The sequence below is a fragment of the Arcicella lustrica genome, from assembly GCF_034930985.1.
GTDB lineage: Bacteria > Bacteroidota > Bacteroidia > Cytophagales > Spirosomataceae > Arcicella > Arcicella lustrica.
In genome coordinates this window covers 1-115,343 of sequence record NZ_JAYGIM010000007.1, presented here as the reverse complement: position 1 = coordinate 115,343, position 115,343 = coordinate 1, and the positions used below count along the sequence as shown (strand labels likewise).

99 protein-coding genes, 1 tRNA gene, 1 pseudogene and 1 riboswitch (1 of these 102 running past the window's edge) are annotated in these 115,343 nt (G+C 35.1%); of the genes and pseudogenes, 74 read left to right on the top strand and 27 right to left on the bottom strand.

What is annotated here, in order from left to right; all coding sequences use genetic code 11:
• A protein-coding gene (locus VB798_RS09845) for a porin (protein ID WP_323258304.1) crosses the window boundary here: on the top strand, window positions 1-603 show its end. 609 nt of this gene lie to the left of the window's left edge; only the last 603 of its 1,212 coding nucleotides appear in the window; its start codon lies off the left edge, out of view; it ends in the stop codon at window positions 601-603.
• A 45-nt stretch (window positions 604-648) separates the two neighbouring features.
• Here the strand turns inward: VB798_RS09845 and VB798_RS09840 are convergent, their stop codons facing one another.
• Both VB798_RS09840 and VB798_RS09835 read right to left on the bottom strand, forming a co-directional pair.
• A complete protein-coding gene (locus VB798_RS09840; RefSeq protein WP_323258303.1) occupies window positions 649-1,926 on the bottom strand; it encodes a metallophosphoesterase in 1,278 nt (425 codons plus the stop codon).
• Between the two features lie 129 nt (window positions 1,927-2,055).
• Complete coding sequence (locus VB798_RS09835; RefSeq protein ID WP_323258302.1) at window positions 2,056-2,925, bottom strand: AraC family transcriptional regulator; 870 nt, start codon at window positions 2,923-2,925, stop codon at window positions 2,056-2,058.
• Between the two features lie 155 nt (window positions 2,926-3,080).
• Between VB798_RS09835 and VB798_RS09830 the strand changes: the two genes are divergently transcribed.
• On the top strand, window positions 3,081-3,638 hold the full coding sequence (locus VB798_RS09830) for an RNA polymerase sigma factor (RefSeq protein WP_323258301.1): 558 nt from the start codon (window positions 3,081-3,083) through the stop codon (window positions 3,636-3,638).
• A gap of 421 nt (window positions 3,639-4,059) precedes the next feature.
• Here the strand turns inward: VB798_RS09830 and VB798_RS09825 are convergent, their stop codons facing one another.
• Window positions 4,060-4,440 (bottom strand): hypothetical protein, encoded by a 381-nt coding sequence (locus tag VB798_RS09825; protein WP_323258300.1) that lies wholly within the window; start codon window positions 4,438-4,440, stop codon window positions 4,060-4,062.
• Between the two features lie 164 nt (window positions 4,441-4,604).
• Between VB798_RS09825 and VB798_RS09820 the strand changes: the two genes are divergently transcribed.
• The 8 genes from VB798_RS09820 (at window position 4,605) to VB798_RS09785 (ending at window position 14,206) form a co-directional block, all read left to right on the top strand.
• On the top strand, window positions 4,605-5,810 hold the full coding sequence (locus VB798_RS09820) for an acetyl-CoA C-acetyltransferase (RefSeq protein WP_323258299.1): 1,206 nt from the start codon (window positions 4,605-4,607) through the stop codon (window positions 5,808-5,810).
• A 198-nt stretch (window positions 5,811-6,008) separates the two neighbouring features.
• Window positions 6,009-8,165, top strand: coding sequence for a 3-hydroxyacyl-CoA dehydrogenase NAD-binding domain-containing protein (locus tag VB798_RS09815; RefSeq protein WP_323258298.1), 2,157 nt, complete (start codon window positions 6,009-6,011; stop codon window positions 8,163-8,165).
• 86 nt (window positions 8,166-8,251) lie between these two features.
• Window positions 8,252-9,163 (top strand): TraB/GumN family protein, encoded by a 912-nt coding sequence (locus VB798_RS09810; protein WP_323258297.1) that lies wholly within the window; start codon window positions 8,252-8,254, stop codon window positions 9,161-9,163.
• A gap of 98 nt (window positions 9,164-9,261) precedes the next feature.
• On the top strand, window positions 9,262-9,876 hold the full coding sequence (locus tag VB798_RS09805; RefSeq protein ID WP_323258296.1) for a 2OG-Fe(II) oxygenase: 615 nt from the start codon (window positions 9,262-9,264) through the stop codon (window positions 9,874-9,876).
• 188 nt (window positions 9,877-10,064) lie between these two features.
• A complete protein-coding gene (locus VB798_RS09800) occupies window positions 10,065-10,559 on the top strand; it encodes a hypothetical protein (protein ID WP_323258295.1) in 495 nt (164 codons plus the stop codon).
• Window positions 10,560-10,570: 11 nt separating this feature from the next.
• Complete coding sequence (locus VB798_RS09795; protein ID WP_323258294.1) at window positions 10,571-10,882, top strand: helix-turn-helix domain-containing protein; 312 nt, start codon at window positions 10,571-10,573, stop codon at window positions 10,880-10,882.
• An 88-nt stretch (window positions 10,883-10,970) separates the two neighbouring features.
• Complete coding sequence (locus tag VB798_RS09790) at window positions 10,971-12,314, top strand: toll/interleukin-1 receptor domain-containing protein (protein WP_323258293.1); 1,344 nt, start codon at window positions 10,971-10,973, stop codon at window positions 12,312-12,314.
• Window positions 12,311-14,206, top strand: coding sequence for an nSTAND1 domain-containing NTPase (locus tag VB798_RS09785; RefSeq protein ID WP_323258292.1), 1,896 nt, complete (start codon window positions 12,311-12,313; stop codon window positions 14,204-14,206). Before VB798_RS09790 ends, VB798_RS09785 begins: the two co-directional genes overlap by 4 nt.
• A gap of 8 nt (window positions 14,207-14,214) precedes the next feature.
• Here VB798_RS09785 and VB798_RS09780 read toward each other — a convergent pair whose 3' ends face one another.
• The 3 genes from VB798_RS09780 to VB798_RS09770 all read right to left on the bottom strand — a co-directional run bounded on the left by VB798_RS09780 (window position 14,215) and on the right by VB798_RS09770 (window position 16,813).
• Window positions 14,215-14,679: a DUF4231 domain-containing protein gene (locus tag VB798_RS09780; RefSeq protein WP_323258291.1), complete on the bottom strand. Its 465-nt coding sequence runs from the start codon at window positions 14,677-14,679 to the stop codon at window positions 14,215-14,217.
• 131 nt (window positions 14,680-14,810) lie between these two features.
• On the bottom strand, window positions 14,811-15,545 hold the full coding sequence (locus tag VB798_RS09775) for a tetratricopeptide repeat protein (RefSeq protein WP_323258290.1): 735 nt from the start codon (window positions 15,543-15,545) through the stop codon (window positions 14,811-14,813).
• A gap of 260 nt (window positions 15,546-15,805) precedes the next feature.
• Window positions 15,806-16,813, bottom strand: a complete 1,008-nt coding sequence (locus VB798_RS09770) for a hypothetical protein (RefSeq protein WP_323258289.1) — start codon at window positions 16,811-16,813, stop codon at window positions 15,806-15,808.
• Between the two features lie 254 nt (window positions 16,814-17,067).
• On the opposite strand from VB798_RS09770, the gene pbpC reads away from it, so the two are divergent.
• Entirely contained in the window at window positions 17,068-19,575 is a 2,508-nt protein-coding gene (gene pbpC, locus VB798_RS09765; RefSeq protein ID WP_323258288.1) for a penicillin-binding protein 1C, read from the top strand.
• A 121-nt stretch (window positions 19,576-19,696) separates the two neighbouring features.
• Here the strand turns inward: pbpC and VB798_RS09760 are convergent, their stop codons facing one another.
• Window positions 19,697-22,147 carry a carboxypeptidase regulatory-like domain-containing protein gene (locus tag VB798_RS09760; protein ID WP_323258287.1) on the bottom strand — a complete coding sequence of 817 codons (2,451 nt, stop codon included), beginning with the start codon at window positions 22,145-22,147 and terminating at the stop codon, window positions 19,697-19,699.
• 289 nt (window positions 22,148-22,436) lie between these two features.
• On the opposite strand from VB798_RS09760, the gene VB798_RS09755 reads away from it, so the two are divergent.
• The 5 genes from VB798_RS09755 (at window position 22,437) to rpsG (ending at window position 27,255) form a co-directional block, all read left to right on the top strand.
• Window positions 22,437-23,009 carry a ribonuclease HII gene (locus VB798_RS09755; RefSeq protein ID WP_323258286.1) on the top strand — a complete coding sequence of 191 codons (573 nt, stop codon included), beginning with the start codon at window positions 22,437-22,439 and terminating at the stop codon, window positions 23,007-23,009.
• Window positions 23,010-23,085: 76 nt separating this feature from the next.
• Window positions 23,086-24,570, top strand: coding sequence for a GH3 auxin-responsive promoter family protein (locus VB798_RS09750; protein WP_323258285.1), 1,485 nt, complete (start codon window positions 23,086-23,088; stop codon window positions 24,568-24,570).
• A gap of 292 nt (window positions 24,571-24,862) precedes the next feature.
• Window positions 24,863-26,059 (top strand): mannonate dehydratase, encoded by a 1,197-nt coding sequence (uxuA, locus tag VB798_RS09745; protein WP_323258284.1) that lies wholly within the window; start codon window positions 24,863-24,865, stop codon window positions 26,057-26,059.
• A gap of 162 nt (window positions 26,060-26,221) precedes the next feature.
• Window positions 26,222-26,644: a 30S ribosomal protein S12 gene (gene rpsL, locus VB798_RS09740; RefSeq protein WP_309921726.1), complete on the top strand. Its 423-nt coding sequence runs from the start codon at window positions 26,222-26,224 to the stop codon at window positions 26,642-26,644.
• Window positions 26,645-26,784: 140 nt separating this feature from the next.
• Window positions 26,785-27,255 carry a 30S ribosomal protein S7 gene (rpsG, locus tag VB798_RS09735; protein ID WP_323258283.1) on the top strand — a complete coding sequence of 157 codons (471 nt, stop codon included), beginning with the start codon at window positions 26,785-26,787 and terminating at the stop codon, window positions 27,253-27,255.
• A 199-nt stretch (window positions 27,256-27,454) separates the two neighbouring features.
• Here rpsG and purB read toward each other — a convergent pair whose 3' ends face one another.
• Window positions 27,455-28,801, bottom strand: a complete 1,347-nt coding sequence (gene purB, locus VB798_RS09730) for an adenylosuccinate lyase (RefSeq protein ID WP_323258282.1) — start codon at window positions 28,799-28,801, stop codon at window positions 27,455-27,457.
• A gap of 256 nt (window positions 28,802-29,057) precedes the next feature.
• On the opposite strand from purB, the gene VB798_RS09725 reads away from it, so the two are divergent.
• From VB798_RS09725 to VB798_RS09710, 4 genes are all read left to right on the top strand, one after another.
• Window positions 29,058-30,098, top strand: coding sequence for a sensor histidine kinase (locus VB798_RS09725; protein ID WP_323258281.1), 1,041 nt, complete (start codon window positions 29,058-29,060; stop codon window positions 30,096-30,098).
• A gap of 45 nt (window positions 30,099-30,143) precedes the next feature.
• On the top strand, window positions 30,144-30,566 hold the full coding sequence (locus VB798_RS09720) for a hypothetical protein (RefSeq protein ID WP_323258280.1): 423 nt from the start codon (window positions 30,144-30,146) through the stop codon (window positions 30,564-30,566).
• Window positions 30,567-30,865: 299 nt separating this feature from the next.
• Window positions 30,866-31,285 (top strand): hypothetical protein, encoded by a 420-nt coding sequence (locus VB798_RS09715; RefSeq protein WP_323258279.1) that lies wholly within the window; start codon window positions 30,866-30,868, stop codon window positions 31,283-31,285.
• A 421-nt stretch (window positions 31,286-31,706) separates the two neighbouring features.
• Complete coding sequence (locus tag VB798_RS09710) at window positions 31,707-36,581, top strand: BACON domain-containing protein (RefSeq protein WP_323258278.1); 4,875 nt, start codon at window positions 31,707-31,709, stop codon at window positions 36,579-36,581.
• A 59-nt stretch (window positions 36,582-36,640) separates the two neighbouring features.
• On the opposite strand, the pseudogene VB798_RS09705 reads toward VB798_RS09710, so the two are convergent.
• Together VB798_RS09705 and prfA are read right to left on the bottom strand one after the other, a co-directional pair.
• Window positions 36,641-37,458, bottom strand: a pseudogene (locus tag VB798_RS09705) (transposase).
• Between the two features lie 171 nt (window positions 37,459-37,629).
• Window positions 37,630-38,706 (bottom strand): peptide chain release factor 1, encoded by a 1,077-nt coding sequence (gene prfA / locus VB798_RS09700; protein WP_184130839.1) that lies wholly within the window; start codon window positions 38,704-38,706, stop codon window positions 37,630-37,632.
• Window positions 38,707-38,934: 228 nt separating this feature from the next.
• On the opposite strand from prfA, the gene VB798_RS09695 reads away from it, so the two are divergent.
• Together VB798_RS09695 and VB798_RS09690 are read left to right on the top strand one after the other, a co-directional pair.
• On the top strand, window positions 38,935-39,192 hold the full coding sequence (locus tag VB798_RS09695) for a hypothetical protein (RefSeq protein ID WP_323258277.1): 258 nt from the start codon (window positions 38,935-38,937) through the stop codon (window positions 39,190-39,192).
• Between the two features lie 104 nt (window positions 39,193-39,296).
• Complete coding sequence (locus VB798_RS09690; RefSeq protein WP_323258276.1) at window positions 39,297-39,932, top strand: hypothetical protein; 636 nt, start codon at window positions 39,297-39,299, stop codon at window positions 39,930-39,932.
• Between the two features lie 66 nt (window positions 39,933-39,998).
• Here the strand turns inward: VB798_RS09690 and VB798_RS09685 are convergent, their stop codons facing one another.
• On the bottom strand, window positions 39,999-40,451 hold the full coding sequence (locus VB798_RS09685; protein WP_323258275.1) for a hypothetical protein: 453 nt from the start codon (window positions 40,449-40,451) through the stop codon (window positions 39,999-40,001).
• A 290-nt stretch (window positions 40,452-40,741) separates the two neighbouring features.
• On the opposite strand from VB798_RS09685, the gene VB798_RS09680 reads away from it, so the two are divergent.
• The 4 genes from VB798_RS09680 to mazG all read left to right on the top strand — a co-directional run bounded on the left by VB798_RS09680 (window position 40,742) and on the right by mazG (window position 45,516).
• Window positions 40,742-42,847, top strand: a complete 2,106-nt coding sequence (locus VB798_RS09680) for a nitrite reductase (RefSeq protein WP_323258274.1) — start codon at window positions 40,742-40,744, stop codon at window positions 42,845-42,847.
• A gap of 92 nt (window positions 42,848-42,939) precedes the next feature.
• Complete coding sequence (gene cobA / locus VB798_RS09675; protein WP_323258273.1) at window positions 42,940-43,731, top strand: uroporphyrinogen-III C-methyltransferase; 792 nt, start codon at window positions 42,940-42,942, stop codon at window positions 43,729-43,731.
• Window positions 43,732-44,027: 296 nt separating this feature from the next.
• On the top strand, window positions 44,028-44,621 hold the full coding sequence (locus VB798_RS09670; protein ID WP_323258272.1) for a hypothetical protein: 594 nt from the start codon (window positions 44,028-44,030) through the stop codon (window positions 44,619-44,621).
• A gap of 88 nt (window positions 44,622-44,709) precedes the next feature.
• Window positions 44,710-45,516, top strand: a complete 807-nt coding sequence (gene mazG, locus VB798_RS09665) for a nucleoside triphosphate pyrophosphohydrolase (protein WP_323258271.1) — start codon at window positions 44,710-44,712, stop codon at window positions 45,514-45,516.
• Between the two features lie 105 nt (window positions 45,517-45,621).
• Here the strand turns inward: mazG and VB798_RS09660 are convergent, their stop codons facing one another.
• Together VB798_RS09660 and VB798_RS09655 are read right to left on the bottom strand one after the other, a co-directional pair.
• Window positions 45,622-47,010, bottom strand: a complete 1,389-nt coding sequence (locus VB798_RS09660) for an alpha-L-fucosidase (RefSeq protein ID WP_323258270.1) — start codon at window positions 47,008-47,010, stop codon at window positions 45,622-45,624.
• A 63-nt stretch (window positions 47,011-47,073) separates the two neighbouring features.
• Window positions 47,074-47,937: a glycoside hydrolase family 16 protein gene (locus tag VB798_RS09655; protein WP_323258269.1), complete on the bottom strand. Its 864-nt coding sequence runs from the start codon at window positions 47,935-47,937 to the stop codon at window positions 47,074-47,076.
• A 185-nt stretch (window positions 47,938-48,122) separates the two neighbouring features.
• Here VB798_RS09655 and uvrB point away from each other — a divergent pair, with 185 nt between their 5' ends.
• The 5 genes from uvrB to VB798_RS09630 all read left to right on the top strand — a co-directional run bounded on the left by uvrB (window position 48,123) and on the right by VB798_RS09630 (window position 53,151).
• Window positions 48,123-50,150, top strand: a complete 2,028-nt coding sequence (gene uvrB, locus VB798_RS09650; protein WP_323258268.1) for an excinuclease ABC subunit UvrB — start codon at window positions 48,123-48,125, stop codon at window positions 50,148-50,150.
• Between the two features lie 203 nt (window positions 50,151-50,353).
• Complete coding sequence (locus VB798_RS09645; protein ID WP_323258267.1) at window positions 50,354-51,784, top strand: amidohydrolase; 1,431 nt, start codon at window positions 50,354-50,356, stop codon at window positions 51,782-51,784.
• 116 nt (window positions 51,785-51,900) lie between these two features.
• Complete coding sequence (locus VB798_RS09640) at window positions 51,901-52,164, top strand: hypothetical protein (protein WP_323258266.1); 264 nt, start codon at window positions 51,901-51,903, stop codon at window positions 52,162-52,164.
• Window positions 52,157-52,777: a zeta toxin family protein gene (locus tag VB798_RS09635; protein ID WP_323258265.1), complete on the top strand. Its 621-nt coding sequence runs from the start codon at window positions 52,157-52,159 to the stop codon at window positions 52,775-52,777. Before VB798_RS09640 ends, VB798_RS09635 begins: the two co-directional genes overlap by 8 nt.
• A gap of 32 nt (window positions 52,778-52,809) precedes the next feature.
• Window positions 52,810-53,151: an ArsC family reductase gene (locus VB798_RS09630; RefSeq protein ID WP_323258264.1), complete on the top strand. Its 342-nt coding sequence runs from the start codon at window positions 52,810-52,812 to the stop codon at window positions 53,149-53,151.
• A gap of 110 nt (window positions 53,152-53,261) precedes the next feature.
• On the opposite strand, the gene VB798_RS09625 is transcribed toward VB798_RS09630, so the two are convergent.
• The 3 genes from VB798_RS09625 to VB798_RS09615 form a co-directional block, all read right to left on the bottom strand.
• On the bottom strand, window positions 53,262-53,987 hold the full coding sequence (locus tag VB798_RS09625) for a head GIN domain-containing protein (RefSeq protein WP_323258263.1): 726 nt from the start codon (window positions 53,985-53,987) through the stop codon (window positions 53,262-53,264).
• A gap of 199 nt (window positions 53,988-54,186) precedes the next feature.
• Window positions 54,187-58,140: a S8 family serine peptidase gene (locus tag VB798_RS09620; RefSeq protein WP_323258262.1), complete on the bottom strand. Its 3,954-nt coding sequence runs from the start codon at window positions 58,138-58,140 to the stop codon at window positions 54,187-54,189.
• A gap of 517 nt (window positions 58,141-58,657) precedes the next feature.
• The gene (locus VB798_RS09615; protein WP_184130771.1) at window positions 58,658-59,260 is read right to left on the bottom strand and encodes an RNA polymerase sigma factor; all 603 of its coding nucleotides are present in this window, start codon (window positions 59,258-59,260) and stop codon (window positions 58,658-58,660) included.
• Window positions 59,261-59,720: 460 nt separating this feature from the next.
• Here VB798_RS09615 and VB798_RS09610 point away from each other — a divergent pair, with 460 nt between their 5' ends.
• The gene (locus VB798_RS09610; RefSeq protein ID WP_323258261.1) at window positions 59,721-62,843 is read left to right on the top strand and encodes a glycoside hydrolase family 3 N-terminal domain-containing protein; all 3,123 of its coding nucleotides are present in this window, start codon (window positions 59,721-59,723) and stop codon (window positions 62,841-62,843) included.
• Window positions 62,844-63,007: 164 nt separating this feature from the next.
• Here the strand turns inward: VB798_RS09610 and VB798_RS09605 are convergent, their stop codons facing one another.
• Complete coding sequence (locus tag VB798_RS09605; protein WP_323258260.1) at window positions 63,008-63,583, bottom strand: peroxiredoxin-like family protein; 576 nt, start codon at window positions 63,581-63,583, stop codon at window positions 63,008-63,010.
• Between the two features lie 224 nt (window positions 63,584-63,807).
• On the opposite strand from VB798_RS09605, the gene VB798_RS09600 reads away from it, so the two are divergent.
• Entirely contained in the window at window positions 63,808-65,100 is a 1,293-nt protein-coding gene (locus VB798_RS09600; RefSeq protein ID WP_323258259.1) for a serine hydroxymethyltransferase, read from the top strand.
• 157 nt (window positions 65,101-65,257) lie between these two features.
• On the top strand, window positions 65,258-66,685 hold the full coding sequence (locus VB798_RS09595; protein ID WP_323258258.1) for a sulfatase family protein: 1,428 nt from the start codon (window positions 65,258-65,260) through the stop codon (window positions 66,683-66,685).
• Between the two features lie 162 nt (window positions 66,686-66,847).
• Here VB798_RS09595 and VB798_RS09590 read toward each other — a convergent pair whose 3' ends face one another.
• Window positions 66,848-67,192 (bottom strand): helix-turn-helix domain-containing protein, encoded by a 345-nt coding sequence (locus tag VB798_RS09590; protein ID WP_323258257.1) that lies wholly within the window; start codon window positions 67,190-67,192, stop codon window positions 66,848-66,850.
• A 135-nt stretch (window positions 67,193-67,327) separates the two neighbouring features.
• Here VB798_RS09590 and VB798_RS09585 point away from each other — a divergent pair, with 135 nt between their 5' ends.
• The 7 genes from VB798_RS09585 to VB798_RS09555 all read left to right on the top strand — a co-directional run bounded on the left by VB798_RS09585 (window position 67,328) and on the right by VB798_RS09555 (window position 71,007).
• Entirely contained in the window at window positions 67,328-67,597 is a 270-nt protein-coding gene (locus VB798_RS09585; protein WP_323258256.1) for a hypothetical protein, read from the top strand.
• The gene (locus VB798_RS09580) at window positions 67,585-67,881 is read left to right on the top strand and encodes a hypothetical protein (RefSeq protein ID WP_323258255.1); all 297 of its coding nucleotides are present in this window, start codon (window positions 67,585-67,587) and stop codon (window positions 67,879-67,881) included. Before VB798_RS09585 ends, VB798_RS09580 begins: the two co-directional genes overlap by 13 nt.
• A gap of 216 nt (window positions 67,882-68,097) precedes the next feature.
• Window positions 68,098-68,460: a hypothetical protein gene (locus tag VB798_RS09575; RefSeq protein WP_323258254.1), complete on the top strand. Its 363-nt coding sequence runs from the start codon at window positions 68,098-68,100 to the stop codon at window positions 68,458-68,460.
• Window positions 68,457-68,723, top strand: coding sequence for a hypothetical protein (locus VB798_RS09570; protein WP_323258253.1), 267 nt, complete (start codon window positions 68,457-68,459; stop codon window positions 68,721-68,723). Before VB798_RS09575 ends, VB798_RS09570 begins: the two co-directional genes overlap by 4 nt.
• 74 nt (window positions 68,724-68,797) lie before the next feature.
• Window positions 68,798-70,417 carry a rolling circle replication-associated protein gene (locus VB798_RS09565; protein WP_323258252.1) on the top strand — a complete coding sequence of 540 codons (1,620 nt, stop codon included), beginning with the start codon at window positions 68,798-68,800 and terminating at the stop codon, window positions 70,415-70,417.
• Window positions 70,418-70,660, top strand: a complete 243-nt coding sequence (locus VB798_RS09560; protein ID WP_323258251.1) for a hypothetical protein — start codon at window positions 70,418-70,420, stop codon at window positions 70,658-70,660.
• Window positions 70,661-70,860: 200 nt separating this feature from the next.
• Entirely contained in the window at window positions 70,861-71,007 is a 147-nt protein-coding gene (locus VB798_RS09555) for a hypothetical protein (RefSeq protein ID WP_323258250.1), read from the top strand.
• A gap of 473 nt (window positions 71,008-71,480) precedes the next feature.
• Here the strand turns inward: VB798_RS09555 and VB798_RS09550 are convergent, their stop codons facing one another.
• Complete coding sequence (locus VB798_RS09550) at window positions 71,481-71,699, bottom strand: hypothetical protein (protein ID WP_323258249.1); 219 nt, start codon at window positions 71,697-71,699, stop codon at window positions 71,481-71,483.
• Window positions 71,700-71,874: 175 nt separating this feature from the next.
• On the opposite strand from VB798_RS09550, the gene VB798_RS09545 reads away from it, so the two are divergent.
• The 15 genes from VB798_RS09545 (at window position 71,875) to VB798_RS09475 (ending at window position 82,040) form a co-directional block, all read left to right on the top strand.
• A complete protein-coding gene (locus tag VB798_RS09545; RefSeq protein ID WP_323258248.1) occupies window positions 71,875-72,615 on the top strand; it encodes a hypothetical protein in 741 nt (246 codons plus the stop codon).
• Window positions 72,608-73,078, top strand: a complete 471-nt coding sequence (locus tag VB798_RS09540) for a hypothetical protein (protein WP_323258247.1) — start codon at window positions 72,608-72,610, stop codon at window positions 73,076-73,078. The genes VB798_RS09545 and VB798_RS09540 overlap by 8 nt, the downstream gene beginning before the upstream one ends.
• Before the next feature lies 1 nt (window position 73,079).
• Window positions 73,080-73,640 carry a hypothetical protein gene (locus tag VB798_RS09535; protein WP_323258246.1) on the top strand — a complete coding sequence of 187 codons (561 nt, stop codon included), beginning with the start codon at window positions 73,080-73,082 and terminating at the stop codon, window positions 73,638-73,640.
• 63 nt (window positions 73,641-73,703) lie between these two features.
• The gene (locus VB798_RS09530; protein WP_323258245.1) at window positions 73,704-74,543 is read left to right on the top strand and encodes a hypothetical protein; all 840 of its coding nucleotides are present in this window, start codon (window positions 73,704-73,706) and stop codon (window positions 74,541-74,543) included.
• Window positions 74,544-74,617: 74 nt separating this feature from the next.
• Window positions 74,618-74,812: a hypothetical protein gene (locus VB798_RS09525; protein ID WP_323258244.1), complete on the top strand. Its 195-nt coding sequence runs from the start codon at window positions 74,618-74,620 to the stop codon at window positions 74,810-74,812.
• A gap of 45 nt (window positions 74,813-74,857) precedes the next feature.
• Window positions 74,858-75,436: a hypothetical protein gene (locus VB798_RS09520; RefSeq protein WP_323258243.1), complete on the top strand. Its 579-nt coding sequence runs from the start codon at window positions 74,858-74,860 to the stop codon at window positions 75,434-75,436.
• A gap of 34 nt (window positions 75,437-75,470) precedes the next feature.
• A complete protein-coding gene (locus VB798_RS09515; RefSeq protein ID WP_323258242.1) occupies window positions 75,471-75,845 on the top strand; it encodes a hypothetical protein in 375 nt (124 codons plus the stop codon).
• 17 nt (window positions 75,846-75,862) lie between these two features.
• Entirely contained in the window at window positions 75,863-76,663 is an 801-nt protein-coding gene (locus VB798_RS09510) for a hypothetical protein (protein ID WP_323258241.1), read from the top strand.
• A 2-nt stretch (window positions 76,664-76,665) separates the two neighbouring features.
• Window positions 76,666-77,199: a lysozyme gene (locus VB798_RS09505; RefSeq protein ID WP_323258239.1), complete on the top strand. Its 534-nt coding sequence runs from the start codon at window positions 76,666-76,668 to the stop codon at window positions 77,197-77,199.
• 4 nt (window positions 77,200-77,203) lie between these two features.
• A complete protein-coding gene (locus VB798_RS09500) occupies window positions 77,204-77,824 on the top strand; it encodes a glycoside hydrolase family 108 protein (RefSeq protein ID WP_323258238.1) in 621 nt (206 codons plus the stop codon).
• Window positions 77,808-78,197, top strand: a complete 390-nt coding sequence (locus VB798_RS09495; protein ID WP_323258237.1) for a hypothetical protein — start codon at window positions 77,808-77,810, stop codon at window positions 78,195-78,197. The genes VB798_RS09500 and VB798_RS09495 overlap by 17 nt, the downstream gene beginning before the upstream one ends.
• A gap of 66 nt (window positions 78,198-78,263) precedes the next feature.
• Window positions 78,264-79,001, top strand: coding sequence for a hypothetical protein (locus tag VB798_RS09490; protein ID WP_323258236.1), 738 nt, complete (start codon window positions 78,264-78,266; stop codon window positions 78,999-79,001).
• Window positions 79,002-79,011: 10 nt separating this feature from the next.
• The gene (locus tag VB798_RS09485) at window positions 79,012-81,063 is read left to right on the top strand and encodes a hypothetical protein (protein WP_323258235.1); all 2,052 of its coding nucleotides are present in this window, start codon (window positions 79,012-79,014) and stop codon (window positions 81,061-81,063) included.
• A gap of 23 nt (window positions 81,064-81,086) precedes the next feature.
• Window positions 81,087-81,530 carry a hypothetical protein gene (locus tag VB798_RS09480; RefSeq protein WP_323258234.1) on the top strand — a complete coding sequence of 148 codons (444 nt, stop codon included), beginning with the start codon at window positions 81,087-81,089 and terminating at the stop codon, window positions 81,528-81,530.
• A 6-nt stretch (window positions 81,531-81,536) separates the two neighbouring features.
• Entirely contained in the window at window positions 81,537-82,040 is a 504-nt protein-coding gene (locus tag VB798_RS09475; protein ID WP_323258233.1) for a hypothetical protein, read from the top strand.
• Window positions 82,041-82,111: 71 nt separating this feature from the next.
• On the opposite strand, the gene VB798_RS09470 is transcribed toward VB798_RS09475, so the two are convergent.
• The 5 genes from VB798_RS09470 to VB798_RS09450 form a co-directional block, all read right to left on the bottom strand.
• A complete protein-coding gene (locus tag VB798_RS09470) occupies window positions 82,112-82,552 on the bottom strand; it encodes a hypothetical protein (protein WP_323258232.1) in 441 nt (146 codons plus the stop codon).
• 59 nt (window positions 82,553-82,611) lie between these two features.
• The gene (locus tag VB798_RS09465; RefSeq protein ID WP_323258231.1) at window positions 82,612-83,769 is read right to left on the bottom strand and encodes a phage integrase SAM-like domain-containing protein; all 1,158 of its coding nucleotides are present in this window, start codon (window positions 83,767-83,769) and stop codon (window positions 82,612-82,614) included.
• A 195-nt stretch (window positions 83,770-83,964) separates the two neighbouring features.
• Window positions 83,965-84,038, bottom strand: a tRNA-Asn gene (locus VB798_RS09460).
• 161 nt (window positions 84,039-84,199) lie between these two features.
• Complete coding sequence (rsmG, locus tag VB798_RS09455) at window positions 84,200-84,835, bottom strand: 16S rRNA (guanine(527)-N(7))-methyltransferase RsmG (protein ID WP_323258230.1); 636 nt, start codon at window positions 84,833-84,835, stop codon at window positions 84,200-84,202.
• A 155-nt stretch (window positions 84,836-84,990) separates the two neighbouring features.
• Entirely contained in the window at window positions 84,991-86,112 is a 1,122-nt protein-coding gene (locus VB798_RS09450; RefSeq protein ID WP_323258229.1) for a glycosyltransferase, read from the bottom strand.
• Window positions 86,113-86,295: 183 nt separating this feature from the next.
• Between VB798_RS09450 and tgt the strand changes: the two genes are divergently transcribed.
• The 4 genes from tgt to VB798_RS09430 all read left to right on the top strand — a co-directional run bounded on the left by tgt (window position 86,296) and on the right by VB798_RS09430 (window position 93,880).
• Window positions 86,296-87,429 (top strand): tRNA guanosine(34) transglycosylase Tgt, encoded by a 1,134-nt coding sequence (gene tgt, locus VB798_RS09445; protein WP_184136688.1) that lies wholly within the window; start codon window positions 86,296-86,298, stop codon window positions 87,427-87,429.
• 271 nt (window positions 87,430-87,700) lie between these two features.
• Complete coding sequence (locus VB798_RS09440) at window positions 87,701-89,890, top strand: SLBB domain-containing protein (protein WP_323258228.1); 2,190 nt, start codon at window positions 87,701-87,703, stop codon at window positions 89,888-89,890.
• Window positions 89,891-89,899: 9 nt separating this feature from the next.
• Entirely contained in the window at window positions 89,900-90,961 is a 1,062-nt protein-coding gene (locus tag VB798_RS09435) for a GNVR domain-containing protein (RefSeq protein ID WP_323258227.1), read from the top strand.
• A gap of 239 nt (window positions 90,962-91,200) precedes the next feature.
• Window positions 91,201-91,297, top strand: a riboswitch (TPP riboswitch).
• Between the two features lie 108 nt (window positions 91,298-91,405).
• Window positions 91,406-93,880 (top strand): TonB-dependent receptor, encoded by a 2,475-nt coding sequence (locus VB798_RS09430; RefSeq protein ID WP_323258226.1) that lies wholly within the window; start codon window positions 91,406-91,408, stop codon window positions 93,878-93,880.
• 74 nt (window positions 93,881-93,954) lie between these two features.
• Here the strand turns inward: VB798_RS09430 and VB798_RS09425 are convergent, their stop codons facing one another.
• Together VB798_RS09425 and VB798_RS09420 are read right to left on the bottom strand one after the other, a co-directional pair.
• A complete protein-coding gene (locus VB798_RS09425; RefSeq protein WP_323258225.1) occupies window positions 93,955-95,286 on the bottom strand; it encodes a DUF4419 domain-containing protein in 1,332 nt (443 codons plus the stop codon).
• 161 nt (window positions 95,287-95,447) lie between these two features.
• On the bottom strand, window positions 95,448-95,807 hold the full coding sequence (locus tag VB798_RS09420) for a DUF6984 family protein (protein WP_323258224.1): 360 nt from the start codon (window positions 95,805-95,807) through the stop codon (window positions 95,448-95,450).
• Window positions 95,808-96,087: 280 nt separating this feature from the next.
• On the opposite strand from VB798_RS09420, the gene VB798_RS09415 reads away from it, so the two are divergent.
• The 3 genes from VB798_RS09415 to VB798_RS09405 all read left to right on the top strand — a co-directional run bounded on the left by VB798_RS09415 (window position 96,088) and on the right by VB798_RS09405 (window position 99,086).
• The gene (locus tag VB798_RS09415) at window positions 96,088-98,400 is read left to right on the top strand and encodes an ATP-dependent helicase (protein ID WP_323258223.1); all 2,313 of its coding nucleotides are present in this window, start codon (window positions 96,088-96,090) and stop codon (window positions 98,398-98,400) included.
• Between the two features lie 72 nt (window positions 98,401-98,472).
• Window positions 98,473-98,688: a DUF2281 domain-containing protein gene (locus VB798_RS09410; RefSeq protein WP_323258222.1), complete on the top strand. Its 216-nt coding sequence runs from the start codon at window positions 98,473-98,475 to the stop codon at window positions 98,686-98,688.
• Window positions 98,688-99,086: a type II toxin-antitoxin system VapC family toxin gene (locus VB798_RS09405; protein ID WP_323258221.1), complete on the top strand. Its 399-nt coding sequence runs from the start codon at window positions 98,688-98,690 to the stop codon at window positions 99,084-99,086. Before VB798_RS09410 ends, VB798_RS09405 begins: the two co-directional genes overlap by 1 nt.
• Before the next feature lie 6 nt (window positions 99,087-99,092).
• Here the strand turns inward: VB798_RS09405 and VB798_RS09400 are convergent, their stop codons facing one another.
• Window positions 99,093-100,091, bottom strand: coding sequence for a sulfite exporter TauE/SafE family protein (locus tag VB798_RS09400; protein WP_323258220.1), 999 nt, complete (start codon window positions 100,089-100,091; stop codon window positions 99,093-99,095).
• 80 nt (window positions 100,092-100,171) lie between these two features.
• On the opposite strand from VB798_RS09400, the gene VB798_RS09395 reads away from it, so the two are divergent.
• From VB798_RS09395 to VB798_RS09345, 11 genes are all read left to right on the top strand, one after another.
• Window positions 100,172-100,576: a hypothetical protein gene (locus VB798_RS09395; RefSeq protein WP_323258219.1), complete on the top strand. Its 405-nt coding sequence runs from the start codon at window positions 100,172-100,174 to the stop codon at window positions 100,574-100,576.
• Window positions 100,577-100,982: 406 nt separating this feature from the next.
• Window positions 100,983-101,555, top strand: coding sequence for a carboxymuconolactone decarboxylase family protein (locus VB798_RS09390; protein ID WP_323258218.1), 573 nt, complete (start codon window positions 100,983-100,985; stop codon window positions 101,553-101,555).
• 59 nt (window positions 101,556-101,614) lie between these two features.
• Window positions 101,615-104,374, top strand: a complete 2,760-nt coding sequence (locus VB798_RS09385; RefSeq protein WP_323258217.1) for a TonB-dependent receptor — start codon at window positions 101,615-101,617, stop codon at window positions 104,372-104,374.
• Between the two features lie 58 nt (window positions 104,375-104,432).
• Complete coding sequence (locus tag VB798_RS09380; protein ID WP_323258216.1) at window positions 104,433-106,667, top strand: CRTAC1 family protein; 2,235 nt, start codon at window positions 104,433-104,435, stop codon at window positions 106,665-106,667.
• Window positions 106,668-106,699: 32 nt separating this feature from the next.
• Window positions 106,700-107,929 (top strand): MFS transporter, encoded by a 1,230-nt coding sequence (locus tag VB798_RS09375; RefSeq protein WP_323258215.1) that lies wholly within the window; start codon window positions 106,700-106,702, stop codon window positions 107,927-107,929.
• 145 nt (window positions 107,930-108,074) lie between these two features.
• Window positions 108,075-108,620 (top strand): carboxymuconolactone decarboxylase family protein, encoded by a 546-nt coding sequence (locus tag VB798_RS09370; RefSeq protein WP_323258214.1) that lies wholly within the window; start codon window positions 108,075-108,077, stop codon window positions 108,618-108,620.
• A 3-nt stretch (window positions 108,621-108,623) separates the two neighbouring features.
• Window positions 108,624-109,172: a carboxymuconolactone decarboxylase family protein gene (locus VB798_RS09365; protein WP_323258212.1), complete on the top strand. Its 549-nt coding sequence runs from the start codon at window positions 108,624-108,626 to the stop codon at window positions 109,170-109,172.
• A gap of 519 nt (window positions 109,173-109,691) precedes the next feature.
• Window positions 109,692-110,843, top strand: a complete 1,152-nt coding sequence (locus tag VB798_RS09360; RefSeq protein ID WP_323258211.1) for a DUF3179 domain-containing (seleno)protein — start codon at window positions 109,692-109,694, stop codon at window positions 110,841-110,843.
• Between the two features lie 419 nt (window positions 110,844-111,262).
• On the top strand, window positions 111,263-112,120 hold the full coding sequence (locus VB798_RS09355; protein WP_323258210.1) for a transporter: 858 nt from the start codon (window positions 111,263-111,265) through the stop codon (window positions 112,118-112,120).
• A gap of 44 nt (window positions 112,121-112,164) precedes the next feature.
• Window positions 112,165-113,667: a phosphatase PAP2 family protein gene (locus VB798_RS09350; RefSeq protein ID WP_323258209.1), complete on the top strand. Its 1,503-nt coding sequence runs from the start codon at window positions 112,165-112,167 to the stop codon at window positions 113,665-113,667.
• Between the two features lie 114 nt (window positions 113,668-113,781).
• Window positions 113,782-114,948 carry a hypothetical protein gene (locus tag VB798_RS09345; protein WP_323258208.1) on the top strand — a complete coding sequence of 389 codons (1,167 nt, stop codon included), beginning with the start codon at window positions 113,782-113,784 and terminating at the stop codon, window positions 114,946-114,948.
• Window positions 114,949-115,343: the final 395 nt, after the last annotated feature.

The following is a 115,343-nucleotide window of genomic DNA, read 5'->3' as shown; positions in this document are numbered from 1 at the left end:
GTTTTTGCTTTTGGACTTTATAACGGACAAAATGCTAACAAAGCTGAACAGAATAACGAACCACATGTTGTGTCGAGAATTACTTATCCGTTTAAACTAAAATCAGGGCAAATCATTGAAACTGGTATTCAAGCTTATACAGGAAAATTTGTCATTGAAAAAAATACTAAAAACAAAGCGACTGAATCTTCTTTTATCGACCGTCGTGTAGCGGCTACTTTGGTAGTCTATCCTCAACCTTTTGGTTTTCAAGCAGAGTATAATATCGGAGAAGGTCCAGAATTTAACCCAAGTACAATGACCACAGAAGTAAAAAACCTAAATGGTGGTTATGCTCAAGTAATGTATCGACAAAAAATTAACGAAAATCATATTACGCCATTTATCAAGTATCAATATTATAATGGAGGAAAAAAACATGAAATCGATGCCAGAAGATACATTGTGAAAGATTTAGAAATCGGTGCAGAATGGCAATTGAAAGATTACTTTGAGCTTACGGCAATCTATACAATTTCAGATAGGACATTTGAAGATGTAGCCTTGCCTGATAATCATCAAACTGGAAATTTGTTACGACTTCAAGCACAGTTTAATTTTTAAGTATAAAAAAAGAGTTGTCAATTCAAAACTGACAACTCTTTTTATTTATGCTCGCTTTAATTCAAAAACTGTAATTTCTGGTGGCATTCCAATTCTGCCAGGATAACCGATGTAACCATAACCACGGTTTACGTATAATTTTTGGTCTCCTTCTTCATACAAACCTCCCCATTGTTTATAAACATATTGTGCTGGCGACCACGTTTCGTTGCCAATTGTAATACCAAATTGCGTTCCATGTGTATGTCCTGAAAACATTACATCAATATCTTTAAATTTCGTATTTACTTCTTTGTCCCAGTGCGTTGGGTCGTGTGAGAGTAATAATTTTACTGGTGCTTCCTCCGTTCCTTTCACTGCTTTTGATAAATTTCCATAAGTATGAAAACGATTTTGTCCACTAATATTTTGAACCCCAATAATGGCCAATTTTTCACCACCTTGTTCAATAAATCGGTTTTCATCCATCAACAAATCGTAACCCATTACCTTGTGCGCACGCATTAAATCATTTAGATTTTTCTGTTTTCCAACTAAATCATCTCCCCAACGTACATAATCGGCATAATCATGATTCCCCAAAGTACTGTAAACGCCCAAAGGTGCTTTTACTTTATTGAAAATATCAATATACTCTTGTACTTCCGAAGCTAAATTATTTACTAAATCTCCTGTAAAAAAAACTACATCTGGTTTTTCTTTCATCAACATTTCTACGCCACCTTTCACGGCAACACGATTAAAAAAAGAGCCAGAGTGAATATCAGAGATTTGAGCGATGGTCATTCCTTCAAATTGCATCGGTAAATTTTTCAAAGCCAACTTTACTCTACGTACTCTATAATCATGCGCACCAGAAATAATTCCCCATGTTAAACCTAATGCTGGCACAGCTCCTGCAATTACAGCAGTTTTCATCAAAAACTCGCTTCTTGTAATAGGAGTATTTAAAGCCGAAGGCTGGTCTGGCGTTGAAATGGATGTTGTTGAAGTACTTGAAAATTTAGAAACAATCAAACGAAATAATCGAACGATGTCGTCTATCAATAAAAACAGTACAACAAATATTTTAGAAAAGTAATTAATAAAAACGCCCACCATGATAATGGTTCTTAGGTTTTTACCAAGCCATTCTGGCGGCGTAAAATTATAAAGCCACATGCCAAGCATCGTGATGGAAGTAAGTCCCCAAAAAATGTATTTTGTAATATTCTGAGTATTAGCAGAAGTATTTTGAATCGAAACTTTTACAGCTTGCCAAACGTACCAATCAATCAATAAAAGTACAATTGATACAATTGGAATAATAATTAATTTATTCATTGAAGTATAAGGATATTTTTATCAGAAAAGAGTATTCAATAGTTTAACTATTTGATTAAACCCTAATTCAACGACTTGGGTTCTGGATGTACTTATTTTTATGATAAACGGCAAAATCCTTCCAGATTTTTACTTTTGTCGATATAATCTTTGATAAGCCTGTGGTTTCATTTGCATCAAAGATTTGAAGGAACGATTGAAATGAGAAAGATTATTAAAGCCACTTTCAAAGGCTACTTGCGAAATACTAAGTTTCTCGCCAGCCAATAATTTACAAGCATGTCCAATTCTAAGTTCTTGCAAAAACTGAAAATATGTTTTCCGAGTATGGGTTTTAAAGTAACGGCAGAAAGAGTTTACGCTAATATTAGCTACTTCGGCAACTTCTTCTAAAGTAATTTCTCTGGCAAAATTATTCAATGAAAAAGAGTAAATCATGTCAATTCTTCTAGTATTATACTCATCTAACGAAACATTAAATTCTGTTTTTGATAAGACTGTTACATCTTCTGAACTGGCTATGTAACTCAAAATATTCAACAATTGTATTACTTTATCAATCCCTGTTGTATGGAGCATTTCCTCCATTAAAACGCCAACTTTTTCACGAACTGGACCGCCAACTAATAAACCTTTCTTTGCTTTTTGAAATAATTCATTCAATGATACCGATTCTGGTATTTTCATAAAACTATCTCCCCAAAAGTTGGGATTGAAGTGAATTACGACCGAACGTGACATTAAAGTAGAATTTTGTTCAAAATAATGTGGGTCGCTTCTAAAAAAGTGTGGCACATTTGGCCCAATCATAATTAAATCATTTTCTCGGAAACTCCTCACACCATTTCCTACCAAAAGCGTTCCTGTTCCTTCAAAAATATATACAATTTCAATCTCAGGATGATAATGCCAGTGATTATAAAAAAATGGGACAAAATCTTTATTTACACTGAACGATTGCTCAGGCATTATCTGAACTTTTCTGAATAATGGCTTCATTGTATGTAAATTATTACCGAAATAAAGTATTCATTAAAATTAATGCTAATATAGTATTAAAATGTACTAATAACGGAAAAGTTTATGTAAGAAAAATACACTCTCTTTGTAATGAAGTTTTTTAATAATTTATTGTAATAAAAATAGATTTAAAGATGATTAAGCGTCAACATTACGATAATTTTGAGCTTTGGCAAAGATTTAAGAAAGGAGATCAGCAGGCTTTTCACTTGATTTATAAATTAAATCATAAAGTTTTAGTCAATTATGGTAGTAAAATTACACAAGACGTTGAACTTGTTAGAGACACTGTACAAGATTTATTCGTAAACTTATGGCTTAGAAAACACAATCTAGCCGATACCGACAATATTGAACCTTATTTAAAAACTTCATTACGCCACGATTTAGTAAGAAAAATTACTGAATCAAGAACCAGCATTCCTTTCGATAATATTTCGGAACTTGCTCATCAGCTTGAAAAATATCATTTTTCATATATTCATGAAAATGAAGAACGTGAAGAAATGTTCGTAAAACTTGAAAAAGCATTATTATCGTTGCCAAGTAGAGTATCGCAGGCTTTAAAGATGAGATATTTCGATAAAATGGGTAATCAAGAAATTGCCACAAAAATGTCTATTAATTATCAATCTGTCAATAACAATATTCACAGAGGTGTAGAAACCCTGAGAATCGCCATGACTCAGTAATATAATTCTTGTCTGTCAATTTTCATGAATTCTCATCATCAAAATCGACAGACAAGTATCATTTATACTTCCACTTCCCTTCTTTTCTCCAAATTAAACAGGTCTATACTCCGATTCTTTTCGTTGTTGTTATTATTCTCTGAGATTCCATCTCCGTTTTTTTTCAGATAAAACCAAAATCCATCACTAGTTGAATATCCCTTTTATTTATTATATTATCCTTTGTTAATACGTGTTCATACATATATATTTGTCTAAATAAATAACTAATCACTGTTTATCCCACTAAATTTCTATAGCGATTATTTTATTGTTATAGTATGAACGATAATTACAAAACTCCTGAATTTTAATCTTTTAAGTTTCGAAAATCATAGTGGCGGCTTTGGTTTTTTAAACAAAGATTATCACAGGAGTTTTTTTATTCCTTCGTCCCAATCAATTCTTGTCCTTGCACAATTACTTTTACTCCTGAAATTAAACCATCTGTACGAACAAAAATAATTTGTGCACCAAAATTACTTTCTTCAAATTCATCCTCTTTTTTACGAATTAATTTTGTTTCTGGATAGTCCGACGCTTGACCAAAAAGCTCACCTGCTTTGAAGTAAACTTTCATTTTTTGAACGTAAGGATTATCAGCCATTTTATAGCTTCCGTAATAATCTTTGAAATCTAAAGAATCTACCTGACTTTCATGTACTTGTAGCTTTAAACCCTCCTTTTCAGAAGTTTTTGCCTGAGCAATAAAACAAAACGCCGACAACATCACGCCGAGCAACAAACATTTTTTCATACTCATTTTAATTTTTTAGGGATTTAGAAATTTACGTTATTAACCTTGAAAAAGGCTAAATGTTTATTTTCCAAATTTAATCTAAAAAACTACTTACAATAGTATGCAAGCATAATGAATTTGTTAAATTCGTAATAACATTATGAACAATCTTCAAAACATCTTCAAAAATGAATGTAGCCTATATTTATGATGCCGTTCGTACTCCTCGTGGACGTGGGAAATCAGACGGTTCTCTGCATGATATCCAACCCGTTCAACTGGCACAACAAGTATTACAACAGCTCCGAGAACGAAATCACTTAGATACTTCGCTGGTTGATGATGTGATTCTCGGTTGTGTTACGCCCATTGGTGAACAAGGCGCAGACATTGCTCGCACAGCAGTTTTGGCGGCTGGTTACGACCAAAGCGTATCAGGCGTACAAATTAATCGCTTTTGTTCTTCGGGACTTGAAGCCGTCAATATGGCAGCTGCTTATATCATGTCGGGACAACAGGAGTTGATTATTGCGGGAGGAATCGAGTCGATGTCGAGAGTTACAATGGGGAGTGACGGTGGAGCAATGATGATGAATCCAGCATTAATTGCCGAACATAAATTTGTACCTCAAGGCATTTCTGCTGATTTAATTGCTACCAAATACGGATACTCTCGTGAAATGTTGGATACTTATGCTGTTGAATCACAAAAAAGAGCTGCCTCGGCACAGCAGAAACAACGTTTTGCGAAATCTATGTTTACCGTAAAAGACGACATCGGGCAAGAAGTGTTGACTTTCGACGAAGGTATGCGACCCGATACTTCGCTCGAATCTTTAGCAAAATTAAAACCTGCTTTTGAAAGCATTGGACAAATGGGCTTAGACCATTTGGCTCTGATGAAATATCCAGAGTTGAATGAAATCAAACATTTGCATCATGCAGGGAATTCTTCTCAAATCGTAGATGGTGCGGCTGGTATTTTAATTGGGAATAAAGCGATTGGAGAAAAACTGGGCTTGAAACCAAGAGCTAAAATTTCGGCCTTCGGTGTTTCGGGTTCTGAGCCAACAATTATGCTGACTGGGCCAATTCCTGCCACACAAAAAGTACTCAAACGCAATGGTATGAATATTAATGACATTGATTTATTTGAAATCAATGAGGCTTTTGCTGCCATTCCTTTATTGTTTATGGACGTTCTAAAGGTTGATGCTTCCAAAGTAAATGTCAATGGCGGAGCAATTGCCCTCGGTCATCCTCTTGGTGCGACGGGTGCAATTATTTTAATGACGCTTTTGGATGAATTAGAAAGAACCAACAAAAGCGTTGGTTTAGCAAGTTTGTGTATCGGTGGCGGAATGGGAATTGCTACGGTTATTGAAAGAGTTTAGCTTTGGAGAAGCAAGATTGAAGACAAAAGAAACAAGATTGAAGAGATAAAGTTTAGTTTAGGGAATTTGAACAATAATAAACATCATACTTCTTTTCTTATTTCTCAATCTTGCTTCTTGTATCTTTTGTCTTTAATCTCGCATCTTAAATCTTGCGTCTTGTATCTTGACTCTTGCTACTTATTAAAATCTAAAAAAATGCTCTCATACAATCTCTTACATAACGTCGCCATTTTAAGTATCAATGTTGCGAATCAAGCAATGAATGTCTTGAATGACGAATCAATTCCTGCTCTTGCTAAGGCATTAGAGCAGGCATATTCCGACCCAGAAGCCAAAGGAATTATCATTACTTCCGAGCGACCAGAATTTATCGCTGGTGCAGATTTACGCATGATTCTCAATAATAATGGTAAAGCTCCCGAAGAACTCTACCAGCTTTCAAGGTCATTGAATACCATTTTTCGCAAAATGGAAACCAACGGAAAACCCATTGTAGCCGCCATCAACGGCACAGCTTTGGGCGGTGGTTATGAAGTATGCTTGGCTTGTCATCATCGAGTAGCCATTAATAACCCTAAAGCCTTAATTGGTTTGCCAGAAGTAACTATCGGTTTACTGCCCGGCGGTGGCGGTACGCAGCGTTTGCCCCGAATGATAGGTTTGGAAATGGCTGCTCCACTTTTATTAGAAGGTAAAAAAGTATCTCCCAAAGAAGCTCTTTCGCTTGGCATGATAGACGAATTAGTGGATTCGCACGAAGCGATGATGGAAAAGGCTTTTGCATGGATAAACGCCAACCCTGTTGCTTTACAACCTTGGGATGAAATTAACCGAAAAACTGGGAAGATTCAAGCCAAAGAAAATTACAAAGTACCCAACGGGAATATCCTAAGCCCTAAAGGAGTACAATTAATGATGGGCGGTACTGCCCTAACGATGACTAAAACTAATGGCAATTATCCCTCGCCAATCGCTATTATGTCTTGCGTGTACGAAGGATTATTAGTGAATATCGACCGTGGACTTATCATCGAAGCTCGTCATTTTGTAAAAGTTGCCAATTCTTCTGTGGCTAAAAACCTGATTCGCACCATGTTTTTTGGGCTAAATGAAGTAAACAAAGGAGCAAACAGACCGAAAAATATTGAAAAAACCGAAGTAAAAAAACTGGGCATTTTGGGTGCTGGCATGATGGGTTCGGGTATTGCTTACGTTTCGGCAATGGCAGGCATTGAAGTTGTATTAAAAGATATATCGCTCGAAGCTGCCGAAAAAGGAAAGCAATATGCTCGGACTTTACTAGAAAAAGCCATCAGTAAAGGTAAAATGAGTGCTGAAAAAGCCGAAAGTATTTTAAGTCTTATCAAAACTACTGATAATTATGCCGAGCTTGAAGGAGCAGATTTAATCATTGAAGCTGTTTTTGAAAACCCTCTATTAAAAGCAGAAGTATCCAAAGCATCAGAGTTTTTCTTGAAAAAAGATTCGGGTGTTTTTGCTTCAAATACTTCTACGTTGCCGATTTCAAATTTAGCCAAAGCGACAAGTCAGCCTGATAAATTTATTGGCATTCATTTCTTTTCGCCTGTGGACAGAATGCAATTGGTAGAAATCATCATGGGCAAAGAAACTTCTGATTATACTCTTGCTGTAGCGATGGATTTTGTCAAGAAGATTCGGAAAACGCCAATTGTTGTAAACGACTCTCAAGGTTTTTATACTTCCAGAGTATTCTTTACTTATACTTCCGAAGGTATTGAATTATTAAAAGATGGCGTAAATCCTGTGGTTATCGAAAACATAGCCAAACAAATGGGAATGCCCGTTGGTCCTTTGGCAGTTTCCGACGAAGTAGCCTTGGATTTAGCCTATAAAATTGCGAAAGAGGCTGTAGAAAATGGTATTTTATCTGAAACAGACACGGCTTATCAAGTCAGTAAACAGTTTACTAAAATGGGACGTTTGGGCAAAAAAGCCAAAGCAGGCTTTTATACTTATCCTGAAAATGGCAAAAAGTATTTGTGGGAAGGTTTAACAGAAATTTTTCCTTTGAAAGAAGAACAATTAGCGGTTGAAGAAATCAAGAAAAGATTATTGTACCGACAAGCTTTAGAAACCGTAAAATGTGTGGAAGAAGGCGTAATTCGTAAGTATTTGGATGCCGATTTGGGTTCAATCTTCGCATGGAGTTTCCCTGCCTATTTAGGTGGAACGCTTTCCTTTGTGGATACTGTGGGTATCAAAACTTTTGTTGCCGAAGCCGACCGTCTGGCTGATAATTATGGCGAAAGATTCAGACCAACCCAAAAACTGAGAGAAATGGCAGAAGCCGGCAAAGGCTTTTATGAATAATGTTTTTTTAATTTTATTCAGTATTTTTGAAGGTAAGTCTCTTTTGGCTTGCCTTTTTTATTCCTACAAACCCTAATGGAAAAACGATGAAATTAATTTGTAAGCACCTAGCTTTTATTTTGCTACTTTTTTACTCAACAAACTCCTCCGCTCAATCTGTTTTATGGATAGTAGAAGGTAATGGTTTAGAAAAACCTTCCTATATTTTTGGCAGTGTTCATGAAATGTGCCAACATAATTTTAAATGGGATATTAAAATCGAAAGGGCAATGAAGATTACCAAAAGAGTTTGTTTCGAGATTGATATCAACAATATTTTTGAACTTTTCAGGCAAAAAAGAATTGAGAAAATGCCTGATGGATATTCGCTAAAGGATTTTTATTCTGAAGAAGATTATGAATTGGTGAGTACTTACTTTAAAGAAAAGTTTAAGATTAATGTTGAAAAAAAAGACAATATCTCTCCTTTATTTTTAATGATGAATGCTGCTTATAAAGGGCAAAAGGAAATCTGTAAAAAAAGAATTTCCTACGATTATGAGATTCTTAGATTATACAAAGAAAAATATACTTTACCCGTTAATGTTAATAAAGTTGACGGACTTGAGACAGCCGAGGAGAGAGACCACATCCTTAAAAAAATAAGTTATCAACGTCAAGCAGATATTATACTCCATGTAATTCGACAAGAATCTATTGAAAAAACGTCTTCTGCATTAGAATATGCCCAGATGATTTCATCTTATTATAGAATGGACATTGATGAAATTAGAGAGAGTTCTAGTACAGACCCAGAAATAAGAGATTTTGAAAATAATATCATTGATGCTAGAAATGAACTATGGGTAAAGAAGATGCCCAAAATGATGGAAAATAATCCTACCTTTTTTGTAGTTGGTGCGGCACATCTTGGTGGAGACTTTGGATTAATTAATCTTTTAAAAGATGAAGGTTATACAGTACGCCCCTTAAAAATGACTTGGGATAAGAAATTATAGTTTCACCCCAGAACTTATTCTTTCAACTTTCATTACCTTTACGAAAATCCCCAAAAACCCTTGTAAGTCCGCAAGATTTACAAGGGTTTTTTGTGGTAATGCAAAGTCAAGAAGAAAAGTTTGAAGGCTTAATTGAAGGAATTGTCGCTAATGGCTACGGCGTTTGTGATGATTTTTTGAGTAGTGAAGAAGTAGCAATGCTTAACGCAAGATTTACCGAAAGGTTTGAAGATGGCAATTTTAAAGAAGCAGGTATCGGCAAACAAAGTGAAGTACATCAAGCTAAAGAAATCAGAGGTGATAAAATTCTTTGGTTGGAAACAAATACGACAAATATTGCCGAAAGAATACTCTTAGATAAAAATCAAGCATTTATTAATTATCTCAATCAAACCTGTTATTTGGGCATTATTGATGCAGAAATACATTTTGCCAAATATGACATTGGTAAATTTTACCGCCGACATCGAGATACTTTCCAAGCCCAAAAAGGCAGAATACTTTCTGTAATTTATTATTTAAACAACAATTGGCAAACCGAAAATGGGGGAAACTTATTGATTTATACCCAAGAAAACAATATTGAAAAAACAATCAGCATCGCCCCATTGGCAGGAAGATTAGTTTGTTTTGAAAGCGACAAACTAGACCACGAAGTAAGCGAAACTTTTAGAGAAAGATTGAGTATTACGGGTTGGTTGTTGAATGGATAGATTTTTGTGGACTGGTTAAGACGATAGAGTGAGATAAAGCTCTTCAATTTGAGACAATCACACAATTCCCAAAACTCATTTCTAAAAACTCATTGAACAGTAAAAAATCTGTATTTTTTTCACTACAGATTAAAGAATGATTTGGTATTATTAAAGATTGAACTACCTTTAATAAATTTTAGTTATAAGTGAAATTTAGACTTGTAAAAATAGAAAAGCTAAGCGGGCAAAAGACCCAAGTTTACTCCATCATCATGAATGATGAAGACAAAAACTTATTTGAGCATTTTTTGGAAGAAAATAGTCCCAATTTCCGTAATGAACTTACGGAAATATTAAGTAGAATCAAGAGTATTGCTAACAAAGAGGGAGCCAAAGAATACTTTTTTAAAAAAGCAGAGGGTAAACTTGGTGATGGCGTAGAGGCTCTTTTTGATGAGTCCAAACGTAAGTTGCGATTATATTGTATTCGCTATGGTTCTGTAATACTCATTTTAGGAGGTGGTGGTTCAAAAAATGTAAGAGCTTTACAAGATGACCCCAAACTAAAACAAGAAAATTATTTATTAAGAAGTATTTCTAAACGTTTAAGTCAAGCAATGCAGGATGGAGATATGCAGTGGAACAGTAATTATACTGATTTTATAGGCACCTTTATTTTTGATGACAACGAGGATTTTTAAACAGACAATTCATGGCACTCTTAGATGATTTATTGGCTGAAATTACGCCTGAACAACAGGCTCGTACTGACCGTAAAATGCGTATTGCTGTTATGATTGCAGACGCAATGCAAGCAAAAAACTTAGGAAGAAAACAGTTTGCTGACAAGATTGGCCGTAGACCTTCTGAAATTACTAAATGGCTTAGTGGAACACATAATTTCACGGTTGAAACAATTGCGGATATTGAAAGGACACTCAATATTAAAATTTTTAATCTATCAAACAAAAACAAAATAAACCCAACCAAAAGCTCCCAATCTACTCCACAACATACCGCTTAATAAGAATAGAATGATTTCTTTTGATGTCGTTACGAGTTTTGGTATATTTCTATCAAATTTATTATCAGATGCTTAACTCGTAAATTTTATGGATGATTCGCTCGTTTTTGAAGATTGGGACTTAATTATTGAAGACATTCAAAACCAGAAATGTATTGTCATCGTTGGACCAGACATTATCGAGTATGATGGCTACCCAAGTTTCTTTGAAGCAGTTTCTAATGAATTAATTGATAATAAATATATCAGTCAATCTTTTGTTGAAGAGCAATTATTCCAAATAAAAATCAGCAATCCTGTTCGAGCAAAAGCTGAAAAAAATGATGGTATTCGTCACATTGCGAAGGCGATGCAAAGAGTAATTGAACAGAATCAAACGAAGCTTGATGCGATTGCGGAACTATTAAAAAAGTTGCCTTCACAGTTAATCCTTTCTCTGATTCCCGAAGAAGCTACTTTCTCACGCATTTTACAGACGCCCGTTCGATATTATCATAAAAATAAAACCTCCGAAAAAGAAGCACTTCCTCCGCTCAGTCCCGATTCGCCAACGGTTTATAATATCTTAGGCTCATTGAGCCAATCAGAATCCTTGGTTTTTACTTATGATGATTTATTTGAATATATTTTCAGTATTCTAGGCGACAATCGCTTGCCTCAGGAATTACAAATTGCCTTAAAAAGTGCAGAACGCTTTATTTTTCTAGGAGTCAATTTCAATAAATGGTATATGCACTTATTGTTGAAATTATTGGCTTCTGATAAAAATGTATTGGCGATAGATGCCCACATTCCCGAAGCATCTCGCACCTTTATCATGAACCGTTTGTCTTTAGAAATGATGGATTATACACCTTCGGCTTTCTTAGATAAACTAACCTGCAATTGTCATGGTGCGTTAAAATCCAAAGAAGATATTTCACCCAAAACAATTGTTCAACCGATTAATGTACCTGTTTCAGTCAATAAACCTAATAAAAATACTCCTGTCAGAATTTTCCTTTCTTATGCTCATGTAGATGAAGAATTCAAGAAAGAATTACTCATTACTTTATCGCCTTTGATTAACCAATCGAAAGAAATAGAAATTTGGGAAGACCGACAAATTGTGGCTGGACAAGAGTGGGGTAAAGCCATTACCACAGAATTGCAAGACGCTGAATTAATGATTTGTTTGGTGAGTAGAAATTTCCTGAATTCTAAATACTGTATCGAGCAAGAAGTAGCGAATGCCATCAATCAACAAAAACACGTTTTACCTGTTTTGCTTAAATCTTGTGCTTGGAAAGACTTCCCTTTTCTGGCATCTCGACAAGTAATTCCCAGAGATAATAATTCAATCATAAGCTTTAAAGACCAAGATGAGGCTTATCAAAGTATTTATGAAGAAGTAAAACGTTTAGTTACATTGATTAAATCTGAAAGAGCATGACAGTCAGTAAAAATCGTTATCCTGGGCCTAAACCATTTAGAACAGACGAAAAAGATATTTTCTTTGGAAGAGATACCGACATTGCCGAATTCTATAAGTACATTTTTTTACACCAAAGTGTGGTACTCTTTGGTAAAAGCGGCTATGGAAAAAGCTCATTAATCAATGCTGGAATTATACCTTTATTGGCAGAAAAAAATAAACAAGTACATTTCTTCGAAGTAAAGTTTGGTCCTTATGTTTCAGGTTCGGATAGGTCAACGCCCATCGAAAGAATTAATGCTATCATCAAGGAAAAATCGACAGAAAAATCAACCTTGATTTTAGAAAAATACTTTGAAACAGATGATTCCTTTTGGCATACACTCAAAAACTATCAGATTAGTCACGAAGCAAACGAAATAATTTTCTTTTTCGACCAGTTTGAAGAGCTATTCACTTATCCGCAAGAACTCATTTTTGAGTTTAAGCAACAATTGGCAGATGTATTGTACACAACCGTGCCTGCCTTTTTTAGAAATCAAGAAGATTTATTAGACCAAGAAGGAATATCAGAAGAATTCAGGCTTAATTTCTATCAAAAACCAGAAATTAAAGTCGTTTTTGCCATTCGTTCAGATAGATTGGCTCAATTAGAAGAACTTAAAGATTTTCATCCAGCTATTCTTAAAGATTGTTATGAATTAAAAGGTTTGGATAAAGAAGGCGCTTTGGCTGCCGTTTTAAAACCAGCAACCTTACCAGACGAACCCGCAGGAACATTTAAAACGCCAACTTTTGAAATTAAACAAGAACTAGCAGAACAGCTAGTCAGTGAATTACAAGATAGAAATGGGCGTATTGAAACTTCTACCTTACAAATTATTTGCTGGCAAGTAGAAGATAAATTTGTTCCTGCTTGGATACAAGGCGATGAAAAATTTGTATTGACTTTCGAGCAAATTGATATTGACCAAGACGGACAAATAAAAGGCGATATAGAAACCGTTTTTGATAATTATTACAAGGATACCATTGAAACTAAAATTGATGCACCCTTCCGTGAAGCAGCTTATCGCTTGGTTGAAGAAGTATTGGTTCAAAATGGACAAAGAATTCCTTTTGAACATCACTATTTGATGTTTGTGGTTTTAGTGGAACAATTACATATTCCTGACAGACAAATTGCCCAACAAATATTAGATATTTTACGAGAAGCATCTTTACTGAAAGTAGAACAAGATTCGCAAAGACGATTAATGTATGAATTAGGACATGATACTTTGGTTGACCCAATTAGTAAAGCCGCAAAACTCCGTGAAGAAAGAGACGAACAAATACGAGTATGGGAAGAAGCTGAAAATGCAAAAGAATTAGCCCAGAAAGCTCAAGACGAAAAAGATAGAGCTAACGAACAAGCAGCACAGTTTTTAGTACTGAAACGACGAGCAGAAGTACGCTCTGTGATTGCCTTTGTTGGTTTTATCATTGCTTTTATCGTGGCATTTTATGCTTATTATCTAAAAAGAGAAGCTGACGATTTAAGTTTAAAACTACAATCTGCCTACTTAATAACAGAACAAGCTAAAACAAAAGTACAAAGTCAGCTCGATACTGCTCTGACTACCATTGCTCATGATGTGATTGATAAAGGTATTAAAAAGACAGAAGTAGATAGTGGTAACAAAAAGCCCACTTCCCAAAAATCTAGCTATGATTCTGCCATCGCAATTTTAGCTAAAATAAAAAATACAACCCTAAGAACTCAAGTAAAGAAGGAACTTCAAAAAGCGAATACTTCAAAAAAATATGATGAATTTGACACAAAAAGTATAACGCCTATCAATCCAAAAGTTTCGCCAAAAGAATTTGATTCCAATAAAAAATTGATTGAGAAAAAAGTCCTACCATAAATTTTGTTTTACTTATTTACTTCTTCTTTAGCATCAGGATTTACTTGATGGGCATTTTGCTGTTGATGATTATTCAAATTAAACCATTCCGTATTTTCTGTGGACATAATGGCTTCGATATTCGTTACGAATTGCTGAAAAGTAGCATTTTCTAAATAAGGACCTGATTTGGTTAAATACAAGTATTTTTCTCTTTTGAGCACCTCTCGTACTTTTCTGTAATTCACCCAACTTTCATGGTAATTAAAAAGGGCATCTAAACCACTTAAAATAGCGATTAATACGCCTATAAAACTTATTATTGCAGGAAATGAAGGCACTTCGCTATACTTTGTAGCCAGAGGTAGCGAAGCAGAAAGAATGATAATTAACACCTTGGTTCTAATGTAGTTAGTTTTACTATTTCTACTTTTCTGAGCAAAGAAGTTCATTTGTTCATCCAATCTTTGTTCGATGTATTCTTGTTCTGTCATGGTTATTTAGGAATTTGGAGATATTAACCATAATTTAAAAATATCCTGATAAAAGAACAAATTTCAACAGAAATTATAAAACAAAAACGCCTGTCTCTAATGTTAGAAACAGGCGTTTGAAATGTCTTTATCTATTTGAAAACTCCTAATGGGTCTTCTTTTTTAGCGATTAATTCTTGTAGGAAATTCATATCCAGAAAAGTAATATCTAGTATTCTACATTTATGAAAATATTCCCAAGCTTTGTCGTAATGTTCTAATTGAAATTCGGCGATGGCATATTTTAACCAACCATTTGCATTAGTTGAATCAATTTTCAATGATTTATCCAACAACATTAAAGCGTCGTCGATATCATCACATTTCTTTTGTTCTTTAAAACAAGCCAATTGCACCGTTGCTACGTCAATCATTAAGGTTGGGTTTTCGGGTGCTAAAGCCAATCCTTTTCTCAATAATTTAGCAGACTCTTCGTAATTTTTTCTCTGATAACTTATCGAACCTAATCCCCAATAAGCTTCAACATTATTCTGGTCAAGTAAAAAACTGAGGTTGAATCGGTACGTAGCGGTATCCAATAAACCTTCACTCAAATATTCCCAGCCTCTTTCAGCAAAAAACTTACTTGCCTCAGCACGGTCTTTGAAGTTTTGTTCACATTGAGCAAAGAATTCTTTAGATTTCAAAATCTGTTCATCCACAATCTTTTTGCTACCAAAAAGCGGGATATACTTCACATCTTGACTATCGACTGCAAGTTCTTTTTTGGGAGCTTCTTTAGTACTAGCCAAAGGAATTGGTTGAACCTGAGCTAATAAAGACTGAAAGCTAGACGATAAAATAAATATATATATTAACTGCTTCATAATGGTGGTAACAATACGAATGTTATAACGATGCCTAATAATTATTATTGTTTTGGACAAAGCTTCTTTCAAAAACCAAGCCTGATAAGTATTTCATGATAAATTATGCTAATCAAGAACCATAAATATCATGAATTTATAAATACTATCAAGCGAATTAATACATTTTTATGCTATTCAATGTAAAAATAACAATATCTAGCACAAAAAAAGGACTGATTCTAAAGAACCAATCCTTTTTAGCTACTAAAAAAATATTTTTACGGTAAATCAAGTAAAAAACCAATGGTAAAGTTTGCGTCCCAGTCAAACACAAATTGTTCGCAACCTGTTGATTCAGCAATGGATTTATAGATATTCAAACCAGCTTTAGATTTCGCATTGTCTAACTGATAAGCCGAAGGAGCATCCAAAACGGTATAACGTTCTTTGTCTTTTCGTACTTTCTTCGCTAATTCAAAAGGTACGCCACCGATGATAAAACAAGTTTTGCGATTGGCTTCTGGTATTTGTTTAGCTTTTTCGCTCACTTCTTTACTAACCGTTTCGTCACTTACGCCATTCTGAAAATACTTCGCTCCATACGATTCTACGGAAGTTAATTTACCATTTTCTTTCCATGAAATTTTGGTATTTCCCGAACCAATATCCGCTACAAATGAATTATCAGCATATTCGGCAGGTTGTACACATTTCAAGCCTAAAATTCCTTCTTGTTCTGGCGTTACGGTATTCACAAAGTATTTCAAAGATTTCAATACTTTAATGATTTTCTGAGTGCCTTCTGCTTTTACAGCTCCAGAACTTACCACAAAGTGAATATCTTTTCCACTTACGCCATAATCCAACATGCCACCGATGTATTTTTTCAAACCTGCTCTGATGTCATCATCACTTGCCATGTTTTCAATCACCAAGCTGTTTCCAAAATCTGCTTTTTCAAGCTTCCAACGTTTGTCAGCATCAATTCTGATAATAAATGAATTGAAACCACTTGCACCTAATTCAACTACTCCTTTCAATTTCCCTGCAATTGGGCCGGGAGGAGTATAATCAAAACTCTTTTTCTCGCTTTCAACGGTAGCCAAAGAATTCTCTTCAGAAGAAGATTCTTCTTTACTATCAGAAGTGTTGCTGGCAGAAGCTGTTGTTGTTGGAGCTAATTTTTGGAGTGCTTCTTGTCCTCCGAATTTAGTAAAACCATAATAAATCGCTCCTACGATAATGGCGGTAATCAATAATCGTCCCGCTACGGTTAATCTTTGCATTGTTTTTGAGGGTTTAGTTGAGTTACGAGCTTTGAGCTATGAGCTTTTTTATATTTTTGAATAATCTAATTCTAAAATCTTTCTTCTTGTCTCTTGCGTTTTGTATCTAAAATCTAAAAATCTTAAAGTCTAAAATCTTTTTTCTTGCTTCTAAAAATCCTAAAGTCATAAAGTCCTCAAGTCTTAAAGTCCCAGCAAGCACATCTTGTCTCTTGCTTCTTGTGTCTTGCGTCTTGCGTCTTGCGTCTTGTCTCTTGCGTCTAAAGTCCCAACAAAGATATTCAAAGCCCCAAACCTCGCTATTTTTATTTGGTTATGTGGTAAAAGCAGGCATTCATTTTGTAAAAATTGATGATGAAATTGAAAAGCCTAAAATTGTTGCCGAAGTAAAAACCGAATTCATATCTTTACAAAAATCTCTTTTCGCTACAATGTCCAAGCAAAAACTTATCAAAGCCTTTCAAGCAATTATCAAAAACAAATACTTTAAAGGAATAGCCAGCCTTTTTATGCTTTTTGTTTTGTTAGATTTGATTTTTCCATTCAGAATCAATCCCAATTATTCTACACTCATTACCGATTCGGAAGGAAAATTACTGCACGCTTTTTTGAACAAAACCGACAAATGGCGAATGGAAACCGAGTTAAACGAAATTACACCAACGCTCGAAAAAGCCATCGTTTTTAAAGAAGACCGCTGGTTTCGTTGGCATTTTGGGGTAAATCCCTTTGCCGTGATGCGAGCAGGAGTTAAGAACGTGCTTACAGGCAGAAGAACCTCGGGAGCAAGTACAATTACGATGCAAGTAGTCCGCTTGCTGAATCCTCAGAAAAGAACTTATTTCAATAAATTCATCGAAATTTTTCGGGCGATACAATTAGAATTTCACTATTCTAAAGACGAAATCTTACAGTTTTATATCAATCTTGTGCCTTATGGCTCGAATATCGAAGGCTTAAAATCGGCTTCTATTTTATACTTTCAGAAGTCGCCCAATGTGTTGAGTTTAGCAGAAGTAACGGCTTTGACGATTATTCCGAACCGACCTTCAAGCTTGCGTTTGGGCGTGAATAATCCTTATATTTTACAAGAAAGGAATCGTTGGTTACAGAATTTCAAGGAAGAAAAAGTATTTAACGCACAAGATATTGAAGATGCCATGAACGAACCGCTGAATGTAATTCGCCACGAAGCACCACATTTAGCTCCGCATCTTTCTTTGCGTTTAAAACAAGAAAATCCGACAAAATCTATCATCAAAACGGCTTTGGTTCGTCATAAACAATTGACGATTGAGAACATTGTGCAGAATTATATCAGTCGCTTGTACGCTATGAACATTCATAATGCTGCCGTGATGGTGATTAATAATAAAACGCATCAAGTAGAAGCTTATATCGGTTCGGCAGATTTTAATAATCCGATTGATGGCGGACAAGTAGATGGCATTCGTGCCATTCGTTCGCCGGGAAGTACGCTGAAACCTTTACTTTATGCAACGGCTTTCGACAAAGGAATTATTACGCCAAAAACCGCTATCAACGACGTACCGACTAATTTTGGCGGTTTTGAACCTGAAAATTTTGATAAACTTTTTCATGGAAAAATCACGATAGAGTACGCTTTGGCAAACTCGCTGAATATTCCTGCAGTAAAGATTTTAAAAGAAATTTCTACGCCTGTTTTGGTGGATAAACTCAAGAAAGCAGATTTCCAGACGGTCAAAAAGAATTCTTCCAAACTTGGGCTTTCATTAGTTTTGGGCGGTTGTGGCGTTACTTTAGAAGAATTGACCAATCTTTTTGCGGCTTTTGCCCAAGAAGGAAATTTCCAGAAAGCTACTTATACTTTAAACGCTGATACAAAGTCACGCATAAAAAATGAAATCATTTCTAAAGAATCCAGTTATTTGATTACGCAAATTTTGGCACAAATTACTCGTCCAGATTTACCCAATAATTACGATTATACTTACAGAATGCCCAAAATTGCTTGGAAAACAGGTACTTCTTTTGGTAAAAAAGACGCTTGGAGTATTGGCTACAATGCTCATTATACCATTGGCGTTTGGATTGGGAATTTTTCTGGCGAAGGCGTTCCCGAACTTTCGGGGGCAAATATCGCTACGCCTTTACTTTTTGATATTTTTAATACTGTCGATTATAATTCTTCTTCCAAATGGTTTAAAGCTCCCGAAAATATCGCTTACCGAAAAGTATGTGCCGAAAGTGGCGATGTGCCGAATGATTTTTGTACACACCAAATTGTGGATTATTACATTCCAAGTGTGTCTAAAATGACGAAATGCCAACACGCCAAGTATATTTATGTAAGTACGGATGAAAAAATAAGTTACTGTTCGCATTGTTTGACCGAAAGTGGAACGGTGCAGAAACTTTACCCAAATTATGCTCCTGAATTATTGAGTTGGTACGAAAGTAAGCATATTCTTTACGAAAAAGTGCCTCCGCATAATCCGAAATGTGAAAGAGTATTCAATACCAACGCTCCGCAAATTGTGTATCCTGTGGATGGTTCGGAGTACTTTTTGGACAAAGATGAAAACCAAAAATTGATGCTGAATTGTCAGGTAGGCAATGAAGTAAAAACGGTTTATTGGTACATCAATGATAAATTATTGCAAAAAGCTTCACCGAATACAGAAGTATTTTTTAGACCAGAAGCAGGCAAAATCAAAATTTCATGTAGTGACGATAAAGGACGGAATGCAGATATTTATGTGGAGGTAAAGTGGGAGTGAGTTTTTTCAGTAAGTAAGTTTTGGAGTTCTTCAGAAAAGAAAAAAGGCTCAGATTTTACCTGAGCCTCTACAAATAATTTATACAAAAGTGGTAATTAACATTGGCTTGAAAGTATTCTTTCTACTTAATCTTAATAATTTTCACCGTTGTTCTACGATTTTGCTGGTGTTCAATTTCTGTACAACTTACGCCATCGGCACAACTATTCACTAATTCGCTTTCGCCATAACCTTTGGCCAAAATTCTATTGCGACTGATTCCTTTACTGACGATATAGTCAACTGCGGCTTGGGCTCTCTTTGTTGATAAATTCAAATTATCTTGTGCATCGCCACGGCTATCTGTATGTGAACCCAGTTCTATCACCATTGTTGGTGTTTTTTGAAGCGTAATTGTCAATTTATTTAATTCTCGCATGGCATCTTTCCGCAAAGTAGCACTGCCTGAATCGTAATAAATTTTATTCATCGTGATTAAATCACCTTCTTTAAACAAACTCAAATCCTGTGAAATTACTTTGGCATTGCCTTTTTTTACTTTCTTAATTTTGTTGACATTTTTGCCATAACCATTTTTAGAAACTTCAATGGTATAATCGCAATCTTCATTCATGTAAAAAGTATAACTACCGTCGGCACCAGTAGTAATTTGCTGAATACTATTATCACAAACATTGATAAAAGAAACCAAAACACCTTCCATTGGTTTCTGATCAATTTCGCTTTTCACAAAACCCGTAAGCATGGATTTATTTTTGAGATTAGCAGGATTAGGGCTTTTTTTAGTCGAAGTACTATTTTTTGTCGTTGAAATTTGCAATTCAAGAGGTGCTTGTTGGGCTAAATCTACTTCTAATGTCGATGATTCTGTATCAATTTCTCCTTTGGTTGAATACCCAATTGTTTTAACCACAAAACCTTCTTTTTCTATTTTGAAGGAATAATCGGTGTCTTGTGCAGTACAAAAAGTAATATTGCCATTAGCATCTGTTTTCTTGCTTTCTAAATGACTATTGGCTGAAGTAATCACTACGACGGCATTGCTGATTGCTTTTTTAGTCTTTGCATCAAATACAATAATCGTCATTTCTCGACAATCACTAATTGTTTTTTCAACTGAAAAACGGTAAATATCATCATCTTCGCCCAATTTTCGGTTAGAGCTAAAATAACCAATTTGTCTATTAGCATCACTAATAATACCAAAATCATCAAAGGGAGAGTTGAACGGTTTTCCTATGTTTGAAGCCTTTGAAATACTTTGTCCTGCATTCATTTCAGCAAAGAAAATATCCAAATCACCTTCGCCACCTTGTCCGTTTGAAGAGAAGTATAAATTCCCATTTTCATCCACAAATGGAAATACTTCAGAGCCTTTTGAATTAATGTTTTTACCTAGATTTTTCGGAACAGTCCATTGTCCATTATTATAGCTTACCGCCCAAATATCCATTCCCCCAAAACCACCTGGTCGGTCAGAAGCAAAGTAAAGTATTTTTTCATCTTTAGACCAAGCAGGATGTGCTGTTGAATATTCGTTATCATTAAAAGGCAATTCTATGGCTTCTTCCCAATTTCCATTAATGTTTTCAGAAATATACAGTTTCAATTTACTGATATTGTCTTCGCTGAGCCCTTTTCTATTGCCTATTGAATTATTACGAGTAAAGATAATTTTAGAAAAATCATGGTTGAAAGTAGCTGGGCCTTCATGGAATTTAGAATTGAGAGCTTTGCTAAAGCTTTCAGAATTAGCAGTTTGATTACTCAATTTTTCATCTTCTCCGCTAAAGTAATTGAGGGTTTTAGAATCGTTGGAAGTCTGTCTGGAATAATAATCATCGCCCAATGCTTTTGCGTTCTTGGCAGTACTTTTGCGTTTTCTTTTGTCAGCATTCGGCTCATTGCTTTGTTGTACTTTCTTTAAATCGTCAAGGTAATATAAATCCAGTAAGCTACCTTTATCATTTATTAATTTGGTAGAAGATTCTTTCTCTGAACAAAAAACAATACCATCTTTGTAATACATTGGACTAAATTCTGGACCAGAAGTATTAATATCCAGATATTCAATTTTATAATTATTGGCATTGTGAAGAGTAGCAGTCGATTTTTGCGAAGTTGGGCTACTCATATTTTGTGGAGTATTTCCAGATTGATTTTTAGTACTTTGGATGTTTTCAGATAAAGACAAGTATTCTTGGGCTTCTTGGAATTTTCCATTGTTGGCTAAAACCTGCGCAAAATTCACATAAGCCTTGGCATCGTCGCTAATAAGTTTCGGGAAAGTGTTAAATGCTTGTCTATAAATGCGTTCAGCATTTACTTCGTCTTTGTTTTGTTTATAACTATAAGCAAGTTTTAGCAAAACAGAAAGTTTGTTTTTGGCAGAAAGCGTAGCATAACCATTTTTTAAAAGTTGATTAAAGGCCTGAATAGCTTTGGGATATTGTTGTAATTCGTACAAACGAACAGCATTATCAAGAGGAGTATCAACATACTGGGCAGCCAAATAACAATTTGGCATAACAATCAAAAAGAATAAAAGAGCATTTCTTTTGAGTCTGAGCATGTTGTTATTTAAGAAAGGCATTGTAAAAATAATTCCAAATTTCAGCGTAATAACTTCCAAATTTGGGTTTTATAAGTATGTTCAATGGTTGTTTCAACGTTCGAAATGTCACATAAATCATGCCAAAAGCTAGTTGAAAATTAGAAATATATTACTTGATATTAACATTTGTTAATTGATAAAAGTACTTATTATTCGGAAGAAAACAATAGGGTTTTAGATGATTTTGGATTAGAATGAACATTCAGAATGAAGGATTAAAGGTTTTAGCAGTATATAAATCAGAAAAATGTTAAAAAGTTTTTATAACGAAAACCTGATTGAAGCAGGTTTAGACGAAGCGGGACGTGGATGTTTGGCAGGGCCAGTTGTTGCTTCTGCGGTGATTTTACCAAAATATTATACGCATGCTTTGTTGAATGATTCAAAGCAATTGAGTAAAAATCAAAGAGAAATTCTTAGAAAAGATATTTTACAAGATGCACTCGCTTGGGAAATAGCAGAGGTATCCAATCAAGAAATAGATGAAATCAATATCCTAAAAGCCAGTATGAAAGCCATGCACTTGGCAACGGATAAACTAAGTATTCGACCAGAACATTTATTAATTGACGGCAACCGTTTTCCAAATTACCCATTAATTCCGCATACTTGTATTGTAAAAGGTGATTCGAAATTTTTATCCATTGCGGCGGCTTCTATTTTAGCCAAAACGTATCGTGATGATTTAATGGAAGAATTAGCCTTAACATTCCCTGAATATGGTTGGGAACATAATGCGGGTTATCCAACGCCCAAACACCGAAAAGCTATTAAAGAATTTGGCGTAACGATTCATCATCGTTTAACATTCAGGATGTAAATCATCTGAAATTTGTTTTTAACTTTACCAGCATTCTATTAACACTTCAAAAATTAAATTGTAAACACAGTACTTCATGGGCTTTCGTTCAATTCTGGCAAAACCATTTGCTTCTTTCGTAGTACAAAACCGCCAAAAGTGGGAAAAACAAGCCGTTGAAATACAGCTTACATTAATGAAAAGTTTAGTTGCTGATGCTTCGCACACGCTTTTTGGGAAAGATCACCACTTTTCAGATATTTCAGATTATCAAACTTTCAAAGAGGCTATTCCTGTACAAGATTATGAAAATCTGAAACCTTATATAGAAAAAGTAGTCGCTGGAGAAAGTGATATTTTGTGGAAAGATAAACCGCTTTACTTTGCAAAAACTTCGGGCACAACTTCGGGCGTAAAGTATATTCCTATTTCAAAAGAATCAATAGGTTTTCATATCAACGGAGCCAGAGACGCTTTATTAAGTTATGTTCATGAAACGGGTAATTCTCAATTTTTGGATAAGAATTTAATTTTCTTGTCGGGTTCGCCAGAAATGATAAAAAAGAATGGCGTATTCACGGGGCGACTTTCGGGCATTGTGAATCATCATGTGCCGGGCTATTTAAGAAGTAATCAATTGCCAAGTTATGAAACCAATTGTATTGAAGATTGGGAGACAAAATTGGAAAAAATTATAGATGAAACCATCGACAAACCTATGTCTTTGATTTCAGGCATTCCGCCTTGGGTACAAATGTACTTCGACCGTATTCAAGCTAGAACTGGAAAAAAAATCAAAGATGTATTCCCAGATTTTTCACTCTTCGTTTACGGGGGTGTAAATTTTGAACCTTATCGTGCTAAACTTTTTGAATCTATTGGTAAGAAAATAGATTCAATTGAAACCTACCCAGCCTCCGAAGGTTTTATCGCTTATCAAGATTCACAAGAAGCAGAAGGACTTTTATTGTTATTGAATTCTGGCGTTTTCTATGAATTTATTCCTGTAGAAGATTACTTCAAAGAAAATCCAAGACGTTTGCACATTGGCGAAGTACAATTAGGCGTAAACTATGCCGTAGTGATGAACACCAATGCAGGGCTTTGGGGTTACTCTATTGGCGATACGGTAAAATTTGTGTCTTTGAATCCATACAGAATTATTGTTTCTGGAAGAATCAAACATTTTATTTCAGCTTTTGGCGAACACGTTATTGGCGAAGAAGTAGAAAAAGCCATGCAATATGCCATGCAACGCCATCCAGAAGTTGAGTTGGTAGAATTTACAGTGGCTCCACAAGTAACACCGCCAGAAGGAGGTTTGCCATATCATGAATGGCTAGTAGAATTTGCCAAAGCTCCACAAGATTTAAGCGCTTTCGCACAAGACATCAATCAAAAATTAGCAGAATTAAATGTTTATTACGATGATTTGATGACGGGAAGTATTCTCCAACCTTTGAAAATAAACGTATTACAAAAAAATGCTTTTATAGATTATATGAAATCGCAAGGGAAATTAGGCGGACAAAATAAAGTACCAAGATTATCAAACGATAGAGCGATTGCAGATAAGATTTAAATTTTATCTGCAATCGCAGTTTGTGAGTATACTGGCGTAAGCATTTTCCGAAATTCTACTGTTTGAGCGTTAGCGAGTTTAGAATTTCTTGATTTTCTTTTGCGGCCGCCGCTGCGGTTACTTTTCTTGTATCAAGACAAGAAAAGTAAGGACTTAGAATGAGAAGATTTCCTTATTAGGAAAGAAGCAAATTTAATATATTGTAAGCTATAGCTATCAATAATGGGTAAAAAACACACCTCAATAGCTTTATAAGTAAAAATCTATCATTATAATATTTTAACAGAATAAAATGCCTTTAGAACAAACATTTCGCTGGTTTGGAACAAAAGACCCTGTTCCATTAGCACATATTCGTCAAGCAGGAGCAACGGGTATCGTTACTGCCTTGCATCATTTACCTAATGGAGTAATCTGGACGGTTGAAGAAATTCAAAAACGTAAAGCTGAAATTGAAGCAGCTGGATTAACCTTATCAGTAATAGAAAGTGTACCTGTTCATGAAGACATCAAAAAGCGTACAGGAAACTATCGTGAGTATATCGAAAATTATAAGCAATCGCTAATCAATCTTGGCAAATGCGGGATTGATACAGTTTGTTATAATTTCATGCCTGTATTAGATTGGACTCGTACAGATTTAGACGCACCAATGGCAGACGGCTCAACGGCTTTGCGTTTTGATGCCACCGAGTTTGCGGCTTTTGAAATTTATATTTTAAAAAGACCGAATGCTGAAGCAAGTTATACGGCTGTTCAATTAGAAAAAGCCAAAGCTTGGCTTGAAAATTCTACTGAAGCACAGCGTACAAAACTTACCCGTAATATTATTGCAGGTTTGCCGGGAAGCGAAGAAAGTTTTACCGTAGAAGAGTTTTTAGTCGTTTTGGAAGGCTACAAAGAAGTAGGCGATAAAGAACTAAGAGCGAATCTTTATGAATTTCTAAGAGAAATTACCCCTGTAGCCGAAGAGGCGGGCATTAATTTAGCCATTCACCCAGACGACCCTCCATATCCAATTTTAGGTTTACCAAGAGTTGTAAGTACAGAAGCGGATGCAAAACAAATTTTGGAAGCTTACGAAAGTCCTAATAATGGACTGTGTTTCTGCACAGGAAGTTATGGCGTTCGTGAGGACAACGATTTGGTTGGCATGGTAGAAAGAATGGGCGACAGAATCAATTTTGTACATTTAAGAGCTACCAAGCGTGATGCAGAAGGGAATTTCCATGAAGCAGACCACCTTACAGGCGATGTAGATATGTACGGAGTGATGAAAGCTTTGGTAACAGAACAACGTAAAAGAATAGAAACTGGCAGAGAAGATTACCGTTTACCATTCCGTCCAGATCATGGACATAGAATGTTAGATGACCTCAATCCAGAAAAAAGAACCAATCCGGGTTATACTGCCATTGGTCGTTTAAGAGGCTTGGCAGAGTTACGTGGATTAGAATTAGGTATTGAGCGAGGTTTAGACGCTAAATAAATTTCATTAAACCTTTTGTATCTCAGATACTTTGCGTAATTTTGCACCCCTGATTTTGAGGTAATTATACGAAATCTTTCATTGCTTGAATTTATTCTTCTTTGAGAGATTAGCTAAGTGTTTAAAAATCAGACATGTGTATCTCTATTAAAACAACACAAAATGCCAACTATACAACAGTTAGTAAGAAATGGCAGGGAGCAAATGACTTGGAAGTCAAAATCTCCTGCTCTTGATTCTTGTCCGCAACGTCGTGGCGTGTGTACAAGGGTTTATACTACTACGCCTAAGAAGCCAAACTCGGCTATGCGTAAAGTAGCCCGTGTACGTTTAACAAACGGCAAAGAAGTAAATGCTTATATTCCAGGTGAAGGTCACAACTTGCAAGAACACTCAATCGTATTGATTCGTGGTGGTCGTGTGAAAGATTTACCAGGGGTACGTTACCATATCATCCGTGGTGCTTTAGATACTGCAGGTGTAAATGGTCGTCGTCAACGTCGTTCTAAATATGGTGCTAAACGTCCTAAACCAGGTCAAGTGGCAGCTCCAGTAAAAGGCGGAAAAGGCGGTAAGAAAAAATAATTTGACATTCGTAAATTGAGAAATTTGAAAGTATAACATTTTCAAATCATCAAATTTTCAAATCATCAAATTACAAAAACAGTCCAGTATGCTTTAGTTAAGGGCAGAAGATGGGCTAAACTTAAAATCTTAACAATCCAATGAGAAAGTCAAAACCAAAAAAGAGATACGTATTACCTGATCCTAAATTTAGGGATGTAATGGTAACCAAGTTTGTTAATAACTTGATGTACGATGGTAAAAAATCAACAGCATTCACGATTTTTTACGGTGCATTAGACAAAGTTGAAGATAGAACCAAAGAGAAAAACGGTTTAGAGCTATTCAAAAAAGCATTAAACAACGTTATGCCATCGGTAGAAGTAAAAAGCCGTCGTGTAGGTGGTGCTACTTTCCAAGTTCCAACGGAAGTACGTGCAGACCGTAAGTTATCAGTAGGTATGAAATGGTTAATTCTTTATGCTCGTAAGCGTGGAGATAAAACTATGGTTGACCGTCTTGCTAACGAAATCATGGCAGCAGCTAAAGGTGAAGGTGCAGCAGTGAAGAAGAAAGATGATACGCACCGTATGGCAGAAGCTAACAAAGCATTCTCTCACTTCAGATTCTAATTCAATTATTAACAACAACGAGATACACACAGCACAAAAGCGAAAATCGAAAGGTTTTCGCTTTTGTGTTTTTAGGGGTTGGAGTAATAGGTAAGATTAGCTTTGACAATTTTTTCAAAGCTGAATGCTAAAGCAACAAACAAAAAAGGCTTTAAGCAAATCAATGCCTAAAGCCTCTCTATCGAAATTTTATTATAAATTACTCTACCACACCCACATAATTGAATGGAGTAATTCGTTTTAATTCATATTTTACTTTATCACTGATTTCTAAACCGTCGATAAATTCTGCAATGGTTTTTTCGGTGATTTTATCATTCTTACGTGTCAAAGCTTTTAACGCTTCATAAGGTTGTGGATAACCTTCTCTTCTCAAAATCGTTTGAATGGCTTCTGCTACAACTGCCCAGTTATCTTCTAAATCTGCATTGATAGCTTCTTGGTTCAATTCTAATTTATTCAAACCACGCAATAAAGCGGTTAAAGCAATTAACTGATGACCAATCGGCACACCCAAATTTCTAAGTACTGTTGAATCTGTTAAATCTCTTTGTAAACGAGATACTGGTAATTTTGCTGCTAAGAATTCATACAAAGCGTTGGCAATACCCACGTTTCCTTCTGAGTTTTCAAAATCAATTGGGTTTACTTTATGTGGCATTGCCGAAGAGCCTACTTCACCTGCTTTGATTTTTTGTTTGAAGTAACCCATCGAAACGTAAGTCCAAATATCACGATCTAAATCTAAAACGATGTTGTTCAAACGTTTTAAATTATCCATCAAAGCAGCTAAGTTATCGTAATGTTCAATCTGAGTAGTGTATTTGCTACGAACCAATCCTAAAGATTTTACAAATGAATTTCCGAATGCTACCCAATTATTTTCTGGATAAGCTACATTATGGGCATTGAAATTACCTGTTGCACCACCAAATTTTGCAGAGTATGGAATGGTTTTCAATAAATCCATTTGGCGTTCCATTCTTTCTACAAACACCATGAATTCTTTACCCAAACGAGTTGGAGAAGCTGGCTGACCATGCGTATGCGCTAACAATGGAATATCTTTCCATTCTTCGGCTAAGGCTTCAATTTTAGCAATTACTTCTTCTAATTTTGGTACTAATACTTCGTTCATTGCTTCTAATAAAGACAATGGAATAGCAGTATTGTTTACATCTTGAGAAGTAAGTCCAAAATGAATGAACTCAAGGGAATCGTTAATACCAAACTTATCTAATTTATGTTTGATAAAATACTCAACCGCTTTCACATCATGATTGGTTACTTTTTCAGTTTCCTTGATCCAAAGGGCATCTTCTTCAGAGAAATTAAGATAAATGTCTCTTAAAGCCGTAAACAAATCTTTATTAATCGATTCTAATTGAGGTAAAGGTATTTCGCAAAGAGCGATGAAGTACTCTATTTCAATACGAACACGATATTTGATAAGCCCAAATTCAGAGAAAAAAGGAGCAAGACTTTCTACTTGCTTGCGGTAACGCCCATCGATGGGAGAGATTGCGGTTAATTGATTGAGTTGCATTTTAAATGAGTAATTGAGTGATTGAGCGATTGAGTGACGATTCTTACTCAAAATTCAATGCCTTCAATATGTTTAAGGAAAGAACAAAGGTACAAAAGAATTATTGAGCTACGATTTAGGAAATCATTTTCGTATTCATTTTCCTAAATTTAATACAAATTATCGCCAAAAAACGTGAAACTTGCATAAGGATTACCATGCTTTACCCTTTTAGAAAAGTAAAAATCCTTTTATCAAAAACGAATACGGTTTTCTCATGCTTCTGAATCCCAAATTGTTAGCCACTTTATTGGCTATCGTCATTGCCGCTTTTATTACTTCTTTTCTTTCTTTTCTGCCCGAATCGAATGCCAATGTGCTGTTCGTAAGCTTTATTGCGACGCTGATTGTGGCGGGAATTCTCATTTATTTTGTGTTGGATTACTTGGTTTTTCAAGAAATCAATAAAATGTATGATTCTATCAACCGACTAAAAATCAAAGATTTCGGTGTTACCAGAAAGAAATTATACAAAAACAATAATCCGCTCAAGAAATTGAATGATGAATTGTTTGTCTATGTTTCTAAAAAGGAACAAGAAGTAACAGAATTGAAACGCTTAGAAAAGTATCGTCGTGAATTTTTAGCCAACGTTTCGCATGAATTGAAAACACCCATTTTTGCGGCACAAGGTTTTGTACATACTTTACTCGACGGAGCGATGGATGATGAAAACGTTCGTGAAAGATTCCTTGTAAAAGCGGCTAAAAGTTTAGACGGTTTAGATATTTTGGTAAAAGATTTATTGACGCTCTCTCAAATGGAAACGGGCGATATTAAGATGAATCGGGCGAAGGTTGATATTAAGCAAATCACCAAAGAAGTATTTGAGCAATTGGAAGGGAAAGCGAAAGCCAAGAACACAACGCTACAAATTAAGTCGCCACAATTACAAGTTTGGGTGAAAGCAGATGCGCAAAGAATCGGACAAGTAGTGACGAATCTCGTAGAAAATGCCATTAAATACGGCAATGAAAACGGAACAGTAATTGTAAATTTTGAAGAAGATAAAAAAGATTGGAAAGTTTCTATCAGAGATAATGGACCAGGCATTGCGCCAGAACATTTAAACAGAATTTTTGAAAGATTTTATAGAGTAGATAAAGCCAGAAGTCGTTCGGATGGCTCATCAGGATTAGGTTTAGCCATTGTAAAACACATTTTAAATGCCCACAGAACCAAAATTTCAGTAGCCTCAAAACCAGAAAAAGGAACAACTTTTTCATTTAAATTAGAGAAGACAGAAGTGGTGGTTTAGGATTATTACTTATTTTAATTTTTAACAACTCAGTTCTATAATAACATGAAACGAAGAAAATTTCTTGGCGTTTTGGGCATATTGCCACCTATACTTTTTTCTTGTGGAAAAGATGAATTTCCAGACCGTCCGACTATCATTACTGGAAAAGTAATTGATGAAAATAATATGCCTGTCGTTGGCTTAAAATTTCAATTTGGTGCAGATTATGCAAAGAGTCTTTTTTATCGTATCTCTATATTCAATGTAATTGGAGAAACTAATAAAGATGGAGTTTATACTATTTCACACATGGTTGACTATGGACAAACTACATTCTTACCATTTAGTGATACAAACTATGATTTAAATAGTCAATATAATATTTACGTTTGGAAAAATAATAAATATGAACAAGTGGGGAATCCAGTCGGGCCAATCATTAATGGTGAAACAAACACTTTTAATTTTCAGCTTAGAAAAATATGATTAACATTATTTCTTCTCTCTTGGCTGTATAAGAAAGTAATATAAAATCATTACAGCACAATTTGCTCTCTATTATCCTTTATTTTCAACAAAAGACACTAAAAACTTGCTTCACAGATATTTTTTTTACATTTTTGAAGCAATAATGTAGCTAAGTAGTTCACCGACACCAAAATGCCTATTTTGCCTGTCTTTTTTATCCCCTTAAATGAATTAACAGATTACACATCAGCGGTTCAATACACCTGATGGATATATCATTGTGTTTAATTTCTAACAATCTAAATTCTGTACTTAACATGAAACGAAGAAAATTTCTTGGAGTTTTGGGTGTATTACCCCCTATCCTTTTTTCTTGTGGGAAAGATGAATTTCCTGACCGTCCAACTATCATTACTGGAAAAGTAATTGATGAAAATAATATGCCTGTCGTTGGATTAAAATTTCAATTTAGTGGATATTACTTAAAAGGGCTTTCTCCTATTCCCACCTTTGATGCTACTGAAGAAACTAATAAGGATGGAATTTATACTATTTCATATATAGTTACCAACGGACAAACTGAATTTCTACCAGAAAGTAATACAAACTATGATTTAATGACTAAATATAATATTTACGTTTGGGAAAATAATCAATATGAGCAAGTGGGGAATCCAGTCGGACCAATAATCTACGGAGAAACAAATACTTTTAATTTTCAACTTAGAAAAAGATAAATTTATGAAAACAAAAATCTACAATTCCCTATTTCTTATAGGGATAAATATTTCATTTCTATTTTTTCTTTCTTTTCTTTCTTTTACTTCTTACGCTCAAAGTGATAAAGAAACAAAAGAAGCTCTTGCAAAAATAGACACCTCAAGTTTTAAAGGAAAAGGGTTTCTAAACAAAGCACAGTTCATAAAGTCAATTTTAGAACCCCTACGGTCTAAATCTAAAGAAAAAGATAAGGATGGTGCCTCTATTTTAACCTTAAATACAAGGTATTTTAATCTACTTACCACTATTGTAGCCAATGCTGACCTAAACGATAAACCTAAGCCAAAAAAAATTGAAGCAATTCAAAATTTTTCTCGGGATCAAATCACTGAAAGTAATATTATACCCATTGGTATTATCAATGCTGATGCCCTTTTATTGACAGAGGCTCAGATAAATGATAATGTTAAGGCTAAAAATAACAACAAGAAAGCTGATTCAAAAGATTATGAAAATGTTGAAATAATTACGGCGGGATTACTTCAGGGAGAAATCTTTCAAGGCAATGTAAATTTTCAGATTAGTCCAGATTTACTTCAAAGTAATATTAGTAATCAAATAAAACAAATAGAAATTGATTTTCAAGACGGCAAAGGCTACAGGGTTTTTGACTTTAAAGAACAGCTAATTCCTTATCAGTTCACAACGATTGGCGATGTTGCGATTGCAATAAAGCTTGTAACCAAGCGAGGGACTTTTTTAACTTATAATATATTAACAATACATCAATTAGAGCGTCCACAGCCCTATATGAGTAAAAAAACTGTAAATGCTATAAAAGTAGTTCAAGAGTCTGTTAAAAATGGGCGAGTGGAACAAAATGTGGTAGGAGGCGAATATCAAATATATACAGGTTGCGATGGAGTATTTGATAAACCAATCATTATAGCAGAAGGATTTGATATTGGACAAGACGTTAATATCAGTGATATGGTTGCCAAATATTATCCCTATCTCTATGCTTTTCGTAACCATGGATATGATTTAGTATTTGTTAATTATTCTGATGGTCGAGATTATATGCAGAACAATGCAGAAGTTTTGAAAAGAGTAATAAATGAAGTTAATAGTATAAAGGTGGGTAATAACAAGCTGGTAGTGATAGGCGAAAGTATGTCTGGATTAATAGCAAGATGGGCATTACGTAGTATGGAAAATGCAGGGCAAACACATAATGTTAGCCATTACATTGCATTTGATACACCTCATCAAGGTGCCAATGTTCCACCAGGACTAGTTGCTCTTGGACGAAACCTTTATGGACATACAGGAGGTTTTTTTTCTCTTTTAGTTGCGCTACTTGTACCCGAAGTTATGGCAATTTACTCGCCAGCAGCCTGCCAATTATTAATTCATCAAAGTTCAACACTTGAAAAACACCCATTATTTGACTCTTTCCGACAGGATTTGAAAAATTTGGGAAATGGCGGTTATCCAAACCAAGGAGGCATTAGAAATATTGCTTTAGTTAATGGTTCTTTAAATGGCACCCCTAATCGTAACTATACTAATGGTGTTTTGAACCCAGGAGATAAGATTTTAGATGTTGATGTTGTGGGTATTCTTTGTAATAGTTTCATAGATGCTTGGTCAAATCAGGTAGGACAAAGTACGAAAGTGTATGATGGCGATGCCATTGGCATTTGTAACATTTCATTTAGCTCATCTTATGTTAATTTCAATAGAAATCTTGATAGAACTCCTGGTGGGTATATAAGTAGTGGTCTTGGATATGGTTTTCCTATTTACAGTACTACAAATCCATCCTTTAGTTTTGTCCCAACTTTTAGTTCGATAGATTATAGGGGCTCATTAGTTAATGATAATGATTATACATTCCCAATTAGTGGTTCTATTATCAATGCATCAACTTTTCAAACAATCAATACAAACCTAACACCTTTTGCCGCTATTTATGGTGACGATTTTAATAATGAACATGCTAGAATAAGAGGTGATTTAGGAGCATTAAATACGTTGGCACTTAGAGAGAATTTTGGTATTACAAATACAGAGGCAGTATTAGCGAATTGTTCATTACCCATACCACCTAAAGTTATGCAGACAGGGACATATTTTAAGGTAGGGCGAAAAAATAATGTTCTTCCAAGTGGTCTATGTAAAGCATCAAGAGGCTATAAATTTACACCACAAATTATGACTATTGATCTTATAATACCAAATAGCAATACAACAAGTAACTACGTACAGTCTATAAGAATTACAGGAGGAAATTTAACCAGTCCACTTATTTTACAAGCAAATTCGTGGAATATTTATACATTAAATTATACGAATTTATCAACAGGTACTTATACAATTACTACAGTAAGAAGATTTTATGGCAGTAATACTCAAGAGTCAACGAATTCAACTACAATACAAATTTCAGGTAGCTGCAGACTAGCAGCAGGTGATTGCCCTGAAGATGATGAAGAGGGGGCTGAGATAGGAATTTTAAGTGATGTAAATTTACCATGTTATGCAAGCAAGTATAATGGCATCTGGGTAGCGTCACTTGAAGATGGAACATTCATACCACGAAGTAGGTTAATTGCTAATGGTATGAATACAAATTCTGCTAATTGTTTTGCTGAAACAGACCCAAGTTCAAATGTTGTAATTAATGATAATTGTTACACCATTCAAAGTAAGCAGACCAACAATTATATGCAGCTCATGTCTGATGGTACCATTCAACAACAAGTAGCGAATAACCAAACTACTCAAATTTGGAAGGCAGTCACTTCTGGTAGTTCATATCAATTTGTTTCTCAGTCGAATCAGCAATATTTAAAAGTAGATAATTATAATGAGGGCACTCATGTAACTTCTGGTACAAGTGGTAATAATCTTTGGAATTTAGAAAATAGCAGTGGGTCTTACAGAGTGTCTACTCCCACAGGTATTACTTGGGATATGGAAGGTTATGGAACGGGACAATACTTACAGCTATATGGATCAACTAGTGAAAGTTTGGGAAATCATAGATTATGGAACTTCACTCAGACAACGTGTAATACACCTTCAACATTAAGTTTATCACAAAGTAGTTGGAGTCCAAGCGCTAGTAGTAATAGTACGAGTGTAAGTATTAATTCCAATGTATCTTGGACAGCTAGTAGTAATCAGATATGGTTAACAGTTAGTCCTACATCTGGTAGTAACAATGGTACACTTACTTTAACAGCAACAGCCAATACAGATACGTATGCAAGAACCGGAACAATAACGGTAACAGGTGGTGGAATAAGTCAAAGTGTTGCAGTAACCCAAGCTGGAACGACAGCAAGTACTTGTCCTGCCGATGAGGTAGTAGTCGGCAACCAAGGAGGTGGCGAGGTAGTTATTAAGCATTTTGATAACTATTATATATTATGTACAAAATCAGTAAGTGGTTCGGTGACAAGATATGTACCTAGAGGGAAGAATTATTGGACATGGAGTGGTTTTACCAAGAATAGCAATGTAGATCAGTATTATTCTTGTATCAATGTTAACGACTCAGATTGGTGGGGTTTAGCTAACCCATTACCTAGTGGTTATGTACCAACGGGTTGGCTGAGTAGCACTTTTAATGATGCTGATGGTAATCCAGTATTTTACTTTTATAAAAATACGACTAACACTTTAAGTTTATCATTATCTACTTGGAGTACAGTTGCTGCTAGTGGCAGTACTACAGTTAATGTAAGTTCCAATGTATCTTGGACAGCTAGTAGTAATCAGATATGGTTAACAGTTAGTCCTACATCTGGTAGTAACAATGGAACACTTACTTTAACAGCAACAGCTAATACAGCAACAAGTGCAAGAACAGGAACAATAACGGTAACAGGTGGTGGTTTCAGTCAAACAGTTACAGTAACTCAAGCTGGTACTACTAGCACTGGTTCTTGTGCCGTGAATAAAGTAAGACTTCTTTTCAGAGCGGATTGTTGTTTAGACCGTCTTGTGGGGGCTAAAATTAGAGGCTCTAATGACAACAGTAATTGGACAGATATTTACACTTTTACAGCTAATGGTACAGGAAGCTGGCAAGAGTTCACATTTAGTAATAGTACTATTTATCAGTATGTACGTTTTGAAGCTAGTGCTAGTGGTTATGGAGAGTTGTTCGAATTAGAGTTCTATAACGGAACGACAAAGTTAACAGGCACAGGTTTTGGAGGGACATCCGCTTTAGATGGTGATATCTATACATTTTGGCATGGAGGTAATATGGGTAGTATTAACTATGCTGGAATCCAAATCAATACGACCAATTGCACAACAAATACCCTAAGCTTATCGCAGAGTAGTTGGAGTACTAGTGCTAGTAATACTAGTACAACAGTCAGTGTAAGTTCGAATGTATCTTGGACAGCGAGTAGTAATGCAACAGGTTGGTTAAGTGTTAGTCCTGCTTCTGGTAGTAACAATGGAACACTTACCTTAACAGCAACAGCTAACAGTGGCGGTAGTAGAACCGGAACGATAACAGTAAGTGGTGGTGGACTTAGTCAAGCTGTTACGGTCACTCAGGCAGCAGGCTCAAGTTGTGGAAATACCCCACAGAATTATTGTTTGACTGGTACTATTCCTACGAATCAGTTTAGATATTTATCTAATAATGCTTATACAAACGTAGCTGGTCCTAAGAACAGCCTTGATGGAGGCTCTCCTCCCTTCTATGGTAATGCAGGTTGGATACAAGGTTATAATGGCGTTTCAGGAAGCATTATTTATCCAACGAATCAGAATGATATTAATTTACCAGTAGTTAGTTCAGGTTATCGAATAGACCTTTGGTGGCCAAGTGCCAACTCAAAAGTCTTGAAACTTTATGTGAATGGAGTACAGAAGTGGAGTCAGACAACAACCTGTCAAGATTACTGTCAGTTTTATCCGGATTTTAGTACCGTAGTAAGTGGGGATAGAGTATATTTTGAAGTGACAGAAAATGCGACTGCAAGAGTAGCAGTTAGCAACGATGTTTTTGAAAAGCAAGAAGAGGTAAAAGATGATGTATTGGTAGTTTCTCCAAACCCAACGGATGGGAAAGTAAAGGCAAGTTTTTATGTACGAGAAGCCCAATCGGTACGCTTATCAGTGATAGATACACAGGGTCGTATTGTTCGCATTTATGATAAAGATGCAGATGTAGGAGCTAACAACATCGATCTTGATTTAGAACAACAGGCTTCTGGGACTTATATTATTCAATTGCAACTGAATAATAAACAGTTAGTTACAAAAGTGATAAGATTATAAAGTTTTTATTACCACAGCAATCTATCTGTTTGTAGCGTCAAAATACATTGAAGTCATCTTTACTTTTTTATTTTCTTAATCGCCATGATAATAAAGGCGATGAAGTTAAATCCAATCCAACTTGTAATCGTTGTATCAAATCGATTTAACAAAGATCTATAACTATCTATTCATGCGTTAGTTCTTTCAATAGAATATCTCTCTTTATAGAGTTCTTCGTCAATGATACGAGACCAATTATCGTCAGTAGTGTTCCTTTTGTTAGGAGCAATATTGGCGATAATTTGTTTTTGATAACATAATTGATGTAAATTCTCTGCGTCGAAACCTGCGTCTGCATTCATAAATAGTCGATCAACTGAAATAGTAGCATCCTCCAACATCGTAGTGAGTTCTTCAAAAGCCTGCTCAATGTTAAATAAAGCATTGTGATTGCCTGAAACTGGTGTTGATATAGCTAATACAAGTCCTTGTTTATCAGTTAAGTAAAGAACATTGGATGTTTTTTCTTCTTTCTACCTTGGTAAGCAAATCTTTCGCCACCACGAATAGATGAAGAATGGCTTCCATCTAAATTTACCATTGAAAGGTCGAAAGAAGACTTATACTTTTTCCAAAGTTCTATCCAACATTTTTTCCAAATACCTTCCTTACACTAACGACGATAATGTCCAAAAACAGTTTTGTAGTTAAGAATATGTGTGCTGAATAAACTATCGACAGGTAATAAATGCCATTGAATCCCGGTCTTGAGTTTATAAAAAATACAGTTAATGATTTCACAAGTCGGAGCCTGTGGCTTAAACCCCCGTTTTCTTACAGGTAAATGACAAATTATTTCTGATTCTATTATATCTTTGCTGAGTACGTAGTACATAAAAAGGTTGCTTTGGTATGGTTCACAAAACAAATATCAACAACCTTTTTTATTTTTAAGCAATACTAGCAAAAAGTCAAGATGACTTCAATATAAAATTTAATATTATTTATTTCAAACAAAAAAACCACTTCGCCGGAAGTGGTTTTTTTGTTAATATAAGTACAGATTCTACAACGCTCCTGCTCCTTCTTTCAATTTCTCTGCGTTTTCTGCAATTCTTAGTTGTTCGATAAAATCGCCAATTTCACCATCCATTACTACTGGTAAGTTATATACTGTATAACCAATACGGTGGTCGGTTACTCTACCTTGTGGATAATTATAAGTACGGATTTTATCAGAACGGTCACCAGAACCAACCATCGAGCGACGGTCGCCAGCAATAGATTCTTGTTGCTTTGCTAATTCAATATCATAAAGTCTTGAACGCAAAACCGTCATGGCTTTTTCAAAGTTTTTAATCTGAGAACGCTCATCCTGACATTGTACTACTAAACCCGACGGTAAGTGAGTAACCCTAACGGCAGAATACGTAGTGTTTACCGACTGTCCACCCGCACCCGAAGAACAGAAAGTATCTTTACGAATATCATTCATGTTAATCTGTACATCTACTTCATCTACTTCTGGCAAAACAGCCACAGTCGCTGCCGAAGTATGGATACGTCCTTGAGATTCTGTAGCAGGCACACGTTGTACACGGTGAACACCTGATTCAAATTTCATTTTTCCGTACACATCTTCGCCTTGAATATTGGCGATAATTTCTTTATAGCCACCAGACGACGCTTGAGTATAGTCCATCAACTGAAACTGCCATCCTTGGTTAGCACAAAAACGTTGGTACATTCTGAAAAGGTCGCCCGCAAAAATCCCTGCTTCATCACCACCCGTTCCAGCACGAATTTCCATGATGATGTTTTTAGAATCATTAGGGTCTTTCGGAATCAACATTTCCTTGATAATTTTCTCGTACTCTTCTTTTTGAGGTAATAATTCTTCTAATTCACCTTTTGCCAAAGCACGAAATTCCTCGTCTTTTTCAGTAGCAATTACTTCTTTTGCTCCTTCGATATTAGAAAGGATATTCTTGTATTCATTATATTTTAAAACAATCTTTTCAAGGTCTTTATACTCCTTACTAATTGTTTTATATTTTTTCATATCCGATACTACTTCGGGTTGCGTCATTTGCTGGGCAACTTCTTCAAATCGTTCACGGATGGATTCTAATTGTTCTAACATATTTTTTCTTATTTCGGAAAGTTCAACAGCTTGATATTAGTGCGTATAGCCGAATATTTTGGCAAACTAAAAATCAGGGTGCAAAGATACAAAAATCTTTATATTCAATGGGGGTAAATGTTTATCGGATTGTCTTTTGCTTAGATACCCAAGTAAATAGCACTACACTTATTTTAAACCTTCTTCGTTATTTAATCTCTAAGTACCATATTTTAAACTCCATACGTCATGAAAAAGCTAAAAATTCATAGAACATTTCAATTGCTTTTTTTATCATTAGCAATTATTCTATTGGTAGCGTCTTGTGGACCTTCTTATGTGAGAGTTGATAGCCGCCGCCCTTATCCATATAGATATGGTTATTCTTATCCTAGATACCGTTATGTAGTGCCTCCGCCAAGAAGAGTAATCGTAGTACCACGCAATGCTCCGCCAAAGTATCGTCACGATAACGGAAGACATAATGGAAAAAGAGGAAGATATTAAGATTCTTTCATAAAATAATCAAGGAAGTCGTGGTAAGTATCACGACTTTTTTCATGTTTCAGCCCTATCTTTACACAAATTATCAGATTAGGTCAAAACAAAACATGAAACAGAACCCTTCATTTTTCTCTTCAATTACCCACTATATTTCTTTACTACTTTTTGCAAATATACTGTTGATAAGTTGCGATTTCAGTAAACGTATTGATACAACGGCAGCTGTAAAGGAATTGCATGAACGAGAAGTAAAACGGATTACACCAGCACAATTTACAGCACAAGTAGATGAATGGGGGAGTACCATCGTAAAAAAACTAAATGCAGATTTATCTAAAAATCTTCAAGATACTACTTTGAAAGATTCTTTAGCGAAAGCTTACAGGGTGGAAATTGTTTCTGGTAGCCCGTTACAATTAAAAAATCCTGCTTGGGATAAAAAAATCAATGAAACGCTTGATGCTTATCAATATAATGTTGAACATAATATTCCACAAATTGATAATATTCAGAAGTCGGAAGATGAAGCCTTTTTTTACTATACTTCACCAATTATGGCGAATAAAAGTTTATTGAAACTGGATAAAAAGCAACTTAATACAATCGGCGCAAAAGCCAAGATGGATAGTTTAGCGTTCAAAAAAGATGGCTCTTTTCTGGGCTTATGGGTGATTAAATTCTCTAAAAAAGAAGTAGTAAGATTAGCCGACCCAAAACATTTGAAGATTTTGAGTGAAAAATAATTTATTTGCATACCATAAAAAAGGGATTTCAAACAGCTTTGAAATCCCTTTTTTATGGTATTGTTATTATCTACGACGGCGCTTTTTACTTCTAGCCCTTGTCTTCGTTTTCTTTGTACTTTTCGTTACTCTTACTGTTTTCTGTCTTGTTTTTTCTTCCAATTCCATAATTACCGAAGCCGCATTTTCTTTACTGGTTTCATAGGCTTCGTTCAATGATTTGTATGAGGTCTGTAATTTGGTATAATCATCCAATAAACGATTGTACTTTAAACTTAACGCTTCAAAGGTTTCTTTGCTATCTTCTTGACATTTGAGATACTCATCGTTTTTCTTCTTAAACTGACTTTCTAAACTAAAACGGAAACTACTTAATTCAGAATTCTCTTGTCGTTCTTTCGTAATTTGACTTTCTTGACGACGAATTTGATCTTGTAGTTCGGCAATTTTTTTGGTTTCAGTACAAGCAGATAGACTAATTGTTAAAAGAGCCATCAAGGCAAAGAAGCTTTGTTTCATGTTTTTCAGGGTTGTTTTAAGTCAAATACACTTACAAATATAGTATAATTCTTACTGTATTTTAGTCCCCTTCCAAAGGCTATTTTAGCTAAAGCCCTTTCTGTCATATTTTTAAAAGCCAATAATTATGAAGGCTTTAGCAAAAAAAGCAAACATTTTTTTCTAAAAAAATCTTGCTTGCCGAACTTTCTTGATTAATTTTGCCTTAAATCTATATAATTAATAGAGTAATAGGAAGGTTTTTTATGCTCCTCTGGAAAAGTAAAAAGCTAAAAAATATCAAGAAAATCATGCAAAGTTTCAGAACTGAACTCGAAAATCCACTTGTAGAGAAAGATATTATTGACTTGGCTCGCAAAATAGAATTATTCCGTGAAGGAAAAATTCACGAGGAAAAATTCCGTAGCCTTCGTCTGGCAAGAGGTGTTTATGGCCAACGCCAACAAGGTGTTCAAATGGTTCGTATTAAGTTGCCTTATGGAAAAATGACTTTCAAACAGTGGAAACGTATTGCTGATATTTCAGACGAATATTCTACTGGAAATCTTCATTTAACTACTCGTCAGGATATACAAATTCACTTTGTTTCTTTAGATAGAACTCCAGAATTATGGTCGAAATTAGAAGAAGATGATATTACGCTTCGTGAAGCTTGTGGAAATACAGTAAGAAACGTAACAGCTTCGCCTTCAGCAGGTATAGACCCTAATGAGCCTTTTGATGTTAGTCCTTATGCAGATGCAACTTTCCGTTATTTCTTGAGAAATCCAATTTGTCAGGAAATGGGTAGAAAGTTCAAAATTGCATTCTCAAATACCGACGAAGATACTGCCTTAACTTATATGCACGACATGGGTTTTATTCCTAAAATCCAAGATGGAAAACGTGGTTTTAAAGTAGTATTGGGCGGAGGTTTAGGTGCGCAACCAATGTTAGCTAAAACGTCTTTCGACTTTTTGGCTGCTGACCAAATTATTCCTTTCTTAGAAGCAACATTAAGAGTATTCGACCGTCATGGCGAAAGAAACTCTCGTCATAAAGCACGTATCAAATTCTTAATTCAAAAAATTGGTTTTGAAAAACTAACAGAATTGATTCAAGCAGAATGGAAATCTTTAAAAAGTAAATCATTCGAAGTTGATACTGAAACTGGAAAATGGAATGTAGAAGCAGATGCGTTGCCTTCTAAAACAGCTTCGGAAGTAGCTATAATGAATCAAGCAGCTTACGATTTGTGGAAAGCAACCAATACTTTCGAACAAAAGCAAACTGGTTTCTATGGTGTTTATGTTAGAATCTTGAACGGAAATATTCATTCAACAACTTCTCGTTCATTAATCGAACAATTAGAAGGCTATATTGCTGATGATGTAAGAGTAACCATCAATCAAGGTTTGATGTTGAAATTCGTTCCTGAAGCTAATCTATATTATGTATATTCAGTATTAGAAGCACATGGTTTTGCAGCAGCAGGTGCTAATTCGATGGCAAACATTACTGCTTGTCCTGGAACAGACACTTGTAATTTAGCGATTTCAGATAGTACAAACATTACTTCAAAATTAGAAGCCGTTATTACTGAAGACTTCCCTGAATTGATTCATAATAGCGATATTAAAATCAAGATTTCAGGCTGTATGAACTCTTGCGGACAACACGGTATGGCAAATATCGGTTTCCACGGTTCGTCTTTAAAAGCAGCTGATAAGCGTGTTTTACCAGCCCTACAAGTATTGTTAGGTGGTGGAACAGTAGGAGATGGCGTTGGGCGTGTAGCTGATAAAGTAATTAAAGTGCCTTCAAAACGTGGACCACAAGTATTGAGAGTAGTATTGAATAATTATGAAGAAAACGCTAACGAGGGCGAATACTTCAATGATTATTATGACCGTCAGGGTGAAAAATACTTCTATAATTTGTTGAAACCAGTAGCAGATTTAACTACTTTGAAAGAAGATGATTTTATCGACTGGGGTGCATCTGAACAATTCCAAACAGAAATTGGTGTTGGTGAATGTGCCAGCGTAATTATAGATTTAGTGGCTACTTTGTTATTAGAATCTGTAGAGAAAATGGATTGGACAAAAGCTGCTTACGATGAAAATCGTTGGGCAGATTCAATCTATCATGCTTATAGCGTATTTGTAAGTGCGGCAAAAGCTTTATTATTAGACAAATCGGTAAGTGCCTCTACTCAAAGTGGCGTAATTGATAAATTCGACGAGCAATTTGTGGCGACTGGTGAGATTTCTTTAAGTGGCAAAACATTTAAAGAATTGGTTTTACAAATTAACCAAAACGAACCTTCACAAGAATTTGCTACAAAATATGTAGAAGATGCTGAGGCTTTCTTGGCATTAGCAAAGGCATATCGTGACCAATTAACGTTGGTATAATTTACCTTTTATAGTAGAAATCAATCATCAATGGTGAGTGAATAGGCTTTATTCTGACCCTATTTATTCACCATTTGTATTTATAAGTAATTATGACTGGTTTAGAACATTTTAATACTTTAGACCCCAAACCTAAGCTAACAGTAGTGGGTGCAGGGCCGGGTGACCCAGATTTGATAACCCTTAAAGCCATCAAGGCTTTGAAGGATGCAGATGTGGTGCTGTATGATGCTTTAATTGATAATGAATTATTAGATTATTGTAAGCCTGATACAGAAAAAATTTATGTGGGTAAACGCCCAGGTGAAAGTCATTCACAAGATGCCATTAATTTTTTAATTGTTGAAAAGGCTTACATGTACGGACACGTGGTACGCTTAAAAGGTGGTGACCCTTTTATTTTTGGGCGTGGGATGGAAGAAATAGAATATGCAAAAGGCTTTGGTTTAGAAACAGCTTATATTCCGGGAATTTCATCGTCGGTAGCGGCTGCGGGTTATGCCAATATTCCTTTGACAACCAGAGGAGTAAGCGAAAGTTTTTGGGTAATTACTGGTACAAAAACAGATGGTTCGCTCTCAAAAGATTTAGAAATGGCATTACAAACGAGTGCCACCATTGTAGTATTGATGGGAATGAATAAATTAAGCCAAATGGCTGAAATTTGTAAAGCAATTGGCAAAGAAAATTTACCTGTAGCCATTATCCAAAATGGCACGACTAATCAACAAAAAGTAGGAATTGGCGTAGCAAAAGATTTGAAGGAAATAGCCGAAAACAATCAATTATCAAATCCAGCAGTGATTATTTTGGGTGAAGTAGTGAAATACGCTAATCTCACGGAGTTATCTGCTTTATCTAAAAATGCTGGGGGTAATCAGTAACTAATATAATTGCTCGTTTAAAACCTATAAGGATTTGAGTTTGAAAATCTTATTACTAGACAAAATACAAATCCTTATAGGTTTACTTAAATGGTTAATTGTAATTAACTCCTACTACGTTAATATTAGCTTCTTCAACAGAATCGGGAGATTTTATTCATCTAAACAGAGCTAACCTAACTCCCCAAAAACATCTAAAGCTGTTTTTTCATTCAGATTATTCTCAACATAAATCGTATATTTAATTGGAAATAAGAATTTCTACTAAGTTTTTATTAACTACAACAATTAAGTTTATGAAAGGGTTAGTCAATTTTGAATCAAATCAATTTTATCATATTGTTAATCATGCTGTTGGCAACGAAAATCTATTCCGTAATGCTGATAATTATAAATATTTTTTAGACCGCTACATTCATCATACTATTGATGCAATTGAAACTTATTCCTATTGCCTCATGCCGAATCATTTTCATCTACTTGTAAAGATTAAACCTTTGGAAGAGTTAAGGCAAAACGATAAGTTTGATAATGATGTACATAAATATGTGATGCAAAAAATCAGTAATCTGCTTAATGGATATGCCAAAGCTTATAATATTAGATTTAATAGAAAAGGAGCTTTATTTATAGACTACACTAAAAGGTTTTTGATTGATTCAGATGATTATTTCACTGCTACTGTTAATTATATTCATCAGAACCCTGTAAATCATGGATTTGTACCTGAATTACAAGATTGGTATTATTCTTCATATCATTCACTGCTTTCTGATAAAAATACTCGTCTAAAACGAGATGAAGTTATTGGTTGGTTTGGAAATAAAGAATACTTTAGAGAATTTCATCTACAGAATAAAATACCCCTCAATACTATTCTGGAATATTAATTTTCTTAAACCTTATAGGTTTTTAAAACCTATAAGGTTTCCATTTAACCGTTAGAATCCATTACTTTTGTATTCTAAAATACAACTTATGGATTTTGATACGTTATCAACAAAACGACAATCACAATTAATTGCTTTCGACCGTCTGCTTACGGTTATGGACGAACTTAGAGAGCAATGCCCTTGGGATAAAAAACAAACGATTGAATCGCTCAGACATTTAACAATTGAAGAAACTTATGAGCTTTCAGACGCTATCATTGAAGGCGATATGAAGGAAATTAAGAAAGAAATTGGTGACGTTATGTTGCACTTGGTTTTCTATTCAAAAATTGCTTCTGAAACGAATACTTTTGATATTGCTGATGTAATAAATAGTCTTTGTGAAAAGTTAATTCACCGTCATCCACATATTTATGGCGATGTAAAAGTTGAAAATGAAGAACAAGTAAAACAAAATTGGGAAGCTCTAAAGCTCAAAGAAGGTAATAAATCGGTTTTAGAAGGAGTACCGAAATCGCTTCCAGCTTTAGTAAAAGCAATGCGAATTCAGGAGAAAGCAAGAGGTGCTGGTTTTGATTGGGAAGAGAAACATCAGGTGTGGGAAAAGGTTGAAGAGGAAATGGATGAATTCAAGAATGAGTTTAACGTTGTTGACAACCAAGCAATTAACATTGAGAAAGCCGAAGCAGAATTTGGAGATTTACTATTTTCTTTGGTAAATTACGCAAGGTTTATAAACATCAATGTTGAAACAGCGCTGGAAAGAACTAATAAAAAATTTATCAAGCGTTTTCAGCATTTAGAATTAAGAGCAAAAGAACAAGGCAAAGCCTTACAAGATATGACCTTAGCTGAAATGGATGTGTATTGGGAAGAAGCCAAACGCCTCTAATCAACGAAGGACAAAAAGTCAAAATTTAATTTTGAGAGTGAAACAAATAAACCCGTCAGTCTTTGACCGACGGGTTTTTATTTTAATTTCAAACGATTACTTTTCCTAAAGCACATTCTCAATTTTATAAACCCAAGCATAATCACAAGGATTTTTGGCTGGAGAAAGTGCTGGCGGAGTAATGATTAATTTCCCAGCTTTTACACTACTTTTTACAGCTCCATTAAAACCTAATAATTGTACTTTACCTGATTTTACGCCTGAAACTGTTATTGGCGATTCTTGCCATTTTGTCGTAATTACGTATAAATCTTTTCCTTTGGCAGTGAAGTAAATTGTATTCTCCTTTTCAATTTTAGGAGCATTTGTCCATTTTCTTGTACCATAAATGGCATCTCCATTTACTTTCAACCATTTACCAATATCACGCAAACGTTGTTGCATTATTACAGGAATTGTTCCATCGGCAGCAGGACCAATATTTAACAATAAATTTCCACCACGAGCTACTTTATCCACCAAAATATGAATCAATTGTTCTGAAGTAGAGTAATCATCTAGCATTTCATTTCTACTGAACCCAAACGAAGAGCCAATGCCTCTACATTCTTCCCAAGGATGATTAATTTCCATGCCAGTAGAATTTTGGTCGTGAACTAAATCGTATTCTGTTGTATAAATTCCACCATGTTTGGCTCTTGTTTCTTTGCCCCAACGGTCGTTTACTACGATGTCATTTTTAGCTGGCGATTCATTATAAAGCCATGAGAGGAAAGCGGTACTCTTCCAAGTTTCCGAGGGATGGTCCCATTCGCCGTCCGTCCAAAGTACATCTGGTTTATAACGATTTACCAAATCTTTCATCTGTGGAATCATGTGTTCGTCAACGTACTTATTAACATTTTCTTTGTAAAGAGGATTAAACCATTCGTACAAAGAGTAATAATAACCCATCCGTAAACCTTTATCTCGAACAGATTTCATTAAATCGCCCGCTAAATCACGATGTGGATTTAAGTCAACTGAATTCCAATTCCAAGCTTCTTTACTTGGCCAAAGCGTGTAGCCTTCATGGTGTTTTGAGGTTAGCACAACATATTTTGCTCCTGCATCATCAAACACTTTTGCCCATTCATTCGGGTCAAAAAGTTCACATTTAAAGTCTTTTGTAAAATCTTGGTATTTAAAATCTTTCCCAAAAGTGTTATTATGAAATTTCGTAAAAGCCGCATAACTTTTACGATTTGGGTCAGAAATTCCTTTCCAATACCATTCTGAATAACGGTCATAAATACCTACACCATCTTTGGCAGTTGGTCCCCAAGCAGGAACAGAGAATAATCCCCAGTGAATAAATATACCAAATTTGGCATCTTCAAACCAAGTTGGTACTGGTCTGGAATCGATGGATTCCCAATTAGCTTCGTACTTTTTTTGTGCTTGTAAATCGCTAAAAATTAGCGAGAGGAAGAAAATAGCGAATAGTTTTTTCATAGTTAATTAAACATTTGTTTTAGAGTTTTACTCTTTCTAAAGTTTAATGTGGTTAAAAATACTCTACTTCTTTAAAGCATAAATTCTCACATAATCAATTTCCATTCTTTGTGGAAAAATACTTTCATCCACCCCTTTTGCTCCGCCCCAATTTCCACCAACAGCAAGATTCAGTAGTAAATGAAATTTTTTATCGAAAGGATACTCTGCAAAACCTTTACCCGTATTTTCAAAAGTAAAATACAGTTTTGAGTCGATGTACATTTCTATTTTTTGTGGAGTCCAATCTAAACGATATTCATGGAATGCTTTATCAAAATCATTTACCATCATTTCCTTGCCTTTTTGTGTTCCGATTACGTGGTTAAAAGCTTTTGTATGTACGGTTGCATGTACATTGCCTGGGGCGTAACCAACGTGTTCCATAATGTCTATTTCTCCATTATCAGGCCAGAATTTATCACTATAATTTTGTTCTGAAGCCAACATCCAAATGGCAGGCCAAGTACCTCTTCCGAAGGGAAGTTTAGCTTTTATTTCAAAACGTCCGTACAGAAAATCACCTTTCCCTTTCGTTACTAAACGAGCAGAAGTATAAGTGTTTTTATCGAAATTCTCTTTGATGGCTTCGATGATGAGTTTGCCATTTTCTACTCTGGCATTCTTCAGGTTTTCTTTGGTATAATACTGTAATTCATTGTTTCCCCAACCTCTTCCGCCAACATCATAATTCCATTTAGTAGGGTCGGGCAAGCCTTCATAATCAAATTCGTCTGACCAAACGGGTTTACTTTCGAAATGATAAACAAATGGAAGAATTTCTTTTGGCGTTGAATGCTTGGCTAATTGCGCAATCGCATTGTTTGAGTAGCTGAGAGAAAGCATGATCGAAATGCCAGAAAGTATGCAGTATTTTAGTTTGTTCATAATTAAATGTTTTGAGATTGAGCTTTAATTTACCAATAAACTATCAATTAACTATCTGTGTTTGTTTTGTAAAGCTATCTTTTTTAGGTGCTTTTGTGTAATTTTAAGAATGCTTTTAAATAAGCTTTGGACTGCAATACTTCGTCAAAAATCATATTATCCAATAATTTATAGAAGAATAATTCATGGACTTTAAACTTGTTTCAGAATATAAGCCAACGGGTGACCAACCACAAGCGATTGAAAAATTGGTTGAAGGCGTTCAGAATGGCGAACAATCACAAACGCTTCTAGGAGTAACGGGTTCGGGAAAAACTTTTACGGTTGCCAATATGATTACGCAACTCAATCGCCCGACCTTGATTTTAAGTCATAACAAAACTTTGGCGGCACAGCTTTATGGAGAATTCAAGCAGTTTTTTCCAGAAAATGCCGTAGAGTACTTTGTTTCTTACTACGATTATTATCAGCCCGAAGCTTTTATCGCTTCTACGAATACTTATATCGAAAAAGACCTTGCTATTAATGAAGAAATTGACAAGCTTCGTTTGGCAACTACTTCGGCTTTGATGTCAGGACGAAGAGACGTTATCGTAATTGCTTCGGTTTCGTGTATTTATGGTATGGGAAATCCAGAGGAGTATCGCAAAAGTATTCTTCGTTTTGGCGTGGGTGAAATCATTTCTCGTAATCAATTTCTGTATCGTTTGGTCGAAATTCTGTATGCCCGTACCGAAGTGGAATTTACTCGTGGTACTTTCAGAGTAAAAGGCGACACGGTGGATATTTGCTTGCCTTATGCTGATTTTGGTTATAGAATTATTTTCTTTGGCGATGAAATTGAAGCCATTCAACGTATAAATCCACAAACTGGCAAGAAGATTTCGGAAGAAAAAATGATTGCGATTTTCCCTGCCAATCTTTTTGTGACTGGACGAGATGTGTTGATGAACGCCATCAATTATATTCAAGATGATTTGGTTTCTCAAATCAAGTTTTTTGAAAGTGAAAACCGATTATTAGAAGCTGAACGTATTAAACAAAGAACTGAATTTGATTTAGAAATGATGCGAGAATTGGGCTATTGCTCAGGCATTGAAAACTATTCTCGTTACTTCGACCAACGCAAAGCTGGGCAAAGACCTTTCTGTTTATTAGATTTTTTCCCTGAAGATTTCATTTTGGTCGTTGACGAAAGCCATGCTACAATGCCACAAATTCGGGCAATGTGGGGAGGCGACCGTTCCAGAAAAGAAGCTTTGGTGGATTATGGTTTCCGTTTGCCTTCGGCGATGGATAACCGTCCGCTTACTTTTCAAGAATTTGAAAATATTACTGGTCAAACGGTTTTCGTTTCAGCCACGCCAGCCGATTATGAATTAAGGCGTTCGGAAGGAGTTGTGGTAGAGCAAATCATTCGCCCGACAGGATTGCTCGACCCAGAAATTGAAGTACGACCAAGCTTGAATCAGATTGATGATTTGTTAGAAGAAATCTATCTCAGAATAGAACGCCAAGAAAGAGTTTTGGTAACAACTTTGACCAAAAGAATGGCGGAGGAATTATCTAAATACTTGGATAAAGTAGGCGTAAAATGTCGATATATTCACTCAGAAGTAAAGACTTTAGATAGAGTTGAAATTTTGCGAGAACTCAGAATGGGTGTTTTTGATGTATTGGTAGGCGTAAACTTATTGCGTGAAGGTTTAGATTTACCAGAAGTATCTTTGGTAGCGATTATGGATGCCGACAAAGAAGGCTTCTTGCGTGATATTCGTTCCTTGATTCAAACAATAGGACGTGCTGCCCGAAACGACCAAGGCAAAGTATTAATGTATGCCGACAGAATTACGGGTTCGATGGAAAAAGCCATTGATGAAACCAACCGCAGAAGAGCGATTCAGATGGAGTACAATACGGCTAATGGCATTACACCAAAAACCATTTTGAAATCGAAAGAGAAAATCATGGAGCAAACTTCTATTGCGGATGTAATGGGCAAACCGAAGAAAACCAATTACTATGGCGAAAGCAAAGAAGTAGCGATGGCGGCCGACCCAGTAATGGCTTATATGAGTAAAGATGAATTACAAAAGCAATTGAAAAAGGTAAATGCCGACATGGAAAAAGCTGCCAAGGAGTTAGATTTCGTTATAGCAGCCAAATTGCGTGATGAAATGTTGGGCTTGAAGAAGATGATTGCGGAGAAATAGTAATCTTTATTTTAAGCTTGAATGGTTGACTGAAACAGAATGCCAAAGAATATTCTATCTTTAAATAATAGTGTTATCTTTCATTTAGGGTGCGACTTAAGTCGCACCCTAAATGAAAGATTTGAATAATTACGTTTAAACGTGAATGCCTTTATCCATTTATTAGAATAACAAGTTTCCTAATCATCAACCAAAACTAAACAATGAAAAAATCCTTACCACTCTTCATCCTTTGTATTTTTCTCTGTCGTATGAGCTTTGCTCAGCAAGAAATTGTGAATGAACTCAACCAGAAGTATGCAAAATACACGGCTATTTCTGATAAAATTTGGCAATTCGCAGAGCCAGGTTATTTGGAAGATAAAACCTCAGAATTATTAATTTCCGAATTAACCAGTGCTGGCTTTGAAGTAAAAAGAGGCGTTGGCGAAATGAAAACCGCCTTTGTCGCTACTTATGGTTCGGGCTATCCTACAATCGGTATTTTGGCAGAAATGGATGCTTTGCCCGGTTTGTCGCAAGAAGCTGTTCCGTATCGAAAAGCCAAATACGTAAATGCCTATGGACACGGTTGCGGACATAATCTTTTTGGCGTAGGTTCGGTAGCGGCGGCGATTGCTACCAAAAACTGGATGGAAAAAGCCAAAATCAAAGGAACAATTCGCCTCATTGGTACGCCTGCCGAAGAAGGTGCTGGCGGAGGCAAAACCTATTTAGTGAAAGAAGGCGTTTTCAAAGACATTGATGCTGTTTTGCATTGGCATCCGGGCGATAATAATAATGCAAGTCCGAATTCTTCATTAGCGTACAGAGTAGCCAATTTTAGTTTTTCTGGCTTGGCGGCACACGCTTCGGCGAGTCCCGAAAAAGGGCGTTCGGCTTTGGATGCCGTTGAAGCCATGAATTATATGGTAAACCTCATGCGTGAACATATTTCGCCCGAAACAAGGATTCATTATGTTATCAAAAATGGTGGGCTTACCTCAAACATCGTTCCTGATTATGCCATGGTAGAGTACACCATCAGAAATCCAACGGCACAAGGTTTAGAAGAAATCTGGAAAAGATTAATGAAAACCGCAGAAGCAGCCGCTTTGGGAACAGAAACTAAAATGAACTATGAAATTTTGGCAGGACTTTACAATTTATTGCCAAACGATGTATTAGCCAAAGAAATGCAAAAGAGCTTAGAAAAAGTAGGCGGTGTAAAATATACCCCCGAAGAAACAGAATTTGCAGAAAAAATCCGTTTGACCGTCAATTCACAAAGTCTTGCTCCACTTACTGCAGCACAAGAAGTAAAACCCTATACTTCTGGCTTAGCATTTCCAGCTTCAACAGATGTAGGCGATGTTAGTTGGGTTACGCCAACAGCAGGTTTATCAACCGCTACTTGGGTGACGGGCGTACCAGCACACAGTTGGCAAGCTGTTGCTTGTAATGGCATGAGTATCGGGCATAAAGGTATGATAAATGCCGCTCAGACGATAGCTTTAACAGCTCAAAATCTCTTCAAAGACACTAAATTAATCGAACAATCGAAAGAAGAATTATATAAAAGACGTGGCGCCAAAGTTTTTGAATACAAATCTTTAGCAGGTGATAGAAAGCCTCCTTTGGATTATAGAAAGTAATTAATGTTAAATAACTCTCTGTGATTCTGTGTGCCACAGAATCACAGAGAGAAACAAAAAACTTTGATTACTAAAGGGATATTTTTTGTAATTTGCTATTAAAATAATTCAAGGATATGCAAACACTAACATATAATTTTGATAAGCGTATAGAGCAGTCAATTATGATGCTTCGTCAACAAAAACACCTTGCAGGTTTTCCTTTTATGATTGAAGGGAAGGGAGAACTATCTTTAAATCAAGCCTACATGGAATACCCTGATGGTCATATTGAAATTGTGGAGTTTAGTAATGATTTTAGAGATTACTCATCTGTTAGAAAATTAAGTAACACGGAGATTGCTATTATCCGCTCAAAATATCATCTTGAAAATGCCTAATTTATTTGTCATAACTGGTGCAAATGGAGCAGGAAAATCAACACTTTCAAAAGACTTACTTCCTCAAGAATTTTCTTTACTAGACGTTTTTGATGGGGATAAATTTTTTGTTGAAAAGTTAAAAGCAATATTTCCTTCTCAAATAAAATCGCCCAAATATGCAAGAGACTTGGCCTTCCAAGCAACTGTTGAGGCATTTGAAAGTTTAGTAGAAAATGCAATCAAAGAGAACAAAAATTTTGCTTACGAAGGCCATTTTAGCACAGCTTCTCCATGGAAAACTATTGAACAATTCAAAATAGCAGGCTATAGAATTACGATGTTTTTTCTAATGGTTGATAACGTAGAGTTATCTCAAAAAAGGGTATCAGAAAGAGTAAAAACAGGTGGGCATTATGTTACTTCTAAAGAAATTGAGAAAAATTATTACGGAAATCTTATACAACTAAATTCTCATTTTGATCTATTAGATGAGTTGATTATAGCTGATAATTCACAACTTAATTCTCCAAGTTTATTGTTCCATTATTCGAATCAGGAGCAATTATTTAAACAAAGTTTATTGCCCAATTGGTTTGAAACATACTTGACAAAGATTTGTTTTCCTTCATAGAATCACAATTCACTCATTCACAATTATAAAACATGTACAAAGTTTACGGCATTGCCAATTGCGACACCATGAAAAAAGCCATGACTTGGCTAAAAGAAAATGATATTCCTTTTGAATTTCATGATTATAAAAAGAAAGGAATTGATAAAGAAAAAGTACAAGAATGGCTCACACAAAAGCCTTGGGATGTATTAATCAATCGTGCAGGAACTACTTGGAAAAAACTCAGCGAAGAAGAAAAAGCAACAGATGCTGAAACAGCTACGGAATTGATGTTAGCAAAACCTTCCATGATTAAACGACCAATTATTGAAGGCAAAAATATCGTAATGATGGGCTTTAATGCGGATAATTATCAAGAAGTTTTTAAGTAGGTAACTTCTTTTCAGAAACAAATATGAAAGGAGTAAATCAACAAAGGTTACGCTGAATGGAATTATATCCACTTTGCGTAACCTTTGTTTTTAATGTCAAATTCTTTAAATTAATTAGAACGAACTTCTCCTCCTAAATTCGATTTAACGTTTCTTTGGGTAGGATTACCTTTATAATTAATCGTTCCGCCAGTCCATGCTGAAGCGTCTAATGTTTTGCTTGCACTTACCTGTGCAACGCCTCCAGTATTGGCTTTTATTTCTATGTCTTCACTTACTAAATTATAAGCATACAATTCGCCTCCAGTATTTACTCTTGTTTGCTGAAATTGCGCTTTACCTTCTAGGTTTACAATAGCACCTTGTACACTCGATAATTCTAAATTATTAACATTTACATTCAATTTCACCGTTGCCCCAGATGTTGCATCTATCAATAAACGATTTCCCGATAATGTCTGTTGCGCCTCTAATTCTGCTCCACGACCTACTTTAATGCTTGATAATTCACTGATATATTCTACTCTTACTTTAAATAACTTCTGCGTACTGGCTTTCCTTTTGTTATTATCTTTATCGGTCAATTGTTTGAAGATTTTAGTTTTAACCGAAAGCTCATCTCCAGAAACAGCTACTGTTAAATCTTCAAGATTTGCACCATTCAAAGCTTCAGTTGTTATTTTATTCACTTTGCCTTTTACTAATTCTACTTGCATAATGCCTTGCATATCTATTTTATTGAACGATTGCAAAGTAACATCCTGACTTTGTTGTGCTAAAACGATTGACGACACAGAAGTCAATAATAACACGAATACACTTCTTATTTTTCTCATATCCTTAATTTGCTTATTGTGAATGATTTGTTGAAAACTATCACTTAGATGCAAAAAAGAACGCTCAGGTTGTATGGATTAGTACTTAAAATCTTCATAAAACAAGAATTCCGTACATTAAAGCATCGGTTTTACCCTAAATCTTGCTCTAACATACGGAAATACAGCTTAACATTTGTATAGTTTACGCTTAATATAATTAATTCCGCCCAATCACAAGAGGAATTACTTTCAATGAATTATCAGCAATAATTCTTAAGAAAAATGTACCTGAATTTTGTTTTGATACGTCAAATTCAGCACTATACTTGCCATCATTTTTTATTAATTCTTTAGACGAAATCGTTACACCCATAATGTTTATCATTTCTGCATAAACATATTTTGGATTATTGGGCGTGCTAAATTCTACTTTAAATGATTCTGGTGCTGGGTTCGGATAAATCCTTGCCGTTTCTACCGAATTTATTTCTTCATCAGTGGCTGTTACAGTGAAAGTATAGCCTTCAGAGAAAACAGAACAACCGTTTACATCCGTTACTTTTGCCATGTAAACACCCGTTTGAAGTGGAACAATGGTATTAGTTGTTGCATCAGTAATAATATTCCCGCTCAAGTACCAAACTGGATTTGAACCAGAAGACAGACTTAATGTTGTGCCATCTAATTTTACTGCTGGAATTACTGGTGCAATCACTGTTCCTGTAATTGTCGTAGAAGTAGCCGAGCAAAAGCCATTCTCTGTGACTTTTACACTATAATTACCTGTTTTTTCTACTGAATAAGTTGTTGTTGTTGCACCAGTAATATTTTGTCCGTTCAACAACCATTGGTAGGTATAATTTGTACCTGTGCTGGCTGTTAATAATTTTGAATCATCCTGACAAATACTGAATGAACTTGAAGGCGTAATGATTACTTTCGGAGCGGCTTGTGTAGTGATTGGCACTTCTACTCTATTACTTGGACAACCATAAGATTTCACTTTCATATCGTACAAATAATAATAACCCGTTTTAATCGTCGAACCATTAAATACTGCTCCAGTAATACTGATTACGTTAGGAATCGTGAATGGATAACCAACAATATCAGTTCCAGAAACGGTTGAATTGGCATTCAGGTTTGTTCTATAAATAGAAGCTCCATCTGTACATTCCTGTGATAAAATATAGGTTCCCGCTGCTGGAATTGACAAATTCAAAGGCAAGACAACTCCTTGGTCTGTTAAATCATCTATCAATTGATTACTCGAACGTGTTGAATTGGCTGTAGTACGAGTTGGCGTTACATCCAATGTTACCGATGAAATTGGCGTAGAATCCGACTGACGATAAATGGTAAAAGTAATTTTTCCAGCCGTTCCGATATATACTCTTGCACTTTCAATCACCAAAGGAGTTTGAGTAACAATGATTGGTTCTGGCCCGAAGGTTTCATAATAAGTACCTCCGCCAAAAACATATTTATCTTTAGCTCCGACCGAACCTGAAATATCATTTACTCCGACATAAATTTTAGAGGCTGTAGTTGGCTTATTAAATGTGCCAGTATTACCTGTGAACAATAAATTTCCACCTGTTTGGGCATCATACCAAAGTAAAGTAGATGTTTCTGTACCTTTTATACTCAAAGCAGTTGCGCCTTCACAAACTGTAGCTTGAGCTGTTGTTGGTGCTGTTGAAGCGGTTACTTGTCGGACAAAACTTTTACTATTATTAGTAATATCTTGATCGGTTGATAAATTTACTTTTACTTCAAAAGTATAACTAGCACCTACTTTTGCTGTGAAACTTCCATCTAATACAAGCGTTCCTTCGCTAAAAGTACTTAGTTGATTTTTGTATGTCCCTGTAAGTGTTGCTACAATACTTGTTCCATCTAAAACATTTACTGTAACAGGAATATTTTGTTGAGCCGTCGTTCCAATATTTCTCAAAGAAACAGAAACCGTACCCGACGATGAAGCACAGAAAGTATTTGTTTCAGGTTTGATTAAATCAACTACGGCAATATCAATACTTGGACGAACAAATTCAATTTTATAATCTTGCGTAACTCCCTGAGCATAAGTTCCACAGCTACTAATGTTGGCAGTTCCTAAGTTTTCAGCAGCAATCACTCTTACAAGTGTACTGTTTCCAATTGTTAAACCCGAAGGGGCAGTTATTGTAGCTTTAAAAGTAGTTACTCCTACAAGTTCTCCAGAACTTGTCGTTAATTCTGTAGCTTCTTCAAATGTACCATTCGCATTCCAGTCAACATAAACATTTACTTTTTTTGTCGAAGTACTTTTTAAACTAATTTCCAAAGGAATACTTTGTGAAGAAGCAATTTTATAATCAGCTGTCAAGTCGCCTAATTTTACACTTTCAATATTGTTTTGAATCGTCGTTGGTGTAGAAGCACAGTATTCTGTACCGCCAATTCCGCTGAGAATCAAAGCGTAATCTTGTGTATTATTTTTCAAAGTACTTTTATGGCTAACTGTAATGGTATAACTTTTTCCAGGAATTGCATTTGGAATCAGAATTTGTTCAACGTTATCTCTGATATTATCTCCTCTTGTAGCTAATGCACTAGGCTGGTCAGGATTCAAAATAAAAGGCAAAGAAGTATTGCTTCCATCCGAAATTCTAATGTCTAAATCATTAATCAATTTGGGAGTACGATTATTCAAATTAGCAACACTTGCAGTCGTAACTGTTCCTTCTGGGTCTGTCCAGCAAATAGTTGCTGTTAATGCACCTTTTCCAGAAGCTGTTACTTTTTGCGTAAAAGTAGCTCCATTAGCCAAGGTTCTTTCTGAAATGTCGTAAGATTTATCAGCATTCAGAATTACTTTCGCTGCTTTTTCCATGTTCAACAAACCCCAGCCATAGATATAATCTGGACCAGCATTTCCCGCATCATCAGCCGTGTGTAATACTAAACCCTTCAATGTTGAAGAGCGCATCAATAAACCATCATTTTTTTGAGCATACAATTCTTGTAACAGCAGAATACTTCCAGCAGCTTGTGGTGACGACATTGAAGTACCACTGTAAATAGTATAACTAGAATTAGAAGCATTAGAACTTGAAAGCAGATTTACACCAACCGCTACAATATCAGGTTTAATTCTACCATCATCTGTTGGTCCCCAACTACTAAAAGAAGAGATTTTAATATCAGAAGATTGCTGAGGTGCTTTTCCATTTGTGCCGCTTACAGCACCAACTGTTAAAATATTTTTAGCTGTACTGGTTGTTGCTAAAATATCATAGCCATCATTCTTACTTCTTGCTACCGAACTCGTATCGCTTGAAGTACCTAAATAATAATACTCACCAGCAGAAGGCCCTGTTTCGTCACGATTATTTCCTGCTGATTTTACGATAAGATAATATGGCGCATTATTGGCAATTTTATCCCAAGATTGCGTATTGCTATCGTAAAATCCAAATTTATAATCTTCTGTTTGGCTGATACTTGTGTTGCCATACCATGACCAACGACTACGAGTATCGTCATAACTCCAACCTGCTAAAAAGCCATAAGAGTGATTGGACACTAATAATCCCGTAGCGGCAGCAGTCATTTCAGCATTATCACTGGTAAAATCCCAAGCTTTTAAACTTGCTCCAAAAGACATTCCTCTGGCAAGTGGCGAAACGCCCTGTGCTATCAATGTACCTGCTACGTGTGTGGCATGAATATTCGTGCCCGTTGTTTTATCTTGTTGAGTTACCCTCGATGTTAACTCTTGATGGGTTGAAAGTACTGCACCACCATCCCAGATGCCTAATTTGTTTTTAACAGAAGCACTACTTCCATTCAAGGATAAGCCCAAAGAACCTCCTGAATAAAGCTGGTCGGTACGAGTAGTTGTGGCGGCTTGCGCATTACTTTCTGTGGCTAAGTAAAGCGGATGTCCTGTTTCATCAATTCCATATAATTTAAAAAAACGGTTGTTCTTTAAATTACCACTCAATTGCCATTTCTTTTCTGTAGCGATTTTTACGGCTTTCTGATAGTTATTATCTTGAACTGTAGATAATTCCGAAGATAAACTTTGTAGTCTTTTTTGTTGAGAACTATTGTACAATTCTCTTTCTTGCCCGAAGGAAGTAAATACTAAAAGTAAGAGTGTCAGTGTAAGTAGTTGTTTCATGATATTTACTTGTTAATGGATAGGTAACACTTCTCCGAAAATAAGGATTCTGTGTTGTTAGACAACCACAATCTACGAAGCGTTGCGTTGTTGTTAGATTATTCTTTTACTTAATCTTTTAAACCTACGATTATCAAGTGATTATAGCTTTAGTGATGAAAATGTATAAAAAACAAAAAGGAAATTACTCTTTTTTAGGCAAAGTAAAAACTGCATAAAAACAAAGCTGTACCAAGAAGCCCCATAATTGAGGTTTCCTTGTACAGCTTCACAAATAAAAAAATCATCAATCCTTAGCTAAACAACTAAGACCTGATGATTTTCTTTATAGTTTCTCGAATACGCAAGAATATTGTCTATGCTTCTTTCGGAAGGTTGTTGAAAACTTTTATCTAGACCTGCTTTCACATCAAGCATATCTAAATAAAATTCTAACATCTCAGAATCATGGACTAGTCCGTCCTGAATCATAAGATTTTCCTCTTCCGTTGTTTCTTGATAGACGTAACGGATAACGTCATGCTGCGTAAAGGTTTGTATCATAGCTCGGAGAATGTTTACTCATCATTTTGCGTAGATTTATCAACGCATAACGCATTCTTCCTAGTGCCGTGTTAATGCTTACGCCTGTAGCGTCTGCAATTTCCTGAAAACTCATATCTTCGTAATGACGCATCACAAGCACTTCTCTTTGCGTGTCAGGAAGACGTTTAATCAGGTCTCTTAGATGTGCGTGCGATTCTTCACGAATTTGCAAATCTTCGTAAGAATCTTCTGCAAAATCTAATGTATTAAACACACTGCTACCATCTTCGAATACGACATTTGGATAGCGTTTATCACGACGGAAATAGTCAATCGCCATGTTGTGTGCAATTCTAAGCACCCAAGGCAAAAACTTTCCTTCATCATTGTATTTTCCCGAACGAAGCACGTCAACAGCTTTAATGAAAGTATCTTGCATTAAATCTTCGGCCACGAAGGTGTCTTTAACAATTAAGTAAATCGTAGTATAAACTTTGGATTTGTATCGGCGAACAAGAGTTTCAAATGCCTTTTCGTCACTGTTTTTTATATAGCGTGATACAAGCTCGCTGTCGTTAACATGGATTTTTTCCATTTTGATAAATCTATTTAGTTAACGTAAAGCTTTATATCATATTATATCTCCTATATTTTTATTTAGTGAATTTTAGAAACTCTTTTTAGTAGTTGTTAAGAAAGGTTGATTCAAAGATAGTTGTTGTAATATTAATTCCAAAAAAAATGCTAAACTTTTTAAAAGCGTTAACAAATATTAACAACATGGTTTTCGTTTAGGCATTCTTTCTTAAATATGTTCTAAATATATACAAAATTTAATCATTGTTGAAGGTTTTCTGACAAAATTTTATTCTTTTGAGCAAAATTGCTCAGTTTCTAGCTAAGTCTTATTTCTTAAATTTTGTTAAAAAATATTACTTTTTATCTTCCGCAATATCTCAAAAACAATAGTGTTTGTCTGCGCTGAAATGTACTGTCCTGAGCCTTCACCAATATTTTTTGTGTAAATTGCAGTATCAACTAATCTTAATTTCTGTATGAAAAAATTCAGCTTCATCACTTTTATACTTTTACTTTCTCTGATTACTCAACTTAAAGCTCAAAATCTTTTCCCAAATGCCAATCAGCGTTGGGTCGATTCTGTTTTTAATAAACTTTCTGTCGATGAAAAAATTGGACAATTAATGATGCCTCGTGGTAATTATAGTTATGATTACGATACAGCTCGTTTATATAAAATTGTAAGAGATTATCATGTGGGTGGATTTGTACTGTTCCGCAACCGTCCAACAGCGCAAGCCTTGTTAGTAAATAAACTACAAGCAATGTCTAAAGTACCTTTAATGATTGGAATGGATTTGGAATGGGGACTAGAAATGCGTTTAGATAGCACAGTTCGTTTCCCATATCAAATGACTTTAGGAGCCATGCAAGGAAACGAACAATTGTTAGAAGAAATGGGTTTGCAAATTGCTCAACAATGTAAGCGAATGGGCGTACATGTAAATTATGCACCAGTAGTTGATGTTAATAATAACCCGAATAATCCTGTCATCAATTTCCGTTCTTTTGGTGAGAACCGTGAAAAAGTAACTTCAAAAGCCTTGGCTTATATGCGTGGTTTGCAAAAAGGAGGAATTATTACTTCTGCTAAACACTTTCCGGGACATGGCGATACCGGCGTTGATTCGCATACAGATTTACCTGTAATTCCACATAATCGTACTCGTTTAGATTCTTTAGAACTTTTTCCTTACAGAACATTAATCGAAAATGGTTTGCAAGGGGTAATGGTAGCACATTTAAGTATTCCTTCGTTAGATTCTACTAAAAATCTTGCTTCTACTTTATCTAAAAATATTGTTACAGATTTATTAAGAAAAGATTTAAGCTTTAAAGGATTGGTTTTTACAGATGCGATGGATATGCAAGGGGCTGTGAAATTCTTTCCAGAAGGCACTGCCAATGTAAAAGCGATTTTAGCTGGTAATGATATTTTAGAAACTTTTATAGATGTTCCTGCTGCTTTTAATGCCATCAAAAAAGCCTTAGAAAAAGGAGAAATTTCGCAAGCAGATATTGATTTAAGAGTAAAGAGAATCCTAACAGCAAAAGCTTGGGCAGGTTTAGACCAGTACAAACCGATAGAAACAAAAAATCTGATTGCTGATTTGAATCCTAAAAAATCAGAAGTATTGAACCGTACTTTTGCGGAAGAAACCGTTACTTTATTAAAAAATGAAGAGAATATTATTCCCTTAAAAAACCTTGATACTTTAAAAATTGCTTCGTTGAATATTGGTAATCCGACTTTCGGAAGTAAAAAACCTACTGATTTTCAGAAAATGCTTTCAAATTATACCGATGTTCAGCATTTTAATTTAGATGAAAACTCAAGCAATGAAGCCATTCAAGCAATTAGAGATTCTTTGAAAAACTATAATTTGGTTTTAATGGCAGTAAACGGACAATCGGTTCGTCCTGCTAAAAATTACAGTATTCACCCTAAAATTCAAGAATTGGTGAAAGAATTTGCCAATTCGTCTAAAACAATCGTCTCTCTTTTTTCAAATGCTTATACTTTATCAAAATTTGAAAACTTAGATAAAGCCAAAGCCTTGATTACTACTTATCAGGAAAGTCCGCAAATGCACGAATCTGTTGCTGTAGCTGAATTGATTTTCGGTGCAATCGGCGCCAAAGGGAAATTGCCAGTAGGTGTAAATATGACTTTCAGGTATAACGACGGTATCAAAACTGAACCATTAAAACGTTTTCAATATGCTGTGCCTGAAGCGGTTGGAATTGACACAAAATTCTTAACAAGTAAAGTTGATTCTATCGTCAATGAAGCCATCAAACAAAAAGCTACGCCGGGAGCTGTTGTTTTAGTTGCTAAAAATGGCAAAGTGATTTTGCATAAAGCCTACGGAAAACAAACTTATGAAGGTAATCAAACAGTTACAACCAACGATTTATATGACTTAGCTTCTATTACCAAAATCAGTACTTCTGTACCTGCGATGATGAAAATGGAAGACGAAGGCAAATTTACTTTGAATACTACGATGGGAGAATTGATTCCTGAATGGGCAAACTCAAATAAAGCACCTTTGGTTTACAAAGATATTTTTACACATCAAGCTCGCCTAAAAGCTTGGATTCCATTTTGGATGGATTGTATTGATTCTACCAAAATGGTATTAGCCAGTAAAATTTACAAAGAAAAATATTCTGATAAATACGCTATTACTTTCTGGGATAAATTATTCCGTCATAAAAAGGCTTTGGCTAGAATGTGCCAAATTATTCAAACGGATAAAGCCCTTTGGAAAGATTGTATCAATTTGGTAAAAGACCCAACCATTTGGAAATCAAAGACTTTTTCTTACACCAAATCGGGCGATTATTCTGTACAAGTAGCTGATAATTTGTGGTTGCATAAAGACTATAACAAAACCGTTTATAAAGCCATTGAAGATTCTCCGCTGAGAGAGAAAAAGGAATATGTTTATTCAGATTTATCTTATTATATGTACCCAAAAATCATTCCTCGCCTAACAGGGAAAGATTTTGAATCGTTCTTAAAAGATACTTTCTATAAACCTTTGGGCGCAACTACGCTGACTTATAATGCTCGTGAACATTTCCCTTTATCAAGAATTGTACCTACAGAATATGATTCTCTGTATCGTAAAACGCTAATTCATGGACGAGTACACGATGAAGGGGCTTCTATGTTAAATGGAATTTCGGGTCATGCAGGGCTTTTTGGTACTGCACAAGATTTGGCTAAATTGATGCAGATGTATCTTCAAAATGGATATTATGGTGGCACACAATTTATCAAGGAATCTACTATGAAAGAATGGACAGCTTATCCTTTTTCAGTGGAAGAAAACAGTAGAAGAGGCATAGGTTTCGATAAACCAGACCGCAAGCGTGCAGGCATCAGTGCGGCAGCAAGTGCTAGTGCTACTAGTTTTGGGCACTCTGGCTTTACGGGTACTTATACTTGGGTTGACCCTGAACATCAATTGGTATATGTTTTTCTTTGCAATAGAGTATATCCAACAAGAAACAATTCTAAACTTTCTGACTTGAATGTAAGAACAAATATCAACGAAGTAATTTATCAGGCAATTAAGAAAGGAATATAATTGATTTGAAGATGTGTCAATTTGAAGATTAATATTTTAAATTGACACATCTTTTCAAAATCTGGAAATGTTTTAATCTGATAATTAATATTTAAAAATTATTACATTTTTCCAGAATCAAAAGATACTTCAATTTCATAATTAACATTTTCAAATCACTTTCTTTACAACTTCATCAAAATATCTTTAATTTCTGCTCTTTTCTGGTAATTCTCGTCGAAGTGAACGAACTCTATTTTACCGTTCTTGCCAATTACGTAAGTTGCAGGTACTGGTAACATCCAATCTCCCTGTTGTTTTTGCAAATCTAAGCCATAGCCTTTGTACTTAGTTTGTAATTCGGGCGACATCTCATACGCTACCTTCCACTGTTTCATGATTGCTCTGTCTTTATCATAAATAATTGAAAACGTAGCCTTTGTTTTTTCAACGGCTTTACTGATAGATTCTTCTGGTTCTGGCGTTATGGCAACTACCGTGGCATTTTTCGCAGAGAAATTGGGTAATGCTTCTTCTATCTGACTCATATATTTATTACAGTACGGACACCAAGCTCCCCGATAGAACATCACGACTACCTTTCCTTTTTTCGTTAATTCTTTTAAACTAACAATATTTCCTACGTGATCTTTCGCTGTAAAATCGGGTGCTTTATCACCAATTTTTAATGCTGTTGGGCCATCTTGGGCAAAAACTGATAAAACACTGATTGTTAGCAGAATTATTAATAATTTTTTCATTTATTTTGTTGATTTTAGTTGATTTTTCCTCACAAATTTCAAAGATTTTCTTTTCTTGGAAGGTAAGCTTGCTGACATTTAGAAAAATGTTTTCACAATCCATTTTTAAGCAGTATTTTTACCGATAAATTCACAGGTTATTGATGAATTTATAACAATTTGTTGATTTTCTTTAACAGAACCAACCATGTACGGCTTTTTAACCCGTGCAATCTTCTAATAAAATGGCAACAGCAACTTTCACGCTCGAAAGAGATACCGAAATTTTCAACTTGATTAATCAAGAAGCTCACCGTCAGGAGTACGGTATCGAATTGATTGCTTCAGAAAACTTTACTTCAAAGCAAGTAATGGAAGCTCAAGGCTCAGTTTTGACAAACAAGTATGCAGAAGGACTACCAGGCAAACGTTATTATGGCGGATGCGAAGTAGTTGACCAAGTTGAAACAATTGCTATCGAGCGTGCAAAAGCATTGTTCGGTGCTACTTGGGCAAACGTTCAACCACACTCTGGTGCACAAGCAAACGCTGCGGTTTTCTTGTCTTTCTTGAACCCAGGCGATAAAATTTTAGGTTTCAACCTTTCGCATGGTGGTCACCTTTCGCATGGTTCTCCAGTAAACTTTTCTGGTAAATACTTCCAAGCATTTTTCTACGGTGTAGAAGAAGAAACAGGATTGATTGATTGGGATAAAGTAGAAGCTACCGCTTTGAAAGAACAACCAAAATTGATTATCTGTGGTGCTTCGGCTTATTCTCGTGATTGGGATTATGTACGTTTACGTGCTATTGCAGACCAAGTAGGTGCTATTTTATTAGCAGATATTTCTCACCCATCGGCTTTGATTGCTAAAGGTTTATTAAACAACCCAATGCAACATTGCCATATCGTAACGACAACTACTCACAAGACTTTAAGAGGTCCTCGTGGTGGTTTGATTATGATGGGTCAAGATTTTGAAAATCCATTCGGTTTAAAAACCTTGAAAGGGGAATTGAAAACAATGTCAGCTTTATTAGATGGCGGAGTTTTCCCAGGTACACAAGGTGGTCCATTAGAACACGTAATTGCCGCTAAAGCAATTGCTTTCGGAGAAGCCCTTACTGACGACTTCCAAATTTATGCTGAACAATTGCAGAAAAATGCCAAAGTAATGGCTCAAGCATTTGTTGATAAAGGATATAAAATTATCTCTGGCGGAACAGATAATCACTTAATGCTTATCGACTTACGTCCAAAAGGATTAACAGGTAAATTGGCCGAAAACACATTGATTAAAGCGGATATTACTATCAATAAAAACATGGTTCCATTTGATGACAAATCTCCATTTGTTACATCTGGTATGCGTGTTGGTACTGCTGCGATGACTACTCGTGGTATGAAAGAAGCAGAAATGTTACACATTGTGGAATTAATCGACAGCGTATTGATGAACCACGATAACGATACATATTTAGGTTCAGTGAAGACAGAAGTAAACAAATGGATGGAAGAATTTCCATTATATGTTTAATCATTTCATTGATTAATTCGAAACCCTGATAATTTCACAATTATCAGGGTTTTGTTTTTATACGGCTTTTAGCACCTCATTTTAATCTCGGATAATAAAAACTGAAAATTTGCCTATATTTCTACATTCATTACAACAAGAACCTAAAATATAAATCATGAAAATACAGTACAAGTCGCTATTAGGCATTTTCTTTATTCTCCTTTCACTTTTTTCTTTTCAGGCTAGTCAACCCAAAACAAGAAAACCTAATATTGTTTTAGTTTACTTTGACGACATGGGTTTTGGCGATATAGGCAGAACTGGTGCAATTGGTTACCAAACACCTAATATGGATCAAATGGCAAAAGAAGGACTTTTCTTTTCTCATTTTTATGCTCCACAAGCTGTTTGTTCTGCTTCAAGAGCGGGATTACTTACGGGTTGTTATCCTAATCGTGTTGGTTTTAGTGGTGCTTTAGACCATACTGCTAAAGTAGGTTTGAATCCAGAAGAAGAAACTATTGCAGAACTATTAAAGAAACAGGGATATTCAACTGCTGCTTATGGTAAATGGCATTTGGGACATCTTCCTGAATTTTTACCTACCAAAAATGGCTTTGACGAATATTTTGGACTTCCATATTCTAATGATATGTGGCCAAATCATCCAGTGGCTAAAAACTATTATCCTCCTTTGCCTTTGATTGAAAACGATAAAGTAATTGCTACTAACCCCGACCAAAGTCAGTTTACCACACAGTTTACAGAAAAAACTATCGGATTTATTCAGAAGAATAAGGATAAGCCTTTCTTTGTGTACTTGGCTCATCCAATGCCACATGTTCCTTTGTTTGTTTCTGATAAATTCAAAGGAAAATCGGAACAAGGACTTTTTGGCGACGTTCTGATGGAATTGGATTGGAGTATTGGACAAATCAGAAAAACACTAGTAGATTTAAAATTAGACGAAAACACGATTGTTATCGTGACTTCTGACAATGGTCCTTGGTTCAATTATGGAAATCATGCAGGCAGTGCAGGGGGCTTTAGAGAAGGCAAAGGCACAACATGGGAAGGCGGACAACGTGTCCCTTGTTTGATGACTTGGAAAGGAGTAATTCCAGCAGGAGTAGTTTGTAATAATATTTCTTCGGGTTTGGATATTCTGCCAACTATTGCAGAAGTAACTGGAGCACCACTTCCTACAAAGAAAATAGATGGCGTTAGCCTTTGGAAATTGCTACAAGGAGATTTCACAGAAAAGCCACGAGATACTTTTTTATATTATTATCGTGCAAATAATCTTGAAGCTGTTCGCCATGGAAAATGGAAATTAGTATTTCCTCATTCAGGACGTACTTATGAAGGATTTACTCCCGGAAAAGATGGTTTACCCGGAGCTGTAAATGAAAACTATAATTTCATGGGTGGTTTATTTGATTTGAGCAAAGACCCAAGCGAGCGATATAATGTTCAGCTTGATTTTCCAGAAGTAACCAAAACATTAATGAAAATTGCCGATGAAGCCCGTGAAGATTTGGGTGATGATTTGCAAGGTAAAGCTGGAAAAAATAGAAGAGCAATTGGAAAGAGAGCGAATTAGACTTGGAACATATAAAACAAAAAAGCCTTAAATCGTATGATTTAAGGCTTTTTGCTCCCTCTCCTGAATTTCTGCACTTTTATTAATTAACTGAAAATAAGCCCGTTGCAAAGCCAACTTTGCAAGAGTACCTCTCTCAGTACCCAACATCAAAAAAAAATATTAGGCACTAAGGGCGTAAGAGGTACTTTTACGCTTTCCCAAACTCAAATGTCTAATTGTCTGTAATAAGTTTTCAATTGTGTTCTTGTAATTCTTTTCTTTTTCTTCCCAAATTGTCAAACTTTTGTCTGGTTCGACTGTATTTTTTTCTAGGTTTGTAAAAAAAGATTCAATAGGAATATTCAATACTTTTCCTATTTGTTCAAGAGTTGACAATTTGATGTCATTACGCTGAATCATCTTGTAAAAGCCTGTTTCTGTCATTCCTATGCTGTCAATCAATTCTTTCTTAGTTAGATTTTTTCTTTCTAACTCTTTCTCTATTACTGCTTTTAATGGTATCATATTGAAAAAAGTTTAGTTAATGTTTGTTTTTTACTTAACAAATTTCTAGTATTGTATCGCAAATGTGTTGTAATACTGTCGTAAATATAACGCAACTAAACAAAAATGTGTATTTATTAACAAAAAAATAACAAAATGAAAGAAACGATTAGAAAAATGTATGATGATTTATCAACTGCGGATAAACAAATATTTCGTGAAATGGTAATGAAAAAGTTTTATTTGGGCGAAGATGCTGTTTATAACAGGCTCAAAGGTTTTAGAACTTCATTCAGCTTTAAAGAAGCCAATACAATAGCCAACTGGTTTGAACTTAACGAAAAACAAAAGTACTGCTTGAAGAGTAACGAAGAGGTTTTTGATTTAGCTGGAATCCCTTATCCTGTAGCATCATGGAACTTTTAAATCTTTACTATTACAAAGTAAAAACTGATAATGGGAAAAACGCTTTGATATTGGCTTTTGAAAAACTGGATTTGCCTAGAGCGGTTTTTGAAAGGATGAAAGATGATTGCGGTTTTATTGAAGATTCTTTAACAGAAATGTCTTTATTTTCTTTCACAGTTGAATGTTTTAACAATCCTTTATATGAGGTTTTTTGTAGGGTTTATAAAAGTAAAGACCAAGCTCCGCTTTTAAATGTTTACAAAATTAAAGAACAACAAACCTTTAACAGTTTTTTCAAATGAACTCAAAACAACTCATTTCCGACTTTATTACTCTTATCGGTACTTGTTTCTTAATCTTCACATTTTTCTTTTATGTGTTATGAGAGCTATTATTTTTTCAGGAGTAACGTTTATGCTTATCGTTATTCTTTCAATCATTATCAAAATGATTAAAAACTACCTTGAACACTTCAACAAAGATGATGAGATAACCCACATCTAAAAACACAAACAATCATGCAAATCGAAATGCCAATTTTCGACGAATGTGCAAACATCGTTGACTATATCCCTATGTCCGTTGAGTTCCCGCATTGTATCAAAAAATCAAATTTTCTGTACACTCAGTACAAAATGATTGATGAAAGTACGTGCTATGAAATCACTCTTTTCAGGAATGGACAAATACAATTGTACAAAGTTGACCACGACAAAGCCAACGAAACAGTAACCGAAACGAGTAAACTTTTAGGTTTCCGTTTTTGGCGTTTTGGCTTCCAAAAGCACGAATTTCAAGCCTGTGAATTAAAAGAGGTTATTGAGAATATAACGGGTTCTTGGATGTTTTTTAATGACCTTTTTGCTAAGTACATGATATGACGCTGAAAGAAATAACCAATCTCATTATTTACGAACAGGAAGCAGAGATAAAAGCCATAAAGCGAGTAAAGTTCTTGCGTGACAAAGCGAAAGATATAATTGATAGTGTTTCGTCTCCTTCGTTGCTTTCAGCTTCTCAGGAACGGAATATAAAGCTTTTTGAAGAAATAGCGGACGAAATAGAGATTTTGAACATTTCAAAAAAAGCACTTTACAAAGTACTTAATGTTCAATTAACCCGTGACAAAGCGGAAAAATCTTGAAGCGTACCTATTGGTTTATCTTAACGTCGATAGTTCCCTTTTTTTTCTCTCTCAAAAAATATCAATAGAACATTATGATTCAATACGACATTGATGGTAGTCAAACACTGATCAAAGAAGCCAAAAGAAAGAAGCCTAAGAAAACGCAATCTCAAAAGGTTCAGGAAAGAGAAACAGAGGAAAAGAAGAGTGACACGGTTTACATGACCATTGAAAAAAATGTAACGCTTAAACCTCACGGAATTGTTACTCATACCATGTTCACCAAGCCAAATGCTCAACAGTCCGAAAAGTCTCGTGAAAACATAAAACCAAACGAAGGCGAATTTAACGGTTATATGTCTCAAGCAACATCACGTTACGTGAAACGAATTGTTGAAAATTGGCTCACTGCTATCGAATTGAATTGCTCGCTTGATTGTGCTGGTCGTGATGATGTCTTTGTAACGTTTGTGACTTTAACACTTCCAAGTAAACAAGTTCACCACGACAATCTTATCAAAAACGAATGCCTTGACCCGTTCTTGGAATGGGTCAAAGCCACGGAAATAAAAAAAGGTTGGAATGTTAAATGTTACCTCTGGCGTGCTGAAAGTCAGAAAAACGGGAATTTGCATTTCCATTTAATTGTGGATAGATGGATTGACCATGAAGCTATCCGAAAACGGTGGAATCAACTAATTAACCGTTTGGGATATGTGGATATGTACCGAATGACTCAAAACTATATTTACAAAGAAGGTTTCGTTTTGCGTGAAGAGCAACTCGAAAAGCAAATTGAAAATTTGCAATATGTATTTCAAGGTGCTTTAAAAGATGCAAAATACATTCCTGATACTAAATACAAAGATTGTCCTTTGGTAAAAGACTTTATGAACGGGCTTCTTCATCAACATTTTTCCGATAAAGTATTTGATAGAAAAAAGGTTCAATATGATATTATTGGTGGAAAAGTAAAAAAGGTTGAGGGCTTTGGTTTAGACTACGATTCTGCAAAAATGTTGGCTTATAGGATGCAAGTCAACGCATACGAAAAGGGAGTTTCTGAGGGATGGAAAAACCCGAATACCTCAGATATTCACAAACTGAATAACATCAATTCAATTTCTGCTTACATCACAAAATATGTTTCAAAATCAGATATTAAAACGCCACGGCTTGCAGATAATCAAAAGTTGATTGATGGCTATATCTACACGCTCAAAGAAGGCGGTTCGTGGGATAATAATAATGATTGGTTGGATGAAACAAAGTACATCGTAGAATTTGAAAGCCGTAAAGTTCAAGGTCGGATTTGGGGCAAAAGTAGAAATCTTTCAGATGGTGAAAACGGTAAACAAATTTCAGCACCATCTTTCACCACGGAACTAAAGGTACTTTATACTACTGACCGCTTTGAAAGAAATATTACTCAATTCAGAGATAACGAAATTGTTAGTGAGTACGTCGAAAACGTTAAAAAACAAGTACCTGAGAAAGAACAAAAACGGCTTGCAAAAATGATAGATTCAGAGTTTTGCGAAGTTGTTCCCCTTGGTGACTATCAACAAATTACTGACCACAGTACCAAGAAAAAGAAGAAAGTTTTTAGACCCAAAAAGCAAATTGATTACTTAGAAAAGCTTTCACAACCAATCAAAGAAGCTTACCAAAGCCATTACCAAAATTTATACTTACGGCTTTACGCCGATTAAATGAAGTCTAAAAAAGAAAATACAATTGTTGCAAAATTTGGTAACTGGGAGGTTACTAACGAAGGGGATATTTTAAATAATTCATTTAAGTTTCATATCACTTTCGACCGTCTCACAGAACAAAATTGGATGCTCCATGCCATGTCAGTCGGTTGGAATCTCAATGAGTTTTTTCCTGCTTACTACCAAGCTTGTAAAACAATTGGACTTGACGAAGTAACATTTCAAATAACACATAAATAATCGCAAAATGGAAAATGAAAAATTAATCGCAAAAGAATGTTATGATAAGGTTTTGGACTGTCAGTGTCGTATTGAAGCTATTGATAGTTGGTTACTTTCTCAAATTATAAAGCAAGATTGTGCTTATAGGGAGCTGTGAAAGAAAAAGCATTATTGGTTGAAATGCAAAACTTTTCAAAATATATTATTATGCTTTTAAAATGATGAACGATAAAATAACTATCAAAGAAATGTTTGTATTGAAAATACTTAGAATTGTTTTACCGCCATTTCATCTATTAAAATATCGTTGGATAAATTTTTGGTTTGGTAAACAAGACGGAAATGACCTTTGGGATAAAATTTGATTGGAATACTCAAAGGATTGATTTTGTACAACTTAGAACGATAAAATAATCATGAAAATAATAATTAGATTGAATAAAAATGAAGTTGAACAAAACAAAAGATGGCGTAGGATTATGCTTAAACTTATACTTCATGATATAATGTATGATAGTGACGTTTTTGAGGAATGGGAAAATGAATATGTTTTGTTTTTTGATATTACTAAAAGTAGTTTTAATAAAAAAATGGTTTATTTGTTTGTGTTTCTTCTTAATAAAGTCTTATAGTTTCATTAATACCACAAACAAAACCGCCCGCTAAAAATCAATTTAGCGGGCGGTTTTGTTTCAGAGTGGTTTCAGGTATTCAGAAATGTTTCAGAACGGATTTAAAAAGCTTTCTGAAAACGTTCAGATTTATTTCAGAAAAGTTTCAGCATAATTTCAGGCGTTTTTCAGTAGGTTTTCAGATAATCAAACGGCTGAAATTGCCCTCAATACCCTATTAATTCCTTGATTTCAGCGTCATTTCTTAACGGAAACATATCTTTTAGTATTTTATATACTTCTATATCCTTAAATCGCTGTTGTCCTGCCTTGAATCCTATCTCTGTTTTTACATTTTCAGAAATGTAATTCCCTAACTGAGTATTACTAATGTTTACAATTGTCGAAATGTCTGTTTTGCTCCAAAGTACTTTAGTTTTTGCCATGATTTAAAAGTTTTTGATGGTTTTTACTATACTTAAAATTAGTGAAAAATTCGTACAAAAACTATCAAAAATGTTAGTATGTTGACCACTTTTCGACCGAAAACGGCCGTTTTCGACAAAACTTAAATTAAGTTTTAATTATTCAAAATAATCTTTGTGTGTAAAAAAAGCACAAATGGAATTTCAAACGAACGATAAACTAAGAGCTTACATTCAAAAAATTGATGATTTAGCCGAAACGCTAAAGATTGATATTTTGAAGAATTTGCCTTGGTTATCACCAACGTTACAAAGTCAAGCTTTTGCGGAAAATCAAGAAATTATAAGACTTGGTTGCCGTGTATGGGTTCGCTGGATAAATGATGTTGATAGAACTTTTGAACCTAACATCCAATTTGTTCAGCGAAAAGAAGATAACATTGAAGGAAGAAGAGGGATAAAATTCTGGCAAATAATGTCAAGCAAAGCAAATGCTTATGAATCGTCTCTTTCAAGTTCTTCAAATCTGCAAAGTATAAACCTCATGCCATATTTCGCTAAGATGGCACCGTATGGCGAAATAGTTTTTGCAGTGGCTGGTTTGCTTTCGGATTCTTCTGGAAAAGTACAGTATGTGCAAAATTTGATTCTTGATGACTTTTCAAAGCTTGTTAACTGCTTTTTTGAATTTATTGATGAATACAAAAAAGAATTTGCTTTACAATTTCCCGACCTTATCACAAAGCCAAAGGAAAACAATAATGTAGGTTCTGTGGATGGTTCAGGTTTATCAAACTTACAAACAAGCACGCCTGTAAGTTCTGCCAACGTTCCGCAATCAATCACGGATTTTGTTTCAAAAAATCAGAATTATATCGCTGGTGGTATTGCTATTTTTCTAGGCTATCAAATTTTAAAATCTCGTAATAATGCGTAAAGGATTAATAACATGGTTTGTGTTGGGGGCGGTCGCTTGGTTGGGCGTTTTCTTTTGGCGTCGTTTCAACGCATTGAAGGGCTTGCAAATCAGTGTAGGCAATCCAAAGCAAATAAAGTTTGAAAATGGCTTTTTGGTTTGGGTTCAAGAGCTTGTTATCAACAACCCTGATAGTGTTGACCTTATTGCCAACAAAGCCAATATTGATTTGTACGTCAATACTAATTACGTCGGTAAATGTTCGCTTAACAGTCCGCAAACTATACGCCCAAATGGAATAAGCGTAGTAAACGTAAACATAGTTTGCACAACGCTTGACCTTGCAAAAGCTTTGGGGTATAGCGTACTGGAATTGCTAAAACTGAAAACTATCAAGTTTGATTTTGAGGGCAATATCGGGGCTTATGGTTTTACCGCTCCAATTTCAATTTCTCAATCACTCAACATTTCACAAATTTTTTGATATGGCAAATTATGTATATGGTGAAAAGCCATTAACTGGCAATTGGTACGATACTGGATGGGGTGCATGGACTGACGACCCAACACAAGTAATACCAACGGGCTTTTATCCTGACGGTTCGGGGGCTGTAGCACCAACACAAGTAAACTCAACGCTTGACGCAAGTACAGTTACCAACATTAAAAAAACTGTTGATGATGCAAAAGCAAATGGAAACACGGCGTTGGTCAATACCCTAAACAGTGTTTTGTATTACGGAAATAGTTTTCTGGATTTGCTTAAAAAAGGTGGAGTTTTAAAAGACCCGATTTCGCCAATCTCAATAAGTAATATTGACCAAGCGAAGGTAGAAGAGTTTGTAAAGTCTGGTCAAATACAATACGTTATTCAGAACAAAAACCCAATTACGCCAACAACACCCGTAAACAGTACCTACTTTGGAATTGACTTTTCCAAACCGCTCACATGGGTAATTGTAGTACTGGCTGGATGGGGTTTGTATAAAGTATTTAACAGTTCACCGCCAACGGTGGCTACTGTAGCATCAAAAGCCAAAAAGTAAAATTGGCACATTAAAAAGGTTTTCTCTCTCAAAATTATATTTCACATTTTATCTTAAAAAAATATGGCTTTTAAGTTTGTTCGCAACGTTGGTTACACTGGAATCAACGCAGTTTTAGCGGAATGTATGGATTCAAATAACAAAACATTCCTTGCTTCTTTTCATCGTGAAAACGGTGCTTTAGTGTTTAGATATTATCTGAAAGATGATATTTTATTAGTTGAACCAGTGGCGGGAATGTACGCTAGTGTTGGTTATTTCCGAAATGATTTGACCGTTGCACCTGCTATTGTTGAAGCTTTAACGCTTGATGGTGTAGGTAATGCACGCCATCCCGACGGTGTACCTTTGCCTTTTGATGCTGGTTTAGTTGCTGCATTTTTTCCAGAAATTACCAATTTGACTTGGGTGCCTGATGGAAAAGCGGCTATTGGTTCTTTAACTCCTGCTACCATTAACGCATTGCCAAAAGTGGCGGTTGTTGGTGGTGTTGCTGGTCTTACTTCAACGGCTTTCACAGTAGTTGGAAATGGTGACGGTACAATTACTATTTCAGGTTTGAACGTAGGTGACAAAATCACTATCGACGGTGGAACACAAGTAATTGCAACGGATTCAATCTATACCACCGCCAAACAAACGGACGGAACCCACACCGTAACCGTAACGGGTGTAAACGGTGCTTATGCTGTACCAAGCAAAACAGTAACTACCAAAATCGCTTTATTATCCGCTCCGCTCGACTGGATTACTGCCAACCCTGTTTATGCTGTTGGTATTGCGATTCTTGTCTTTTTGCTTTTCTGGAAATTGATTTTGCCAATGATTAACGGTGAACCAACTTTCCTTACTCCGAACGCAAAGAAATCAAGTTCAAAAAGACGTAAAGCAATCAGAGTTTAGCGTTATCCAAAAATGATTTTGAAAGCCCCGTAATTGGGGTTTTCGCTAATATTTTAAAACCCCAATGTCAAACAATGGCACTTATCAAAAAACCAAAGAGACCAAAGGCAAATGCACCGATTCAGAAATGTATCGAATATGCTGAAAAGCTTGAAGCTTACAATCAAGCAGTTTCAAAAGTCAAAGCAGAAAAAGAAATGAAAAAATCATTGCTTTCTGGTGACACATCCGCTTTGAAAAAAGCAAAGAGTTTATCAAAGAAGAAATAATTTAATTAATTCCCCTATCTAAAAAATAGGGGAATTACAACGACTATGAAATACGAATCAAAGGATTTAGAAAAGTGGTTGAGAATGCACAAACGCCCGTTTTGGGAAATCTTACAAGGTGAGAAAAAACAAGGGCTTTTTGCTTATGATGAACCAGACGGGAATTTAGAAAGTGCTGTAGATGCACTTAACGAGGCAATTGAAACTTTGCCAAATGCGGAGTATAAAATCAGAGCAAAACGCAATCTAAAAGACCCAAACAATTCTTATCTAACTGTTGATTTTGTAGTCAATAATTCAAGCAGTGCAAAGCCATCATCACGAAATCAAACAAGCAATATGCAAGAACTAGAAAGGCTTTATCAAGAAAAACTTAGAGATGCTTTAGCATTAAAAGAAAAAGAATTTGAGTTGAAAATGTTGCTTGATAAGTTTTCAACACTGGAAAAGAAATTTGATACTTTACTCAATCAGGTTCAAGAATTTCAGACCGAAATGTACGATTTGTTAGACGATGGCAAAGTGAACGGCTCAAGAAATAACGTCATTCAGGACGGTTTAAACAATATCGTTTCAAATGGAACAAAAGCAGTCGTTGACCGTTGGGCTGGCTTAAAATCTTAAAAAATACATTCATCATTTTTTGCAATTTACAACTATGGAAAATACAGGAATTCAAGTTTCAGAAAGAGTATTTAATTACGAAGAAACTTCAAAAGCTTTTAATGATTTTATCAGAAACGAGTTTACAAACCCACACACTGGCGTATTTTATCAACAATCCGCTTGTGAAATGTTAGAAAACGTTCAATCTGTTATTGCTCAAAACCCGTCTTCAATCACAGTATTAAGTAACAAACAATTGATGATTGTAGTAGGTAAATTTTTAGGTCGTGAAGACTTCCTAAACCAAAAAGGGGACTTTAATCCAAAATGTATTTTCGCATTTGCGAAAGATGAGTACAATGTTGATTTGTTGGGTCAAATCCCTAAAATGTTTCAACCTGCCATACTTTCCGCAATCGGTTTATAATTTAAAAAACTCACACAATGCCACAATTATATCTTATTCTCGGTGTAGTAACTCTTTTACTCGGAAATCTTAAAGATTTGTTTTCTAGTATCAAAATTGGGGAACAAAACAAAAAGCTTATTCGCTGGGGATTAGTTGGCGTTGTTATTTATTGCGTGTACAAAATTATCGTTCACAACCTCAACAAAACGAATGCACTGTCAGACGTTCACGGGTCACTGGCGGTTGAACTCCATACCGCAATCTATTCACAAGCTTTTAATCTTAAGATTTGGGGTTTAGGTAGTTGGCACGTTGGAAATGGTGACGAACAAGCAGTTTTAGCAATATCCGAACGCATTACCAATTACACACAAGTAGCCAAATTTTACAAAGATTTATATGAAATTGATTTGTACACCGATTTGGAAAAGATTCTTGATTCTGACCAAATCGCACAATTCAACGCCAATCTTCAAAGAAATACGGGTGAACAAATTACAACGGTTGGGGGCGTTGCAAGCGTGCAAACCCCTAAACCGCCCGCAGTTAGTTCTGCTGTTTATTGTAATGCTTCTGGCAAAGTAAATATTCGTTCCGCCAACGATTCAAACAAGGTGCTTTATCAAGTTGATAAGAATACCACTTATTACACGGTTTTCGGTAAAGGTTCGGGTTACGTTGGGGATTTTGTCAGAGAGCGTAAAATTACAATCGCTGGTGTGCCATATACGGCTTGGGAAGTAGATATTCCTTATGAAAAACAGGTTGGACTTGTAAACCTTAATTACGGACTAAACGGATTAATTGTAAAAGAATTTGCCTACATAAAAGCCTAATTATGAATAGCATAACCAACGAAGGCTTAGAAGTCTTAAAAATAGCTGAGGGCTTTCAGAAAGTTGCCTACTGGGATGTTAACGGCTGGGCAATTGGTTACGGGAATCACTACTATTCAAACGGTTCAAAAGTTCAGCAATACGACACTATTACCAAAGAGCGTGCAGAAATTGAATTTTTAAAAGTGTTGTCCAGTACTGGAAAATCTGTAATGAAGCTCGTAAAAGTTCCTCTTTCAGATAATCAATTTACGGCACTTGTAATGTACACTTACAACCGTGGTATAGGTTCTTTTGGTGGTTCGACACTGTTGAAAATGGTAAACAAGAACCCGAATGATTCAGCAATACCAAACCAGTTTGTAAAGGAGTGGGGGACTAATCAGGAATATAAAAAAGTATTGATTGAGCGAAGAGCAAAGGAAGCTGAAATTTACGCCAAAGGTTCATCAACTGACATTTATACAATCTTAAAAACAATTGCTTTTTTGGGCTTTGGTTACTGGTTAATCAAAAAGTATTTAAGCAGAAAATAAACCTATGAGAGCAATTTTATTTATCATTCTGTTTTTTACGAATTTTTGTTCTGGTGCTGACTTTAAACCGTTTTTTAACCATGTTGTAAAAGTAGAAGGTTCAGCATTTACAGTTACTCGTTTTGACCGTGGCGGTGCTACCAAGTTCGGTGTAACATTCCAGACTTTTAACCGATTTTGTGATTTAGAAAAGTTTGTGATTGAGTGCGATAAAGATAATGATAAGAAAGTTACTCCTAAAGATTTGGCTCGTTTGGCACTCAATGACGTAAAGCCGATTTACAAAACGTATTACTGGAATGTTGTAAAAGGTGATAAGATTCACAACCAAGCAATTGCAGAGTTTCTCACTGATTTTGTAGTTAATAGTGGTGCTTCTAAAAATAAGGTGCTTCAGCTACAAAAAGCAATGGGAATAAAACAAGATGGCATTTTTGGAACACAAACAATCAAAGCCATCAACAAACAAAATCCAAAAGTATTATTCAAAAAGCTTTACAGTTTCAGGGTTAACTTTTATAAAAAGATTTGTGCAAACGATAGAACACAATTGAAATTTTTTAAAGGTTGGATTAATCGTATTTCACTCTTAGAACAAATATATTATCATGAAAAATTCATTTAACGCTTTCTGTTTACTTATGCTGGTAGGTGGTTTTATTATGGTTGGTGTGTATCATTCAAATGGCAACCAAAAGCCACAAAAACAAAGTTTTGACACCGTTAAGGCTGTTCAAAAAGTACACGAAATCAATGACGTTGTAAAAACTGAGTTACTACTTGATTCTACAACGTTTGGCGTTTGCGATACCTGTAGAAGTTCGTTTGTTTCAGCATTACAGGAAAACAGAACTTTAGTCGATTCTGTATTAGACGAAAATCTTGTTTTGTACGATAATTGGATAGCTACAAAATCACTCAACGACTCACTGCTTAAAGTCAATAAAATGGTGTTGCTCGAGATAAATAGGAGTAAGGCAATACTTAAAAAGAGGTAATTTTTTTCATAGTTTGGTTAATTAATGTTGTCTGTGATACGGGCAACATTTTTGTAAAATAGCAAGATGAACGCTTTTGTAAAATCGCTTTTAGATAGAAAGATTGTTAGTCGAAAAAACATCAATGACGTTGATTGTATTGTACTAACAAAACCTACTTCAATACTGATTACAAAAAGTATTCAGGAAAGAATCAAAGCGGTTTATCCTGTTAGTTCTGAAATTGGCGGTTGTATTTCGATGAAAGTTTTAGAAGGCGGTTCGCTGGCATCAACCAACGTTTACTTTTTCCGAAACACTCAAACAGATTCATCAAAGTACAGTCCTGACTATTCAGAGTTTTACAGAGCCGTACAACTGATTCAAGCAAACAACGAATTACCGTTTTTCTTTCATACGCACCCGACACATTTAGGAATATCAGGCTACGACTTTAAAAGTGCCAATTTCTATCTAACCAGTTCTTTACAAGATAGAGACGCAAGTTTTTACCCAATAATGTACAGTGATGTTTCGCTAGTGATGCCACAAAGCATTTTTGTAAGAGACGAAAGATTTACGGGTGGTTTGGGTGTTGGGATGTACTCAGGTGACATTTTTCCGCTATCGTTCAACCGATTGGGCAATGTTGAAATTATCGCATTACAGATTACTGCTTTTATTGTAGTGTTGGGCTTATCGAATAGAAAGTATGGTGTTTTGAAATTTTTGTTTATCGTTCTGGCTGTCGTAGTAGCTTATTATTTATATCACAAACCAAAATATACTTCTCGTGAAAACGGGGATATTTTAATCACAGTTTAATTTTTTAACAATGGAAAATTTAGAGTTAAATCGCTATTTATATGATGTAGGTGTCAATATTAATGAAGAGTCAGGTAGAAACGATAAAATGTTCTCTGGGTATTCTATCTCTGAATTAAGAAATATTGACTTAGTTGCCGTTAAGCGTGTTACTGAATTTTACTGTAACGAAGTCGGTAAAACTGGTTATTATAAGTATGATGCTTTAGACGCTGTTACTGTTGATGATTGCGGGTATTGTCTTGTAACTACCAAAGGTTTGAGGCTTAAAAGAAACGTCTCTGATAGAGTATTGTACACTTGGTTTGAAGAGTATCAGGGTTTAACTGACCATACTGGAATTTTAGATAAAGCCGTAAAGGTTTCAAAGCTTTTGAAAAAGCCTTTATTCCTTAAAGAAAATTCTACCATTATCGTTAATAAAAGCTATCAGGTCTATCAATCTATTATCGGGAATAATTCAATTATTAAGCTTATCGACAATAGTACTTTGAATCTTGAGAGTAGTATCTTAAATGTGAAAGATAACAACGTAAGGCTTGAAGGTTTCACCTTGGATGGAAATAGAATTAATAATAGAGGTCTTTTTAATAAAGGTATTAAAGGCATTTATGCAGACAGATGTAAATCTATTTCATTTAATAATATCTCTGTTGTTAGTACTCGTGATATTGGTGTATTTGTGTCTAACTGTCCAAAATTCTCTTTTACTAATTCTTTCGTTGATGATTGCGGTCGTTATGGTGAAGATATGATTTCTGCACAGGCTGACCGAATAGGGTGTTTGATCGATAACCACGTTGCAAATGATAATGAGTTTTATATGTCAAGTGATTGTAATATTGAAAATGTATCATTTACAAATTGTGGACTAGATGGCTTAGTACTGGGTGTTGCTGTAAGTTTAAAAAAATGTACGTTAAACTATAATGGTAAAGAGTTCGGTATAAATGATGTGGGTGCGGGTGGTGTTTATGTTAGACCGCCACAACAAGTAGAAAACGCTGTTATTGATGGGTTAAGAATTATTGATTGCGTTGCTGTTGGAAATAGCGGATTAGGTATTGATGTGGGGAACAATGCAGGTTCTGCATTAAATCCTAAAGTGACAAATTTAGTAGTTTCTGGTAATATCTGTTATGATAATTACCTGAATGGAATTGGTGTAGCAAGTGCAGAGAATTTTGTTATTACTAAAAATATTTGTTACAATAATGGTGTTAGAGACTTATTGAATAATCTTACTCCTAACCTTCGTCGTTCGGGTATCCTGATAGCCTGTGTAAATCCGTTCCCTTTTAAAAATGGAATGGTAGAAAGTAATGTTTGTTATGATTCACGAGCTATTAAAACCCAACAAAACGGCTTAATGTTTTGGGGAAATCCAAAGCTTTTTGGTTCGGAAAATATCGTAGTTCAAAATAATGATTTTTCAAGAAATGCAGGAAAAGCGATTCTTTTTGAATCAAATAGCCCTGTTGTTGAAAATAGTTTTCTGACGGTACAAAATAATCAAGGTGTTAATAGTTTTACTGTTGTGCCTACTAATAATACTAAAGTTGCGCCCGTTAGCTCACATATTTATGTTAATCCTGCTTCTGCTATTAATTTGATTGGGATTGACCAAAGTACATTAGGCAATACAATCACACTTGAAAATGTATCCGTTTTTGATATTACATTGGTCAACTCTGCAAGTTTTAAAATGCTTGGTAATGAAAATTTGGTTCTGAAACAAAATAAACCTGTTACGTTTATTTTACAATATGAAACAGGTGCGTTTGTTTGGAAACAACTTGCTAATAAATCAAGCGATGTTTTTTATAATGGACAAATTGTTTTGCAAAATCAAGGCGTAATTACTTATCCAACTTCAAGCCGTTTCACCGTAAACTCTACTTATCAGGGTTCTTTAGCCACTCCACGTATGACCAAAGCCCAAAGGCTTGCTATCGTAATGCCTGCTGTTGGCTTAAAAGCTTATCAACTTACTGAAACTGGAATAGAAGCCGAAGAAGGGGAGTATCAATATAAAAGTAGTGGATGGGTTAAAATTTCTTAAAAAAAATAAATACATAGAAAAAAATGGAAACATTATTTAATATCTCAAATCATCCTGCGATTAATGGTTTTACTCGCAAAGTTCAAGTAGTTGGTCCATACGTGGACTTTGTACAAAAGACGGTCGTTTGTCCTATCGACATTAAGCATTATCAAAATGAATTGCTTTCTGAAAACTACATACCTACACAACGTGTGGCATTGATGACGAGCAATGAAAAATTCGTTGACGCATTAGGGCAAAGAGTTGAACTTGTAGAAGAACAATATTTCGACCAACAAGGCGTAGAACAAACAAGAAACGTACCGCCTGTAGGTGCTGTTCCTGAATTTGATTTTCTGTTTTCGTATGTAAGCCAAACACCAAACCAAACGCTTGGTGATACTATTTTAGAGGTTCTTCATTTTATGATAGCACGAAACGACCAAGCTGGCAACTTCAACGATTTGAGCAATTTCAATTCATAATCATTTATGAACCGCCCAATACTTTACACCCTAACATTTGTATTAATGTTAGGGTGTATTTCTGAAAAGAAAGCCCGAAAAATAGCGGACGAATATTACAAAAATTCGCCTGGGGAATTTGCCCAAAAATGTGCGGACACTTTTCCTATTCATTCACAATACATTGAAGGGATTACCATTGTAAGGAAAGATACCACGATTGAAAAAGGCATCTTGCTTGATTGTCCAGAACAACAAAAAACATTACGTTGCCCTGATAGCAAAACAATCTATATCAAAACCGTTCGGGTTGATACTGTAGTCAAAGAAAATACTGCAAAGGTTGAATTACTATCAATAAGATTACAGGAAACGAATAAAGTAATGTTAGATGGTGTAAAACTCAATCTTAGCTTACAGAATAAAATTGAAGAAAGTAAAAAGAAATCAGAGCGGTTATTGTTGATACTTATCGCAATCGGTACACTGTTGGGATTTTCGGTTTTACTCAGATTGAAAAATATTATTTGATTTAGTATTGTTGTGAATTACAAAAGCCCGTTCAATCGAACGGGCTTTTTTTTGGTGCTGAAGTATCGTATTTATTTGAGCGTTGACAAAGATTTAAAATCTCTTGTTACTTCGCTTATACTCATTACTATTTTATTGTGATATACTTTGTCTTGGATGATTCTGTTTTCTGAATCTAACAATACAAAAACGTATCTGTTTTGAGATGGTTTATTAGAGCGGATAAACTCATAAGTAAAAATATACTTCACGTTGTTTTGCTGTTTCCTAACGTCTAATTGTTCTTTGAAACTTAGTGAACTTTCAACATTGTATGGTTTTGCTACAATCTCTAAATTTTTGAAATTCTTTCTTAAAGAAGTTTCCCAGTTTTTCAATTTAGCTTTATTCATATAATTGTCAGAATCAGAGTGTTTAAGAAAGAATAATATTTTTGTTTTTGTATCAATTTGCACCGCTTTTTGAGTTGTGCAAGCTTGTAGAATAAAAATCAAAATGATTAGCTTTTTCATTGTAGTATTGTTTTATGTTAAATTTTAGAATCTCACAAAAATACGTTATTGGTTGTATTTTACATCAAATGTTTGGTTTTATCAAGTACCGTCTTTGCGTTCAAAATATCCGCATAATGTCGCTGGGTGGTCTTAACGGATTTATGTCCTAAAATACGGCTTACAATTTCAATAGGCACATCGTTAATTAAAAAGAACATTCCCGCCGTTTTTCTGCCAACCTTAGTAGTTAAATTATAAGGCAATCCCAATGATTTTTCTATCACATCCAAATAACGGTTTAGCGTGTAAGTGTGGTGTATGGGGAGTTTGTAATTATATTTCTCTAGCATTTTACGGGTCTTTGGTAATATTGGTATTATTTGTTTTGACCCAAATCTTTTAGACTTTCCACGCCTTATAATAATTGCATCCCCTACAATATGCTGCTTATAATCGAAAACTTTCAACTCATTATTATCCATCGACGTATAGCAAATAAATAAGAACAAATCAACAGATTCTTGAAAAATTGGCTCACACTTCATTACCTCAATTTTCGCTAACATTTCAGGCATTAAATATACAATGTCTTTATCTGGGTCTTTCCGAAACTGTTCGCAAGAGATAGGGTTACTTTCTAAATATTTTAGCTTAACGGCATAGTCTAACGATGATTTAAGATAGCTAACATTCCTTACCGCATGGTCGTTTTTCATAGTACCTTTTTTTATCAAAAACGTGTAATAGTCCTCTTCAAAGCCATTTTTTATACTAGATAGCTTTCTGTTTTCTCCTACAAATTCCTTCAAATGGTCTAACGAATAATACCATTTTTCAATCGTTTTCTTTTCAAGTGCGTACTCTGTATCATTCAATTTTTCTTTGCATTCAACAATGTATCTTTCGAAAATTTGTGTTAAGGTTGGCGGTGGAATGTCCTTTTTAATGTACTTGTTTCTTATTGTAATTGCGGTGTCGTTCTCATCTTTGAAGTTGATTAAGTTCTTTAAATCCGTTCGGATATTTTCTAATGAATTGTTGTCTTCTTTTACTTCTTTTGAATGTCCTGTAATTAATTGTTTTGTAACGCTCCATAGATTTGGGTTGCATCGAACACCCGTGAAAATGTCTGGGGCTGTTTCACCATTAACGGTAATTCTACAATAGATGGGGGTTAAATTTGTTGTGGGGTTGTGGTTTTGTGTTCGTAGTCTGAACTTGATAGAAAATAGCATTCTTTTTTTTGCAACATAGCAGTAGATTGTTAGCAATTAGGCAAAGTACCTAATTACCTTTCAGTACCTTTTCAAGTACCTTTTTCTACTCTTATGTTAATTAAGAGGTTGTAAAAATAAATAAGTGTGGATTGAGTAGAGGGCAAAAAAAAAGCCACTTGATAGTGGCTTTAAATGACTTATTTTCGTTAATTGCTCCCTCTCCTGGGCTCGAACCAGGGACCCCATGATTAACAGTCATGTGCTCTAACCGGCTGAGCTAAGAAGGATTGTTGTTAATCGTGATGCAAAAGTAGTCTGTTTTTGCATATCATGCAAGTCTTTTCCATGAAAAAAATATCAAAATTTTAAAGAAAAATGTTTATTCCTTGATTTTCAGAATATTACAAATGATATTTTTTTACACTTTTTTGCTTTTGAAAAGCCCTTTTTAACTCATCGGAACGTGAACAACCATCTTTGTTTCGAAAAACTCTTCCTCAAAATAGTCTGAAAGTTCAAAGGTTCTTGTTTTTTTGCCTAATTCCTTCAATTCTTCTTTCATATCTCCTCCTTTTAGATACAAAATGCCATTCTTCAGTTTATTGTAATTGTTGATGTTTACTTTTCCTTTCACCCAACCGTAAAATGGTAAAAGACGAGTAACTGCACGGCTTACGATAAAATCATATTCTCCATCAATTTGTTCGGCTCTGATTTGTTCTGCTTTTACGTTCTCCAAACCTAAGGCATTGGCTACTTCGTTTACTACTTTGATTTTCTTCCCAATGCTATCAACTAAGTGAAATTGGCAATGCGGAAACATGATTGCTAATGGGATTCCCGGAAAACCTCCTCCTGTGCCAACATCCAAAATCTCAGTAAAATCTTTGAAGTTAACGACCTTCGCTATGCCTAATGAATGCAAAATATGTTTTTCATAAAGGTTATCCATATCCGTTCTTGAAATCAAATTGATTTGCGCATTCCAGTGTGCATATAATTCTCCTAACTGTGCAAATTGTTGTTTTTGCTTTTCAGTAAGTTGTGGAAAATACTTTTCTATTAATGTATGGTTGTTTGTCATGTTCTTTTTATTAATTGTGATTGAGTGAGTTTTGAATTGTGAATTATTTGCAGATTTTCGCTCCCAAAGCTCCACTGTCAATAGGAGAGGGATCGGGAGTGAGGTTATGATTATTCTGTCATTCTGCACTCCAAACTCATCATTCAAAAACTCCTTTATTTCCATCTCATTTTTTTCTTTCTGGGAATCAGATTATTTACGCCCATAATCAAAAAGTAAAGTGTAAATATAAAATCCCAAAGTGGGAGTGTTGCTGATTTAAAAATATTATCAAAACGCTGATTGGCTTTTGCAAAAACTATCCACTGAGCGATTAATCTTAGGGCAAAAACACCCAAAACTGCATATAAAAGTACTGTTTGAAGCGTAAAAGGAATTAATACAAACAATAAAATCCAAGAAAATATTTGGGTGGAAGCCAAACTTCCTAAGATTAATTTGTTTTCAAAACGGTAATATTTACTGACCGATAAATGTCTTGTTTTCTGACGATACCATGCTTCCCAAGTACTCTTTGGTACAGAATACATAAAAGTATCTGGATTCAAACAAACTGTTGTATTTTCCGCAGTTGCTACATCATTCATAAACAAATCGTCGTCGCCTCCTACAATATTTGTATGTTTTGCAAAACCTTTGTTTTCAAGAAATAATGATTTTCGGTACATCAAATTTCTACCTACACCCATATATGGCTGTCCTTTTATGGCTAGTGAAAAGTATTGTAATGCCGTAATAAAGGTTTCGTAGCGAATCAATTTATTCAACAATGAGCTTTCTGTATAATAAGGAGAAAAGCCCAAAACGATTTGTTTTTCTGGCAATAAACATTCTGCCATTCCTTTTATCCATTCTTTACTTTGCGGGCGACAATCGGCATCTGTCAATAAAATAACATCGTATTTCGCTGATTTTATGCCTAAAGTCAAAGCATATTTTTTGGCTGAAAGATGTGCTGGTGTTTTTTCTATTTGTATAAATCTTACTTGTTGAAATGCCGAACATTCTTTCATTAAGTACTCATGCGTGCCGTCCCAAGAGCGGTCGTCCATAATGATTACTTCAAAATTTGGATAATCTTGTTCATCTAATAATGGAATCAACTCTTTTAAATTTTCTAATTCATTCCATGCACAAACAATTACTGAAACGCCTTCTGAAGTTATTTCTTCCTGAATCGGACTTTCATGTCTGTTGACTTTGGCGAAAACGAATAAAATAAAAAACAGTTGAAGACCAACAGAAAATATGTATATGCTAAATAGAAAGGGTATCAAGGTATTAAATATCAGTTGGTTAATCTTTTGGGAGTGCAAAGATAAGTAAAAGCCTAAAGGCTATCGGTAAAAGAAGAAAGATTTGTTGATAAAACTCGTAATTTTGTAAGATTTCCGTAAAAATAAATTCAGAAAGGATAACATATCCCTTTTCTTGGTCTTAAAATCCTTTTTGTTCAGCAAATGACTTTCGATATACAACACAATGACCCCAATTCTAAAGCCCGTGCAGGCGTACTTCAAACCGACCACGGACAAATAGAAACTCCTATATTTATGCCTGTCGGCACGGCAGGTTCGGTAAAAGCTGTGCATCAGCGTGAACTCAAAGACGATATTCACGCCCAAATTATCTTGGGAAATACTTATCACTTGTACTTGCGTCCGGGTTTGGACATTATTGAAAAAGCGGGCGGTTTACACAAATTCAACGGTTGGGATAAACCTATTTTAACTGATTCTGGCGGTTACCAAGTATATTCTTTGGCTGGAACTGGTAGAAAAATTAAAGAAGAAGGCGTTACGTTCAAATCTCATGTAGATGGTTCAAAACATTTCTTTAGTCCTGAAGGAGTAATGGACATTCAAAGAACCATCGGTGCAGATATTATCATGGCTTTTGATGAATGTACTCCTTATCCTTGCGAATACGGCTACGCTCGTGAATCGATGGAAATGACGCACCGTTGGCTAAAACGTTGTTGTGAACATTTCGACCGTACCGAACCAAAATACGGTTACAGCCAAACACTTTTCCCGATTGTTCAAGGAAGTGTTTATAAAGATTTAAGAGTAAAATCTGCGGAAGTAATCGCTAGTTTTGAGCGTGAAGGAAATGCCATCGGTGGACTTTCAGTAGGCGAACCTGCCGAAATGATGTACGAAATGACAGAAATGGTAACGGATATTTTGCCAAAAGATAAACCACGTTACTTGATGGGCGTGGGTACTCCTGCTAATATTTTAGAGAGTATTGCTTTGGGAATTGATATGTTCGACTGCGTAATGCCAACCAGAAATGCCCGAAATGGCATGTTGTTCACGACGGAAGGAACAATTAATATGAGAAACGAAAAATGGAAAGATGATTTCTCGCCCATCGACTCAGGCATTAATTGTTATGCAAGTAATTTTTATACAAAAGCATATCTCCGCCATTTATTGAAAGCAGATGAAATGTTAGGAGCAATGATTGCCAGTGTTCATAACCTTAGTTTTTACTTGTGGTTGGTTGGGCAGGCAAGAGAGCAAATCATTGCTGGTACTTTTAAAACTTGGAAAGATGCAATGGTTGTAAAATTGATGCAACGTTTATAAATCAAAAAATATTTAGGCTAAACTCTTCCTTTGAATAATTTTATTTCTTATTTTTAAGGAAGAGTTCTCTATCAATCAGACAGTTATCCACCTGTAAATTGTTACGACAATGAGCCTACAAACAAAATCTTGTGGGAAGTACTATTCCTACATTTGCTACATCTTTTTCTTTTCTTTCATTTTTTGCACTAAGATTCTAGCGCAAAAGAAACTCAATGATTTTAGCGATGAACAGCTGAAAGCTTTATTTCTGAAAGCTCAGGCAAATGGCATGTCCGAATCGCAAATCAAAGAAGCCATGTTGTTGAAAGGTTACTCTTCGGCACAATTTGATACGCTTCAAGAAAGATTTACCAAAAAATATTTTAACAATCTTCAACCGAATTCTCCAAAAGAAATTTCAACGAATCGACAAATAATTAAACCGGCAATTCCTTTTGTTAAAAAAGATTCTTTCGAACATCATTCTTCCAAACTTGCTATTTTCGGAGCATCGCTTTTCACGCAAAATAATTTAAGTTTTGAACCAGATTTACGCATCGCTACGCCCAAAAATTATCAATTAGGTCCAGACGACGAATTAAACATTGATATTTTCGGAAATGCTCTGGATAATTATAAAGTAAAAATCAGTCCAGAAGGAACAATAAAGATTCTCAATCTTGCTCCGATTTACATCAATGGATTAAGTATTGAAACGGCTTCTGAAAGAATTATCAAACATCTTCGCCAACTTTATCAAGGCATCAATCTTCCGCAAAGTGGTGTTTCAGCCCAAATTACTTTGTCGAATGTTAGAAGTATTAAAGTAACGCTTACGGGTGAAGTCAATCGCCCTGGCACTTATACCATTTCGTCTTTGGCAAGTGTTTTTAATGCACTTTACTTGTCTGGCGGACCTTCTGAAAATGGTTCGTTTAGAAATATTCGGGTCATCAGAAATAACAAAATCGTCAGAATTATTGATTTGTATGATTTTTTATTGCGTGCCGACCAAAAAGATAATATCAGATTACAAGACCAAGATGTAATCAGAATTGCCGATTATGAAACAAGAGTAGAAATAGCTGGCGAAGTAAAACGTCCGATGATTTTTGAAGTAAAATCTACCGAAAACCTCAAAGAAATACTACGTTTCGCTGGCGGATTTACGGATAAAGCTTATACCAATTTAATTTCACTCAAAAGAAATACGGCAACAGGTTTAAAGCTTTTCAACATTACTGAAAACGAAGTATTGAATTTTATCCCTAAAAATGGCGATAAATATACGGTTGGAGCAATTCTGGATCGCTACGAAAATAGAGTACAAATAAAAGGCGCTGTTTTTAGAGCTGGAGAATATGCTTTGGAAACGGAACTGAGTACAGTAAAAGAATTAATCAAAAAAGCCGAAGGTTTGAAAGAAGAAGCCTTTTTGAATCGTGCAACAATTACTCGAAAACAAGAAAATAACGAACCCATTATCATTGCTTTTGATGTTGGTAAATTGCTAAAAGGTGAAATTGAAGATATTCCTTTACAAAGAGAAGATATTGTCGAAATCAGTAATATTCCTTCTCTCCGAGAAAAAAGAACAATTAGCATTTACGGAGAAGTAAACAAAACTGGTGTGTTTGATTTTGTAGAAGGATTAACAATTGAAGACTTAATCCTTTTCGCTAAAGGTTTTACAGATGCGGCAAGTAATACTGAAATTGAACTTTCAAGACGGATATTAGATGCTGAAGAAAATAAAACTAATCCCGAACAAGTGAAAATTTTCACCTTTAAAATTGACCGAAATTTAAAAATATTATCTGAAAATTCAGGATTCAAATTGCAAGCCTTTGATAGAATTTACGTTCGTAAGTCGCCAAATTATGCCGTTCAAAAATCGGTAAGAATAGATGGAGAAGTAAATTTTTCTGGCGTTTATACGATAAAAGATAAATCTCAACGCATTACAGATTTGATTCATTTGGCGGGAGGTTTGAAAAAAGAGGCTTTTCCGAAAGGAGCAAAATTTATGCGAGACAGTTCTGTTTTGGCAATAGATTTAGCCTATATTTTACAAAATCCCAATAGTTCGGACAACCTTTTGTTACTCAATGGCGATTATCTTGAAATTCCAAGAGCAATAGAAACCGTAAAATTGTCTGGAGAATTCTTGAATCCAGTTGCGGTTACTTTTCGTCAACATCTTAACGTAAAAGATTATATCCGACAAGCGGGAGGTTTTACAGACAAAGCCAACAAACGAAAATTGTATGTAAAATACTCCAACGGCATTTCTGATAAAACCCGCACTTTTCTGTTTTTCCATACTTATCCTAAAGTTGAACAAGGAGCAGAAATCATTGTTCCAAGCCTACAAAATGAAAATGTGCATAAACTTTCTACGGGTGAGCGTATCGCTTTAGTGGGGGCAATTACTTCGGTTTCCTATTTATTGGTCAATATTAGTAATAACTTAAAATAAATCTATACCATGAAATCTAACCCTATTTTTAATAATTCCAAGCTCTTTCCTTTGCTTCATTTAATACTTCAGAAGAAATGTAAAATATTCATTTTTAGTACTTTATTTACTTGTTTGGGCATTTGGATAGCCTATAATATTCCAAATGAATATACTTCGCAAGTACAGATTTTACCCGAATTAGAAATCAAAGAAGGCTCTGAAAGTATGAATAATTTTAAATCTTTGGCTGGACTTGCTGGCGTTGACCTGAGTAGTTTTGGTTCAACCGAAGCCGTTCGACCAGATTTATACCCTAATATTTTACAAAGTACGCCTTTTTTGATGCAACTACTTCATTTAAAAGTTCACTCAATCGAACATCAGCGAGAAATGCTTGTTTCGGATTATCTAAAGGAATGTAGTAAAAAGGAAATACTTGTAAAACTCGTTGGGGAATATAATAAAAGAGAATTTCACAACTTGAATGAACCAAAAATTACTCCAGAATTGATTCATTTGAATAAAGAAGAGGATTTACAAATTCGAGAATTGCATAAAAGAGTTGTGACTTATTTAGACAAAAAAACAGGTGTAATTACGATGTCAGTAAAAATGCAAGACCCTGTAATTGCCGCTACCCTTGCCAAATTTACGCAAGATTATCTATTAAATTATGTGATTCAGTATCGAACAGAAAAAACGCAAAAAGACATAGATTTCTTATCCTCACGAATCAATGAAGCTCAAAAACATTATGAAAACGCCCTTTTTGCGTACTCGCATTATCAGGATATGAACAGGAATTTATTCTTGAACATCGCCAAAGATGAAGGCAAAAAATTACAACATGAAGTAGAATTGGCTTATAATCTTTACACCCAATTGGCTACACAATTAGAAGAAACGAAAATTAGAATTCACAGAGAAACACCCGTTTTTAAAGTATTAGAACCCGCACAAATACCTGTGAAGAAAAGTAGTCCATCGAGGGGAATTATCATTGTAGGCTTTACTCTGTTAGGTTTGTTCATTTCTGTTGTAGGTATCACGGTTAGAAATTTTCACTTTTCTGAAGTCTTTAAGGCTTGAATACCTTAAAAACCTAAAATTGCATACCCTCAAGTCTTAAAGTCAGTAAATCCTAAAATCTAAAAAGAAAAGTCTTGATTCTTATCTCTTGAATCTAAAATCTTAAAGTCCTCCAGTTCTAAAATCTCAAAAACAGTCTTGCTTCTTGTCTCTTGTGTCTAAAGTCGTAAAGTCCAAAATCATCAAGTCTCGAAATAAAAAAATACAATTTATCAGTTTTCGTCATACCTTTGTCTTACAATCACAAAAAGGGGTGCCTTAATATAACGGGCTGAGATTATACCCACTGAACCTGATGCGGGTAATTCCGTCGAAGGGATTTTGTAAATTTGGTTTTGCGTTATAATGACGTAAACAGATTTAAAATCAATCAATCACATAGGGTTTCACATTGTTAAATCTAACGGGATTTGACTCCTTTGCCTGTTGTTAATCTTTTCAAAAATGAAAAATTTAACGACTAATCTGAGAAATCTGTCTATTCAAGCAGGTGTGCTCAAGCATTTCGTTGCCATGATTCTTTCTTCAAAGAATCAACATTTTGCTATTTTAAAGTATTCAAATCTTTTAGTTTTAATACTTTTTCTCTCCACAAAATCATACGCTCAATATACTATTTCAGGAAAAGTATTTGATGCCGAAAGTAATAAACCTTTGGCTGGTGCAAACATTGTTTTAGTGAATGCAGTAAGAGGAACGCAAAGTAATGCACAAGGTATTTTCACCCTTAAAAATGTAAAAAAAGGTACTTATACTTTGAAAGTAAGCTTTGTAGGTTATGAGAAAAAAATACAAGTAATTGATTTACAGAAAGATGCTTCTTTTAAATTCGAACTTAGTAAATCTACTTTTGCCGCAGATGAAGTAGTAGTAAATGCTACTAGAGCCAATGCAAAATCAGCCATTGCTTTTACGGATGTTTCTAAAGAAGATATTCAGAAACAAAATTTTGGTCAAGACATTCCTCAATTATTAAACTTTACACCTTCGTTAGTTTCTACTTCTGATGCTGGTGCTGGAGTGGGTTATACAGGTGTAAGAATCAGAGGAACAGATGCTACCAGAATCAATGTAACCATCAATGGCATTCCTTTGAACGATGCAGAATCTCAAGGTACTTACTGGGTCAACACTCCTGATTTGGCTAGTTCGGTAAGTTCAATCCAAGTGCAACGTGGCGTGGGTACTTCTACCAACGGTGCGGGAGCTTTTGGAGCATCTATCAATATTTCTACTAACGAATTCAGAAAACAGGCTTATGCCGAAATCAATTCTGCCTATGGCTCATTCAATACTTTAAAAAACACTATTTTAGTTGGTTCTGGTTTGGTAAACGATAAATTTACTTTTGATGCTCGTTTGTCGAAAGTTACTTCTGATGGTTATATCGACAGAGCTAGTTCTGATTTAAAATCATTTTATCTTTCTGGTGCTTATTTTGGAAAAAAATCTTTTGTTCGTCTGAATGTTTTCTCAGGAAAAGAAAAAACCTATCAAGCTTGGGAAGGCGTATCAGAAGCAACTTTGCCGATAAATCGTACTTTCAATTTATATACTTATCCAAATCAAACGGATAATTATCAGCAAGATCATTATCAATTACTTTCTTCGCATACTTTATCAAATGCGTGGACGTTTAATTTGAATTTCCATTATACTTATGGTCGTGGCTATTACGAGCAGTTTAAAGAACAAGATAAATTTTCAAAATACGGTCTGCCAAATGTTATTTTAGGTACGGATACCATCAAAAAAACAGATTTAGTTCGTAGAAAATGGTTAGATAATGATTTCTATGGAACAACTTTCTCTTTTGATTATCAAGGCATTAAGAAGTTAAAAGCTAATATTGGTGGAGGATTAAATCAATATAAGGGTCGTCATTATGGAGAAATCATTTGGGCGCAATATGCTTCTACTTCAAAATTAGGAGACAGATATTATAACGGAACGGCACAGAAAACAGATTTCAATATTTACGGAAAAGTATTCTATCAGCTTACTGAAAAAATAAATGCTTTTGCTGATTTACAAGTAAGAACTGTGAATTATGAAATTAAAGGAACGGATGATAATCTTTTGAACATTGGTCAAAAAGTGGATTATAAATTCTTTAATCCAAAGTTTGGAGTAAGTTACCAAATAGCGTCTAATGCTTCGGCTTATGCTTCTTACAGCGTCGGCAACAAAGAACCTAACCGTTCTGATTTTGTTGATAATGTTGGTGCAACACCTAAATCTGAAAAGTTGAACGATTTTGAAGCAGGTTATAAAGTTCAAAAAGGAAAAGCTGCTTTTTCTTTGAACGGTTACTTTATGAATTACAATAATCAATTGGTTTTAACTGGAAAATTGAATGATGTTGGTTCGCCAATTCGTGTAAACGTTCCAGAAAGTTATCGTTTAGGATTAGAAGTAGAAGCTGGTGTTCAATTGAATAAAGCTTTGAAAATTAATGCAAATGCTACTTTGTCGGAGAACAAAATCAAGAACTTCACAGAATCAATCTATAATTACGATAACGAAACACAAGTAGCTTTGCCAACGCTTAGCAAAACAGATATTGCTTTTTCACCAAATGTAATTGTGGGGTCGCAAATTTTATTTACGCCAGCTAAAGGTTTAGAATTTGGCTTATTGTCTAAATATGTTGGCAAACAGTATATGGACAATACTTCTAACGAAAATCGTAAATTGAATGCTTATTTTACAAATGATGTTCGTGCGATTTACACTGTAAAAGGCAAGACTTTGAGGGAAGTAAATTTCAGTTTCTTAGTAAATAATCTTTTCAATACTTTGTACGAATCTAACGGTTATACTTACACTTACATTTATGAAGGAACAAGTTATACCGAGAATTTCTACTATCCACAAGCTGGAACAAATGTAATGGCTGGTGTTAGTTTGAAGTTTTAATTAAAGGTTTCAAAATGAAAATGCTAGTTACTTCAAGATGAGTAACTAGTATTTTCATTTTAAAATACTTTTATTTATCTTACTTCCCCATTAATCTTCAACTTAGTATTAGGTAGTAACTTTCTAATTCTTTGCTCTTCTTCCACAGAAATTTGTCCTTTTAGTTCAAGATTTTCGATTGAAATTTTGGCTAATTCATCAGGAATACGAACTGTTTTGATGAACGACAAATGTAAATTATCTATTTTCTGCAAAGAGTAAATATCGTTTGGTATGGTTTCAATATTGCTAATTGATAAATCGTCGATTTTTTCTTGATACCTAAATTCAGATTTTTTCGGGTCGAAAGTATTTTTATTATTGATTGCCCAAGCGATTTCTGGCTTTAAAGTATAATCATTTTTGTTTTGCGACAAACCTACAAAACCCGCCCAAAACTCCATTTTATAACTCTTTTTATTTTGTACATCTTCTAAAATAAATGGCACTTTCACCAATTCAGAAGCTAAATCGTTGATTTTTAAAATGGGTTTTAAATCTGTCTTTTTACCTTCTTTGGTATAAGGGAAAAACTTAACAATCCATCCGTCAATGGTTGTGGGCGAACCATACTTTTTCTCGGTATGTACTTTTACCATATTCATCCAGAAATCTTTCTTGAAATTGCCTTTTTTAGTTTCAATGATTTCCTTTAAAACAGGCTCAAGCTCCGAAGTCCACCAAGTTAAATTGTATTTAGAAATATATTTTGTTTTGTCGAGTACCTTTTGCCAATCTTCAACCGTTCCTTCAATTGTAATTTTTGGTAGCCCACAACCAATCATAATTATTTTATAATTGAAGTATTCTTTAACGGTTTCCATCACCGTAATTTCGCTCACAATTCTGCTTGTTGGTGTAGTCGTACTAAAATCTGAAGTGAGTACTGCTGTTAATTTGTTGCCAGTATAATCACTAATCTGATTTGTGAATTGTGGAAAAAGTGCTTCCCAATTACTGTTAGGGTTCCCAAGTTGAATATCGTTTGAAACAATATTCAAGGTCTTTTTGTCTTTAAAGCCAACGAGTTTTTTTCTGAAAATTTCTGAATTATTCGAAATGTGTCGAGCAAAACCTTGACTAATCAGCAACCACATAATATCTGGCGAAATCGTAAAAGGGCGATGCTCTTTGTAAGCTGTTATAATACCAGTTAAGAAAGGATGTTCTCCGAAAGTAACAAGGCTGTCTGGAAGTTGAGAGTTTTTTTCAATATCTGCTTTCAAGAATTTAAAAACATTATTTGAAGGTGTTTGATAAAGAAATTTCTCAGGTTTCGAGAGTGTTTCTATTTCAAAAGTGTTGGGATTTTGGCAGAAAGAAGCAAAGCTCGTTAAAGCCAACATAGAGGTGATGATTGTTTTCATGTGTTAAATACGATAGAGTTGTGTATAAATTAGAATATTACTCTTTGTAGAGAAGTACTAAATTACAAATATTTTAATTGCTTGGTTTTCAAATAGTAAATTTTATCTGAAAGATAATTCTAAAGCAGATTTATCTTTCAGTTCGTAATTGTTTTCATAGCTTAAAGCTCAACATTATCATCAGGAAGTTCTCTCACTTCCACCTCTTCAGGCTTAGGATAAGTAATTAAAGCAGAGAAATCTACTTTCCAAAAATCTAAATCTAATAGTTGGTTACTCTTGTTTTTGGTAAGCGTTATCAATACTGGTGTCCCGTCGGTATCGGTGTATTCAACCTGAATTAAATCGCCATCGTACTCATCTGGATTTTTATTACCAATACTGATACTCCCCATTTTTCCGCCTTCGTATTCAAATACTTCTTCGTCGATAGGATAATCTTCAGTCGTAAAATTCAATTTTGCTAAAAGGTGAATAATTAATGCCTTTTCGTTATCTCTTATTTTTCTGGTTTGATTCATGTTTTTAATTGTGAATGAGTGAATTAGTGATTTTTGAGGTTTAAAATGATGTGGTTTTAACTAATTTTAATTTGATAAAATATTAACCATGTTTTAAACTCTCTCATCATTTGTCTGAATTAGCTTGTAAAAAACGCTTCAAAATTACTGCTTATTTTCTTAGAAGATGAGTCTTTCAATCGCTCTTTCTTTATCATTTCTAAAACAAAGCTGAGTTCATACCAAGCCCTCCCTTATTTTTTCGTAATTTTGAGGTCAATTCAAATTGAATTAAAAATTTATGGATTATTTAAAAGGATTAAACGAACCGCAACGTGAAGCGGTACAACATATAGACGGACCTTTGATGATTATTGCGGGTGCAGGTTCTGGTAAAACTCGTGTTCTTACTTATCGCACTGCTTATTTAATCGAAAAAGGCGTTGACCCATTTCAAATTTTACTCCTCACTTTTACCAATAAAGCCGCAGGTGAAATGCGTCAGCGTATTGAAAATGCAGTTGGAAATGATGGTAAAAACCTTTGGATGGGTACTTTTCACTCGGTTTTTGCAAAAATACTTCGTTTTGATGGCAAGCATTTGGGCTACACTTCCGACTTCTCGATTTATGATACAGACGATTCTAAATCTTTAATCAGAGCAATCGTAAAAGAGCGTGGACTGGACGATAAAGTATATAAAGCCAACGTGATTTATAACCGTATTTCAGGAGCGAAAAATCGTTTGATTGGTCCAGATGAGTACTTGAATAATCCTGTAATTGCGGCAGATGATGCAGCAGCTAAATTGCCAGAAATGGGCAAATTGTATAAGCTTTATGCTTTGCGTTGTTTCCAAGCCAATGCGATGGACTTTGATGATTTGTTGTACAATACCAATATTCTCTTTCGTGACCACCCTGCGGTTTTGGATAAGTATCAACGCAAATTCAAATACATCATGGTAGATGAGTTTCAGGATACGAACATTTCGCAGTACTTGATTGTGAAGAAATTATCGGAATTATCGAAAAATCTTTGTGTGGTTGGTGACGATGCTCAGTCGATTTACGCTTTCCGTGGCGCAAGTATTGATAATATTTTGAATTTGGAGAAAGATTATCCAAATATGGCAACCATTAAATTGGAACAGAATTATCGCTCAACGAAAAATATTGTGGAGGCTGCCAATTCTATTATTGCTAAAAACAAAAATCAGTTAAAGAAAAAAGTATTTACAGAAAACGAAGTAGGTTCATTGATTGAACTCATCAAAGCTAATTCTGATAATGAAGAAGGTCGATTGATTGCGACGCATCTTTTTGAATCTAAAATGGCTCTTGGTTTAAGAAATACCGATTTTGCTATTTTGTACAGAACAAATGCCCAATCAAGGTCTTTTGAAGAATCACTTCGTAAACTGAATATCAAGTATAGAATCATTGGTGGATTATCATTCTATCAACGTCGTGAAGTAAAAGATTTATTGGCGTATTTCCGCTTTGTGGTCAACCAAAAAGATGAAGAAGCTTTTAAACGAATCATCAATTTACCGAAAAGAGGAATTGGCGATACAACGATTGCAAAAATTGCAGTAACGGCTTCTGAAAATCAGATTTCTGTTTGGGAAGTAGTTTCAAATATCAAACAGTTCCAAGCAGGACGATTTGCTGATACCATCGAAGGCTTTGCTGATTTGATAAAGTCTTTCAAAATCATGGTTGAAGTCAATAAAAAAGACGCTTATGAAGTAGCTTCACATATTGCTAAAGCATCTGGTTTATTACGAGAATTGCATGAAGATAAAACGGTAGAAGGACTTTCTCGCTACGAAAACGTACAAGAATTATTGAACTCCATCAAGCAATTTGTGGACGACAACGAAGTACCCGAAGAAGACAAATCTATTTCAAGTTTTTTACAAACGGTTTCTTTATTGACCACCGCCGACAGCGATGACCCAGATGGCGATAACGACAGAGTAACTTTGATGACAATTCACGGAGCAAAAGGTTTGGAGTTTAATCATGTATATGTAGTGGGGATGGAAGAAGACCTTTTCCCAAGCCAAATGATGTTGCAAAGCAGAGCGGATTTAGAAGAAGAACGTCGTTTGTTTTATGTAGCCATTACTCGTGCCGAAAAGAAACTGATGATGTCTTATGCAGAATCTCGTTATCAGTACGGACGCTTGAAACCTTGCGAACCAAGTCGTTTCTTAGACGAAATCGACCCACAATATTTGCAATTTGCTAAAAATATTCGTCGGCCAGAAGAAAGACCAGCTCCGCAAGGATTTGTAAGAATGACCAACAGAGAGCAAAAAGCCCCTGATTTCGGTACTTCAAACAAACCAACTTCTACGGCAAATCTGATAGCCAAGCCAGCGGCTCGTCCTGTGGTAGGCAATACTTATATTCCTTCACAAGATTTTGTACCGAGCGATACAAAAAATTTAGTAGAAGGCGACCGAGTAGAGCATTTAAAATTTGGTTTCGGAAAAGTAAAAAAGATAGATGTAAATGGAACAGACCGAAAAGCAGTGATTCAATTTGAAGGAACAATTGGCGAGAAAACACTTTTGTTAAGCTTTGCTAAATTGAGGATTTTGTAAGCGAATTATAATATTGCCTGTTTATAGAAGTCTTCCCCAAGTTTTGTATATTTGGTATAAAACTTTATTGAAATGCTAACAACAATAGAAGGAATTTACGAAAATGGTCAGGTGATTTTCAACGAACTTCCACCTGTTAAAAATAAATCTAAAGTTTTAATCACTTTTGTAGAAGAAATTGAAGCTTCTATAAAAGTGAAAAAACGTTTATTTGGCACCTTAAAAGGAACACTTCATGTTCCTGCTGATTTTAATGAACCATTAGACGACCTCAAAGAGTATATGTAATGAAAAGGTTTTTATTAGATACCCATATTTTATTGTGGATGTTTGATGAAGCTGAAAACATTCCATCCAATATTTATACAATTATCGAAAATATTGAAAATCAATGTTTTGTAAGTATAGCTTCACTTTATGAAATTGCGATAAAAAAGAATATAGGCAAACTCAATACTAAAAATTCGATTATCACTTTATCGGATGAAATTGAACGTGTTGGGTTGACATTACTGCCATTAACTGCCAATCATTTGGAAAATTATGTTACTTTAAAACAGGTTGATAATCACAAAGACCCGTTTGATAGACTGATTATTTCTATTGCTATTTCAGAAAATCTCAGCATTATTTCAGCAGATGAAAAATTCAGATTTTACCAAGAATTAGTAGAAGTTGTTTGGTGAAAATCCCTACTCTTCCACCATTCTACTATTCTTCACATTAGCCAAATACACAAAAGTACTCAAACCTGCCACGAGCGTTACTAAACACATAATCAGTTGTAAAAGATTAGGTTTAATAACCCACATCGCTCCAATAAATTGAACGATTAGAATAATGTAAAGAAAAGTTGCGACTGCTTTTCTAGGTACTTTATTGATGACAAAAGAACCAAGTGGCGCAAAAAATGCAACAAAAGGAATACAAGCCAACCACATTTCAAAAGCCTCTGGTTGAAAATCATTAATCAAACCTGCATGAAGAAAGAAACCCAAAATCGTTTCAAGTGTCATAATAATTACGGATGATGGCACGGCTACTTTTTCGTCGATACGATAATAAATCGTCATCAAACAGAAAGAAAAAATATTAATACCTGTTCCGAAAATAGAAGAAATCATTCCACCGACTAATCCAAAAAATAGCAATCTCGCCATATCCGAACGCTGGAATGATTGAATTTTATCGAATACTGTTCGCTTTGGTTTGGTGTTTTCATACCATAAAACCAAACCAAAACTTAACCAAAGTGACACAAAAAAGAGTTTTGCCAAAGGCGGAGAAATAAGCGGAACAATGTAATAAGTACCGAAAATCAATCCAAAAATGCCCCCGAATGTGACATATTTAATATAATTCCATTCAACTTTAATTTTTAAGTTTAAAATCAGTAAACTTGCTGAAGTCATTCCAATACTTTGAATGGCGAAAGCAAAATTTCTGGCAATTGCTGGTGGGATTTTTAGGAGTAATGTAAAGACGGGATAAGCAATGGCGGCACTTCCTTCGGGACTAGAACCCGCAATGAACGAACCAAAAATCATAGTGAGTACTGCATATCCATGTTTTGCAAAAATATAGAAGCTATCGGTGGATACCATGTAATATGTCCAAACACTCAATACCACTATCAAGAATGACAAGTAAAGCCAAGGCAATTTGATTTTTTTCAGTTTGTCGGTTTGCATCAATAAAAATCTTTAATTTTACGGGAAACAAAGGTAAACGCAATTTTCAATTATAAAAATTCTCATTCAAGAGTATCATTATGCAAAATATAGAGGAAATACTTCAAAAATTGATAGCAGAGCATAATTTCTTAAAAGATATGCAAGAACGCATCGTGGGCAACCATGATATTATGATTGAAAACCAAAAGCGTAATGCTGATAATCATGATTTGGTGATTCAAAATCAATCAACGATTATCAAAAACCAAGAAATTATTGTCAACAATCAGGTAAGTATTATTCGTAATCAAAGACAAATTGCAGATAACCAAATTACGCTTTCTGTGATGTTACAAACGCAAACTTATTTGTTGAATTTAGTCAAGAAGCTTTCTGGTCAGGAAGAATCTTTTGAAGATACTGAAAAGTTTGTTCAATCTTTAAAAAAACAAACGATTGATAATTTGAACAGTCCTTCTCTGAACGACCCACAAACGCTTTAGCAAAAATTTCACTCATCATATTTTGCCAGAATGATTTACTTTATTCTGGCATTTTTTATTTGTACTTATCTCAACATTAGTCTATTACTCTTTTCCAGATTTCTCTCTTCTTAAAATTCCATATTTTCCTCTTTTTCGGAAAAACAAAAATCGTCAATTCTAACAATAAAGCCTACATTTTGCTTTATTTACTTTTTAAAATTGCTTATTTACTTCATATTCCTACATTTTCGACTAAGTTCTAAATTTCTGGATTAATTTATATTCCAAATATTTGGATTTATTTATTATTATTCCATAAATTTGGAATAATAATTTCATGCAATTATTTCTGAGATAGATGCAATTGTGTAATTGGAATATGTTTTCCTGTCCATTATCGAAAATAAATTAATCCCTAACAATCATGCCTTATATTCCATTGGAAAGTCATTTGCCAGGCATTACTGGTTTGCTTGAATATCGCCAAGATACTGCTCAACCCATTCGTGAACTCACTCAGATTTTACTTCGTGGAGAATCTACTCTGACAGAAGGCGAACGTGAATTGATTGCTGCATTGGTTTCTTCCAAAAACCAATGTAAGTTTTGTACAACTGCACATACAGCGGCGGCAAATATTCTTTTGGGTGAAACGGAAACTTGTGAAATGGTGAAAAAGGATTTTGAAACTGCACCCGTTTCTGATAAGATGAAAGCTTTGTTGGCAATTGCAAGTCATGTACAGCAAAATGGCAAAAATGTTACTTCTCAAGATGTAGAACGAGCAAAAACGGCTGGCGCAAGCGACCGTGAAATTCACGATACAGTTTTGATAGCCGCTCTGTTTTGTCTCTACAATAAATATGTGGATGGCTTGGCAAGTGTAACGCCAACAGAAACTGCTTTTTATGAAAAATTAGGTCAACGCATCACCACAAATGGCTACAACAGAGTGCCAGCGATTTATGAACAATTGAAAAAAGAGGCACAAGCTTAACACATTTTGAAAACCTGAATTCCCATAAAATTTATCCAATTAGTCAATCTTAACTATCTATGAAAAAAATCTTTACACTAAGCATTATATTATTTCATTCATTGGCTGTTTTTGCCCAAAACTTTACAGGAAGTATCATAGATGCTGAAACCAAAAAGCCTTTGGCTGGTGCAAGCGTTAGAATCAAAGGGAAAAACATTGGTACAGTTACCAATGCAGACGGTTTCTTTAGTTTAAAAACCTCCGCAAAACCTCCATTTACATTAATTTTCTCCATGATTGGTTTTGAACGCCAAACGGTTGAAGTAACCGATAATTCGACAATTGCGATTTCATTAAAATCTGGAGATGAATTATTACAACAAGTAGTGATTTCTGCTTCAAGAATAGAAGAAAATATTTTAAAATCGCCCGTAAGCATTGAAAAAATTGATGCAAAATCCATTCAGCAAAGTCCATCAGTAAGTTTTTATGATGCCTTGGTCAATGTAAAATCATTGGATATGGTTACAAGTGGTTTGACTTACAAGCAAATCAATACTCGTGGATTTAATTCAACAGGGAATAGTCGTTTTTTACAATTGATAGATGGCGTTGATAACCAGTCGCCCGGCTTAGGTTTTGCGGTTGGAAACCTTTTTGGTTCTTCAGATTTAGACGTTGAAGGTGTTGAATTAATTCCGGGAGCAGCTTCAGCACTTTATGGACCAGTGGCTTTTAATGGTTTATTGATGACGACAACCAAAAATCCTTTCAATTATCAAGGATTATCTGTTCAAACAAAAGTCGGTATCAATCATGTTTCGGATAATGCTTCTGGTGCAAAACCATTTACGGATTTTTCATTGCGTTATGCAAAAGCCTTTAACAATCGTTTTGCCTTCAAGTTAAACGCTTCTTATTTAAAAGGAACAGATTGGTACGCTAACAATTATACCGACATCGACCCAAATACTCCTGCCGCACAGCGTGGAGCCAATAATCCGGGAAGAAATGCCTTGAATATCTATGGAGACGAAGTAGCTCAAACCATTCAAGGAATTGGAAGAGTTTCTCGTACAGGTTATGAAGAAAAAGATTTAGCCAATTATGGTGTTTACTCTACCAAATTGAATGTGGCTTTACACTATAAAATCTCTGAAAGTTTAGAAGCTATTTATCAAGTAAATTATAGTCAAGGCACGGCAAATTATACAGGAAGTAGCCGTTTTGCCTTGAATGATTTCAAATTGATTCAAAATCGTTTGGAATTAAGAGGTTCAAACTTTTTTATCAGAGGATATTCTACAGCAGAGCAATCGAATCATTCTTACAATACTCGTTCATTGGGGCAATTGATTAACCGTACTTGGGTAAGAGATTTAAACGGAAATGTAGTGACGCCAGACAAAGCTGATGCTACTTGGTTTGAACGTTATACTGCTGCTTATACAGGAAAAGTAGGAAGTGTTACTGGGCAAGACCATTCAGCAGCCAGAGCATTTGCCGACCAAGGACGTTTTGTAGCTGGGTCGAGTGATTTTGAACAACAAAAAAGTAAATACATCGCTACCGCAGGATTGGGCGGAGCAGGCGTATTGAGCAATAGTAAATTGTATCACGTAGATGCTCAGTACGATTTAAGTCAGGCTTTGAAAGTAGTAAATCTATTAGTTGGTGGAAGTTATCGAGTATATGATATGGAAACCAACGGAACTTTATTTGACGATAAAATCAATAAAGTAAGCGTAAAAGAATTTGGTGTTTTCGCTCAGGCATCAAAAGCAATTTTAGAAGATAAACTAAAACTTACGCTATCAGGGCGATATGATAAAAACGAAAACTTTAATGGCAGTTTTACGCCAAGAGCTTCGGCAGTATTTTCTCCTTCAGAAAACCATAATTTCAGAGCGTCGTATCAAACAGGTTTTAGAAACCCAACTGTGCCAGACCAATTTATCAAATTGAATGTTGGTCCAATCATTATTTTGGGTGGTGCTCCTGCCAATAGCGCAGGCTTGAATGCTTATGAAAATTCGTTCACTGCGGCTTCTGTTGGTGCATTTGCCAGTGGTTTTTCAAGCGATTTGCAGAAAGGAGTGCCTTTCCCAACAGCTGTTGAAAACAATAAAAGTAAACTCGTAAAATCAAATGTTCCTTATATCAAACCAGAACAAACACAAAGTTTTGAAATTGGTTATAAAGGATTGTTAGCCCAAAAGCTTTTGGTAGATGTGAATTATTACAGAAGTACTTTTAAAAATTTCTTGATTAACCAAGTCGTAATTCGTCCTACTAACAATGTTTTAAATTCTGATGGCACGATAAATTCTGCAGCAGCACAAGATATTTTAGGGGGCAAAACACAGGCTTTCCAACTTTATACCAATGCGGCAGATAAAGTAAGTTCGCAAGGTGTTTCATTAGGATTGACTTACTTCTTACCTGAAAATTTCAGAGTAGGCTTCAACAGTACTTGGTCTGATTTTAATATTTTGGATGCCAACCCAAACAATATTCCAGCTTTCAATACTCCACGTTGGAAAACAAATTTAACCATTAGCAATTCAAAAATCACCGACCGTTTAGGCTTTAGTGTGGCTTGGCATTGGCAAGAATCATTCGATTGGTACGGAACATTTAATGAAAACCGTCCGGGAAACATTCCTGCTTATAGTTTGATAGACGCACAAGTAAATTACCATGTGCCAAGTTTGAAAACTACTGTAAAATTAGGAGCAAATAATATCACAAATCAATATATCGTACAAGCTTATGGTTCGCCAGCGGTGGGGGGCTTATACTATGTTTCTTTAACTTTTGATGAATTGTTTAGGTAATTATTCACCCTTTCATCTTCCTTGTTTTCCTATTAATCATCTCTAAATTCCTAAAACTATGAACTTAAAATATTGTACTTACACTTGCTTATGCTTGGCTTTATTGGTAGGTCAATCATGTGGATTAATTTCAAATTCTAACGATAAAATGGTTAAGCATTTAGCAGATACCTACGATAAATATTATGTCAAAGAAAATACTTTTTGTCCTGAGGCAGAATTTATCTTCTTTGATTCGATGGCAACCAAACATCCAGATCCAGAAATGAGATTGCGAGCAAGCTTTTTCAAAGCCAATGGTTTTCTGAAACTTGGTCAAGAGCAAGAAGCGAATCTTGCATTTGAACAATTATTGCAAAACACCAATGCCGATCACAGACATTATACCGAAGTTTTAAAAGGCTATGCCATTTCGTACTTACGAATGGGAGAACGCCAAAACTGTATCAGCAATCATTCTTCAGAATCTTGTATTATGCCTATTAAAGATGGTGGCGTGCATCAAAATAAAACAGGTTCAAGAAAAGCGATTGAAGTTTATCAAAAATTACTTCAACAAGATAATCAAGATTATGAGTCAAGATGGTTATTGAATATTGCCTATATGACACTTGGTGAATATCCGTCAAAAGTGCCTTCACAGTGGCTTATTCCTAATTTAGATAAAGATAATTCTGGTTATGCTGTAAAAGCATTCACAGACATTGCTCCCAATTTAGGTCTCAACAAACGAAATATGGCGGGAGGAGTAATTATCGATGATTTTAATAATGATGGTTATTTAGATATTGTTACTTCTGATTGGGGATTAAAAGGAGCGATGCACTATTTTAAAAACGACACCAAAGGTAGTTTTACTGATTGTTCAGTTATTTCAGATTTGGGGCGTTTCAAAGGTGGTCTGAATATGGTACAAGCAGATTATAATAACGATGGTTTTCTGGATATTCTGGTACTAAGAGGGGCTTGGATGGGCAAATTTGGCAAACAAGCTAATTCTTTACTCAGAAATAATGGCGATAATACTTTTACAGATGTTACAGTAGAAAGTGGACTTTTTTCAGAACATCCTACACAAGCGGGCGTTTGGAGAGATTTTAATAATGATGGTTGGTTAGATTTATTTATTGGCAATGAAAATGGAGGACTTGATGACTATAACCCATGTGAATTATACATGAGTAATAAAAATGGCACTTTTACAGAAGTAGCTTCCATTGCAAAATGTCAAGTAGTTGATTTTGTAAAAGGTGTTAGTGCTGCCGATTATGATAATGACGGACTTCAAGATATTGTTATTTCGGGTCTTCAAGGCAGAAGAACTTTATTGAGAAATACAGGCTTGAAAAATAAAATTCCTCAATTTGAAGATGTTACTGAAAGAGTAGGTTTGGGGGATGTTCGAGTAAGTACATTCCCGACTTGGTTTTGGGATTATGACAATGATGGCTGGCAAGACATTTTTGTTTGTGGCTATGAATTTGTAAAATCTATTGCTTACTCGGCAGGAACAGAGGCTTTAGGTATTCCGAATAAAGCTGGCAAAATGTATTTATATCATAATAACCATGATGGTACTTTTAGCAATGTATCCGAAGAAGCGGGTTTAAATAAATCTGTTTTTGCGATGGGTTCAAATTTTGGAGATATTGATAACGATGGCTATTTGGATATGTACTTAGGAACAGGTAATCCAGACTACAAATCGCTTGTGCCTAATCGCCTTTTTAGAAATATGGGTAATGGAAAATTTGCCGATGTTACAGTTTCTAGCAGAGTAGGAAATTTGCAAAAAGGACATGGAGTAGCCATTACCGACCTTGACAATGATGGAGACAATGATATTTTTATCGAAGTAGGCGGAGCATACATTGGCGATTCTTATAATAATTCGCTCTACCTAAATCCGGGTCAAAACGATAATCGTTGGATTAATATTCAATTAGAAGGTTCAGAAACCAATCGTTCGGCAATAGGCACTCGCCTAAAAGTAACTTTCCGAGAAAAAGGCATAAAGAGAGTACTTTATCGTGAAGTAAATTCTGGAGGAAGTTTTGGCTCATCAGCTTTGAGAAGAGAAATCGGTATCGGACAAAGTAATTTAATTGATGAAGTAGAAATTACTTGGGCGAAAACTGGTAAGAAACAAGTTTTAAGAAATCTGAGACCCAATCAGTTCATTAAAATCAAAGAAGGAAGTAATGCCATTGCTAAAGTCAATATCAAAAAAACAATTTTCTTAAATCAAAATACATCAATACCAATTTGTGATTCAAAAGGAATGATTCTTTGATAAACAAGCCTAAAACCATTAATCATATTTTTATGGAAATTGCTATAACCGATACTAAAACGCAGTCTCGTACTACCATTGCTTTTGCTGTTTGTATGCTTTGCTATCTTTTAGGAGGCACTGTGGCTACTTTGATGTCCGTCAATTTACCTGTTGCTATTCCTGAATTATTAGGCAAAACACCTTCTGTAGATGAATTAGGAAAAATTGGAGCTTATTTGAATGCCTCTTTTATTTTTGGATGGATGTTTGGCGGATTGACTTTAGGTATTGTGAGTGATAAAATTGGTCGTATCAGAACCTTAGCTTTTTCAGCAGGGATTTATGGATTATTTACTTTATTGACCGTTTTTGTTGCCAATTGGGAAAGTCTGTTGATATATCGTTTCTTTACAGGTTTAGGTGTAGGTGGGGTTTTACTTATCACCACCGTTTACATTTCAGAAATTTGGGATACTAATACTCGCCCAGTTGCTTTAGGTATTTTGGCAGTTTCTTTCCCTATCGGAATTGTCTTGACGGGCGGTTTGAACGTACTATTTGGCAATTGGCGACAGTCGTTTTGGCTTGGTATTATTCCTATGTTATTGTCTTTTGTTATTATTTTTTTCTTGCCAGAATCTTCTACTTGGCAAAGCGAAGGGTTAACTAAAAAACAAAATCAAGAAAGTATTTTTTCTTCTACCAATGGCAAAAAACTACTGATTGGTTCTTTGGTTTTCGGCTCAGTATTAATTGGGCTTTGGGCTATTTTTTCTTGGCTTCCAACATGGGTGCAAGGTTTATTAGCAGATGCTTCGTCGGATGGACAAAAAGAACGTGGACTAACGATGATGCTTTTAGGAATTGGTGGCATTATTGGCGGAATGCTTTCTGGATTTTTAATCAAAAAAATAGGCTCACGTACTACTTTGATTCTTACTTTTTCAGGTTGTTTTATCGCTTGTTTGTTGTTGTTTACCACCAACTCAAGTTTTACGCCCATCATTTATGTAGAAACAGCTTTACTTTCTTTATTTTTCGGAATAAGCCAAGGTTCTCTTTCTAGCTATATCCCAACACTTTTTTCAACGACAATTCGGGCAACAGCTACAGGTTTCTGTTTTAATATCGGAAGGTTTTTTACTGCCACCGCCGTTTTTTTTGTAGGAAGTTTAGTTACAGTATTTGGTGGAATCGGCAATGCCCTACTGTCTTTTTCAATTACTTTTTTAATTGCTTTGACGGTGGTTTATTTTACAGAGAATAAAGGAATTGAGTGATTAATCTTTAAAAATCAAGTATTTAATTAATACATAAAATTTTTATTGATGTAACAAAGTATTAGATATTATTCCAATAAAATCTTTCATTTTCAGCATTATTTAATCAAAGCTAAATCTGCTATCCAAATAAATAACTCACATTATGCCACATATACAACTTCCAGAAAATGTACCCGGCATCCGAAGTTTGGTCATGTATCGACCAGATACAGGTAAGCCACTTTATCAGTTAGCTCAGATTTTATTACGAGACGATTCTCCGTTGAGTCAGGCTGAAAGAGAATTAATTGCTACTTATGTTTCCACAAAAAATACTTGTACTTTTTGTTCTTCTAGCCATGCGGCGGCAGCAAGATATTTGTTCCAAGATGAAGCTCAAACGGTTGATTTAGTGTTGGAAGATTATCAAAATGCACCCATCTCTGATAAATTAAAAGCTTTATTAAACATCGCTGGAAAAGTGCAAACAGATGCCAGAACCGTAAGTGACGAAGATGTACAATTAGCTCGTTCCTTCGGAGCAAACGACCGTGATATTCATGATACAGTATTGATTGCCGCTACTTTTTGTATGTTCAATCGCTATGTGGATGGGCTTGCTACACTTACACCGACAGATGCCGATGTTTATGCACAAATGGGTGAGCGAATGGGAACTTTAGGATACGTTTTACCAACAAAAGCTTAAATCATGGCACATATTACATTGACCGAAGAATTACCGGGAATTCGTGGATTACTGGCATTTAGTCCGAAAACGGCGAAACCATTAAATGCTTTAGCAGAAGCGTTACTTCGTACAGACGAAGGCTTGACGAAAGGAGAAAGAGAATTAATTGCCACTTTTGTTTCATCTTTAAATGACTGTTTTTTCTGTAAGAATATTCATGGTGCCGTAGCGCAATATTATGCGACAGAAGATGAATACTTAGTTCAGAAAGTAAAGGCTGATTATCAGACCGCACCCATTTCTGATAAATTAAAAGCACTTTTGAGTATTGCTAAAAGTGTACAAAAAGGAGGGAAGTTTGTCACTGAAAATCAAGTAGAAAAAGCCAAAGCATTAGGCGCAAGTGATTTTGAAATTCATGATACTGTTTTAATCGCCGCTGCCTTTTGTATGTTTAATCGGTATGTGGATGGTTTGGCTACTTTTGCTCCCGATAATCCAGCAATGTATCAAGCAAGAGCTAAAAAGATTGCTGAAGAAACGGGTTATGCTAATTCATCTCCAAACTAAAAAAGAGGTCTAAAATTCCATAATACTGGAAATTTAGACCTCTTTTTTTTTTAATCTTTGTTGAAAATAGACTTTATCTTCAAAAATAAAATTAGGAAAAGAAATTTCAAATCTTGATTCAGGGGCTTATAATGAGCGATTTAAGATAAAAAGGAGATTAGTTTTTCCACGATTCTAAAATTAAATTCAAAATATTGGAAATTTTTTCCAGTTATTTGGATATTTCAAAAAAATACTTTTATCTTTGTTATGTAAATAAGAAAAATCAAAGTATTTCTAAAATAAATCTCTTTTTCTGTTTTCCTCTAAATTGAAGATATTCATAAAATTAGAATTGGGAATATTACAAACTTTACACGGATTATACACGTGTAAAGTTTTAAAAAACTCAATCTAATCTAAGTTATTAAGTATTTATAAATGGTTAATATTTCAAACTCTACCTATCAGATTGATATGTAGAGTTTTTACTTACAAGGCATTTCTATTAATTAAGATAATTCAACGATATAAAATTGAATGAAAAAACTATTCTATTTAGGTGTTTTAGGGCTCATCATTTTTGAAATCCTGAATGTTTATTTCATTATGCCCATGCCGGGAAGTCAGCAAATGCGTAGTATAGACATTGCTTATTTTCTTTACACTTGGCGTTGGATATTTAGAGGCATATTTGGAGCAATGATTGTGTTTGGCATTTTACCTGCCTTTCAACAAGCTCGTTGGCTTACTTTGTTGGGTATTTTATTAGCTACTAGTGTTTGTTATGCTTTTAATTTCAAAATGGCGGCTGATGCCATGTTTGAAGAAACCCAAGCTTTAAGTATGAAACCTGCCAATGAAAACCAAATAAAACTCGACAGAGTAATTATTGGTGTTGAAATCAACGGAGAAGCCAAAGCTTATCCAATTTCACAGATTATCTATCATCATCAAGTGCGTGATACTTTAGCTGGTAAACCTATCATGGTTACTTATTGCTCGGTTTGTAGAACAGGCAGAGTATTTGAACCAACCGTTAATGGTAAACCTGAAACATTTAGATTGGTTGGGATGGATCATTTCAATGCTATGTTTGAAGATAATACTACCAAAAGCTGGTGGCGCCAAGCTAATGGTGAAGCCATCACAGGAAAGCTAAAAGGTACGATGTTACCAGAACTTGCTTCGCAGCAAGTATCGTTAGACACTTGGTTGAAGATGTATCCAGCCAGTACAATCATGCAACCTGATTTAAAATACAAAGAAGAGTACGACAGTACAGCCAAATATGAATCTGGAAGGTCAAGAAAAAAACTTACTGGAACGGATTCTTTATCATGGAAAGATAAATCGTGGGTAGTAGGTATCCAAATTGGGAAAGAAAGCAAGGCTTTTGATTGGAATCGTTTGAAGAAAGAAAGAATTATCCAGACCAACATTGGGAAGGAGGCAATTCTATTGGTTTTGGCAAATGATAATAAAAGTTTTTTTGCCTTCAAAAGCCCAACAAATAATGGCAAATTCACTATCAAAAATGATACTTTGATGGATGATAAACTTCGTTACAATTTAAAAGGAGAAAGTATTGATCAAAATAAAATGGTACATATTTCACTTGCCAAAGTAAACGCATATCAAGAGTTTTGGCATAGTTGGAAAACGTTTCATCCTAATACTCAACAATATTAGTACTATAAGATTACAAGTGAAAATGAATAGTTCTATACCTTTTCTTTTAATGCTTCAATTCAACTCGCTCAAGTTATCTTGATTTTATTCAGTAATAAATGTATAGAATTTCCAGTATTGTGGAAAGTGGCATTCTTTAGAATGAAATCTCTTAGATAAACCTCCGTAGAAACACTTAAAAAGTCAGCTAAAAAGTAGCTGTACTATACAATACTAGTAATAAGTGTATTTTTATTTATACTTTTTTGATAAAAATATTTTATTTCCAAATAATCTAATATTTTTTCCCTTTGTTTGGAATTGACTTTTGTATTCCATAATTTTGGAAGAGAGTCCAATTTAAAGAAACTAATCATTACAAAATGAAGAAACATTTACTAACATTTACTTGTACTTGCTGCTTACTATTTTTTACTAAAATGAGTTTTGCACAAACAACTCAAGACGGCTTGATGATGTCAAAAAATGAGTTGTGTTTGGTACTTAATTACGATAAAGAATCTTGGAATCAATACTGGGAAGGCGAAAGACTTCGTAATAATCTTAATATCGGTACGCTTTCTACGCAAATGGCTTCGTTCATGGCAGCTTATGGTGTTACCGAAAAATTAAACGTTTTTGCCGTTTTGCCTTATATCAAAAATGAGGCTTCAGCTGGAACGATGACTGGTTTACAAGGAGTTCAAGATTTGAATGTTGCTGCAAAGTATAATTTCTTTTCTTATGGCAAAATGCAATTATTCGGAGTAATCGGTGCATCTGTCCCTGTGACGAATTATGTGCCTGATTTCTTGCCTTTCTCAATCGGATTGCATTCTAAAACAGCTTCAGCTCGCCTTATTGTACATCAATTATTGCCTTATGGTATCCATATAACTGCGCAAGGTGGTTACATTGCTAGAAGCAAAACTAAGGTTGACAGAACCAATTACTATACTGGTAATGAAATAGAATATAGCCACGAAATGGCTGTACCTGACCAAGTAAGTACTTCTTTAAGAATTGGTGTGAATAAAAAAGCAGTATTGGCGGAGGCTTTTATCGACAATATTACTGCAACAAGTGGAACGGATATTCGCCGTTACGATATGCCTTTACCTGCTAATAAAATGGACTGGACTCGAGTTGGTGTTTTTGTTACTTGGCATACTCCAATTGAGAACTTTTCTGTAAACGGACACTTCTCGCATGTAATTGCTGGTAGAAACGTTGGCAAAGTGGAGGCTTCTTATGGCGCTCAATTACAATACATTTTGAATTTTAAGAAAAAGAAATAGTCTATCAGTAGCCATTTCATTCTGACAATTATCCCCATAGCATCATGAAATCAAGAATTTTATCTATATTTTTTATTAGTCTTTTTGCATTATCTTGTTCAAAAGAAGTTGAAAGAACATCACTTCGTCCATTAGTCCCAACAAGTAATGAGCCTAACGCTGGTACTTGGAAAATGTACTTCGGTGTAGCAACCGACTATGCAGTTCCAGCACCGAAAGAAACAAGTTCTGCTGAATACAAAGCTGAATTAGCAGAAGCACAGAAAGTAGCATCAAATTTAACGGCTGAACAAAAAAGTGCATTAACATACTGGCAAGTAGGCGCTGTAGGTCGTTGGAACGAAATCGCTCGTGAACTTATCGCAAGATACAACCTTGCACCAGAACCAAACGAAAACGGTACTTATTCAGCACCAAACTCTGCAAAACCTGATACTTTACCTTATTTCCCTTTTGCCAATCCTCCTTATGCTTCAAGAGCTTATGCTTTAATTAGTGTTGCTCAATACGATGCTTTGGTAGCAACTTGGGCTTATAAATACAAGTACAACAGAAAAACAAACACAGATGATTTACCTGATTATCCTTCTGAAGAAGCAGTAATTGCGGCGGCATCAAGTAGGGTATTGAAGTTTTTATTTCCAGGAAGTTATCCAACGCAATTGATTGATAACAAATACGAAGAAGGTCGTAAAGTAGGTATTTGGGCTGGTAAAAATGTTCAGAGTGATGTTGATGCGGCTGATGTTTTAGGAAAAGCAGTAGCTGATAAAATCATTGCTTATGCTAAAACTGATGGAACAGGAACTGCTGGAGGAAACCTTACTATTCAAGCACAAATGGCTGAAGCAGCTGTAGCAAGAGGATTAAAAACTGCTTGGAAAAGTCTTGATGTTCCTGCTCGTCCGGGTATGTTAATGAGATTTGGAGAAGTAAAAACTTGGAATTTCGATAAAGCTACTCGTGATGCCATTCGTCCTGCTGCACCTCCAGCTTTAGATTCAGATGCTTTCAAGAAAGATTTGGCAGAAGTAAAACATTATTCTGAAAATATTACTCGTAAACAATGGTCGATTGTACAATTCTGGGCGGATGGCTTGGGTACTTCAACGCCTCCGGGACACTGGAATCAGATTGCTATGGATTTAATCAGAGATGCAAGCATGTCTGAAATCAGAACAGCAAGAGCTTTGGCATTGATGAATACTGCTATTCATGATGCGGGTGTTTGTTGTTGGGATACCAAGTACTACTATTTTTATCCAAGACCAAACCAAGTTGACCCAAGTATCAAAACTGCGACTGGAACACCGAATTTCCCAAGTTTTACTTCTGGTCACGCAACATTTTCGGCAGCAGCAGCTTCGGTACTTTCTTATATCTTTCCTAGCCAACAAACTAGTTTAGATGCAATGGCAAAAGAAGCTTCTGAATCAAGAATTTATGGAGCTATTCACTATCGTTTTGATAGCGAAGTAGGTTTAGTTTGTGGCAAGAAAATCGGTGATTATGCCGTAGCACGTGGAAAAGCCGATGGAGGCAATTAGTGAGTGATGAGTTTTGAATGTTGAGTTGTGAGTTTACGTATTTCACAATTCAACATTCAACCTTCACAAAGAAATAGAACATTCTTCTCTTTTAAATATCCAAAAATTAATTTCATGAAAAAAACTTTACATTCGTTAATGATTGTGGCTACTGCATTGTTCATCAACGAACAAGCTAACGCACAAGGTTGTGTAGCTGTTCGCCAAATGGGCGGTATCAATGCAATGTCGGCTTCTTCTTCTTACAACCTTTCAAAAGGAGAATTTCAAGTAGGAGCAAACTACCGTTACTTTCACTCTTGGCGCCATTTTGTTGGTACTGAAGAACAACCACAACGCCAAACATTAGGCAATGCTGTGAATATTTATCAACATGCTGTTGATTTCAATGTATCTTATGGACTGTCTAGCAGATTGCAGTTAAATGCTACTCTTCCGTTTGTAAATTCTGAACGCTCGCAAACTTTAACATTAACAGCTGATGCTGCAAGTAAGAAATTGACTCGCTATAGCGTAAGTGCTGGTGGTTTAGCCGACATCCGTTTTGGAGCAAACTATTGGTTAATTAAACCAGAAAATGCACATAAAGGTAATGTCATGATTGGGGCTGGTATCAAATTAGCCACAGGAAGCTATACTGCTACTGATGATGCTTTGCAAACTGATGGTACTAAAAAGAATGTAGTGATGGACCAAGCCATTCAACCGGGTGATGGTGGCGTTGGTTTTTCTTTGGAATTCCAAGGATTCAGACAAATTCATAGAAATATCTACGCATTTGCAAATGCTTATTATTTATTCAGTCCACAAGAATCAAATGGTTCGTTCAAATCTGCACCAAAAGCAGGTTTAGAAGGGTATAATATTTATGCTTCGCCAGACCAATACTTTGCTCGTGCAGGGTTTATGACAGCAGTAGGTAAAAAGCAAAACTTTGCCTTCTCATTAGCTGGTAGATTTGAAGGAATTCCTGCTTACGATGCTTTCGGTGGTCAAGTAGCTTATCGTCGTCCGGGTTATGTTGTAGCCATTGAGCCGGGTGTTACTTATCGTACAGGTCAGCATACATTTAGTTTGTTTGTGCCTTACAACTTTATCAAAAACCGTATTCAAAGTGCAGCGGACATTGCAGATCAGAACTTACAAAACTCTAAAATTACTGATCCTACAAAATACGTTCACGTACAAGGCGATGCTGCTTTTGCTGATTATTCAATCAGTTTAGGTTATTCATACAGAATTGCCAAAAAAGCAAAAGTACCAACTTGGAAAGTAAACTAACAATTCTTAAAATGAGTACAATTGTTTAACCTTAGAATATTTAACGTATCAAAAGAGATTATTCCGAAAGGAGTAGTCTCTTTTTTTGTTTTAAGAAACCAGCCAACCTATCTTTTTCATTGACAAACCCATCAAAAAGAATCAAGAATCCATCTCTGAGATAGGTCATTCCATCTTTTTGATAGGACGAGCTATCTCAGAGATAGCCCGTTTCATCATTTTTGCGGTTTTTCACGCAATTTTCCGTATAAAAACGAAGAAAGCTGCAATATTGAAGGGACTTTTCATTAAACTGTGTCAATCTGATTTAGAACTTAAAAAGGTTTACTTTTACTTAGACACAATTTTATGGACACTCCTGACACATTTGATTTTGAGACTTTTAAGCAAGAAGC

What these genes read in the sequence shown, in the direction of transcription:
- VB798_RS09840 (WP_323258303.1), bottom strand. Translation starts at nt 1,926, where the DNA reads ATGAATAAATTAATTATTATTCCAATTGTATCAATTGTACTTTTATTG.
- VB798_RS09835 (WP_323258302.1), bottom strand. Translation starts at nt 2,925, where the DNA reads ATGAAGCCATTATTCAGAAAAGTTCAGATAATGCCTGAGCAATCGTTC.
- VB798_RS09830 (WP_323258301.1), top strand. Translation starts at nt 3,081, where the DNA reads ATGATTAAGCGTCAACATTACGATAATTTTGAGCTTTGGCAAAGATTT.
- VB798_RS09825 (WP_323258300.1), bottom strand. Translation starts at nt 4,440, where the DNA reads ATGAGTATGAAAAAATGTTTGTTGCTCGGCGTGATGTTGTCGGCGTTT.
- VB798_RS09820 (WP_323258299.1), top strand. Translation starts at nt 4,605, where the DNA reads ATGAATGTAGCCTATATTTATGATGCCGTTCGTACTCCTCGTGGACGT.
- VB798_RS09815 (WP_323258298.1), top strand. Translation starts at nt 6,009, where the DNA reads ATGCTCTCATACAATCTCTTACATAACGTCGCCATTTTAAGTATCAAT.
- VB798_RS09810 (WP_323258297.1), top strand. Translation starts at nt 8,252, where the DNA reads ATGAAATTAATTTGTAAGCACCTAGCTTTTATTTTGCTACTTTTTTAC.
- VB798_RS09805 (WP_323258296.1), top strand. Translation starts at nt 9,262, where the DNA reads ATGCAAAGTCAAGAAGAAAAGTTTGAAGGCTTAATTGAAGGAATTGTC.
- VB798_RS09795 (WP_323258294.1), top strand. Translation starts at nt 10,571, where the DNA reads ATGGCACTCTTAGATGATTTATTGGCTGAAATTACGCCTGAACAACAG.
- VB798_RS09790 (WP_323258293.1), top strand. Translation starts at nt 10,971, where the DNA reads ATGGATGATTCGCTCGTTTTTGAAGATTGGGACTTAATTATTGAAGAC.
- VB798_RS09785 (WP_323258292.1), top strand. Translation starts at nt 12,311, where the DNA reads ATGACAGTCAGTAAAAATCGTTATCCTGGGCCTAAACCATTTAGAACA.
- VB798_RS09780 (WP_323258291.1), bottom strand. Translation starts at nt 14,679, where the DNA reads ATGACAGAACAAGAATACATCGAACAAAGATTGGATGAACAAATGAAC.
- VB798_RS09775 (WP_323258290.1), bottom strand. Translation starts at nt 15,545, where the DNA reads ATGAAGCAGTTAATATATATATTTATTTTATCGTCTAGCTTTCAGTCT.
- VB798_RS09770 (WP_323258289.1), bottom strand. Translation starts at nt 16,813, where the DNA reads ATGCAAAGATTAACCGTAGCGGGACGATTATTGATTACCGCCATTATC.
- VB798_RS09760 (WP_323258287.1), bottom strand. Translation starts at nt 22,147, where the DNA reads ATGCTCAGACTCAAAAGAAATGCTCTTTTATTCTTTTTGATTGTTATG.
- VB798_RS09755 (WP_323258286.1), top strand. Translation starts at nt 22,437, where the DNA reads ATGTTAAAAAGTTTTTATAACGAAAACCTGATTGAAGCAGGTTTAGAC.
- VB798_RS09750 (WP_323258285.1), top strand. Translation starts at nt 23,086, where the DNA reads ATGGGCTTTCGTTCAATTCTGGCAAAACCATTTGCTTCTTTCGTAGTA.
- uxuA (WP_323258284.1), top strand. Translation starts at nt 24,863, where the DNA reads ATGCCTTTAGAACAAACATTTCGCTGGTTTGGAACAAAAGACCCTGTT.
- rpsL (WP_309921726.1), top strand. Translation starts at nt 26,222, where the DNA reads ATGCCAACTATACAACAGTTAGTAAGAAATGGCAGGGAGCAAATGACT.
- rpsG (WP_323258283.1), top strand. Translation starts at nt 26,785, where the DNA reads ATGAGAAAGTCAAAACCAAAAAAGAGATACGTATTACCTGATCCTAAA.
- purB (WP_323258282.1), bottom strand. Translation starts at nt 28,801, where the DNA reads ATGCAACTCAATCAATTAACCGCAATCTCTCCCATCGATGGGCGTTAC.
- VB798_RS09725 (WP_323258281.1), top strand. Translation starts at nt 29,058, where the DNA reads ATGCTTCTGAATCCCAAATTGTTAGCCACTTTATTGGCTATCGTCATT.
- VB798_RS09720 (WP_323258280.1), top strand. Translation starts at nt 30,144, where the DNA reads ATGAAACGAAGAAAATTTCTTGGCGTTTTGGGCATATTGCCACCTATA.
- VB798_RS09715 (WP_323258279.1), top strand. Translation starts at nt 30,866, where the DNA reads ATGAAACGAAGAAAATTTCTTGGAGTTTTGGGTGTATTACCCCCTATC.
- prfA (WP_184130839.1), bottom strand. Translation starts at nt 38,706, where the DNA reads ATGTTAGAACAATTAGAATCCATCCGTGAACGATTTGAAGAAGTTGCC.
- VB798_RS09695 (WP_323258277.1), top strand. Translation starts at nt 38,935, where the DNA reads ATGAAAAAGCTAAAAATTCATAGAACATTTCAATTGCTTTTTTTATCA.
- VB798_RS09690 (WP_323258276.1), top strand. Translation starts at nt 39,297, where the DNA reads ATGAAACAGAACCCTTCATTTTTCTCTTCAATTACCCACTATATTTCT.
- VB798_RS09685 (WP_323258275.1), bottom strand. Translation starts at nt 40,451, where the DNA reads ATGAAACAAAGCTTCTTTGCCTTGATGGCTCTTTTAACAATTAGTCTA.
- VB798_RS09680 (WP_323258274.1), top strand. Translation starts at nt 40,742, where the DNA reads ATGCAAAGTTTCAGAACTGAACTCGAAAATCCACTTGTAGAGAAAGAT.
- cobA (WP_323258273.1), top strand. Translation starts at nt 42,940, where the DNA reads ATGACTGGTTTAGAACATTTTAATACTTTAGACCCCAAACCTAAGCTA.
- VB798_RS09670 (WP_323258272.1), top strand. Translation starts at nt 44,028, where the DNA reads ATGAAAGGGTTAGTCAATTTTGAATCAAATCAATTTTATCATATTGTT.
- mazG (WP_323258271.1), top strand. Translation starts at nt 44,710, where the DNA reads ATGGATTTTGATACGTTATCAACAAAACGACAATCACAATTAATTGCT.
- VB798_RS09660 (WP_323258270.1), bottom strand. Translation starts at nt 47,010, where the DNA reads ATGAAAAAACTATTCGCTATTTTCTTCCTCTCGCTAATTTTTAGCGAT.
- VB798_RS09655 (WP_323258269.1), bottom strand. Translation starts at nt 47,937, where the DNA reads ATGAACAAACTAAAATACTGCATACTTTCTGGCATTTCGATCATGCTT.
- uvrB (WP_323258268.1), top strand. Translation starts at nt 48,123, where the DNA reads ATGGACTTTAAACTTGTTTCAGAATATAAGCCAACGGGTGACCAACCA.
- VB798_RS09645 (WP_323258267.1), top strand. Translation starts at nt 50,354, where the DNA reads ATGAAAAAATCCTTACCACTCTTCATCCTTTGTATTTTTCTCTGTCGT.
- VB798_RS09640 (WP_323258266.1), top strand. Translation starts at nt 51,901, where the DNA reads ATGCAAACACTAACATATAATTTTGATAAGCGTATAGAGCAGTCAATT.
- VB798_RS09635 (WP_323258265.1), top strand. Translation starts at nt 52,157, where the DNA reads ATGCCTAATTTATTTGTCATAACTGGTGCAAATGGAGCAGGAAAATCA.
- VB798_RS09630 (WP_323258264.1), top strand. Translation starts at nt 52,810, where the DNA reads ATGTACAAAGTTTACGGCATTGCCAATTGCGACACCATGAAAAAAGCC.
- VB798_RS09625 (WP_323258263.1), bottom strand. Translation starts at nt 53,987, where the DNA reads ATGAGAAAAATAAGAAGTGTATTCGTGTTATTATTGACTTCTGTGTCG.
- VB798_RS09620 (WP_323258262.1), bottom strand. Translation starts at nt 58,140, where the DNA reads ATGAAACAACTACTTACACTGACACTCTTACTTTTAGTATTTACTTCC.
- VB798_RS09615 (WP_184130771.1), bottom strand. Translation starts at nt 59,260, where the DNA reads ATGGAAAAAATCCATGTTAACGACAGCGAGCTTGTATCACGCTATATA.
- VB798_RS09610 (WP_323258261.1), top strand. Translation starts at nt 59,721, where the DNA reads ATGAAAAAATTCAGCTTCATCACTTTTATACTTTTACTTTCTCTGATT.
- VB798_RS09605 (WP_323258260.1), bottom strand. Translation starts at nt 63,583, where the DNA reads ATGAAAAAATTATTAATAATTCTGCTAACAATCAGTGTTTTATCAGTT.
- VB798_RS09600 (WP_323258259.1), top strand. Translation starts at nt 63,808, where the DNA reads ATGGCAACAGCAACTTTCACGCTCGAAAGAGATACCGAAATTTTCAAC.
- VB798_RS09595 (WP_323258258.1), top strand. Translation starts at nt 65,258, where the DNA reads ATGAAAATACAGTACAAGTCGCTATTAGGCATTTTCTTTATTCTCCTT.
- VB798_RS09590 (WP_323258257.1), bottom strand. Translation starts at nt 67,192, where the DNA reads ATGATACCATTAAAAGCAGTAATAGAGAAAGAGTTAGAAAGAAAAAAT.
- VB798_RS09585 (WP_323258256.1), top strand. Translation starts at nt 67,328, where the DNA reads ATGAAAGAAACGATTAGAAAAATGTATGATGATTTATCAACTGCGGAT.
- VB798_RS09580 (WP_323258255.1), top strand. Translation starts at nt 67,585, where the DNA reads ATGGAACTTTTAAATCTTTACTATTACAAAGTAAAAACTGATAATGGG.
- VB798_RS09575 (WP_323258254.1), top strand. Translation starts at nt 68,098, where the DNA reads ATGCAAATCGAAATGCCAATTTTCGACGAATGTGCAAACATCGTTGAC.
- VB798_RS09570 (WP_323258253.1), top strand. Translation starts at nt 68,457, where the DNA reads ATGACGCTGAAAGAAATAACCAATCTCATTATTTACGAACAGGAAGCA.
- VB798_RS09565 (WP_323258252.1), top strand. Translation starts at nt 68,798, where the DNA reads ATGATTCAATACGACATTGATGGTAGTCAAACACTGATCAAAGAAGCC.
- VB798_RS09560 (WP_323258251.1), top strand. Translation starts at nt 70,418, where the DNA reads ATGAAGTCTAAAAAAGAAAATACAATTGTTGCAAAATTTGGTAACTGG.
- VB798_RS09555 (WP_323258250.1), top strand. Translation starts at nt 70,861, where the DNA reads ATGATGAACGATAAAATAACTATCAAAGAAATGTTTGTATTGAAAATA.
- VB798_RS09550 (WP_323258249.1), bottom strand. Translation starts at nt 71,699, where the DNA reads ATGGCAAAAACTAAAGTACTTTGGAGCAAAACAGACATTTCGACAATT.
- VB798_RS09545 (WP_323258248.1), top strand. Translation starts at nt 71,875, where the DNA reads ATGGAATTTCAAACGAACGATAAACTAAGAGCTTACATTCAAAAAATT.
- VB798_RS09540 (WP_323258247.1), top strand. Translation starts at nt 72,608, where the DNA reads ATGCGTAAAGGATTAATAACATGGTTTGTGTTGGGGGCGGTCGCTTGG.
- VB798_RS09535 (WP_323258246.1), top strand. Translation starts at nt 73,080, where the DNA reads ATGGCAAATTATGTATATGGTGAAAAGCCATTAACTGGCAATTGGTAC.
- VB798_RS09530 (WP_323258245.1), top strand. Translation starts at nt 73,704, where the DNA reads ATGGCTTTTAAGTTTGTTCGCAACGTTGGTTACACTGGAATCAACGCA.
- VB798_RS09525 (WP_323258244.1), top strand. Translation starts at nt 74,618, where the DNA reads ATGGCACTTATCAAAAAACCAAAGAGACCAAAGGCAAATGCACCGATT.
- VB798_RS09520 (WP_323258243.1), top strand. Translation starts at nt 74,858, where the DNA reads ATGAAATACGAATCAAAGGATTTAGAAAAGTGGTTGAGAATGCACAAA.
- VB798_RS09515 (WP_323258242.1), top strand. Translation starts at nt 75,471, where the DNA reads ATGGAAAATACAGGAATTCAAGTTTCAGAAAGAGTATTTAATTACGAA.
- VB798_RS09510 (WP_323258241.1), top strand. Translation starts at nt 75,863, where the DNA reads ATGCCACAATTATATCTTATTCTCGGTGTAGTAACTCTTTTACTCGGA.
- VB798_RS09505 (WP_323258239.1), top strand. Translation starts at nt 76,666, where the DNA reads ATGAATAGCATAACCAACGAAGGCTTAGAAGTCTTAAAAATAGCTGAG.
- VB798_RS09500 (WP_323258238.1), top strand. Translation starts at nt 77,204, where the DNA reads ATGAGAGCAATTTTATTTATCATTCTGTTTTTTACGAATTTTTGTTCT.
- VB798_RS09495 (WP_323258237.1), top strand. Translation starts at nt 77,808, where the DNA reads ATGAAAAATTCATTTAACGCTTTCTGTTTACTTATGCTGGTAGGTGGT.
- VB798_RS09490 (WP_323258236.1), top strand. Translation starts at nt 78,264, where the DNA reads ATGAACGCTTTTGTAAAATCGCTTTTAGATAGAAAGATTGTTAGTCGA.
- VB798_RS09485 (WP_323258235.1), top strand. Translation starts at nt 79,012, where the DNA reads ATGGAAAATTTAGAGTTAAATCGCTATTTATATGATGTAGGTGTCAAT.
- VB798_RS09480 (WP_323258234.1), top strand. Translation starts at nt 81,087, where the DNA reads ATGGAAACATTATTTAATATCTCAAATCATCCTGCGATTAATGGTTTT.
- VB798_RS09475 (WP_323258233.1), top strand. Translation starts at nt 81,537, where the DNA reads ATGAACCGCCCAATACTTTACACCCTAACATTTGTATTAATGTTAGGG.
- VB798_RS09470 (WP_323258232.1), bottom strand. Translation starts at nt 82,552, where the DNA reads ATGAAAAAGCTAATCATTTTGATTTTTATTCTACAAGCTTGCACAACT.
- VB798_RS09465 (WP_323258231.1), bottom strand. Translation starts at nt 83,769, where the DNA reads ATGCTATTTTCTATCAAGTTCAGACTACGAACACAAAACCACAACCCC.
- rsmG (WP_323258230.1), bottom strand. Translation starts at nt 84,835, where the DNA reads ATGACAAACAACCATACATTAATAGAAAAGTATTTTCCACAACTTACT.
- tgt (WP_184136688.1), top strand. Translation starts at nt 86,296, where the DNA reads ATGACTTTCGATATACAACACAATGACCCCAATTCTAAAGCCCGTGCA.
- VB798_RS09440 (WP_323258228.1), top strand. Translation starts at nt 87,701, where the DNA reads ATGTCCGAATCGCAAATCAAAGAAGCCATGTTGTTGAAAGGTTACTCT.
- VB798_RS09435 (WP_323258227.1), top strand. Translation starts at nt 89,900, where the DNA reads ATGAAATCTAACCCTATTTTTAATAATTCCAAGCTCTTTCCTTTGCTT.
- VB798_RS09430 (WP_323258226.1), top strand. Translation starts at nt 91,406, where the DNA reads ATGAAAAATTTAACGACTAATCTGAGAAATCTGTCTATTCAAGCAGGT.
- VB798_RS09425 (WP_323258225.1), bottom strand. Translation starts at nt 95,286, where the DNA reads ATGAAAACAATCATCACCTCTATGTTGGCTTTAACGAGCTTTGCTTCT.
- VB798_RS09420 (WP_323258224.1), bottom strand. Translation starts at nt 95,807, where the DNA reads ATGAATCAAACCAGAAAAATAAGAGATAACGAAAAGGCATTAATTATT.
- VB798_RS09415 (WP_323258223.1), top strand. Translation starts at nt 96,088, where the DNA reads ATGGATTATTTAAAAGGATTAAACGAACCGCAACGTGAAGCGGTACAA.
- VB798_RS09410 (WP_323258222.1), top strand. Translation starts at nt 98,473, where the DNA reads ATGCTAACAACAATAGAAGGAATTTACGAAAATGGTCAGGTGATTTTC.
- VB798_RS09405 (WP_323258221.1), top strand. Translation starts at nt 98,688, where the DNA reads ATGAAAAGGTTTTTATTAGATACCCATATTTTATTGTGGATGTTTGAT.
- VB798_RS09400 (WP_323258220.1), bottom strand. Translation starts at nt 100,091, where the DNA reads ATGCAAACCGACAAACTGAAAAAAATCAAATTGCCTTGGCTTTACTTG.
- VB798_RS09395 (WP_323258219.1), top strand. Translation starts at nt 100,172, where the DNA reads ATGCAAAATATAGAGGAAATACTTCAAAAATTGATAGCAGAGCATAAT.
- VB798_RS09390 (WP_323258218.1), top strand. Translation starts at nt 100,983, where the DNA reads ATGCCTTATATTCCATTGGAAAGTCATTTGCCAGGCATTACTGGTTTG.
- VB798_RS09385 (WP_323258217.1), top strand. Translation starts at nt 101,615, where the DNA reads ATGAAAAAAATCTTTACACTAAGCATTATATTATTTCATTCATTGGCT.
- VB798_RS09380 (WP_323258216.1), top strand. Translation starts at nt 104,433, where the DNA reads ATGAACTTAAAATATTGTACTTACACTTGCTTATGCTTGGCTTTATTG.
- VB798_RS09375 (WP_323258215.1), top strand. Translation starts at nt 106,700, where the DNA reads ATGGAAATTGCTATAACCGATACTAAAACGCAGTCTCGTACTACCATT.
- VB798_RS09370 (WP_323258214.1), top strand. Translation starts at nt 108,075, where the DNA reads ATGCCACATATACAACTTCCAGAAAATGTACCCGGCATCCGAAGTTTG.
- VB798_RS09365 (WP_323258212.1), top strand. Translation starts at nt 108,624, where the DNA reads ATGGCACATATTACATTGACCGAAGAATTACCGGGAATTCGTGGATTA.
- VB798_RS09360 (WP_323258211.1), top strand. Translation starts at nt 109,692, where the DNA reads ATGAAAAAACTATTCTATTTAGGTGTTTTAGGGCTCATCATTTTTGAA.
- VB798_RS09355 (WP_323258210.1), top strand. Translation starts at nt 111,263, where the DNA reads ATGAGTTTTGCACAAACAACTCAAGACGGCTTGATGATGTCAAAAAAT.
- VB798_RS09350 (WP_323258209.1), top strand. Translation starts at nt 112,165, where the DNA reads ATGAAATCAAGAATTTTATCTATATTTTTTATTAGTCTTTTTGCATTA.
- VB798_RS09345 (WP_323258208.1), top strand. Translation starts at nt 113,782, where the DNA reads ATGAAAAAAACTTTACATTCGTTAATGATTGTGGCTACTGCATTGTTC.